This window comes from Gordonia lacunae (assembly GCF_002149015.1).
GTDB lineage: Bacteria > Actinomycetota > Actinomycetes > Mycobacteriales > Mycobacteriaceae > Gordonia > Gordonia lacunae.
The window spans coordinates 1-100,952 of sequence record NZ_NGFO01000021.1 but is presented as its reverse complement, the minus strand read 5'-3'; the positions used below and the strand labels follow the sequence as shown (position 1 = coordinate 100,952).

Genomic DNA, 100,952 nt, shown 5'->3' with positions numbered 1-100,952 from the left:
CGCAAGCTCACCCCGGCCCCCTGAGGAGCGAGCTCGCCAGCGTCCCCCTGCCCCCTGAGGAGCGAGCTCGCAAGCGTCACCCCTGCCCCCTGAGGAGCGAGCTTGCGAGCGTCACGAAGGGTCGTGGTGACATGCGTGGCAGACCCTTCGTGACGCGCCCTCCGCAAGCTCCGGGCGCTCCTCAGGGAGCAGGGGTTGGACGGCACCTCCGCAAGCTCCGGGCGCTCCTCAGGGAGCAGAGGTTGGACGGCACCTCCGCAAGCTCCGGGCGCTCCTCAGGGAGCGGTGGTCTGTGGTCTTTCGGATCAGGGACCGGGGCGGGCCTGTGGGTCTGTGGTTCTCACGGGTGGTGAGGACCAGCGTTCGCTCGGTAGACCTCCGCGGACAGCGGGTGTGTGGCGTCGAGATCGGCCAGGAGTCGGACTCCGTCGAACGGCCGACCGTGCGGCGGCGCCACCGCCACCGCGGGAGACCGGCGAGATACGTTGTCGACGAACCGGTTTCGGAGTCGGCCGCTGGCCGACAGGACGCCGCCCACCCAGCTCACGCGTGCGGGGTCGTCGACACCATGCCCGCTCCGGTCCAGTGCGGTGACCGCCGACGTGGCCAGCTCGTCAGCAGCGTCGTCGATGATCCGCTGCGCCACCGCATCCCCGTTCTCCGACGCGGCGTCGACCGTCCGCGCGAAGCCGGCAACACGGGCGACCCGATCGGGATCGGCCTGTACCGACATGTACAACTCGGGCAGCGGACCGAATTCCTCCTCGGTGATCGCACGGAGCGCCGTATCGGGTCCCCGACCGTCGAAGTCGCGGAGGGCTGCCGCGATGCCCGCGCGTCCGATCCAGTACGCGCTGCCCGCGTCACCGAACAGGTGACCCCAGCCGTCGACGCGGCAGACGCCGCCCCCGCCGACCCCGAGTGTCACCACGCCGGTTCCGACGGCGGTGACCGCCCCGAACTCGTGGCGATTCGCGGCCAGATACGCGGTCACCGAATCATGCGCCAGCGCTACGGATTCGACGCCCACTCCGGCGAGCGCCTCGAACAGGTCGACCGGGCGTGAGGCGCCGGGGGTGAGTCCGGATACGCCCGCCGCGACCCGCCACCGGCGCGGCAGCTCGTCGTGTCCCGGCGCATCGGTACCCGCCTCGATGATGTCCCGCACGGTCGCGGCGATCTGCTCCACGACCGGTCGGTCGGTGCGGATCGGCGGCGCTTCGTGGTCCGCGGCACCGACGGTCATCTCGACCCGCACACGTGTCCCGGTCTGGCCGCCGTCGATCAGGATCCGCGTCGCGTTGTCACCGGTCGTCACGGTGCGCAACGCTACTCGGGTGTCCGCCGGCCCGGACGGCATCGCGTCGCTTCGGCGGCATCGGCCGAGCCTCAAGCGGGCACGTCGACACGCCGTCACGAGGTCCGGGGAGTCGACACCGGGGCCGGAACGTCCATGACACACTGGGCTGATGAAGGTGCGGCGCGGACTCGCGGTGAAGATCGGCTCGATCTCCTGGATGCCTCGGTTTCTCCCGCAGATCGTCAAGTGCGACAGCGTCATCCAATCCGCGTCGGGTCACCGGCTCAGCCTGCTGGACATCGGGGACCTGCCGAACATCACGATCCGCGTGCCGGGTCGAAAGAGCGGCGCGATCCGGACGACGCAACTCCTTGCGGTCCCGGACGGGTCGGACTGGCTGATCGCCGGCTCCTACTTCGGCGGGCCCACGATGCCGGCGTGGGTGTTCAATGTTCGTGCTGCCGACGAGATCGAGATCATCGTGCACGGTGAGGTGTCCGCGGCCGTTGCCACCGAATTGTTCGATGCCGAGCGGGACGCGGCCTGGCAGACGCTGCGCACGGTGTGGCCCAACTTCGATCTGTACGAGCGGCGCACCGATCGCCGGATCCCGGTGTTCCGTCTGCGGCCTCGCTGACCTGATGCCGGTCAGCCGTCGGTGACGAACTCGGGCCGGCTCTCGGTCAGATCGACATGGCCCACGAGATACTGCTCGTCGGTCGTCTCGACCCGCGGACCGTCGGCATCGTAGTCAGGGGTGTAGGAGACCCGCCAGCGCACGGGTCCGACGACGTCGACGACCCCCAGACCCGACCCGCCCTGGGTGCCCTGGTCCCCGGACGCATCCGGGGCCGGATCGCGAAGCAGATAGCGCAGCCCGGACAGGTTTCGCGGGGCCGTCCACCGCACACTGCCGTCGACCGTGGAGCGATACAGCCGTTGGGTGCAGCCATCCACCTGCCGCCCCGCGTCGGCATCGGTCGACGCCGCGCAGGCCGTCAGGTGTGCCGACACCGCGTCGCTGACGGCCCCGGCGCCGGTGGCACTCAGTTCGCCGACGACCCGCACCGCCATGGGACCGCGGGGCGCGGTCGGGTGATCGTCGTCCGATGCCCGCGCGACGAAATCGGTGTCGCGCGAGCCCCAGCGCTGCGGTCCGGGAAACAGATGGACGGTGTCGCCCTCCCCGACCTCGGCGCCGAAGAGCGTCGGTTGCACGACGTGAAGTGCCTCGATCCGCACCGCGACCGCGCCGTCGACGACCGCCCACCCGTCGGCGAGGCGCGTCGTCCGGATCTCGGTGTCGATCACCCGCGTCCCCATCCGATATCGCACCGGGACACCGGTTTCCGGCTCGCCGTCGGCCGCCGGCCGGACCTCGATATCGGTGAGCGGCGCGGCTGCGCGTTGTGCGCGGAGGACGTTGTCGGTCAGGAACCGAGCGTCAGGACGCGGCGCGATGACACCCAGAGCGGTGACGGCGTCGGCATCGGCCAGTGCGTCGAGATAGGTCCGCACCGCGTCGAACGGGGTGGCCGCCCGCTCGTCCTCGCGGGAAAGACCGACGACGAGCGCGGCGACCAGCACCATCGCGAGAACGGCGGCCACGCCGCCGAAGACGGCGATCCGTCTCCGGCGGCTCACCGGTGCCCTGTCCGCGGTGCGGCCGGCCGGATCAGGACTCCGTACCGGCCGGCGAATCGTTGCCGGTGAATGCCTCGGTGAGGCGGCCGGCGAGGATCTTCGCGAACTCGGCCGGGTCGTCGAGCTCGCCGCCCTCGGCGATGACGGCCATGCCGTAGAGCAGCTTCGCCGTCGGCACCAGCTGGTCGTGATCACCAGCACCGTAGGCCTTGTTCAGCGCGGCGACCAGCGGATGATCGGGGTTGAGTTCGAGGGCTCGCTTCGACTTCGGGAACTCCTGACCGGATGCCCGGTACAGCTTCTCCAGCTGGGGTGACATCGAGAACGTGTCCCCGACCAGACAGGCCGGCGACTCGGTGAGGCGAGACGACAGCCGTGTCTCGCTGACATCGTCGGAAAGCGTGCTCGTGAGCCACCCCAGCAGATCGGCGTACGTCTTGTTCTGTTCTTCCTTGGCCGAATCGGCGGCGTCCTCGTCGTCACCTTCGAGGTCGACAGCGCCCTTGGCGATCGACTGGAACGTCTTGCCGTCGAATTCGGCACCCGCCGAGACCCACATCTCGTCGACCGGATCGGACAGGACGAGGACCTCGATCCCCTTGGCGCGGAAGGCTTCCATGTGCGGCGAGTTCACGATCTGCTGGCGCGATTCGCCCGTCATGTAGTAGATCGTGTCCTGACCGCTCTTCATCCGGCCGATGTAGTCGGCGAGCGTGGTCAGTTCGTCCTCGGAGTGGGTGGTCGCGAACGACGACGCCTTCAGGAGCGCATCCCGATTGTCCGGGTCGTTGACGAGACCTTCCTTGAACACCCGGCCGAAGGCATCCCAGAAGGTGCGGTAGTCGTCCGGACGACCGGCGCGCATCTCGGTGACCGTCGAGATGACCTTCTTGGTGAGACGCCGACGGATCGCACGGATCTGCCGGTCCTGCTGCAAGATCTCACGAGACACGTTCAGCGACAGGTCGGCCGCGTCGACGACACCCTTGACGAAGCGCAGGTACTCCGGCATCAGTTCGGCGCAGTCGTCCATGATGAACACGCGCTTGACGTAGAGATGGATGCCGACCTTGCTGTCCCGCATGAACAGATCGAACGGCGGCTGCGTCGGGATGAACAGCAGCGCCTGGTACTCGAAGGTGCCCTCGGCCTGCAGCGTGATGGTCTCCAGCGGAGCATCCCAGGCATGGGAGACGTGCCGGTAGAACTCCTGGTACTCCTCGTCGGTCACCTCCGAGCGGGACTTCGCCCAGAGCGCCTTCATCGAGTTGATCGTCTCGGCCTCGACGACCGTCTTCGTCTCCGGTGCCTTGGTCTCGCCCGAGTCGTCGGCGTCGGGGGCGTCGGGGGCGTCGGGGGTCTCCACCGGAACGGTCTTCTCGACGTTCATCCGGATCGGCCACGCGATGAAGTCCGAGTACCGCTTCACGAGCTGACGGAGCTTGGTCTGATCCGAGTAGTCGTAGAGATGATCCTCGGTGTCGACGGGCTTGAGCGCCAGCGTGACCGAGGTGCCCTGCGGGGCATCGGGGACGTCGTCGATCGTGTACGTGCCGTCGCCGGTCGACTCCCAGCGGGTGCCGGTGCTCTCCCCCGCCTTGCGGGTCACCAGGGTGACCTTCTCGGCGACCATGAATGTCGAGTAGAAGCCGATGCCGAACTGGCCGATCAGCTCCTCGGCGGCCGCGTCGGACACCCCGTTCGCGCGTGCTTCCGCGAGCGACCGGCGCAGCTCGGCCGTGCCCGATCGGGCCAGTGTGCCGATCAGTCCGACGACCTCGTCCCGGGTCATGCCGATCCCGTTGTCGGCGACGACCAGTGTCCGGGCCTCCGGGTCGGGATCGAGGGTGATGTGGAGGTCGGAGGTGTCGACGTCGAGATCCTTGTCGAGCAGGGACTCGAGCCGCAGCTTGTCCAGCGCGTCGGATGCGTTCGAGATCAACTCGCGCAGGAAGCTGTCCTTGTTGGAGTAGATCGAGTGCACCATGAGATCCAGCAGCTGCCGGGTCTCGGCCTGGAACTCGTGGACTTCGGGCTGAGCGCTCATCGCAGACCTCCATGTTCTGTTCTTCGTGCACCGTGCGACGAGGATCTCCGCGCGGTGCGACACGTGGGGACGGACACCGACTTTACCGAGCGGTGGTGTGGCTACCCTGGGTCGGGGACCGACTAACCCGGACGACATCCGTGCCGTGCGGGAACGATCAGGAAGCCAGGTGGATGGGCACACCGCGACTGCTGTTGGTGCACGCGCACCCCGATGACGAATCCCTGTGGACCGGTGGGCTCATCGCGCGTCACACCGACGCCGGCGGCGAGGTGGACCTCGTGATGTGCACCTGGACCGACGGCACGGTCCGGCACCGCGAACTCGCCGACGCGGTGACCATCCTCGGCATGCCCCGTCCGCCGATCATGCTCGGCTACGCCGACGACCGGCGACCGGAATCGGCACCCGACGCGCAACGACTGTGCGCCGCATCGTTCGACGAACAGGTCCGGGCACTCACCCACCACATCCGTGCCCTCCGGCCCGACATCGTGATCACCTATGACCCGTTGGGTATCTACGGTCATCCCGACCACGTCCATGCGCATCGGCTCGCCTGCGCGGCCGCGGACGCCGCTGCGTCGACGAAGCTCTACCACCGCGCCGGGCCGGCGTGGCGAGTCCGCTCGCTGTACTTCGCCACGATCCCTGAATGGATGATGGACATCCTCGCGGAGAGCCTCTTCGCGGACATCCCCCGGGAGCAGCTGCCCGGGACGCCGGAGTCCGAGATCGACGTGGTCGTCGACGTGTCCGACCTGACGACCCGCAAGCGAGCCGCGGTCACCGCCCACCGTTCCGAGATCGATCGCAGCCGGGCCATCTCGGGGTTCATGTCGCTGCCCGACGACATCCAGGAGAAGCTGCTCGGCGTCGAGTGCTACCAGCGTCGCGACCTCGTCCCCGGTGGTTGCGACCTGATCTAGGACGGTCGACACATCCATCGCGCAGTCATCCCGCGCCCGTACACCCTTCTCCAGATTGCCACCGCGCTCGGACCGGGTGGGTTCACGGAAACGGGGTGGATGTACCGGAATGTGGCGACTACCGATCATCCGGGTCGTCGAAGGGCGTGACCGTCGATCGCAGACCGCTGGCCCGCTGCACGCGACGGTTCACCGCTGCAGCCAGCACCTCCGGCGTGCCGACGATCCGCACGTGTTCGCGGGCACGGGTGATGGCGGTGTACAGCAACTCCCGCGTCAGCAGCTCCGAACCCGTCGGCGGCAGGATCACGGTGACCTGCCGGAACTGGCTCCCCTGGCTGCGGTGGATGGTCATCGCGTGGACCGACACGACGTCGGCGAGCTGCGTCGGGTGCAACAGTCGTACCGACGCCCCGCGACGGAAGGCGACCCGCACGGCGTCGACGCCCTGCATCCGTCCGTCGGGATCGGCGATCACGACACCCGTGTCACCGTTGAACGTCGATGTCTGCCGGTCGTTGGCGGTGACCAGGATCGGCTGTCCCGGATACCATCCGGCGTGTTCGGCACCCGTGGTACCGAGCCACTCGGTGATCCTGGCCGACCACCCGCGGACGCCCGACGATCCTTCCCGGTGCGCGCACAGCACGCGGTGGGCGTCGAGCGCGTCGAGCGCGGCCGTGGCATCGGCCCGGCGGGCGGCCTCCCGCAACGTTCTACCCCACTCGACGAGTTCGGCGCGTACGGCGTCGAGCTCGTCGGGCGCCACGAGTTCGACATTCGGGACGTCCTCGGCCGCCACGAGCCTCAGCACCTCGTCGGCGTTGCCGGAATTCACGGCGGCGGCCACCCGTGAGATACCGCCGCCGAACCGGAACTGCCGGCGCAGGGTGATGACGCCGTCGGCGAGGTGATCCGTGTCCTCGGAATCCAGTTCATGGTCGGCACCCGCACCCACCGCCTCGAGCGCGGCCTCCGACACCGCCATCGTGGTTCCCGAATCCGCCTGCACCCCGGCCACATCGGTTCGTTCGACCAGGTCGGCGAGCACCGCCCCCGCCTCGACCGAGGCGAGCTGATGCGGGTCACCGACGAACAGCACGCGCGCGTCGGGACGGACCGCGTCGAGCAGGCGGCTCATCGCCGTCATCGACAGCATCGAGGTCTCGTCGACGACGATCACATCGTGCGGCAGCGTACGCCCGCGGCCGTATCTCGGGTTGGCTCCCGGGCGCCATCCCAGCAGTGCATGCAGCGTGACGGCGTGCGCCGTCACCGGGACCGTCGACTCCGCCTCCACCGAGGCCTGCAGCTGAGCCGCCGCCCGGCCGGTGGGCGCACACAACCCGATCCGCAGGCCGGGTCCCTGCAGTGCGTCGAGAACGGCGAGAATGCGTGCGACGGTGTAGGTCTTGCCCGTCCCCGGGCCGCCCGCCAGGACGGTGGTCCAGCGGGTCGCGGCAACCGCGGCGGCGAGCTTCTGCAGGTACCCGTCCTCGGGCGAGGTGTACACCGCGGTGATCGCAGCGCGTAGTGCCTCCGCATCGACCACAGGCGAGGTCCGCGCGCGCCGGGCCAGCGTGTCCCGGATCGTCTGCTCCTGCCGGAAGTATTTCTGGAGGTAGACCAGGGGCCCGTCGACGGAGCGCCGTACGACCAACGGACGCAACGGACCCGCCTCGCTGCCGGCCACGAGCGGACTCTCGAGCAGGGCGCCGAGCACCGCCTCCGACGACGGGATCGTGAGGGCCTCGGTGGACTCGCCGGCCAGCTCATCGAGCCGGTCCAGCGCCAGGCACGTCGAACCCAGCCGCACCGCGCGCACCGCGAGCGCGGCCCCGAGACGCGCGGTCTCCGACACCGGCTCCGCGCACATGGCCACGAGGCGATCGGTGATGTGCACGTCCGCGGCCGCCAGTACCCCGGCCTCGTTCCACTCGGCGAGCACACCGGTGGCCCATTCCGTCACCTGGACATCGGAAGTGGTCATCGCGGTGCTCCCGCCAGCGCGTCGGACAGTTCGACGATCAGCTGCGCGGGCAGGGCCCACTCGAACACGCCGCAACCGGGCGGCGTGTCCGGACCGGCCATTCCCCGCACGAAGTGGTACTGCACCGGGCCGAGGTGCCGGACCGGGTCGTAGTCGGGTACGCGCCATCGCAGATACCTGTGCAGCGCTACGGAATACAGCATGGCCTGGAGCGGGTAGTGCGCGGCGATCATCTCGGCCGCCATCGCCGCGGTGTCGAAATCCTCGACGCGGAGGTCGCCCGGACGGATTCGGTTCGTCTTGTAGTCGACGATGACGTACCGGCCGTCCGGGGTGCGCAGCACCGAGTCGATACTGCCCGTGAGGAACCCGCGCAGCTCCCGGGCGGGCAGCTCGCGGAGGTGTTCGGCGTAGTCCCGCAGCGGATCCTCGTCGGGCAGATGCCGGTCCAGGAGCTCGGCGAATCCGCCCGGCGTCGCCCCGCCACCGCCGGGTGTGCCGTCCGACGGTCCCAGCGGGAGTTCGAAGTCGAGCTCGGCCAGGCGATCTCCCGGTTCCACACCCCAGAGGTCGCCGAACCCCAGTGGCGTGGTGAGAACGCCCACGAGTGCGGTGACCAGCACGTCGGCATCGATGTCGGCCGGCAGGACACCGATTGCGCGCGAACACAATTCGCGAACATGCGCGTCGATGTCGGGTGCCGAGGTGTCGACATACTCCAGGACCTCGTGGACCAGGGTTCCGAACGCCGCACCGTAGGGCAGACCGTTCATCAGCGACGGCGTGCCGACCTGCTCCCCATCCGCGACCTCGCCGATCTCGTCGATCCCGGCCGGATCGACGACCGGCTCGTCGTTCAGGATGTCCTCGGTGGGTTCGCTGCCGGTGGTGACGACCGGGCCGCTGGGCGCTCCCGGTGCGCCGTGCGCGACGTCGGCGACGATGGCCGAGTACGACGTCCGACGCCATTCCTGATCGATGCCGCGCCGGAACCGCGCAACCCCGAGGGACGCCGCCTCGTCCACGGAGTGCGTCGAGGTCGTGACCGCAGCGGCCTTGATCCGGCCGGCGGGCTCGACCGAGATCGCCGCGTCGCGTTCGGCCAGCGTGCGGAGCACGCTCACACAGGTGGGGTCGTCGTCCGGGATGGGCACATCGGAAGCAACCGCCCAGACCGACTCTCCGGTCTCGGACGGGGTCCGCGTCGCCGTGTCACGCCCGAAGATCAGGCGGTGCAACGGTCCGCTCGTGGTGTTCATCGACGGCGCCCACCACGCGACGACCTGCGACTGCGCCCGCGTCAGTGCCACGTACAGGAGCCGGAGGTCCTCGCCGGCGGTCTCCTCGGCGTACCGCTTGCGTCGGGCCGCACGCCCGGGGGCCTGCCCACCGCCGACGTCGAGCCGACGCGTACCCGACTCGTCGTGATAGGTGATGTTGCCGCGGTCACCGATCCACGTCCCGTCCCAGCCATAGGGCACGTAGACGATCGGGAACTGCAGACCCTTGCTGGCATGCACGGTCATGATCTGGACCGCCTGGGTGTCGCGGTCGAGTCGTCGGCTCTGGTCCTCGTATCGCTGCCGGGCGGACGTGTCCGCGATCCGCTCGGCCAGCCACTCCACGAGTGCGCTGAGTCCGGCCGAGGTCTCGACGACGTGCTTGTTGCACAACGCGGACACCTGCAGAAGGTCGGTGAGGACGCGTTCACCGTTCTCGGTGGCCAGCACCCGCGCGGCGACCCCATGCGAATCGAGGAGCCGCTGGGCCATCGCGGCGAACCCGCCCTGCACGAACACCCGCGCCAACGACGACATCTCGGCCCCGAGCTCGGCGATCTCGGGTTCGCCCGCGGTTGCCACCCGCTCGGTCGGCCACCCGAGGAGCGTCGTGAGCGCGGCCAGCCGCACCCGATCGGCACGCGAGGGTTGTTCGACCGCGCGCGTCACCCACAGCCAGTGCTGGGCCGCGGTCGTCGAGAACACGTTGACCCCGGACCCGATGACCGAGTTGATGCCCCGCTCGGCGAGTTCCCGCTGGAGTGGTTCGATGGTGCTGTTGAGCCGCACCAGGATGGCGATGTCACCGGGATCGACCGGGCGGGAGGCGCCGTCGACCTCGATCCTGGCCCCCTGGGCGAGCGTGTGTGCGATGTCGTCGGCGACATCGATCGCGATCCGCGTGCGGACGTCCTTCACCGAGGGCAGGTTGTAGGAGTTGCGGGACGCGAAGTCGTTACGCAGGAACGCGCGGATGCGCAACGGCGGGCGACCGCCCAGACGGCTCCCCGCCTGGGCGGCCGAGACCGGATGCACGACGATACCCGGATGCCCCAGCGCGGCTTCGCCATACAGGTGTCCGAGCGCGTCGACCAGGGCGCCGTCGGACCGTCGGTTCACGTCGAGCGCCTGGAGGGTGTCGGCGGAGGACACGGCGGCGAGGTAGCTGAGGACCTCCGCACCGCGAAAACCGTAGATCGACTGCTTGGGGTCGCCGACGAGGATGAGGCGACGGTGCCCGTGGAAGCAGCGGCGCACGATCTCCCACTGCAGCGGGTCGGTGTCCTGGAACTCGTCGACCAGGACGACGGTGAAGGTGTCGCGGATCCGCCGGCACGCCCGCTCGCCGACCACCGGGTCGGTCACGATCCGGTGCAGGATGGCCTGTAGGTCGTCATAGGTCCGAACGCGCGCATCGCGTTTGCGTGTCTCGACGATGCGGCGGACCGCGGTGGCGAAGCTGACCCGGCGGGCCGCGACCGAGCCGTCGGTCACCTCGGAGTCGTCCGGTGCCAACGCGACCGACGCCTGACGCACCGCGTCGCGGGCGATGGCCCGGGCCTCGGAGAAGTCGAACTCCGGTGTGTCACTTGCCCAGAAGCCCCGCAGGTACAGGTCCAGGGCAACTTCTTCGGTGAGTTCGTCGACCTCCTCGACGATCGAGTAGACCAGCTCGCGTTCACCGAGGAAACCGAGCGCCTCCAACATGCGATTGCAGAACGTGTGGGTGGTCGCGATCGTCGACGCGTCGAAGTCGCTGAGGGCCCTGGCCAGATTGCGGCGGCGGGCGGCGACCTCGTCCGGTGTTCCCTGGGCCAGCATCAGCAACAGCGCGTCGTGGCCGGTGTCCGCGCCCGCGCGGCCGAGCCCGTCGAGCAACTCCCGCACGCGGTCTCGCATGCGTTCCCGCAGTTCGGCGGTCGCGGCTCGACTGAACGTCACGAGCAGCATCTGCGAGATGGGTACGCCTTCGGCGATGTGCCGGGCGGCGAGACCGACGATGGCGTAGGTCTTCCCGGTTCCCGCACTGGCCTCCAGGACCGTGGTGTGGTCCGGCAGGTCGGCGGTGATGTCGAAGGTGGCCGGGCGTCTCATGAGCCCTCCCGGTGCAGGTTGAGCGGCACCCACACGGTTCGCGCGAGTCCGGCGAACAGCGGTTCGCCCTCGGACATGGGCAGTTCGACTCCGCCGACCGACCGGTGCTCGGGTGGCCGGCCGTCGAGGAGGTCGTCGAAGTCGACGTCGGCCAGCACGTCGCCGCCGAACGCCAGCCGCACATAGGGGTCGTGCGCGGGACCGAACTTGTCCTCGAAGTTCCTGCGCGCGTTGGCCAGCGAGAAGGTGCTGCGCCGGCCGGGTCCGTCGTTCTCGACGAAGGCGAACGCGGGTTCCAGGGGCAACGGCAGCGGACGACGGAGACCCTCGTCGCGGAGTCGGACGAGGTCGTACAACAGCGGGACCGGGTCCTCGGGTCGTCGGAGCCTGACAGTGCTGGTCCCGCCGCCGCGGGCGGCGCGCCCGACCAGGACCGCGGACTCGACCGGCCCGGCCGCGTCGTTGCCCTGGGTCGCAGCGGCGGCGACGGCGAGCAGCGTGATCCACCCGCTGAGTTGCTGTTTGGCCTTGAGCTTGGAGTAGGTCGCCCGGACCACCGCCGCCGGCCCGGTGTCGCCGAACACCTCGCCGACCGTGCCGTGTACCCGCCGCCCGTCGGGCAGACGGACCAGGACGTCGAGGGTCCGGGGAGCCCCCGACCGCAGCGGCTCGACGACACCGTGCAGCCGCGTCACCGCCCGGGAGATGGCGCGTAATTCGCGCGTGCCGAAGGCGAACGGGGGCAGGGTGCCGCGCCGGAGCTCGGCGGCCTCGCAGTCCGAGATGGACACCCCGGTCAGCATCCGGGACAGGAAACGGTCGCCGATCCCCCACTTGTCCAGCGGTTCCAGTTCCACGTCCAGCTGATCGTCGTGCGGCCGGTCGTCGTCGGGGATGCGGGCACCGAGTCGTTGCCGGACGAACGCGACGATCGGATCGACGTGGAAGTCGATGAGGGTGGCGAGGTCGATGTCCTCGGTGTCGAGGGTGCGTTCCGGCGCCGGCAGGACCTCGTGCGCGGCCACCACCGGTCGCCGCGCCGGCCCGCGCATCGCCTCGGCGCCGGCGAGCATCGACGAATCGTGACTGAACGGTCCCGGAATCCCCTGAACCCCGCCGGGGGTGAAGTTCCGTGCGTCGAATCCGTGGAGAGTGTGTCGACGGACCGGGTCGACGCCGGTCAGACCGGTGAGTGTGTCGACGAGTTCGCTGACGACCACGGCCGGCGGGATGCGCCGGCCGGAGACCGGATCGGCGCCGCTGTAGAAGACGAGGAGTGCGTCCTGTGCGGCACAGATCGCGTCGAGAAAACACTGCCGGTCCTCGTCCCGCGGATTGCGTTCGCCCACCAGCGGATCGACGCCGAGGACATCGTCGCCGTCGATCCGCTGGACGCGTGGGAAGACCTCCGCGTCCACACCGAGCAGCACGATCACCCGGTGCGGCACCGAGCGCATGGGCACCATCGTGCAGACGGTGAGTTCGCCGGTGCGGAAATTCGAGCGGGTCGGCCGGCCGGCGACCAGGGTCGCCAGCAGGTCCCGCACGTCTGCCAGCCGCAGGACCTCCTCCGGCTCGACCGGACGGGTGTCTCCGAGGGCCTCGCTCAGCATCCGGATGGCCTGCGCGCGTTGCCAGTCGTCGACGGGCTCCGTCTCCGTGAGGGACGACACGGCATCGATGAGCGTCTCGGCCCAGCGGTGCGCGGGGGCTGCTTCACGCAATTCGGCCAGCACCCGACCCAGACGGTCGAGGAATTCGTCGAACCGGCCGACGAGGTCGATCCCGGTGCTCTCGACGCCGGCCAGTGGCAGTGCGGTACCGAGCCATTCATCGTCGGCCTCCTCGGCGACGACGCCGAGGGCGATCCGATCCAGGCCGGCATCGAAGGTTCCCTGCCGGAATCGTTCGAGTCCGTACCGGGCGCGTTCGGCGACGCCCAAGCCCCAGCGGACATTGCTGTGCGCCAGCCATTCCCGGATCAGGTCGAGGTCGTCGTCGGTCATCGCGAACCGGGTTCGTACCGGCGGGGCGCCGAGGAGGTCGACGACCTCGCCGGCGGTCACGCGACCCGCGGCCAGCTCCACGACTCCGACGATCACGTCGAGGATCGGGTTGACGTGGCGGATTCCGCGGTCGGCCAGGCGAACTCGTAGATCGAAGGCCGGGTGCGGCAGGCCTGCCTGGCCGAACGCGCCACGGATCAGCGGCGCGAACGTCTCGACATCCGGACACATGACGAGGACGTCGCGCGGCTGTAGCCGCGGGTCGGCGGCGAACAGATGCAGCAGCCGATCCCGCAGCACCTCGATCTGTCGCTCGGGTCCGTGGCAGGCGTGCACCTCGACCGACGGATCTGCGGTGTCCGGGGTGTTCGAGCTGTCCGGGGTGTCGGTGCCGTCAGCCGCGGGGGCCAGGTCGTCGCGGATCCCCGACTGCACGGCGTGCAGCGCGGTGTCGGCGACCCCGGGCTGCCGCGGGGCATGGTGGATGTCCCGCTCCACGATCGGAGCGAGACGCAGCTGCAGTTCCTGCAGATCTCGGGAGAGACCGGCCAGCAAGGGGTTTCGCAGTTCGGGGAGCGCGCGTTCCGCGCGCCGCGGCGGGACTCCCTCGCCGGCACCGGGATCGACGAGCGCTCCGAGTTCCTCCCACAACCGGGGGCTCGGGTGCGGCACGAACAGGTGGACATCGTGGTGTACGGCGACTGCGGCGGCGATCCGACGAAACGATTCGGTGAGCCGGGTCGGCCCGAACACCGACAACCGTTCCGGCAATCCCCCGGCGGCCGGGTCGGTGCGCAGGCGATCGCAGACGGCGGGCAGATCCTCCGCGGGATGCGGTCGGCCGATCTCCTCGCGGACCGCGCGCCAGAATCCGGGCTGCCAGGCGAGATCGTCCCGCAGGGGTCGACCGGCACCGTCGAGGTCGTGACCGGCCGCCCAGTCGGCGATCAGGGACGGCCGTGACCGCCCGTACCGATCGAACAGTTCGGCCAGATGCCGCGCGGTGGCGTAGCGGCGTCCGATCCGGGGCGAGGAGGCGTCGCCGGCACCGATGTGCCGCGCGATGACGTCGAGCGCAGGATCGTCGATGCGGTCGTCGAGGACGCGCAGCACCGGCCACGTCAACTCGGCCGCGCGCCAGGGATCGTCCGGCGCCGTGAGCGAGGCGGCGGTGTGCAGAGGCGTTCCGCCGAGCACCGCCGCACCGATCGCATCCGCCAGCCGGGACGGCCCGGTGAAGTCGATGTTCGCGGCGATACCGTCCTCGCCGGTTCCGGTTCCCAGCCGCCGCGCCAGATGCTGGGCGAGCCACCGCTCGACGCCGGCGGCGGGAACCGACACGATCTCCGGCCGCATCGGATCGCCGAGCGGACGCGCCAGGACATCGGCCAGCGCATCGGCCAGGGTGTCGGTGCGTTCGGCGCGGTGCAGGATCAGCATCGGATGGGTGTGCCTGACGGGCGCGGGCCGGTCAGCCCGCTGCGTTCGACCGAGGTGTGTGGAACCGCACCGGCTCCCCGAGCCGCGCGGACAACAGACCCCGTGCGTCGTCGGGAATGGGGGACGGGCGGCCGGTGTCCGGATCGACGACGACCATCGTCGTCTCGGCGGTGGCGCACAACGTCCCGGACTGGTCGAACAGGCGCAGGGCCATGACGAACGACGACCGGCCGACGCGTCCGATGCAGGTGCGGACGTGGACGGGGTCGAGCGAGTAGTGGACGGGTGCGGAGAACTCGATGTCCTGGCGTGCGACGAGGAACGAGAACTTCCGCGGCCGATCGGGCATCCACTCGAAGAACGATCGCACGCGGCTCTCCTCGAAGATCCGCGAGATCTGCACGTTGTTGATGTGATTGTTGATGTCCATGTCGCCCCAGCGGAGCGCGACCGGGATGTCGAGGTGATAGTCGGGACCGGCTGCGGGCGCATCCGGATCGAGGGTGTCGGAATCGGGGGCATCTGGGTCGAGGGCCACGGCGCAGATCTTAGTGCGGGACACGCGTGCGACGAACTGCAGGAGTCATCGTCGACCAGACCGTAGACTCACTCGCCGGGGCAGGACGACAGGCGAATCGGTGCGCGCACCCCCGCGCGCGGTGAGGGGCTCGGGTGAACATCGACACGGTACGGGCTCGTCTGCGCCCGGTGTCCGCCGTCGACGTCGACGAGCTCGTCCATCTCGACAGCGATCCCGAGGTCATGCGCTACGTCAGCGGCGGCGCCGCGACACCGCGCGCCGTGATCGAGGAGTGGGTGGTGCCCCGCGCAGAGACCGAGCACCGGAAGTACGGCACCGGCACGTGGGTTCTGTGCGACCCCGCCACCGCCGCCTTTCTCGGCTGGATCTCGCTACGCACGCCACGCCACAGCTGTCGAGCGGAACTGGAACTGAGCTATCGCCTCCGTCGCACGGTGTGGGGTCGCGGACTGGCCACCGAGGCGGCGTTCGCGCTCGTCGCGTTCGCCTTCGACCACCTCGGAACCGATCGGGTCTTCGCGAGCACCGTCGCCCGCAACGCATCCTCTCGCCGGGTGATGGAGAAACTCGGCATGACGCTCTGCGCGATCCACCTCTGCGACGATGCCGCCGACTCTGCCGAACTGCTCACGATCCATCCCGACCGGGACCGGTCCGAGGTCGAATACGAGCTCGTACGCGCCGACTGGCAGGAGCGATCCCAGCGCTGGTCGTCGGCCGGCGGTCTCACCGCGTGAACACAACACCCCTCTGGCCGCGCCCATCGGATCATCATTGACTACCGTTGAGAACATGCACGGTCGTACTCCGGCCCCGGCGCTACGCGGCTCCTCCGGGTAGCACCCCCACCGGGTCCGCCGAAGTCCGCACGACCGTCGCCCAACGACCTAGAAGGAGATGTCTGGAGATGAGCAGCCCCGCCGTCCAGGCCCCCGCTGGAGCAGCCACGACCCGCCGGAAAGTGGTCATCATCGGTTCGGGCTTCGGCGGATTGTTCGCCGCCCAGCGACTGGCCAAGGCCGATGTCGACGTCACGCTGATCGCCAAGACCACGCATCACCTGTTCCAGCCGATGCTGTACCAGGTGGCGACGGGCATCGTCGCCGAGGGCGAGATCGCCCCGGCCACCCGCGTGGTCCTGCGCAAGCAGAAGAACACCGCCGTGCTCATGGGCGACGTGTACGACATCGACCTCGACGCCAAGACGGTCACCTCCCGGCTGCTCGAGCGGATCACGGTCACCCCGTACGACGACCTGATCGTGGCCGCCGGAGCCGACCAGTCCTACTTCGGCAACGACCACTTCGCCGAGTACGCGCCCGGCATGAAGACCATCGACCACGCCCTCGAACTGCGTGGCCGCATCCTCGGGGCCTTCGAGCAGGCCGAGCTGTCCCACGACCCCGCCGAGCGCGCCAAGTTGCTGACCTTCGTGGTCGTCGGCGCCGGCCCGACCGGTGTCGAGCTGGCCGGGCAGATCGCCGAGATGAGCGACAAGACGCTCAAGGGCGCCTTCCGCAACATCGACCCGACCGAGGCCCGGGTGATCCTGCTCGACGCCGCGCCGGCCGTCCTGCCGCCGTTCGGCCCCAAGCTCGGCGGCAAGGCCGCGGCCCGCCTCGAGCGGATGGGGGTCGAGATCCAGCTGAACGCGATGGTCGTCGACGTCGACTACGACGGCCTGGTCGTCAAGGAGAAGGACGGCACCACCCGCCGCATCGAGTCGCAGTGCAAGGTGTGGTCGGCCGGCGTGCAGGCCAGCCCCCTCGGACAGCAGCTCGCCGAACAGTCGGGCGTCGAACTCGACCGCGCCGGCCGGGTGAAGGTGCTCCCCGACCTGACCATTCCCGGCCATCCGGAGGTGTTCGTCGTCGGCGACATGATGGCGGTCGACGGGGTGCCGGGCGTTGCGCAGGGCGCGATCCAGGGCGGTCGATACGCCGCGGATGCCATCAAGGCCGAGCTGAAGGGTCAGACCCCCGACCAGCGCAAGCCGTTCAGCTACTACGACAAGGGATCGATGGCGACCATCTCGCGGTACTCCGCGGTGATGCAGGTCCCGATCCCGGGCATCAAGAAGACGTTCGAGACCGAGGGTTACTTCGCCTGGCTCGGCTGGCTGGCACTGCACCTCGTGTACCTGGTCGGATTCCGCAACCGATTGAACACGCTGATCAACTGGTTCTTCGCGTTCACCACGCGTGGTCGATCGCAGCTCGCGGTGACCGAACAGCAGGTGTACGCGCGGACGGCGATCGGTCAGCTGTCGGCCCTGGAGAAGGCCGGCACGACCTCGGAGTCGGAGCCGGCCAAGACCGACGCCGGCACCGTGGACTCGGAGTCGACGGGTACCGGGACCACCGGATCGGTACCCACCGAGGGCAAGGACGCCGACGGCAAGGAATCCGAGGCCGAGGCCAGCTGACGCGACGGCCGGCCGGCGAACACCCGCCGGCCACCTTCGGGGTGCTACGGCACCGCGGCCAGTGAATCGATCTCGAGATCGTCGGCCAGCCGCTGAGCAGCGCTGACCGAGGCTCCGAGGGCGGTGGTCAGGCTGGCTCCCCCGGCGAGTTGGAGCCGCGCGGCGAACTCGGTCGCGTGTACCTCCCCCGACCGGTCGTCGGGATAGCGGAAGACGCTGCTCGCCGCGCGGTGGCCGGCAGCACCGGCTGGGGTGCCGTGCCCCAGCGTGAGCCGATGCGCGAGCATTACCTCGCCGTCCACGTCCACACGCAGTCCCCCGGTCCAGGCACCCGCCCGGTCCCGGTCGGCCAGAGTCGAGTCCGTCATCGTGGCCGCCCGGCCGATCTGCACGTGCTCGTGCAGGTCGAGGGTGGCGCCCGACGCCAGACGCACCGCGATGTCGGACTGATGCCGCGCACCGCCCGCGACGACGGTGGGTTGCGGGTCGAGCCGCAGACGCCCGCCGTCACCGACTCCGATCTCCCACCGGGCCGACGAGTCCACGCGGTCGCGGGCCGGCAGTGCGATGGTCGCGGCGACGCTGCCCACCCGTAGGTGCGCGCCGGGTTCGACTTCGATGCGGACCACGATCTCGTCACCGCCAAGGGGCGTCGCGGCCGTGCCGATGAGCTGCACGTGGCCGGGGGCCGTGACCCGCACGCCGAGACCCCCGACCGCCCGGTGGCGCACACCGCGGTCGACGGTGGCGACGATGTCGACCTCGGTGCGCATGGTCACCCGGCGACGACCGGGGCGGCCAGCTGTGTCCGCACCCACGCCAGCACGTCGGTCGCGGCGGGATCCTCGGTCAGCGAGATCATGGCGGTCTGCCGGCCGTCACGGACCCTCGCCGCGTCGCGGCGCATGACGTCGAGGTCGGCGTTGACCCGTTCGGCCAGGTCGATCTTGTTGATCACCAACAGGTCCGAGAACGTGACACCCGGGCCACCCTTGCGGGGCACCTTGTCCCCGCCCGCGACGTCGATGACGAAGATCTGCACGTCGATCAGACCCGTCGAGAAGGTGGCGGTGAGATTGTCGCCGCCGGACTCCACCAGGATCAGGTCCAGCGGTGGATTGGCCTCCACGAGATCGTCGATGGCGTCGAGATTGGCGGTGATGTCATCCCGGATGGCGGTGTGCGGGCACCCGCCGGTCTGGACGGCGGTGATCCGCTCATCGGGCAGAACAGCGTTGCGGCGCAGGAAGTCGGCGTCCTCGGTCGTGTAGATGTCGTTGGTCAGCACGGCCACCGACAACTCGTCGCGGAGCTGACGGCAGAGCGCGGCCACCAGCGCGGTCTTGCCGGACCCGACGGGACCACCGATGCCGATACGCAGGGCCTCACCGGGTTCACGCTTGCGACGCGGCCGGTCGTGGTCGTGGGTGTGCGGCTGCCCGTCGATGAGATGCGGGGGCATGGGGACTCCTCTCGGTCGGCGATGTGCGGGTGCGCGACATCGTCAGGTCAGGTCGGGCGGGGGTCAGGACGTGAACAGCGGTCAGGACATGAAGAGCGGCATCGGCTGCCGCTCATGGCGTTCGGCGAAGATGTCGAGAACCGGATCGGACAGGTCCGCCAGACCGACCGCGGCCTCCGCGGCGACCCGCTCGCACTCGGCGCCGAGTTCGGCGATCATGATCGACACGTCCGCGGGGTCGAGTGCGAGCAGACGCTGGCCGGCGGTCGCCGACCCGCTCATCGTGGTGTACACGAGGATCAGCGCGGTGTGGAATCCCGAGAGCGAGGACACAGCACCGATCGACCCGCTGATGACCGGGAGATGTGTTGCCGGCCGGTGGGCCGACCAGTCGGTGTCCGGCCACATCCGGCGTGCGAGGCGCGCCATTCCCCGGCCCTGCGCCAGCGACGCCTTCCGCGCGGCGGATGACGGTGTGCGCGCGTCGGTCTCCCGCTGCGCGTGGGGCACGTCGAGGGCACCGTCGGCCACCGCGGCCGCCACCGACGCGGCGACCAGACCACTCGTGGTCACCCGGCGGTACAGAAAGGAGGCGAGATCGCCTGCGGTGCGGATGAATCCGTCGGCGATGGCCTGTTCGACCCCGCCGGAGTGCACGTGTCCGCCCACCGGCAGTCGGGAATCCGCCAGTGCGAGCATCATCGCCAGCGGCGCGGAGGTGGTGTCGCCGGATCGCATCAGAAGAGGAAATATCGTTGCGCCATCGGGAGTTCGGCGACGGGTTCGGATTCCCACACCTCACCGTCGACCGTCACCGTGAACGTATCGGGGTCGACCTCGATCGTCGGGCATGCGTCGTTGTTGACCATGTCGGCCTTGCCGACGCCGCGGGTGTTCTTGACCGGGACGAGCCGCCGGTCGACCCCGATCCGGCCGGCGAGGTCGGCGTCGGCACCCGGAGCCACGAAGCTGACCGACGTGGCGGCCGCGAGTTTGGGTGCGGCGCCGAACATCGGGCGCGGGAAGACCGGTTGCGGAGTGGGGATCGAGGCATTGGCGTCGCCCATCGCCGCCCAGGCGATCGCGCCGCCCTTGATGACCAGATCCGGCCGGATTCCGAAGAACGCGGGATCCCACAGCACCAGGTCGGCGAGCTTGCCGACCTCGACCGAGCCGATCTCGTCGTCGAAGCCGTGCGCGCGCGCCGGGCAGATCGTGTACTTCGCGACGTAGCGTCGGGCGCGGTTGTTGTCGGCCCGGCCGTCGCCGGGCAGCGCCCCCCGCTTGCGCTTCATCACGTGCGCGGTCTGCCACGTCCGCAGCACGACTTCGCCGATCCGGCCCATCGCCTGCGAGTCCGACCCGATCATGGAAATGGCACCCAGGTCGTGCAGCAGGTCTTCGGCGGCGATCGTGGACGGGCGGATCCGGCTCTCCGCGAAGGCGAGATCCTCCGGCACCGTGGGGTTGAGGTGGTGGCAGACCATCAGCATGTCGAGGTGCTCGTCGAGTGTGTTGACCGTGTGCGGACGAGTCGGATTCGTCGACGACGGAAGCACATTCGGGTATGCGGCGACGGTGATGATGTCCGGTGCGTGACCACCGCCGGCACCCTCGGTGTGATAGGCGTGGATGCCCCGGCCCGCGATCGCGCCGAGAGTGGTCTCCACGAACCCGGCCTCGTTCAGGGTGTCGGAGTGCAGCGCGACCTGGACGCCGGTCTCGTCGGCGACCCGCAGGCAGGCGTCGATGGCCGCGGGCGTACTGCCCCAGTCCTCATGCAGCTTGAAACCGGAAGCGCCCGCACGGATCTGCTCGTGCATCGACTCGGCGCTGACGGTGTTGCCCTTGCCGAGGAGTGCGATGTTCATCGGCCAGTGATCGGTGGCGGCGAGAATCGAGGCCAGGTGCCACGCGCCGGGCGTCACGGTGGTCGCCTTGCTGCCCTCGGCCGGTCCCGTCCCGCCGCCGACCACGGTGGTGATCCCGTTGCCCAGCGCCTCGTCCATGATCTGCGGACAGATGAAATGGACGTGGCAGTCGATCGCGCCGGCGGTGACGATCTTGCCGTTGCCCGCGATGATCTCGGTCGACGGTCCGATGACGAGGTCCGGATGCACCCCGTCCATGGTGTCGGGGTTGCCCGCCTTGCCCATCGCGACGATGCGTCCGTCCCGAATCCCCAGGTCGGCCTTGATGATTCCCCAGTGATCGAGGACGACGACACCGGTGATGATCGTGTCGGGAGCGCCGTCGGCGCGGGTCGCCCGACTCTGTCCCATCGACTCGCGGATCACCTTGCCACCCCCGAAGACCGCCTCGTCCCCGGCTCGTCCCGGCCCACCCGAGAGATCCTCGGTGACCTCGATGAGCAGGTCGGTGTCGGCGAGCCGGATCAGATCGCCCGTCGTCGGGCCGAACAGTTGGGCATAACGGTCGCGTCCCAGGATGGCCATGTGTCACTCACTCTCGTCGCTGGGGACGGCGTCGACCGGGCCGCAGGCGCCGGGCGGATCGAGGGATATCCCGTACACCTCGCGGGTCCCGCCCAGCGGCACCAGGCCCACGGTCATCTCGATTCCCGGCTCGAACCGCACGGCGGTGCCGGCCGGGATGTCGAGCCGACGGCCGTGTGCGCGCGAGCGGTCGAAGACGAGTGCGGAGTTCGACTGCGGGAAGTGCACGTGGCTGCCGACCTGCACCGGGCGATCACCGGAGTTCACGACGCGGAGCTCGACGGCGCCGACGCCCGCGTTGAGTTCGATGGTCCCGTCGACGGCGATGACCTCGCCCGGCACGATCGCCGATCGCGGGCCGGTGGAGTGCGTACCCGGCATCTCGGTCCTTCCTGGAGTGCTGCGGTTCAGCGGACGGGACTGGTCGACGACGGACCGCCCGCCAACGGTCTGGCTGGGTCGGGGCTCAGGCGATCGGGTCGTGCACGGTCACCAGCTTGGTGCCGTCCGGGAAGGTCGCCTCGACCTGGACGTCGTGCAGCATCTCCGACACCCCGTCCATCACGTCGTCGCGCCGCAGGACCTCGCGTCCCGAGGTCATCAACTCGGCCACCGACCGGCCGTCACGCGCGCCTTCGAGGACGTGATCGGTGATCAGCGCCACCGATTCCGGGTGATTGAGCTTCAGACCGCGTGCCTGCCGCCGGCGGGCCAGTTCGGCCGCGTACGAGATCAACAGCCGTTCTTGTTCATGCGGCGACAATCGCACCGGGAGCACTCCTCGAGGGTGATCGGCCGGACGGTCGATCGGTGGGTCCGGCCGGGCAGTAGGAGTCATCCTGCCATGCCGGGACAGGGTCGGCGCGCCGAGCGACGCCGGCGTGACGCGGACCTCAGCGGCCTATGTGACCTCGATGTTCTGCAGTCGCACCTGAGACCGGGCCAGCAGCGCGCCGTCCTGGTCGACCATGTCGACGGCCCAGAGTTGCTGTCGACGGCCGCGGTGGATCGGCGTGGACGTCGCGGTGACCGTGCCCGCGCGCACCGACCGGAGGAAGTCGGTGTTGTTGTTGACCCCGACCGCGGTGCCGCCGATCCCGGAGTCCTGCAGCCACAGGAAGCCGCTCATGCTGGCGACACTCTCGCCGACCGCGCAGTAGACCCCGCCGTGCACGATCCCGAACGGCTGATGGTGACTCTCGGTGATCTCCATCGTGGCCACGATCCGGTCGGGCCCCGCCTCGACGACCCCGAGTCCGAGGACGCCGTCGAGTCCTTTGCCGAATGAATCCCGGAGCACCTCGTCCGCACTGTTCGCAGTCATGGCGTCCACAGTCGCACGCGGGTCCGGCGGGCGCGACAGCGGTCCGCGAACCCGCGTGGACTACCGCGGGAACATGGGACGTGCACCGGTCGTTGATTAGCCGTAGATACCGGAAGGCCCCGCACCTCTGGGAGATGCGGGGCCTTCCGTGCCGTGGACCGGGGGTCTCTGCAGCCCTCAGGACTCTCGCGCGGTCCGACGTGACACTTAATGTAGGCTAGCCTTACCAACGTGTCAAGCGCCGCGGAAACGGCCACGTCAACGGCGTGCCGCCCCGCGCGAGCGTCGCTCGGCACACCGGCACGCAACAACTGGGTATCCAGCGGACCCACAAACGGAGGCACAGCAGTAAAATGCGAAAGATGAATGGCCTGGGCGACCTCGAACGCGCTGTGATGGACACGTTGTGGGAGAGTTCGACCCCGCAGACCGTGCGGCAGGTGCACGCCGCGCTGTCACGGGACCGTTCGCTCGCCTACACGACCGTCATGACGGTCCTGCAGCGACTGGCGAAGAAGAACCTGGTGACGCAGATCCGCGACGACCGGGCGCACAAGTACGTCCCCACGCACCCGCGAGAGGACCTGGTCGCCAGCCTCATGGTCGACGCCCTCAGCGAGGCCGACGCCCCCGGGTCGCGGCACGCCGCCCTGGTGTCCTTCGTCGGACGCGTCGGCGCCGACGAGGCGGCCGCCCTCCGTTCCGCACTCGATGAACTCGAAGCCGCCCGCGGAACGAGCGACACCGGTTAGATTCGCGGCACCACCACTCGCAGCCCACTTTGAGGAATCAACCAGATGACCGCCTTGCTCTTCGGCATCGTCAGCCTGGTGCTCGCCGGACCCGTACCCGAGGCACTGTCCCGGGCGCGCTGGCCGATCCGAGCGCCACGTGCGGCGATGACGCTGTGGCAGGCCATTGCCCTGGCCGCCGTCCTGTCGGCGTTCAGCTGTGGCCTGGCGATCGCGGCGAACATCCTTGTGATCGGACCGGACGGCACCCCGACCACCCACCCGGTCCGCGAGATCGAACGGCTCGGCTGGCCACTGTGGCTCCTGTGCGTCGGCGTCTTCGTCCTGACCCTCCTGGTCGGCGCGCGACTGTTCTACACGGTGATCCGCGTCGGTGTGCGCACCCGCGCCCGGCGTAAGGCGCACCGCCAGCTCATCGACATCCTCGACCGCTGTGACCGGACCGACGACGCCGACGACCCGCTCTACGCCCGCGACGTCCGCATGATCGACGTCGAGCAGCCGCTCGCCTACTGCCTGCCCGGCCTCCGCCAGCGTGTCGTGGTCAGCGAAGGCGTCGTGCATCGCCTCACCCGGGACGAACTGGTCGCCGTCATCGCGCACGAGCGCGCCCACCTACGTGCCCGGCACGACCTCGTGCTCGAGGCCTTCATCGCACTGCACGAGGCGTTCCCCCGGTTCGTGCGCAGCAGTTCCGCGCTCGGCGCGGCCGAACTCCTCGTCGAGGCACTGGCCGACGATCAGGCCGTCCGGGCGACCACCCCGACCACGCTGGGTCGTGCGCTGGTCGCCTGCGCCGACGCGGTTGCCCCGCGCGGTGCGATGGCGGTCGGCGGGCCGACGACCCTGACGCGCGTCCACCGTCTCCGCGACGACCGCCCCGCGCGGATCGTCGCCGCCGGCGCCTACGGCGCGGCCGCAGCGATCCTGGTCCTCCCGACCCTCGCGGTCGCGATCCCGTGGCTCACCGAGCTCAACCGGCTCATGTCGGCATTCTGACGACTCGTCTTCCCCGCGGCGTCGGACCGCCGTCACACGTGGAGGCAGATCGCCGGTTCGGACACAGAGGCAATAGGCTGTCCGCATGAACAACGTCGACTCATCGTCCTCCTCCGCGAAGGCCCAGATCGGTGTCACCGGCCTGGCCGTCATGGGTTCGAACATCGCACGCAACTTCGCCCGTCACGGGTACACGGTCGCGCTGCACAACCGGAGCATCGCCAAGACCGACGCGCTGCTCGAGAACCACGGCGGTGACGGCAACTTCATCCGCACCGAGACCGTGGCCGAGTTCGTGGCGGCGCTCGAGCGTCCGCGCCGGGTGCTGATCATGGTGAAGGCGGGCGACGCGACCGACGCGGTGATCGAAGAACTCGCCGACGCCATGGAGCCCGGCGACATCATCATCGACGGCGGCAACGCCCTCTACACCGACACCATCCGGCGCGAGGCCGCGATGTCGGCCCGCGGACTCAACTTCGTCGGCGCCGGCATCTCCGGCGGCGAAGAGGGCGCTCTCAACGGCCCGTCGATCATGCCGGGCGGACCCGTCGAGTCGTACGAGTCGCTCGGCCCCCTCCTCGAGTCGATCGCCGCCCAGGTCGACGGCGAGCCGTGCTGCACCCACATCGGCCCCGACGGCAGCGGCCACTTCGTCAAGATGGTGCACAACGGCATCGAGTACGCCGACATGCAGCTCATCGGCGAGGCCTACGACCTCATGCGCAAGGCCCTGGACATGCCGGTCTCGGAGATCGCCGACGTCTTCCGCGACTGGAACACCACCGAACTCGAGAGCTACCTGATCGAGATCACCGCCGAGGTCCTCAGCCAGGTCGACGACGAGACCGGCAAGCCGCTGGTCGACGTCATCGTCGACGCCGCGGGCCAGAAGGGCACCGGTCGCTGGACCGTGAAGTCCGCCCTCGATCTGGGCATCCCGACGACCGGGATCGCCGAAGCCGTCTTCGCCCGCGCGCTGTCGAGCGCCACCGACCAGCGCGTCGCGGCCCGCGGTCTGTCGTCGGGGAACCTCGGTTCGGCCCCCGCCGACCGCGAGACCTTCGTCAACGACATCAAGACCGCCCTCTACGCCTCGAAGGTCGTCGCCTACGCCCAGGGGTTCGATCAGATCGCCGCCGGCAGCGCCGAATACGGCTGGGACGTCGACCGCGGGGCACTGGCCACCATCTGGCGCGGCGGCTGCATCATCCGGGCGCAATTCCTCAACCGCATCCGCGAGGCGTACCACGACGACCCGGCACTCCCGAGCCTGTTGCTCGCGCCGTACTTCCGCGAGGCCGTCGAGGTCGGGATCGACAGCTGGCGCCGGGTGGTTTCGACCGCGACCCTCCTCGGTATCCCGGTGCCGGCGTTCGCATCGTCGCTGTCGTACTACGACGGTCTGCGTGCCGAACGCCTGCCGGCCGCGCTGACCCAGGGCCTGCGCGACTACTTCGGCGCACACACCTACCAGCGCATCGACAAGGAGGGCACGTTCCACACGCTGTGGAGCGGTGACCGCTCGGAAGTGACCGAATAGGAGCCTGCGAACTCCAGTGCGATTCATCGAAGGCCACCGGCCGACACACGATCTGACGTACGACGATCTCTTCATCGTCCCGGGCAGGTCGGACGTCAGTTCGCGCTTCGACGTCGACTTGTCGACGTCCGACGGCAGCGGGACCACGATCCCGCTGGTCGTGGCGAACATGACGGCGGTAGCGGGCAAGCGGATGGCCGAGACGGTGGCCCGCCGCGGTGGGCTCGTGGTCCTCCCCCAGGACCTGCCCATCGAAGCGGCCGCTGCGTCCATCGCGTACGTGAAGTCGCGGCATCTGATCGCCGACACCCCGGTCACCCTGGACCCGGGGGCGTCGGTGACCGACGCGGTCGCGTTGATCCCGAAGCGTTCCCACGGGGTGGCCGTCGTCGTCGAGGACGGCCGTCCGGTCGGGGTGGTCACCGAGAAACGCTGCCGTGACGTCGACCGGTTCGCGCGTGTGCGTGAGGTCGCCGACCCGGACATCGTGATGTTGCCCGTCGACACCCCGCCCCGCGAGGTGTTCGACGCACTCGGCGACCTGCATCTCGGCCTGGCAGTGCTCGTCGAACCCGACGGCCGGCTCGCCGGGGTCCTCAACCGCGTGGGAGCCCTGCGGCACGCGATCTACTCACCGAACGTCGACTCCGCCGGCGCCCTGCGCATCGCGGCGGCCGTCGGCATCAACGGCGATGTCGTGGGCAAGGCTCGCGCACTGGTCGCCGCGGGCGCCGACCTACTGGTCATGGACACCGCGCACGGTCACCAGGAGAAGATGCTCACCGCGCTCACGGCGGTCGCCGACGCCGACCTGGGCGTCCCGATCGCAGCCGGCAACGTCGTGTCCGCCGAGGGCACGCTCGATCTCATCGGTGCGGGCGCGTCGATCGTCAAGGTCGGAGTCGGCCCGGGCGCGATGTGCACGACCCGGATGATGACCGGCGTCGGACGCCCCCAGTTCTCGGCGGTCGCCGAATGTGCCGCGGTCGCGGCCGGGCACGGTGCGTCGGTGTGGGCCGACGGCGGCGTCCGGCACCCGCGCGACGTGGCACTGGCACTGGCCGCCGGGGCATCGAACGTCATGGTCGGCTCGTGGTTCGCCGGCACCCACGAGTCGCCGGGCGATCTGCTCGTGGATGCGCAGGGTCCGTACAAGGTCAGCTTCGGCATGGCCTCGAAGCGGGCCGTCGCGGCGCGGTCGAGCGGCGACAGCACCTACGACCGGGCACGCAAGAGCCTGTTCGAGGAGGGCATCTCGAGTTCGCGGATCCGTCTCGACCCGGAGCGACCCGGCGTCGAGGATCTGATCGACCACATCTGCGCGGGGGTCCGCAGCACGGCCACCTACACCGGCGCCCGGAACCTTCGCGAACTGCACGACAAGGTGGTGCTGGGGATCCAGTCGCCCGCCGGTTTCGCCGAAGGGCGACCCCTGCCGGGCGGGTGGTGACGTGGAGATCCTGCTCCTGGTCGCGAGTCTCGTCGGATTCATCGCGCTGACGCTGGGGACCGCCCTGTTCGTGGCGGCCGAGTTCTCCCTGACCGCATTGGAACGCTCGACCATCACCGCCGATGTCGCCGATCGCGGGGACCGGCGTGCGCGGATGGTCCAGCGCGCGCACTCCACCCTGTCGTTCCAGCTCTCGGGTGCCCAGCTGGGCATCACCATCACGACACTCATCACCGGTTATATCGCCGAACCGGTTCTCGCCCGGATTCTGCGACCGCCGCTGAACGCACTGGGGGTGGGCGACTCGGTCGCCTCGGCGACGTCGCTGATCCTCGCGCTGGTGATCGCGACGTCGTTGTCGATGGTCCTCGGCGAACTGATCCCGAAGAACCTGGCGATCGCCAAGTCGCTGGCGGTGGCACGGGCCACCGCGGGCCCGATGACCGTGTTCTCGGCGATGTTCCGCTGGGCGATCAACGGACTCAACGGCACCGCGAACTGGATCGTGCGCCGTCTCGGCATCGAACCGACCGACGAATTGGCGTCCGCGCGGTCGCCTCAGGAACTCGTCTCGCTCGTGCGCAATTCGGCTCGCCGCGGCGCCCTGGATCAGCAGACCGCGACCCTCGTCGACCGGTCGCTGCGCTTCGGCGAGCTCACCGCCGAAGATCTCATGACCCCCCGCGTCACGATCGACTGCCTCGATCGCGCCGACACCGTCCGCGACCTCGTCATGGCGTCGTCGCGCACCGGCCACTCACGGTTCCCGGTGGTCATCGACGGCGACCTCGACGACCTCGTCGGGGTCGTGCACATCAAGCAGGCCTTCACCGTCCCGCCGGAACGTCAGGCCACCACATCGGTCACCTCGATCGCCCGGCCGGTCCCGCGCGTACCGGCGAGCCTCGACGGCGACGCGCTCATGGAACGGATCCGCGCCGACGGCATGGAGCTGTGCGTGGTGATCGACGAATACGGCGGTACCGCGGGCATCGTCACGACCGAGGACCTCATCGAGGAGATCCTCGGTGACGTGACCGACGAGCACGACGACGAGCGGGCCGACGTGGCCGTCGACGGCAACGGCTATCTCTGCGCTGGGCTGTTGCGGATCGACGAACTCTACGATGCCACCGGCTACCACGCGCCCGACGGCCCGTACGACACCCTAGGCGGACTCGTCATGTACTGCCTGGGGCGCATCCCCACGGTGGACGACGTGGTGGATCTCCCGCGGCGCTCGCCCGTCGGCGAGACCGACGACGACACCTCGCAGTCGCCCGACCGCGGGCCCGATGTCACCTGGCGGGCGACGGTGGCACAGATGGACGGGCGGCGCGTCGATGTGGTGGCCATCCGACCCGCGCCCGCCGAACCGGAGCTGACGGCACCCGGCCGGCCGGACATCGCGACGCCGACCGCAGAGGAGAACTCCCATGGGTGACCTGTGGGCGGTCGGCCTGACCGTCGTCCTCCTCGCCGGGAACGCGTTCTTCGTGGGTGCCGAGTTCTCCCTGATCTCCGCTCGGCGCGACCGACTCGAAGCGCTCGCCGAGAGCGGGAAGTCCCGCGCGCACACCGTGATCCATGCCGGCGAGCGGCTGTCGCTGATGCTGGCCGGTGCGCAACTCGGCATCACGATCTGTTCGATCCTGCTCGGCCGGATCGGCGAGCCCGCGGTCGCGCACCTCATCGAGGCGCCACTGCATCTCGCGCACGTTCCCGACGCCCTGCTGCACCCGATCTCGTTCGCCATCGCGCTGTCGCTCGTCGTGGTGTTGCACATCCTGCTCGGTGAGATGGTGCCGAAGAACATCGCGCTGGCCGGTCCGGAGTCGTCGGCGATGCTGCTGGTGCCGGCGCACCTGATGTTCATCCGCCTGGTCCGGCCGTTGATCGCCTTCTACAACTGGATGGCGAACATCTCGCTGCGACTGCTCCGTGTGGAGCCGAAGGACGAACTCGAATCCACGGTGTCGCTGGGCGAGCTCGCCGAGATGGTCGGCGAGTCCAAGCAAGAGGGCCTCCTCGACGCCGAGGAGCACGAACGCCTGACCCGCGCCCTGCAGTCCATCGGCCGCACGGTGTCCGAGGTGATGATCCCGCTCGAACAGATGCGCAGTGTCGGGGTGCAGGTGTCCGGCTCGGGCGGCATCGGACCGACGCTGGGCGCCGTGGAGAAGGCGGTCACCGAGACCGGCTTCTCCCGATTCCCCGTTCGGGGCCCCGACGGCACGTTCACCGGCTACCTGCACCTCAAGGACGTGCTCGACGAGATCCTCGACGAGCACGTCGGGCCGGACACCATCATCGGCGTCGACAAGATCCGACCGTTGCCCGTGATCGATTCGACCACCCCGCTCGACGAGGCCACCGGGGTGCTGCGTCGATCCAGTTCGCATCTGGGTGCCGTGGTCGACGACAGCGGCCGGACCATCGGCATCGTCCCCCTCGCCGATCTGGTGGAGGAATTCGTCGGCAACGTCCGCGACGAGACCCACCGGGTGTGAGTGCGGTGGTGAGCGAGCGACTGCGTTCGCCGGGTCCGGTTCGCGACGACTCCGTCCTCCCGGCCGGGCAGTGGCGCTCGCTGCGTGACGCCCATCGTCGCGCGGTCGACGACCTGATCGGCCCCTACCTCGACGCCCGTCGTCGCGGCGCCCGGCACCCGGTGATCGATTTCCTGTTCACCTACTACTCGTCGCGTCCGGCGCACGTGCTGCGCTGGCATCCCGGTTACGGCGTGACCCTCGAAGAGGGTGCGGAGTTCCTCGGCCTGCGCGGCTACGAGCAGACCGACGCCGGTGTCCGCGTCGGCGCAGCCCATCTCCGGCACCGGGCCGACGCTCTTTCCGCGGCCGTGGACATGCTCGGCGCCACCGCCCGGCGGCCCGCCCGGCTCGGCTGCTTCGGACTTCACGAGTGGGCGATGGTCTACCGCACCGATGACACCCGGCACGACCTCCCGTTGCGTCTGGGACCCGCAGGCACGGATGCGGTCGTCGAGTCCATGCCGCTGCGGTGCACGCACTTCGACGCCTTCCGGTTCTTCACAGATCCGGCCCGACCGCGCAACGACGCCACGCTCACCCGGACATCACAGATCGAGCATGAGCAACCCGGCTGTCTGCACGCGACGATGGACCTCTATCGCTACTGCTTCACCCTCGCGCCGCTCGTGCCATCGGACCTGACGCTCGACTGCTTCGCCCTGGCCCTCCGCGCGCGCGACCTCGACATGCGGGCGAGCCCCTACGATCTGAGCGACCTCGGGTACGAACCGGTCCGCATCGAGACCCCCGCGGGCCGAGCCGACTACGTCCGCGAACAATCGGCGATCGCCGACCTCGGAACGACTCTGCGGTCCCGGTTGTCGACCCTCTGTACCGAGCTCGCTGAGCGGGCACACCGCCCGTGACGGGAGGCGCCTGCCGTCCCCCGTTACCGACGAGTAGCATGTATGCGTTGTCATTTCGCTCGAGAAAGGCTGCCATGTCTGACCGGATCACCGTCAACGGGTTGCAGGTCGCTACCGTCCTGCACGACTTCATCAACAACGAGGCGTTGCCCGGTACCGGTGTAGATGCGGACGCCTTCTGGGCCGGTGCGGCATCGGTGATCGCCGATCTCGCACCGCGCAACCGCGAGCTGCTCGCCGTCCGCGACGAGTTGCAGAGCAAGCTCGACACCTGGCACCGCGACCACAAGGATGCCGACCTCACCCCCGGCACCGGCGACTTCGACGAGTACAAGTCGTTCCTCACCGAGATCGGCTACCTCGCCGAGGTCCCGGCCGACTTCCAGATCACCACGTCGAACGTCGACCGCGAGATCGCCGACACCGCGGGCCCGCAGCTCGTGGTCCCGATCCTCAACGCGCGCTTCGCGCTGAACGCCTCGAACGCCCGATGGGGATCGCTGTACGACGCGCTCTACGGCACCGACGCGATCCCGGAGACCGACGGCGCGGAGAAGGGCTCGTCGTACAACAAGGTGCGCGGCGACAAGGTCATCGCCTACGCCAAGGACTTCCTCGACCAGGCCGTGCCGCTCGAGCAGTGCAGCTACACCGATGTGCGCGCGTTCGCCGTTCGGGATGGTGCCCTGCAGGTGACGCTCGACGGCGACAAGACCTCGACCCTCGCCGATCCGACGGCTTTCGTCGGATACCGGGGCCAGGCCGATTCGCCGACGTCGATCCTGCTGCGCAACAACGGACTCCACCTCGACATCGAGATCGACCCGTCCTCGCCGATCGGTTCCACCGACCCGGCCGGGATCAAGGACGTCGTCGTCGAGTCCGCGATCACCACGATCATGGACTTCGAGGATTCGGTCGCCGCGGTCGACGCCGAAGACAAGGTGATCGGTTACCGCAACTGGCTGGGCCTCAACAAGGGCGATCTCGCCGAAGAGGTCTCCAAGGGCGGCAAGACCTTCACGCGCGTGCTCAACGGCAACCGCGAGTACACGGCCCCGGACGGCACCACATTCGACCTGCACGGGCGTTCACTGCTCTTCGTCCGCAACGTCGGACACCTGATGACCAACGACGCCATCCTGGACGCCGACGGCAACGAGGTCCCCGAAGGAATCCTCGACGGCCTGATCACCTCACTGATCGGCATCCACGGCATGTCCGATGACGGACTGCAGAACTCGCGGACCGGATCGGTCTACATCGTGAAGCCGAAGATGCACGGCCCCGACGAGGTTGCCTTCACCGTCGAACTGTTCGGCCGCGTGGAGAAGGTCCTCGGCCTGCCCGAGAACACGCTCAAGGTCGGGATCATGGACGAGGAACGCCGCACCACGGTCAACCTCAAGGCCTGCATCAAGGCAGCCGAGCAGCGCGTGGTCTTCATCAACACCGGCTTCCTCGACCGCACCGGCGACGAGATCCACACCTCGATGGAGGCGGGTCCGATGGTGCGCAAGGCCGAGATGAAGCAGCAGACCTGGATCGGCGCGTACGAGAACTTCAACGTCGACACCGGACTGCACGCGGGGCTGCAGCACAAGGCACAGATCGGCAAGGGCATGTGGGCCATGCCCGATCTGATGGCCGACATGCTCGAGCAGAAGATCGGGCACCCGAAGGCCGGGGCCACCACCGCATGGGTGCCCTCGCCGACCGCCGCGACACTGCACGCACTGCACTACCACCTCGTCGACGTCTTCGAGCGTCAGGACGAGATCGCCAAGCGCGATCCCGCCCGGGTCGAGGACGTCCTGACCATCCCGCTCGCGCCGAAGACGGACTGGTCCGACGAGGAGAAGCAGCAGGAACTCGACAACAACTGCCAGTCCATCCTCGGTTACGTGGTGCGCTGGATCGACCAGGGCGTCGGTTGCTCGAAGGTGCCCGACATCCACGACGTCGCATTGATGGAAGACCGTGCAACCCTGCGGATCTCGAGCCAGCTGCTCGCGAACTGGCTGCGCCACGGCATCGTCGGCGAAGCCGACGTGGTGGCCTCGCTCGAGCGGATGGCCCCGGTCGTCGACCGTCAGAACGCCGGCGACCCGACCTACCGTCCGCTGGCGCCGGACTTCGACTCCAACATCGCCTTCCAGGCGGCCAAGGAGCTGATCCTCGAGGGCACGACGCAGCCCAGCGGCTACACCGAGCCGATCCTGCACCGCCGTCGCCGCGAGTACAAGGCGGCGAATCCGGCGGGCTGAGCACCCCGGGTCGCGACGTAGGCGATACGACCGTGCCGAACCACCCAGGATCGGCACGGCGTATCGTCGTACCCTGCACTGCGCATCGGGTCGCCACGGCCGACCGGGCGAGGGACGCACCGAGCAGGGAGGGCATCGGCGTTGGCACATCACCGGAGTAGCGGCGGGGAGAGCATCCGCAGCCGCGGCGTGAGCCGAGGTGTCGTCGCCGCCCTCTTGTCGATCCTGCTCATCGCGGCTGTCGTCGTCACCTGGCAGGACCTCGGCGATCAGATCGACCGCCAGGCCGAAGAGGCCGCCGCGCAATGCGTCGAAGGCCGTGAGTCGGTCCCGATCATCGCCGACCCCGACATCGCGCCGGGACTCGCCGCCGTCGCCCGCAACTTCGGCGCGACCAACCCGGTCGTGCGCGACAAGTGCATCACCGTCGACGTCCGTCCGGGCGACGCCAAGATCACCCTCGACGGCCTGTCGGGATCATGGGACGCCGAGTCGATGGGCGCCTTTCCGGCCGCCTGGGTCCCGCAGTCGTCGGTGTGGTCGGCTGATCTGGCGGCGGCGAAACCCGATGTGATCGAGGGCAACACCCGTTCCCTGGTCTCGACACCGGTCGTGCTGGCCGTCTCCCCCGAACTCGACACCGCACTGGGCGGGCGACTCGACTGGTCCCAGATCCCCACGCTGCAGCGCCGGGACAACTCGCTCACCGACTTCGGCCTCCAGGGGTGGGGGTCACTGCGGATGGCGATGCCGATCGGGGCGCAGTCCGACGCCAGCGCACTCGCCGCCCAGGCGGTCGCGACCCGCGTCACCCGGACCGCCGGCCCGCTCACCACCGCCGACGCCGAGTCCCCGCGGGTGAGCTCCAGCGTCCGCGCCATGCTCGAGGGCGCCCCGCTCTCCCCGGACGGGACACCCCAGGGCGCGGCGGCGACGATCGCCGATGCTCCCGATGCCGCCCGGGCCCCGATCCACGTCGTACCCATCACCGAGCAGCGCCTGTTCCAGATGACCCGCGACGACGACCGCGCACGGCTGGCCGAACTGATCCCGACCGGTCCGACGCCGATCGCCGACTACCCCGTGATCCGGCTGTCCGGTCCCGCGGTGACCGAGTCGGCGACCGATGCCGTCGCGGAGTTCATCCAGTTCGCCTCGGAGCCCGAGCAGCTGCAGTTGCTCACCGAGCTCGGTTTCCGCGGCGATGCCCCGATGCCCGCGGCCACCTCGACCGTGACGTTCCCGCGGACACCGAATCCGATGCCCACGCCGGAGAACGGTGCGATCGTCGCCGTCAACCGGTTGGTGTACGTGCCGGCGAGCTCGACGGCCTCGGCGGTGCCATCGGGAACCGCGGGCGGCTAGAAGCGACGGCCGGGTCGACACGGCTCGTCGGTGCGCTCCTCACCTACTGGACGAGCAGGCGAGGAGCTTCCCGAGAGTCAGGTCAGCTGCTGTAGGCCTCGATGGGCGGGCAGCTGCACACCAGGTTGCGATCGCCGTACACCCCGTCGATCCGCCGGACGGCCGGCCACACCTTGGCCCGGCCACCCGCGGACGGCAGTCCCTGCGGGTAGACGGCGAGTTCGCGCGAGTACGGATGATCCCACTCGCCGACCAGCGACTCGGCGGTGTGCGGGGCGCCGCGGAGCGGGTTGTCCTCGGCGGGCCACTCCCCTCGTCCGACGAGTTCGATCTCGCCGCGGATCGCGATCATCGCGTCGCAGAACGCGTCGATCTCATCGAGGTTCTCGCTCTCGGTCGGCTCGACCATCAGGGTGCCCGCAACCGGGAAGCTCATGGTCGGGGCGTGGAAACCGTAGTCGGCGAGCCGTTTTGCCACGTCGTCGACGGTGACGCCGGTGGCCTTGGTGATGGCCCGGAGGTCGAGGATGCACTCGTGGGCGACGAAGCCGTCCTCGCCGGTGTAGAGCACCGGATAGTGCTCACCGAGCCGCTTGGCGACGTAGTTGGCGGCGGTGATCGCCGTCAGCGTCGCCCGGCGCAGACCGTCCGCCCCCATCATCGCGATGTAGGCGTAGGTGATCGGCAGGATCGCCGCCGAGCCGTACGGGGCGGCGGCGATGGTCGCCGAGCCGGGCAGCTCGTCGGCGAGCGGGTGTCCGGGCAGGAATGGGGCGAGATGCTCCCGGACCGCGACCGGCCCGACGCCCGGTCCGCCGCCGCCATGCGGGATGCAGAAGGTCTTGTGCAGGTTCAGGTGGCTCACGTCGCCACCGAAATGACCCGGTCGTGCGACGCCGACCAGTGCGTTGAGGTTCGCGCCGTCGACGTAGACCTGGCCGCCGGCGTCGTGGACGGCGCCACAGACCTCGCGCACGTCATGCTCGAAGACTCCATGCGTCGACGGATAGGTGATCATGATCGCCGCGACCCGACCGTCGTTGGCGTCGATCTTCGCGCGCAGATCGTCGAGGTCGACGTCGCCGTTGTCGCGACATCCGACCACCACCACCCGCATTCCCGCCATGACCGCCGAGGCGGCATTGGTGCCGTGGGCGCTCGACGGGATCAGACAGACGTCCCGGTCGACGTCACCGCGGCTGAGGTGGTAACCCCGGATCGCCAGCAGGCCGGCGAACTCTCCCTGCGAGCCCGCATTCGGTTGCAGACTGACTCGGTCGTACCCGGTGACCGCCACGAGCCAGTCCTCGAGTGTCGCGATGAGTTCGCGGATCCCCGCGGTGTCGTCGGCCGGAGCGAACGGGTGCAGTTGCGCGAAGCCGGGCCACGTGATCGGTTCCATCTCGGTGGTGGCGTTGAGCTTCATCGTGCACGACCCGAGCGGGATCATGCTGCGGTCGAGCGCGATGTCCTTGTCCGACAGGGCTCGTAGGTACCGCAGCATCGCGGTCTCGGTGCGGTACCGGTTGAACGCGGGGTGGGTGAGGAACTCGCTGGTGCGGTTCTCGATCGGCTGCGCCAGCGCTCGCGGCGTGACACCGGCGACGTCGAAGGCGCGCAGCACCGCGTCGACATCAACGGCGGTGGTCGTCTCGTCGCAGGCGATGCCGACGGTGTCGGCGTCGACCCGGCGCAGGTTGACACCCTCCTGGCGAGCCCGGGCCACGACGGCATCCGCTTGACCCGGGGCATGCACCTCGATGGTGTCGAAGAAGGTGGCGTGCGCCACCGAGAATCCGCCGGCCGCGAGCGAGTCGGCCAGCCGCGCTGACGCGGCATGCGTGCGTCGCGCGATGGCGCGCAACCCCTCGGCGCCGTGGTACGAGGCGTACATGGCGGCCATCACCGCCAAGAGCACCTGCGCCGTACAGATGTTGCTCGTGGCCTTCTCCCGGCGGATGTGCTGCTCGCGGGTCTGCAGCGCGAGCCGGTACGCGAGATTGCCGTCGGCATCCTTGGAGATCCCGACCAGGCGACCGGGGAGCTGTCGGGCGTGCTTCGATCCGACAGCGAGGTACCCCGCGTGCGGTCCGCCGAAGCCCATCGGCACACCGAAGCGTTGCGTCGTGCCGAAACAGACGTCGGCTCCCTGCTCGCCGGGCGGCGTCACCAGTGTCATGGCCAGCAGATCGGCACCGGCCGCGACCAGACCGCCGCGCTCGTGTGCCGCGTCGATGATCGCGGTCGCGTCGACGATGCGACCCGATGCGCCGGGCACCTGGAGGATCACGCCGAAGAACTCGCCGTCCGGGAGTCCACATCCGGGCAGATCGGGGTGCAGCGATGCCTCGATGACCTCGATGCCCAGGGGCTCGGCGCGGGTGTCGAGCACCGCACGCGTCTGCGGGAAGAGGTCGGCGTCGACGATCACGCGCGGAGACTTCGATTTGCCCGCACGGCGCATCAGCGTCATCGCCTCGGCGGCCGCAGTGGCCTCGTCGAGCATCGAGGCGTTGGCCACCTCCATCCCGGTGAGGTCGGCGACCATGGTCTGGAAGTTGAGCAGCGCCTCGAGCCGCCCCTGGCTGATCTCGGGCTGATAGGGCGTGTACGCGGTGTACCAGGCCGGGTTCTCCAGCACGTTGCGGAGGATGACGCCGGGCGTGTGGGTGCCGTAGTAGCCGAGCCCGATCATCGAGCGGGCGACGGTGTTGCGGGCGGCGAGATCACCGAGCTGCGCGAGAACCGCACTCTCGCTGAGGGGCTCGGGTAGCGCGCCGAGTACGTCGGAGTCGAGTTCGTCGGCGATGACCGCCGGGATGACGCGGCGCGCCAGATCGTCGAGAGAGGCCGCCCCGATCGCCTCCAGCATGCGACGGGTCTCGTCGGCGTCCGGACCTACGTGGCGATCGACGAAGGCGGCCGAGACCCGGGAGGTGGCTGTGGGCGAGTCCGGGGCGTCGGACGGGGTCGAATCGATGGTGGACACGGGTGGAGGGCACCTCTCGCAGGCGCCGGTGCGCACGCACCGGCTTGCTGGCCCTCCCCCTCTGTCATGTCGTCGGCCGCAGCCGATGTGACGCCTGAGAGATTCGGTGCCCCGCAGCGTTGCGCGACGACCTTTCACCGTGGGCGGACGACGGATCGTCACTTTCCAGAGACGTCGTCACCACCGCGGTCCTGGGTGCCTGAGAGTTTGACGGAGAGGTGTTGCTCCTTCGGCGGCCGTCGGCATCTCTGCCGTCGACGCTCTCCCGCAGCGTAGCGACGCGGGGCCAGTCTACGCGGAACGCGAACTAGCCGGTGCGACGGGCGCGGTTCTTGCGGCGCGCGGCGAGTTCGTCCTCGGGCGCGGTCTCGCTGACACCGCCGTCGGCTCGCTCGCCGGGGAAGTCCGCGATGGTGCCGGTCAGTTCGCGCATCGCGCCGCTCACCGCGATGCCGAACACTCCCTGCCCGCCCTGCAGCAGGTCGACGACCTCTTCGGCCGACGTGCACTCGTACACCGTCGTGCCATCGGAGAACAGGGTGATCCGCGCGAGGTCCTCGACACCGCGCTGGCGCAGATGGTCGACGGCGACACGGATGTTCTGCAGGGAGATTCCGGTGTCGAGCAGACGCTTCACGATCTTGAGGACGAGGATGTCCTTGAACGAGTACAACCGCTGGCTGCCCGAACCAGCCGCTCCGCGGATCGACGGGACGACCAGCGATGTGCGGGCCCAGTAGTCGAGCTGGCGGTAGGTGATCCCCGCGATCTGGCACGCACTCGGCACGCGGTAACCGACGAGTTCGTCGGGCACGGTGTCGTCCGGGAACAGACCTGGGGCGATCTCGCCGAGGCTGCCCTGGGTCGGGACGGCGTCTGCGCGCTCGGCCACCGGACGATCGGGTGACGGGTCGCTCGACGTCGTTTCGTTGTCGACCGGACGATCGCCCACTTCTGACTCCCTCGCAAAGCTCGGATCGGACGCCGCACCACGGTGCCTGACGTCCACGTCCACAGTACGCGGTCCAGGCTGTTTCCGGTCGGCCGATCATCTTCATCGGCCCGTGTCCGGTGCTCGATGTCGCTGATGACGCTATGCGGCGGATGTCGGCGGATCAACGCGACTCGCCACGACACTCAACCTCAACTTGAGATCGAGACGAACAGTGACCCGCCGGTGTCGATTCCGTGATCTGAGTTTCGGTTCCGGGGCACGGAACGCGTACGCCGGCGGTCGCATGGACCGGTCAGGCCCCGCTCGCCTTGAAGTCGTCCGGGGACACGTTGTCGAGGAACTCCTTGAACTTCTCGACCTCGTCCTCTTTGACCTCTTCGGCCTGCGCCTCGGGCGCGTCGTCGGACTCCTCGTCCGGGATCAGCAGACCGGCCTCGGCGAGCACCTCTTCGTCCGCGATGATCGGGACCTCGGCGCGCATCGCGACCGCGATCGAATCCGACGGTCTCGCCGACACGCGCAGGTCGCCGGTGAAGATCATCTCGGCGTAGAAGGTGCCCTCTTGCATGTCGACGATCCGAACCTCGAGCAGGGTCTGCCCGAACTCCTTGATCAGATTGACGATCAGGTCATGCGTCAGGGGACGGGGAGGTTCGATCCCCTTCTGCCGCAGCGCAATCGATGCCGCCTCACTCTGTCCGATCCAAATCGGCAGGTAGCGCTCGCCGTCGACCTCACGCAGCAACAACACCGGCTGGCTCTGCGGGGGTTCGACCCTGATGCCCACCACACGCATCTCGCTCATCTCGCACCTCCCAGACGCCTTGTACGGCGCTCGATTCAGTGACCTCGACGCTACACCGACTGAGTGAACAGCGGCGGCCGACTCGCGGCGCATTTCCGACGATCGTGGCTGTTCAGTCCGGTGCACGGCGTGCTCCCGGACACCGACATGCGGCGGCGAACTCAGTCCAGCGCGCCCTTGACCGCAGCCTTGACCAACTGCGTGTGCAGGGTCACCGACAGCGCGGCGATCTCGCGTACGAGTTCCTCGGCACGATCCCGCGCGCCCGTGCCCTTGCCCTTGGCGATCGGGCTGGCGATCTGGGCGACCAGGCCCGCCTCGCGATCCGCGGAGACCTTGAACGCCCGCAGATGACGGGTTTCCAAGCCGTAACTGGCGAGGGCGGCCGCCGCCTCGACGAGCCGCACCGCGTCCTCGTCGAAGAAGCCGGCGGGCCCGGCGATCAGCAGACCGTTGCGCTGGAGTTCGGTGACGAAAGCCGAATCCACTCCGGTGCGTTCGATCAGCGACTCACGCGAGACGCGCCCGGCGCGCGCACCGAAATCGGTGGCCGGCGCCACGGTCCCACGCGCCGCGGACAGCACCCGCGTACCGCCGGGACCGAAGCCGCCGTTCCCGTTGTCGATCGCGTCGAGTTGTTCCTTGATCACCTTGAGCGGGAGATACCGATCCCGCTGGGCGGTCAGCACGAAGCGCAACCGATCGCAGTCTGCTTGGCTGAACCGCCGATACCCCGACGGTGCCCGTTCCGGGGTCACCAGACCCTCCGACTCCAAGAATCGGATCTTCGAGATCGTGATGTCGGGAAAGTCATCACGCAATTGGGCGAGGACCGTGCCGATCGACATCGATCCTTCGCCGCGGGGGGCCGTGGACGCCGTCACGGGTGTCAGGCGTCTGCTTCGTCGCGGGGGCCGCTGAGGAAGACCAGGCGGAACTTGCCGATCTGGACCTCGTCGCCGTTGCTCAGCGACGCGGTGTCGACCGGCTCCCGGTTGACGTACGTGCCGTTCAGGCTGCCCACGTCGACGACCTGAAACTCGTTGTCGCCGAGACGGAACTCGGCGTGACGACGGCTGACTGTCACGTCGTCGAGGAAGATGTCGCTGTCGGGGTGCCGGCCGGCCGAGGTGGTCGGCTGGTCGAGGAGGAACCGCGACCCGGCGTTGGGTCCTCGCTTCACGACAAGCAGCGCGGTCCCGGGAGCGAGTCGCTCGACCCCCGTGTCGGCCGGCTCACTCGAGGTGCTGGTCCCGGCGTCGAGTTCGTTGATGAACTCCTCCCGGAACACCGATGTGGTCTCCACCGGCGCCTCGAAGTCCCTGTCGTTTTCGCTCACCACTTCTCCTTCGTCGTCGTCAGTGCCAACCGCGTAGTCGTCAACCGCGTCCTCGGAACCGTCGGAACCGCTCGGGACGATGCCCGTCGGCTTTCGCCGCGATGGCCGGTCGAATCTACATGACTTGTGCGGCCGGGTAGTTCTCGGCGCGAGATCGTGAGCATCGGTGTCACGTCGCGCCTCGTTCCCACTGCCGTAACCGTACCGGTCATGCCGATCGCACCGGCGAGCGAGTCGACTCCGGCAACGACGATCATATCGTTCCGGGAGCCATCAGCCGGGTCGATCGGGGCACCGGCCGCTCGCGGCCGTCGGGAACTCACCCCTCGATGACGGCCCGGTAGCCCGCGGCGTCGAGTACCTCACCCAGGTGTTCGTCGAGGATCGCCTCGTCAGCCGCCTCGATCTCGACCAGCCATCCCTCGCCGTAGGGGTCCGAGTTGACCAGTTCCGGCGACGCGTCGAGGGCGTCGTTGACGGCCGACACCGTGCCCGCGAGGGGCCCGAAGATGTCCGACACGCTCTTGGTCGACTCGACCTCGGCGAACGACTCCCCGACCGTCACCTCCGCACCGCTCTCGGGTAACTGGACGAACACGACGTCGCCGAGCGCGTCCTGTGCGTAGTCGGTGATCCCGACGCGCACCGTCGTCGGCCCGAGTCGCTCGATCCACTCGTGCTCCGCGGTGTAGCGCAAGGTCTCTGGCACTTTGCTGTCGGTCACGCGAACCCCTTTCGTTCTCGGTCAGACACTACTGCCTGCCGAGGCGCCTGCCCGGCCGCGCGGCGGCATGAGCCGCACCACCAGGATCGTCTGATACCAGTACAGGACGAAGGACCACAGATACAGTCCGACACCCCAGATCATGAAGGCCCAACCGATCGGGTAGGCGATGGTCCCCACGATCGAATCGAGTTGTCCGGCAAGGAGCCACGGGAACGCGCTCATGAGCGCGAATGTCCCGGCCTTGCCGATGTAGAGCACCGGTAGCGCCAACACCCCGCGCGAGCGCAGCAGCGGCGCCGACGCGAAGAGCAGGACGTCCCGAGCGATGATCACACCGATCAGCCACCACGGCAAGAACTCCCGGATGCCGAACGCGATCGGGATGATCACGATGTAGAGCCGGTCGGCGGCCGGGTCGAGCAGCGCACCGATCCGTGACGACTGATCGAGCAGCCGCGCGATCTTCCCGTCGGCCCAGTCGGAGAAGCCGGAGAACATCAGGACGGCGAAGGCCCACCCGTCCGCCTTCTCGACGAGGAGCAGCCACACGAACACCGGGATGAGTGCCAGCCGAAGCACGCTCAGCGCGTTCGGGACCGTGACGATCCGGTCCGGAGCCGGCGTGGTCGCCGCCTCCGGCTCGGTCACCGGAAGATCCCGATGATGCCCTGCAATGTTTTCGCTCCGCCTGAGGAGAACAGGTTGTCGTGGACCATGTAGGTCCACGTGGTCGTCGAGCGGTGCAGATCCGCGGAGCCGAGGTCGACGCCTTCCGGAGTGATGTCGGCCTCCCGGAACGTCTCACGCGCCTTCGTCAGAGCCGTGCCGGGCAGGTCGGCGAACTCGGCGAGGATCAGCCGGTGGAACTCGTCGAGCGGGCTCTCCTTGCCCAGCGACCGCAGGTGGATGCTCGCGCGCACATCGGAGACGAACGCGAGATGATCGGCCCAGGCGCGGTCCAGGTGGTACAGCACGATCTCGCGCGCGGCCTGCGACAGCACCTCCCGAGGGACCGGTGCCACCGTCCGGGCCTTGCCGGCGTCGGTCGTGTCGGTGTCGCTGTCGGCCTTGTCGCTGTCGGCCTTGTCGCTGTCGGACTCTGCGGTCTCGGCCTTCTCGGACGTCGTCGCGCCGGTCAGCTCGGCGTAGCGCTCCGGTTCCAGATCCGCGAGCTCGTCGAGTGCGGAGTCGGTGGTGAGGATCGTCATCCGCCGGTCGACGATGATGTCGCGCTGCTGGTTGACCAGCTTGTTGTAGCGCCAGGTGTTCGCATGGAGTTCGAGCATCACGCCCTCGGCGATCCGCTGGGCCTGCTCGATGAGGTCGATGCCCTTGCTGCCCATCGAGCCGTCGTCATTGGGCGACACCGGGTCTCGTTTGAACGCGAGGTTCTTGGTGACAACCGGGTCCTCGAGGCTCGAGAAGAACACCGACGTGCCGGGATCACCCTGGCGGCCGGCGCGGCCGCGCAGCTGGCTGTCGAGTCGCTCGGTGTCGTGGCGGCCCGTTCCGACGACGCACAGCCCGCCGAGTTCGATGACCTCGTCGTGGGCGTCCGCGTCGTCTGTGGAACCGCCCAGACGGATGTCGGTGCCTCGGCCGGCCATCTGGGTCGACACGGTCACGGCACCCCGGGCGCCGGCCTCGGCGATGATCTTCGCCTCCTCCGCGTCGTTCTTCGCGTTGAGCACCACCGACGGCACCCCGGCCTTGTCGAGGAAGTACGCGAGCTCCTCGGACTCGGCCACGTCGTGGGTACCGATGAGGACGGGTTGCCCGGTGTCGTGGATCTCCTTGACATAGGCCACGATCGCCTCGACCTTGTTGGCCTTGGTGTCGTAGACCCGGTCGGGCAGGTCGGTCCGGACGTTGGGGGTGTTCGGCGGGATCTGGGACACGCGCAATTCGTAGAACTGCCGGAACTGCTCGCCGGCGGCGAGCGCGGTGCCGGTCATGCCGCACACCTTCGGGTAGCGGCCGACGAGCGCCTGCACGGTGATGGTGTCGATGACCTCGCCCGAATCGGTCTGGGTGAGACCTTCCTTCAGCTCGACCGCGGCCTGTACGCCGTCGGGCCAGCGCTGCAATTGCGCGACCCGGCCGCGGGAGGCGTTGATGAGGTGGACACCGCCGTCACGCACGATGTAGTGGATGTCGCGCTCGAGCAGATAATGCGCGTGCATCGCGATGCTGACGTGCACAAGGGTCGTGCCGACGTGTTCCTCGCTGTAGAGGTCGATACCGCCGAGCTCTTCCTCGACGAACGCCGCACCCTCGTCGGTGAGGGTGACATTGCGACCCTCCGCGTCGACCTCGTAGTGCTTGTTCTTCATCCGCGACACGACGTCGTGGATCGCCTCGTCGGGGACCTCGGTCTCGGTCGACCCGGCCAGCACCAGCGGCACCAGTGCCTCGTCGACGAGAACCGAGTCCGCCTCGTCGATGATCGCCACGTCGGGCGTGGGCGACACGAGGTCCGATTCGGACAGCGCGAGCTGATCGCGCAGGACGTCGAAGCCGATCTCGTTGACCGATCCGTAGGTGACGTCCCCGGCGTATGCGCGTCGGCGTTCCTCGCGGTCGGAGTTCTCCGAGACGGCGTGCACGGTGATGCCGAAGACGTCGAAGAGCGGCTTCATCCACTCCGCGTCGCGGGTCGCCAGGTAGTCGTTGACCGAGATCACGTGAACCTGATGTCCCTGCAGCACATGACCGATCGCGGCGATCGCGCCGGCGAGCGTCTTGCCCTCACCGGTGGCCATCTCGACGATGTCGCCTTCCAGGAGGCGCAGCGCACCCTGCAGCTGGACGTCGAAGGGTCGCAGGTCGAGGGCGCGGTCGGCGGCCTCCCGGACCAGGGCGAGGAACTTCGCGCGGTCGGCGGGCTTCTCGGAGATGTCGAGTTTCTCGGCCTCCGCGCCGAACGCGTCGTCGGCGAGGTCGGCGGCCCAGTCGGTGTGGGCTTCGGCGTCCTTGATCACTCCCAACGACTTCGACTGGTTGCGAGTCGACTGGGCGCCCAGAAGTCGCCACATGCTGTTGCTCAGCTTTCCCACCGAAACATTTCTCCTGATCGTTCCCGGTTTCCGTCGCGACCCGCCCCCTCCCGGCGGTCAGGTCAGCAACAACGGTACGCGGCCGCTGGTCGACCGAGGACGCCGACATTATGATCAGTCCACCGATTCGGCTCGAGGACTAAGGACGGCCCATGACCAGGACTCGCCGGAACCGGGTGCGCCGCCGCCTCGTCCGGGCGGTGATCGCGGGATCACTCATCGCGGTGGGAGTGGGCCTCGGTGCGTTCAACGACTGGTGGGTGGCGCTGTTCTTCGGGATCCCGCTTGTGTTCGCCGGGATCGCGATCAGTCCCCGCGCGTCGCGGGTGTCCGAGCTGCCGGAGTTCCGGCGAGCCACCTCGCCCGACGCCGCGCAGGTCGAGGTGGAGGCACTCACGCGGAGCAGCCTCACGGCCGACGACCTGCAACCGACGATGATCACCGCGACCATCAACCCGTCGAACGACACCGCCTATCGGGCCCGCTGGATCACCTCGATGACCAAGGGCAACTTCCAGTCGCTGACAGACACGCCATTCACGACCCTGCCGCCGGACGCACTTCCGCCGCGCGATCAGGCCGACACCCCCGAGTTCGACGACCAGCCCGGCCGCTGGGCCCTCGTCTACCCGGCGGTCACCTTGGTCGTGGCCGGCGCACTGCTGTTCGGCGTCGCCGGCGGGTGGCACGTCGACGGACCATCGCTCTCCGGGTTCGACTCCGCGATCGGTTCCGACGACGAGTCATCGGACGAGGAGGACGCCACGAGCCTCGTCGACCAGCACCGCCGGATGCTCGACGCGATCGTCGAGTACGTGGGCCCTCCCGGCCTGCGCAACGTGCTGCAACTCAACTATCAGATCGACTCCCCGTCCGCCTCCGCCCGCGTCTTCGATCCCGCCACCGGCGGCGCGCGGAGCATCAACATCGGTGACGGGTACTCGAACTCGTCGGTCGTGCCCAACACCGAACGGGCGAACAAGACCTTCGACGCAGCGGCCATCGACCCGGACGTCCTCGGTTCGCTGGCCGGCCAGATGACGTCGGCGGTGAGGCCGTTTGCCTCCGACGCAGATCTTGCGCGGGTGACCATCGCGCGTCCGGGACCCGACGAACCGGCGCTCATCCGGGGCACCATCGACGGCGGCAAGGAGATCTCGCGCGACTTCGAGGTCCAGGCCCGGCCGGACGGCGCCGTCGCGGAGTTCTTCGATCCCGCCGACTTCCAGGTTGCGTTCGACGTCGCACGCCGAGCGATGGCTGCGGCCGGGATCCCGGTGGACACTCCCGTGATCGACGAGTTCGTCATCCGCGGGATCGCCGACAACACCGGCGGAATCGACGCCAGCGCCGTGCAGAGCAGTGGTGGCGTGTTGGTCGACTACACCATGCCGAACCGCAGCGGCGACGTCGTTGTCGTGCCGGGCCTGTTCCCTGTGGTGACGGACCGGCCGGGCCGGAACCGTCCCGACGGTTTCGCGTTCGACGCGACCTCACCTGAACTGTTCGACGCGGTGCGCAACGACGCGATGGAACGCGGCGCGATCCCCGACTACGACCGCGGTGCCGTCACCATCGAGATGTCCGACCCGCCGTTCTTCGATGAGATTCCGTTCGCCATCCGGATCGACATCGCGAACTCGGACACTGCCAAGGGTCTGTACGCACCTGACGGGCGGTTCATCAAGCAGGGTCATTACTGACGGTGCGCTGTTTTCACGCGCTCACACCTTCGGCGTACCCGCTTCGAGCGCGCGGCGCGTGACCGCCTGCAGTTCGGCGACGGCCGCCTCGGGGGGATGGAGCACGCCACGATCGGTCATCGTGGTGACGATGTCGCGGACCCGACCGAAATAGGTGGCCTGTTCCGCGGGCGTGCTGCTGGCGGCAGCGTGGTTGTAGAGCTTGAGCGCGCGATCGAGGTCGTCCTGATCGGTCTGCTCCAGGTAGCTCGCGCCCACCCGCCGGCCGTTCTTCTCGCAGGCGATCCAGGCCCGCCGCAATCTGGCGACGGACTGCTGATAGGCGTCCGCACGCGAGCGGTTGCCCGGGTAGTCGTCGGTGCGCAGGGCCATCGCCTCGTCGAGCGCGAGATGGAAAGTCTGTGTCTGTTCGACGGTCACGTCCGTCACGGCCGGGTACCGCAGCAGCATGGCGGGATCGAGTTCGTAGGTTCCGTAGGCGCCGAGGACCTCGTCGTGGCGACGCGCCGCTTCCTCCCACAACCGTTGCGCCGCTTCGTCCGAGCCCGCGTCGGCGATCCGCGGCCCGCCCGATGGCGGCCGCGTCAGGTCGACCGGTTCGGTCGACGCAGCATCCGGCTCCGTGCGCGGCTGCCGTCCCGACGACGCCCCGGTCTTCATGGCGCCCGCCTTGGCGGCGCCGGTCCTCTTCGTGGTGGCGACGCGCTCGGGCGCGTGCCGCCGGAGACGAGCCAGGATCTCCGCCACCGCCGGGTCCCCCTCGACGACGGCCACCCGCCAGAAGTCCGTCTCGGACGCGGCGTCGGTGCCGTCCTCGCGGTCACGGGGAGCTTGCTCCTGCTCGGCGGGGACGGGTTTCCCGTTCTGCGTCGCGAAGGTCAGCTTGAGGTACTTCTGCCCGAGCACCGTCAGATGCCGCGCGCGCTCGCCGGACATGTCCGAGGTGGCATCCGCCGGTCCGCCCACCGACACCGTGACCAGTGAATCGAGCGGATAGCTGACGAGCGTGCGATCCTCGTTGCCGAAGTAGACCGTGTCCTCGTCGACGGTCACCAGGACAGCTCCTCGTTCGCCGAGCCGTCCGTAGGCCGCGCCGAGCAACGACGCCACGATCGCCCCGCCGACCACCGCCGAGATGACCAGGCCGTCGACCCCGGCGACGTTGAGCGCCACGAGCGCGACCATGGCGGCGAGCATGAGGATCCAGGCAGCGGTCGCCGAACGATGATGGCGACCGGTCAGGAACTCGGTCCGGCACGTCACCGGGACCATCGAGCACCCACATTCGTCATATCCATACCCCTGTCCGGTCGGCTACCGTTGTGCTCGTGAGTTCCGGCGAACGCCGTCATCCGGCGCAGAGACGTCAACCCGTGACGGGACGTCGATCCGCACACGACCGTCACCCGGCCCGCGAACACCGCATCAGCTTACGCATGGCGCTGCTGCTCAGCGCGGTGATCGTCGCCCTCGGTACGACGATCGTGGGCACCGGTTCCGCGCCCGCCGCTCCCCCGGTCCCCGGCTTCGTCGGCAAGACCTACACCTCGACCGCGGTGACCGGAGAACAGATCCCCGGTGGCGGGCCACTGGAGGTCAGTTTTCCCGCCGCCAACCGGATCGCCCTGTCGGCCGGCTGCAACAGGCACATCGGCGATCTCCGCGTCGACAACTCACTGTTGCGTCTGGGCTCTCTCGCCTCGACGATGATGGCCTGCCCCGGCCCGCGTGCCGGCGCCGACACCTGGGTCACCGAGTTCACGAAGGAACCGCTGACCTGGTATTCGGTGGGCCACGCCCTCGTCCTCGTCGGACCCGCTGCGCAGGTCCTGCTCACGGAGAAACCCTCGTGAACCGGCGGATGCCCGTCACCGTCACCGTGACCGGCGCGGCCGGCAGCATCGGATACGCGAGTGTGTTCCGGATCGCCGCCGGCGCGATGCTCGGTCACGATCAGCCCGTCGGGCTGCGGCTTCTGGAGCTGCCGCAGGCGATCCCCGGCGCCGTGGGCACCGCGATGGAACTCGACGACGGCGCCTTCCCGCTGCTGACGTCGGTGGACGTTCTCGATGATCCGCGCAAGGCATTCGACGGGGCGAGTTTCGGACTGCTCATCGGAGCCCGCCCACGCACCAAGGGCATGGAGCGCGCCGACCTGCTGGCCGCCAACTCCGACATCTTCGCCGCCCAGGGTTCGGTGATCAACGACGTTGCCGCGGACGACATCCGGGTGATCGTAGTGGGCAATCCCGCCAACACGAACGCCGCGGTGGCCGCCGCCCACGCGCCCGAGGTACCGGCCGATCGGTTCACGGCACTGACCCGTCTGGACCACAATCGCGCGATCGCGCAGCTCGCCCGGCGCACCGGCGCGAGCGTCACCGAGATCAGCCGGGTCACCGTGTGGGGCAACCACTCCGCGACTCAGTACCCGGACATCTTCCACGCGCGGGTCGGCGATCGGAGCGGCTCGGACATCGCCGCCGACCGCGACTGGCTCGTCGACGACTTCATCCCGACCGTCGCCCGACGCGGCACCGCGATCATCGAGGCCCGTGGATCGTCGTCGGCCGCCTCGGCGGCGAACGCCACGATCGACCACGTCCACGACTGGGTGCTCGGCACGCGGCCGGACGACTGGACGTCGGTGGCGCTGCCGTCTCCCGGTGTGTACGGGATCCCCGAGGGACTCGTCTGCTCGTTCCCGGTGCGGTCGGTCGACGGCGGGTGGCAGATCGTGGAGGGTCTCGACATCAACGACTTCTCGCGGGCCCGCATCGACGCGTCGGTCGCCGAGTTGCAATCCGAGCGCGAGGCCGTCCGCACCCCGTAGTGTTTCTGCTCATGTCGAAGAAGGACAAGCCGAAGCAGCCCAAGGTCGCGAACAAGGTCTACGAGGCCGAACTGTTCCGGTTGCAGACCGAACTCGTGAAGCTCCAGGAGTGGGTCCGCGAGAGCGGCGCTCGCGTGGTGGTCGTCTTCGAGGGGCGCGACGCCGCGGGCAAGGGCGGAACGATCAAACGGATCACCGAGTACCTCAGCCCCCGCATCGCCAGGGTCGCCGCGCTGCCCGCACCAACGGATCGTGAACGCGGACAGTGGTATTACCAGCGCTACGTCGCACACCTGCCGGCGCCCGGCGAGATCGTCCTGTTCGACCGGTCCTGGTACAACCGGGCCGGCGTCGAGAAGGTGATGGGCTTCTGTACACCCGAGGAACACTCACGGTTCCTGCGGCAGACGCCGATCTTCGAGCAGATGCTCATCGACGACGGCATCCTACTGCGCAAGTACTGGTTCTCGGTGTCCGACGAGGAGCAGCTCAAGCGGTTCCGGTCGCGTATGAACGATCCTGTGCGGCAATGGAAGCTGAGCCCGATGGACCTCGAGTCGGTGTACCGGTGGGAGGACTACTCGCGCGCCAAGGACGAGATGATGGTTCACACCGACACCGCCCTGAGTCCCTGGTACGTCGTCGAGTCCGACGTCAAGAAGCACGCACGGCTGAACATGATCTCGCACCTGCTGTCGACCATCGACTACGCCGAGGTCCCCCGCCCCAGCGTGTCGCTGCCCAAGCATCCGATCGAGTCGGGCAACTATCACCGCCCGCCGCGCTCGCTGTCCAAGTACGTACCCGACCACGTGGCGACGCTCATCCGCACCGATCACTGATGTGGATCGGGTTCTGCGAGTTCGACTATCTCCTCGGTGATGTGCACTCGCTGAAACAGAAGCGGTCCGTGGTGCGACCGATCGTCGCCGATCTCCGCAAGCGGTACACGGTCTCGGCGGCCGAAGTAGGTCACCTGGACGTGCATCGTCGGACCGTCATCGGGGTCAGTGCGGTGGCCGCCGACCGCGGGCATGTCGTCGATGTGCTCGATGCGGTCGAGCGGTCGGCGGCAGGTCATCCCGAGGTGGAGCTGCTGTCGGTGCGGCGCCGCGTCATCAGCTCGGCGGACTTCTGAGGTCGTTCACGACCCCGGCGGCGACCGCGGCCCGTCGGTAGGCGGCGGCCAGGGTGTCCACCGTCTCGTGAGCGTTCAGCCCGCTCGGGTTCGGGACCACCCACAACTGCGCGCCGTCCCACGTCTCGTCCTGCCGTCCGGGCACGGCGTCGCGACGGCCGAACGCGCTGCGATAGGCGGTGATGCCCGCGACCGCGACGACGCGGGGACCGATCGCGCGGACGCGCTCACGCAGGCGGCGTCCGCCCTCGCGCAACTCGTCGACGGTCAGTTCGGCGGCGGTCGCGGTGGCGCGCGGTACGACGTTGGTGATTCCCACGCCTCGGTCGAGCAGCAGCGTCCGAGCGTCGGACATTCCCCGTGAGGCGTCGATCACGTGGTCGACGATGCCGGCCCGGGCGAGCGCCGGGTAGAACCGATTGCCGGGCCGAGCGAAATGCGCCCCGGTGGCCGCCGTCCACAGACCCGGGTTGATCCCGACGAACAGCAGCTTGCAGTCCTCGCCGACCAGGTCGTCGACGGTGCGGTCCTGGAAGGCGAGGAGTTCGGCGCGGGTGAACCCCATCAGGCCCGTCCGGCGTACGCCCGGCGGAGTCGGCGGCGGGTCAGGACGTGACCTCCGCGCCGTGCCGTGCCGACACACAGAACTGGTTGCCGTCGGGGTCGGCGAGGGTCACCCACGCGAACCCGGGCATCTCGTGATCGGCGATCCTGGACGCGCCGGCCGCCACGAGCCGGTCCACCTCCGACTCGAGATCGTCGGTCGTCAGGTCGAGATGGATGCGGTTCTTCCCGGGTGTCGGGTCCTCGACCTTCTGAAAGGCGAACAGCGGTGCGCCCTCCCCGACCGCGACGACGACGAAGTACCCGTCGTTGTCCTCGACGACGCGGCCGCCGAGCTGGTCGGCCCACCACGTCGCCAGGGGCGCCGGTGCGAGCGCGTCGACGGTGATCATGCCCAGTGCGAGAGTCATGGCTGTCAAGCTACTCCGGGCCGCCGACATCGCCGAGCGATCGTGTGCCGGATCGCCGGGGCACGTTCGCCTCTACTCGCCCGGAGAGACGCGGACACCGCTTACACTCACGCTGATGCCCGAACTCTCGTACACGATCATGGGCGGTCTCGGAGCCCAGATCGGTTCCGATGCCGTCGAACTCGGCACGCGCAAACAGCGGGCGACGCTCGCCCAGCTGATCCTCGCCGAGGGGGCTCCGGTGCGCGCCGACAGTCTGATCGAGGGCATCTGGGGCGATTCGCCGCCCGAGCGCGCAGAGGTGTCGCTCCAGTCGTACATCTCTGGTCTGCGCAAGGCCCTCGAACCAGACCGGAAACCACGGACTCCCTCCACGGTCCTGCTCACCCACGGATCCGGATACAGCCTGCCCGCGACCGGCGACCAGGTCGACGTGCGACGGCTGACCGCCCGCGTCGTCACCGCGCGCGCACTGATGCAGCGGGGCGATGCGGCCGCGGCCGCGCCACTGCTGGCACAGGTGCTCGACGACTATCGCCCACTGCTGCCGGAGTTCGAGGGCCTGGCCTTCCGGGATGAGGCCGCCGACCAGCTCGACCGCATGCTGCAGGCGGCTCGCGAGCTGTCGTTCGAAGCCCGGATGGCCGACGGCGATCACCGTCTGCTCGTCACCGAACTGGAGAGCGCGGTAGAGCGTTCGCCGCTCGACGAAGGACTGTGGGTCCTGTTCGCGACGGCGCTCTACCGGCTCGGTCGCCAGTCCGACGCGCTCGGCGCGATCGCGACCGCCCGCCGAATCCTGGCCGACGAGATCGGCGTCGATCCGGGGCCCCGGCTGCGGACCCTCGAGAGCGACATCCTCGACCACGCGCCGCATCTCGACGTGCCCACCGTCGCCCGCCCGGGCACCGGGACGATCGCGGCGGACGTCGCCGAGACCACCCCGGCGGGCCCCTCTCGCGACCACGAGGTCGACGACCCCGAACCCGACGAGACGCCGTCGGTCGTGGGCCGGACCGAGGAACTCGCCGCGCTGCATCGAGCCGTGCTCGCCTCCATGTCGGGGCACGGCGGCGTCGTCGTGGTCGAGGGTGAGCCGGGTGCGGGCAAGACCGCCCTGATCGACGAGGCCGGCCGACGCGCCGCGGGTGCCGCCGACCTCCAGGTGCTGTGGGGACGCTGCGTCGACGACCCGGCGGCCCCGTCGATGTGGCCGTGGGTCCAGATCCTCGGCGCGGTGCTGCCCCGGCTCGATCCGGCCGACCGGGAGCGGCTCCTCGACAGCTCGCTCGGCCGCATGGTCACCGAGGGCGTCAACGTGATCCCGCCGCCCCGGCAGATGCCCGACGCCGCCGCGCGATTCCAGTTCTACGATCAGGCGGCCGATCTCCTCGACGGCGTGGCCGCGACCTCGAAGCTGATCATCGTGCTCGACGACCTGCAGTGGGCCGACGGCGCATCGCTGGAGTTGTTCGCGCACATGGCCGCACGCCGGACCAGCGGGGTGACCTTCTTCGCCTCGCTGCGTTCGCCGTCCACCCGACCCGTCGTCGCCGGCACGCTGGCGACGCTCGCCCGGCTTCCGGAGCACCGGCGCCTCCACGTCGGGCCCCTCGACGGCGACGACATCTCCGAACTCATCCGGCGCGAGACCCGCCAGTGGCCGGAGGTCGCCACCGTGGCCTCGATCGAGCGACGTACTGGCGGCAATGCGTTCTTCGTCCGCGAACTCGCCCGCATCCTGGCCGATCGCGGGTCCATCGCCGGCAGCGCGGTCCCCTCCGGTGTCCGAGATGTGGTCCGCCAGCGGCTGGTCGGACTGTCACCGGAGACAACCGAACTCCTCGAACTGGCATCGCTCCTCGGTACGCGCGTGGATCTCGTCCTGCTGGCGGCCGCCGCGAGACGCCCGGTGGACGAGGCACTCGACCTGCTCGAGCCCGCCGGCGCGGCGGGGGTCATCGACCTCGGACCGGACGATCCGTTCGGTTTCGGGTTCAGCCACGACATCATCCGGGAGGCGATCGCCGACGGGATCGCCGCGATGCGCGCCCGCCGGCTGCACCTCGCGATCGCCGACGCGCTCGCCGGCAACTCCTCACCCCATGCGGTGACGAGGGTTGCCCGGCATCTGTGGTCCGCCGGCCCGCTGGCCGACCGGGAGCGCACCACCGCCGCCCTTCTCAGCGCGGGCGACATCGCCCTGCGCTCCTACGACTTCGACGGGGCGCGCAGACATCTGGGAGATGCCGCGACACTGGCCCGAGCGACCGGCGACCAGCAGGCGGAGCTCGTCGCGATCGCCACCCAGCTGGCCGGCGAGGTCGCGGCACACGGCTACTTCGCCGCCGATCCCGACCTGCAGGAGCGTGCCCGGACGCTTGCGTCCACTCTGGGCGACACGCGCCTGCTCGCGACGCTCGACTACGCACGCTGCGCGGCCCACTTCCAGATCGCGGACACGCACACCGGGCACCGCCTCGCACAGGATCTGCGGCGGCGCGCCGAGCGGTCCGACGACCCGGTCGTCACCCACCTGGGCATGCACGCGGCCGGTATCGATGAGTTCCACCGTGGGAATTTCGGTGCCGCGCATCGCATCCTGGAGACCTACGCGCCGATCGACGTCGATGTCGAGGGTCTCCGCGACGACCAGCTCGCGATGGCCCGCGGCTTTCGCGCCTGGGCGGCGACCGTGCATCTCGGCAGCGATGCCGGCCGGGCGGTGTTCGCGACGATGGGTGACGCGCACCCCGATCCGCGATCGCAGCTCGGGATGGCCGTCTTCGCGGTCGGTGCGGCGTCCATGCTCGGGGACGCGGACTGGGTCCTCGATGCCGGGCCGGCCATCACGTCGGACGCCGCCGCCGCGCTCGCCTACCTCCGGCGCGGCGGTGAACGCATGTACTGGTGGGCGCGGGCCGTCACCGGCGACCTCGACGAAGCCCTCGAGCACATCGACCGGCTGGGGGCCGACGACGCCGGGATGGAGGACCACCCGCGGACCGGTGAGGCCTACTGGCTGGGCCTGCACGCCGAGGTCCTCGTGGTCGCCGGCAAGCTCACCGACGCCGCGGCACTCCTCGACCGGGCCGCGGACGTCGCCGACCGGACCGGCGAACGGTATGCCGACGCGCACCGCCTCGTCGTCCGCGCGCGCTACGAGTACGCCAACGGCCGCGCCGCCTCGGTGGTGGCCGCGACCCTGTCGGCCGCGCGCGACACCGCACGCGCGCAACAGGCGGACGGGATGGTCCGGAGAGTCGACGCACTGGCGTCGAGCTGGGGACTCGCCGTCCCCAGCTGAGGAGCACCAAGTCCGTCTCAAGTCGCCCTCAAGGTCCCTCGGCGACCCTGGTCAGGACTCGGGCACCGCCCGGACACCGCCGAACCCTGCCGGAGTTCTCCCGGCCGCAACCGAGGACCTGCCGATGACCGCAACCCCCGCTTCCTCCCCACCCGGGAACACCGAGCGCCTGACCGTCCGCACCCGCACCTCGGTGCTCGCGCAACTCCGCGACCGGATCGCCGGCGACGTCTACGGTCCCGGCGACGCGGGTTACCTCGACGCGCGGTCCGGCTTCAACCGGCTCGACGTGCATCGTCCGGCCGTGATCGCCGTTCCCGCCAACCACTTCGACGTCGTGGAAGCGGTCCGGTTCGCCACCGAGGAGGACCTGCGCGTCGCGGTGCAGGCGACCGGCCACGGCACCGGGCGGCCCGCCGACGGCGGGCTGCTGATCAACACCTCCCGACTCTCGTCTGTGAGCATCAACCCGATCACCCGGACCGCGCGCGTGGGTGCAGGTGCCACGTGGCGGACCGTCGTCGACGCCGCCGCGCCGTACGGACTGGCGCCGCTGATGGGCTCGGCGAGCGGTGTCGGCGCCGTCGGCTCCACGCTGGGGGGCGGTTTCGGCTGGCTCGGCCGACGCTTCGGCCTCGCGTCGGACCACATGCGCGCCGCCGACCTGGTCACCCCGGACGGGACCCCCATCCGGGTCACCGACACCAGTCACCCGCACATCTTCTGGGCGTTGAAGGGCGCCGGCGCAGGCGGCTTCGGGGTCGTGACATCCATGGAGATCGCGCTCGTCGAGGTGTCGACCGTGTACGCGGGCAACCTCTTCTACCCGGTCGCCGACGCCGAGGAGATCATCCGCCGCTTTCGGGACTGGGCACCCGCGCAGACCGACGAGCTCACCTCCGCCGTCGCGGTTCTCAACTTCCCACCCACCGACGACGTCCCGGCACCGTTGCGCGGTCAGAGCCTCGCCGTCGTGCGCGGATGCTGGTCCGGGGATCTCGACGCCGGCCGGGCGATCGTCGACGAGTGGCGCGCGTGGCGCGCGCCACTCGTCGACACGTGGGATGTGCTGCCATTCGCCGCGATCGACGCCGTGAGCATGGACCCGACCGAACCGATGCCGGTGATGGTCACCACCGAATGGTTCGACGACCTCCCGGACGCCGCCATCGACATCGTCGCCGACCGGGTTCGGCCGGCACCCGCATCCGCGCCCCTGATCGTGTGCGGTGAGATCCGCCACTCCGGCGGGGCGATCGCCCGCGGCGCGGAGCACGCACCCAACGATCGGGGCCGCACGGGACGCTTCCTCCTCGAACTCGTCGCGGCGGTGCCCGACCCGCACGTCGCACTGGCGGTCGAGTCGACGCTGCGGGTGACACGCACCGAGCTCGCGCCGTACGTCACCGGCGCCGCCTTCCTGAACTTCACCGCGGGTACCGAACGGGTGGCCCGTGCCGCCGACGCTTTCAGCGCCGCCCACCGGCGGCGGCTCGACGAGATCAAGAGTGCAGTCGACCCGGCGAACCGCTTCTGCCACGGCGACATCTGATCGGCACGACCGTACCGACGCACTTGCCCTCGACGGGCCGGGTGTGCGGTGATGGTTGGCATGTCCGCCCCGTCCGGTGACCGACCCCATCACTCGGCCGACACCCGGCCGCTGCTCATCGTGGACGGCGCCAACGTCGTCGGTTCGGTGCCTGACGGGTGGTGGCGCGACCGTCGCGGAGCCGCCGAGCGACTGCGCTCACGACTCGAGTCCATCGCGGTCCGCGGGCTCGAGGGACTGCCGGGACCACTCGAGGTGGTGCTCGTGGTCGAGGGCCGGGCCCGCGGTGTCGAAGCGAGCGAACACGTCCGGGTCGTGGATGCACCCGCCGTGGGCGACGACACGATCGTCGACGTCGTCGCCGACTCGGACCCGCATCGGGACCGGATCGTGGTGACCGCCGACCGCGAGCTGCGGGCGAGGATCGCGCGCCTGGGCGCGCGGGCGATCGGCCCGGCCGCCATCCCGAGATAGTCCAGCGCACCACGACGACTGTTCGGCGCCCGGTTTTTCTCCGTTCTCGCACCGCGTCGGCGTCCGGTCGGCCGATAATCCTCTCAGCGTCGGCGACTGCCGGCCACGGGAGGATTCCATGACCGAAGTCGATGTTCTGATCGCCGGTGCCGGCCCCATCGGCTTGACCGCCGCAGTCGAACTGCGCAGACGCGGAATCGGCGTGCGCATCGTCGATCCGCTCCTCGAGCCTCCGCAGTACGCCAAGGCCGTGGGCATCCAGCCCCGCACTCTCGAGGTGTTCGAGAGCATGGGCGTCGTGGGAAAAGTGCTCGACGCGGGCCTGGAGATGCGTGGCCAACTCGTCTACGTCAACGGAAACCAGGTCTCACGGGTCGACCTCACGACACCGCCCGACGTCCCCTACCGTTTCCACCTGCTGCCCCAATACGCCACCGAGCGCATCCTCCGCGAGCGCCTCACCGATCTCGGCACCGAGATCGACCGGGGCACAGCGGTATCGGCGTTCGAACAGGACGCCGACGGCGTGACCGTCACCCTCACGGGTCCGGACGGCGAGACCACCGTCCGAGCGGATTATCTGCTCGGCGCCGACGGTGCGCACAGCGTTGTGCGCAAGGGACTGGGGCTGAGCTTCGAGGGCGCTGCCTTCACCGAGCAGTACATGCTCGGCGACGTCGCGGTGGACTGGTCGATGCCCCGTGGCTACGCCGTCCGGTCGATGCACCAGAACGCGGACGGCACCACCGACGACCAGCTGGTGTGCATCCCGCTGCCCGGCCGCGGGCGCTACCGGATGTCGATGCTGGTCCCCGAGGAGCTCGCGGTCGCGCCGACGAACGGTGGGGACGGTGTGGCGCACGGCTTCGAGGGAACGCGGGCCCCGGAACTGTCCCACATCCAGGCCGTCGTCGATCGACTCTCGCCCGAACCCGCGTCGGTCTCGGACCTGCGATGGTCTTCGGTGTTCCGGATCAGTCACCGCATCGTCGATTCCTACGGCCGCGGACGGGTGTTCGTCGCCGGCGATGCCGCGCACATCCATCCGCCGACGGGGGCGCAGGGCATGAACACCGGGGTGCAGGATGCCCACAACCTCGCCTGGAAGCTCGCGCTCGCCGTCGCCGGCGTCGCCTCCGAAAAACTCCTCGACAGCTACGACCTCGAGCGCCGGCCCGTCGGCGAAGAGGTCGTCGGACGCACCGTCCGGGACGCCCGCGAGGGCATCGGTGCCGATTCCACCGACATCGACTTCGTCATGCGGCGCGAGGCACAGTTGCTGATCTCCTATGCCGACAGTCCCGCAGTCGCCGGGTCGACGGTCCCTTCGGCGCCGGCCGCGCCGCGGGCGGGCGAACGAGCACCGGACGCGGCGGGCCTCAGTCGCGAGTCGGTCAATCACCAGCTGCGTCTCTTCGACGTACTGGGCGGCGTCGACCACTCACTCGTCCTGTATGCGGACGCCGCCGCCGGTACCGGAGATGTCACCGGCCTCGAATCCCTGGCCGCGGAGATCTCCGCGAAGTCGCACGGCCACTTCGATATTCACGTGGTCGCAGCACCGACGGCGCAGGTCGGCAGCACCGACCTGCCGCTGCTCCGGGACACCGACGGCCGGTTCGCCGACGGCTACCTCCCGGATGGTTCGACAGTGTTCGTCATCCGCCCCGACGGGTACGTCGGCTACCGCGGACCCGTCACCGACGCCAAGGCCGCTCTCGCCTACCTCGAAGGCACATTCCGCTAGCCCTCGCACACCCTCAGACCGACCCCACCGTCCGGGCGGTGTCGGCCACGCGGGGACGCCGTAACCTTGGGGACCGTGACCAGACGACCGGCGACCGACCGCCCGCTGTTCCGGCCCGCGGACATCCTGGCCGATCGCATCGGCACCGCGGTCCGGCATCGCACCGCCGACTCCCGGCTCGGCCGCGCGATGGGCACCGGCGAGGTGATCTATCTGGTGGCCCCGGCCGGTCATCCCAACTACGGTGACGAACTCATCGCGCGCACATGGTTGCGGCATCTGGCCCGGGTACGGCCCAATGCCACGGTCGTGCTCGACTGCCACAGTCCCGGTACGGCCACCACCCTGCTGCGCGATGCCCACCCGAACATGCTCGTCGTCGACACCCTCTGGCAGTTGACCAACCATGCGGCGGGCGCCGAACCGCAGGCGCCGTGGGAATGGGTCGCGTCCGCCGCACTCGACACCGGTCTGGCGCCGCGCGTGACCGCGGGTGTCGACCTCCTGCACTCCGCGACCACCATCCACCTGCTCGGTGGTGGCTACCTCAACACCGTGTGGCCGCACCATGTCTCGCTGTTCGTCGCCGCTGCCGCGGTGGCCCGGCGATCCGGTGCCCGGCTGGCCGCGACCGGTCAGGGGCTGGTTCCCGCTCTACAGGGCCGGGCGTGGGCGGCGCTGACCGAGTCGTTCGCCGCATTCGACATCGTGGATGTGCGCGACTCCGCATCGTCGGAGGTACTCGACGGCGCTGTCGCCGCACGGCATTCCGGCGACGATGCCTGGCTGGCCCTCCACCGGCCCCGGCCGCCGCTGTACCGCGAGACCGATCCACCGGCCGAGCACGGGGTCGTGCTCTGCCTGCAATCCGACCTCACCGAGAAATTCGCCGGGCCCCGGTCGACCGGCGTCGAGGCGCTGGCCGATTTCGTGCGCACGACGCTCGACGCCTGGGACGTGCCCGGTTCAGCGGTGACCGTCATCGAGGGAATACCGGGGCACGACAACGAGGTTCCCTTTCTCCTCGGTCCGCGGTTGACGGGCGCCACCGTGCTCAACTTCCGCGATGTCTGGCTCGGCGGGTTGCCCGCCGGGCACCGCCACACCTGGATCAGCACCCGGTTCCATCCGCACCTCATGGCCGCGGCCGCGGGCGATCCCGGGGTCGCGGTCGTGGCGATGCCGGGGTACTACTCCACCAAGCATCGGTCCCTGATCGATGCCGGCTCGGACTGGAGCGTCGTCGACTCCGGAATGTCTGTCCCGGACCGGCCGAGCGGCCACGGATTCGACGCGATCGCGCGGGAGCGAGCAGTCTCGGCCAAACTCGCCACGGCAGTCGAGATCTATCCGGTCCCGCCGGTACTGGCCCACCGTATCTGAGCTCCCGCACGGGCATTCGGCTGCTCACCGCACACCGCCTGGTCGCACGGCGAGCTCCGGGGCGAGACCCACCTGTGCGATCTCCCCGGATACAACACCTCGCTGTTCCACGACCACGACCACGACCCGGACACGACCATCGTCGTCATGGTCGACGACGCCGTCACCGTCTCCGGCAAGTCCACGGAACGCGCAGCGCTCGCCGTGGGATGCCCGGTCCCGGCGTAAAGTCGGCGGCATGGCCAGAACAGTCGCGAAAGCCGATGGTGTCGACCGTGCCGGACTGCTCGAGTTCATCCGGCCGCGTCACCACATGATCCTCAGCACCGTCCGATCCACCGGCAGTCCGCAGATGTCACCGGTCACCGGCGGCGTCGACCAGCAGGGCCGCATCGTCATCTCGACCTATCCCGGGCGTGCCAAGGCCGCGAACCTCCGCCGCACCCCCGTGGCCGGCGTCGTGGTGCTCTCCGACGAGTTCAACGGCGCCTGGGTCCAGGTCGACGGCGACGCCGAGGTCCTCGACATGCCCGAGGCCGAAGACGCACTGGTCGACTACTTTCGCAGCATCTCCGGCGAGCACCCGGACTGGGACGAGTACCGCGCCGCGATGCGGACGCAGGGCAAGTCGCTGATCCGCATCACGCCGACGAGTTGGGGCCCGATCGCCACCGGCGGGTTCCCCGCCGACGTCGCGGCGCGACTCGACGCGCACGATCGATGATCGACCCCCACGGCGCGACGGACCCGATCGGTTGACCACCGCCGCCGACATCGAGATCAGCGGACTCACGAAAAGCTATGGCGAGCACCGTGTTCTCGACGGCATCGATCTGCACGTACCCGCGGGGAGCGTGACCGCACTCCTCGGTCCCAACGGTTCCGGCAAGACCACCACCGTCGGCATCGCATCGACCCTGTTCCCCGCCGACTCGGGGACGGTGACCATCGGCGGACACGACACGGTCGCGCAGACCCGGGCGGTCCGGGCGATCATCGGCGTCACCGGCCAATCGGTTGCGGTCGACGAGTTGTTCAGCGGACGGGCCAATCTCGCCCTCATGGCCGACCTGCGCCGGCTGGGTCGTCGCAGCGGGCGGGCCCGGACGCGGGAGCTGATCGAACAGTTCGACCTCGTCGAGGCCGCGGACCGTCCGGTGTCGACATATTCGGGCGGAATGCGGCGCCGACTCGATCTCGCGATGACGCTCGTGTCGATCCCGCGCGTCATCTTCCTCGACGAGCCGACGACCGGTCTCGACCCCAGAAGCCGTCGGATGCTGTGGGACACCATCTCCGGGCTCGCCGCCGACGGTGTCACGATCTTCCTCACCACCCAATACCTGGAGGAGGCCGACCGGCTCGCGGACCGGATCGCCGTTCTCGACCACGGGCACATCGTGGCCGAGGGCACCGCCGCCGAGTTGAAGAGCCGGGTACACGATTCCGAGGTGCGCCTGACGTTCGCCGACCGCGACTCGTTCGACGCGGCGGCCGCGCTGCTCCCGCATGCACGTCGCGTCGTCGAGTCGCGACGCCTCGACATCGCGACCGACGACACCGTCGCCACGGTGCGGACCACACTGAATCGGCTCGAGGCCGCGGGGATCACGGTCGCCGACGTCGCTGTCCATGCCCCGACCCTCGACGATGTGTTCTTCGCCCTCACGGGTGATCCCGCTCCCGACATCGCCGACCCCGATCAGGCCGGAGGAGCATCATGACGGCCCTGGCCCACACGATGTCGGACTCGCGGGTCATGGTGCGCCGAAACGTGCGTCGGCTCATCCGGTTTCCGGTACTGACCGTGATGCTGGTCGGGATCCCCGTCGTCTTCCTGCTGCTCTTCGTCTTCGTGTTCGGCGGCCAGCTCGGTGCCGGCATGACCACGCAATCCGGCGACAGCGGACGGGCCGCCTATCTCGACTACGTGGTGCCCGGGATCGTGCTGGTCACCGTCGCGTCGGCGGTCCAGGGCACGGCCATCGTCGTGGCCATGGACATGACATCGGGGATCATCAATCGATTCCGCACGATGGACATCGCCCGCTCCGCGGTCCTGACCGGTCACGTGGTCGCCAGCCTGATCCAGGCCCTGTTCAGCATCGTCGTCGTCCTCGGCGTCGCCGTCGCGATCGGGTTCCGGCCGTCGGCCGGCTCACTCGACTGGCTGGCCGCGCTGGGGGTGACCACGATGTTCGCCATCGCCCTGATCTGGCTGGCGGTCTATCTCGGACTGGCCGCCAAGAGCGTGGAGACCGCCAGCAACACACCGATGTTCCTCACGATCCTGCCGTTTCTCAGTACGGGTTTCGTCCCGGCCGAATCGCTGCCCGCCGGGTTGCGCCAGTTCGCCGAGTATCAGCCGTTCACGCCCGTCATCGAGGTCCTGCGCGGCACCCTCACCGACGCCCCGGTCCCAGCGGGCAGCGTCGGAGCGGCGATCGGGTGGAGCCTCGGCATCGGCGGAGTCTCGTATTTCCTCGCCCGCCGAACCCACGAACGGCGGCGCATTCCCCGATAGGGTCATCGACGTGCCCGAGAAGGTCGATTTCAAGAAGACACTCGACGCGTACAAGGCCGCTCGAGGCCGGCTACGTGTTCTCGACATACCCGTGATGCGCTACCTGATGATCGACGGGTCGGGCGACCCCAACACCATGCCACAGTTCGCGGCGACCATCGAGACGCTGTACCCGGTCGCCTACAAGCTGAAGTTCGCGAGCAGTCGCGAACTCGGGCGCGACTACGTCGTCCCACCGCTCGAAGGTCTCTGGTGGTCGGACGACATGAGCGCGTTCACCGGCGCACGCGACAAAGGCCGCTGGAGTTGGACTCTCATGCTGATGATCCCTGACTGGATCGACGATGACATGCTCGACGACGCCGTCGCGCAGGCGGGCGCGAAGAAGCCACCGCCGCGGCTCGACGACCTCCGCATCGACTCCCTGGACGAGGGCCGGTGCGTACAGACGCTGCATCACGGTTCCTTCGACGACGAGGGCCCGGTCCTCACCGAGATGCACGATCGGTTCATCCCCGACAACGGTTTACGCATGCGAGGGCGGCATCACGAGGTCTACTTCAGCGACTTCCGGCGGGTCGCGCCGGACAAACTGCGGACGCTGTTGCGACAACCGGTCGAACATCTCTGACCATCCTCACTCGAAGGGAGTCGGAGCGGGCTGGCTCCAACTCGCGAGGATCGAGATCGCTTGACGCGACGGAGATCCCGGTTCGGTGGTGTAGAGGAACAGCGTCTGCTCATCGTCTCCGGGCAGGGTCAGGGTTTCGTAGTCGACGGTCAGCTCGCCGACGATCGGGTGCGCCAGACGCTTGGCGCCGAACGTGCGCTGGTGGACCCTGTGCTCAGACCACCACTGCCGGAACTCCGGACTCGACAGCGACAGCTCACCGACGAGCTCGATGATGTCGCGGTCGCCCGCCATCCGTCCGGCTTCCAGCCGCAGACTCTCGACGGCGCTGCGCGCCTGCGTTTCCCAATCGATGAACAGATCGCGCGCCGACTCGGACAGGAGCATCCAGCGAGCGTAGTTTCGTTCCCGGCCGGGCATCCGTTCGAAGTCGGCGAAGAGCGCTCGGGCCATCCGGTTCGCGGCGAGGACCTCGGTACGACGACCGAGAACGAGTGCGGGGTGCGCGTCGAGGGAGTCAAGCAGCTGTCGTAAACCAGGTCGGACTCGTTGTACCGCCGTTCGCGACCGGCCAGATGTGCGCGGTGGTCGTGTCGCCGACACCAGATTCCGCAGGTGGCCCTGCCCGACGTCGTCGAGTCCCAGCGCCTGCGCGATCGCATCGATGACCTGAGTGGAGGGAACGATGCGCCGACCCTGCTCGAGGCGGGTGTAGTAGTCGGTCGACACGCCGGCCAGAAGTGCGACCTCCTCGCGTCGCAGTCCCTTGACACGACGGACGCGCCCGTCGTCGGGTAGTCCCGCCTCCCGGGGATCCCGTGCGGATCGGGCACGACGGAGGAAGTCGGCGAGTTCTCGGTTGAGATCGGACATGATCCCATTCTGCGTCAGTCCGGCGGTCCGCGCCTGGGCCTGCGAGTCCTAGGTTGGCCCGGACTGGGTGCACGGGGGCCGGTTACGAGCTCCCACAACCGCTTTCGACGGGACATTCTCGACTCATCGGTTCGCAGCCGAACCGATGAGAACACACAGGAGGCGATCATGACCCATCCCACCAACCGACCGGCCACCTGGTTCGTCACCGGCGCTTCGCGCGGTCTCGGACTCGAACTGGTCACCCAGCTGCTGCGCCGCGGCGACAACGTGGCCGCCACCACGCGTTCCGCAGAACGACTACAGACGGCGTTGGTCGGCGCCGACACCACCAACCTGCTCCCACTCGAGGTCTCACTTGCCGACGAACAGGACGTCCGCGCGGCGGTCACCGCCACCGAGGAACGTTTCGGCGGACTCGACGTGGTGGTCAACAACGCCGGATACGGTTTCCTCGCCGCCGTCGAAGAGGTCACCGACGCCGAGGCGCGCAAGATGTTCGACGTCCAGATCTTCGGCGTGTGGAATGTGCTGCGCGCGGCGCTACCCGGGATGCGGGCTCGGGGCGGTGGGCACATCATCAACGTCTCTTCGATCCTGGGACTGACGACGTTCCCGGGATGGGGGTTGTACTGTGCGGGGAAGTTCGCCCTCGAGGGACTCACGGAGTCACTCGCGGCCGAGGTCGCCGCCCACGGGATCGCGGTCAACCTGATCGAACCCGGCTACATGCGAACCGATTTCCTGCGGCCCACGTCGCTGGGATTGCCGGAGAACGCGATCGACGCCTATCCCGCCATCCGCGACATGACCGGCGCGCACCAGGCCATGCCCGGAACCCAACTCGGCGATCCGGTGCGCGCGGCGTCGGCGATCATCACGGTGGTCACCGCCGGTGACGCTCCCCTGCATCAGCTCCTCGGATCGGACTCACTCGAGTTCGCCGACACAAGGTTGCACACCCTTCGGGCCGAGTTCGACGCCGCGCGGGTTCTGGCCATGACGTCCGATCACGCCGAGTCCTGACGCTGACCGCCGGCCGACGTCGCGTGTGCGTCGTCGGCCGGCCGGGCGTTCGCGCGTCTATAGTCGGGTCACACCGACCCCGACCGAACGGATCGCCATGTCCACCACAGTCGCGGAGAGAATCGTCGAGGAACTCGAGCGCGCCGGAGTGCGGCGCGTCCACGGGCTTCCCGGCGATTCGCTCAACGGTTTCACCGATGCTCTGCGGAGGAACGACGCCATCTCGTGGCGGCATGTCCGGCACGAGGAATCGGCCGCGTTCGCCGCATCCGCCGAAGCCGCCCTCACCGGCGAACTCGCGGTCTGCGTCGGCAGTTGCGGGCCCGGAAACCTGCACCTGATCAACGGGCTGTTCGACGCCCACCGCAGTCGTGTCCCGGTACTCGCGATCGCCGCCCACATCCCGGCGACCGAGATCGGCACCGGCTATTTCCAGGAGACGCACCCCGAGCAGCTGTTCCGGGAATGCAGCGCCTACTGCGAGATGGTCAGCACCCCCGATCAGATGCCGCGCCTGCTCGACATCGCGTTGCGCACCGCTGTCGAGAAGCAGGACGTCGCGGTCCTCGTCATCCCGGGCGAGACCTTTCTCGCGCCGTGCCCCAAGCGGCGGGCCGGCGCCCCCATCCGCCGCAACCCGCGCGTGACCCGTCCCACCGACGCCGAGATCGCCCGTGCTGCAGACACTCTCAATGCCGCCGAGCGCGTGACGATCCTGGCCGGCGCGGGGGTTCAGGGCTCGCACGACGAGGTCGTCGAGCTCGCACGTGCACTGCAAGCACCTGTCGTGCACGCGCTGCGCGGCAAGGAGTTCATCGAATACGACAATCCGTATGACGTGGGAATGACCGGGCTGCTGGGGTTCTCATCCGGGTATCGCGCGATCGAGAAATGCGACACCCTGCTCATGCTCGGCACCGACTTCCCCTACGAACAGTTCTATCCGTCGAAGGCGACGATCATCCAGGTCGACATCCGCGGTGAACAGATCGGTCGACGCTGCCCCGTCGACCTGCCCCTCGTCGGCGATGTCGGCGACACCGTCCGGGCTCTGCTCCCGTCGATCGCCGCAGGCCGCGACGGCGAACATTTGTCGACCTCGCTGGCCCATTACGCCACGGCGCGACGCCGCCTGGACGATCTCGCCGACAACGACCGCAACCGGGCACCGATCCACCCGCAGTACCTCACCCGCCTGATCAGCGAGAAGGCAAGTGCCGACGCGGTGTTCATCCCCGACGTCGGATCACCGGTGGTGTGGGCGGCGCGCTACCTCGAGATGAACGGAGCCCGTCGCCTGATCGGTTCGTTCACCCATGGCTCGATGGCCAATGCCGTGTCCCAGGCGATCGGCGCACAGACCGCCTTTCCCGACCGCCAGATCATCGCACTCGCCGGCGACGGCGGGCTCGCGATGCTGCTCGGCGAGCTGCTCACCATCACGCAGAACAAGCTGCCGGTGAAGATCGTCGTCTTCGACAACTCGTCGCTGAACTTCGTCGAGGTCGAGATGAAGGCGGCCGGATTCGTCAACTACGGAACCGATCTGGAGAACCCGGACTTCGCCGCGCTGGCGGAGTCGCTCGGCATCCGCGGCCGACGCGTCGAACAGCCCGACGACCTGGCGGGCGCGGTCGACGAATTCCTCGCCCACGACGGTCCCGCGCTGCTCGACGTCGTCACTGCGCGGCAGGAGCTGTCGATCCCGCCCACGATCACCGCCGCCCAGGCCAAGGGCTTCACGCTCTACGCACTACGCACCGTGCTGTCCGGACGCGGCGACGAACTGGTCGACCTCGCGGAGACCAACCTGTTCCGGCGTCTGTTCGACTAGGCGTTCCGACTCACGGCCGTCTGCAAGCCGAGGGTCGCCTGTGCGACATCCGCGGTCCAGCTGGACGGGTCGACGCGGTGAACGGCCGAATCCCCCGCATAGGCGCTGGAGATAACGACATTCGGCGCGAGTGTTCCCAGGATTTCCAGACTCGCTGCGAGCCTCTCCGCTTCACTGATGCCGGGTAGGTAGCCGGCGGTCCATCTCCCCGACGCATTGCGATAGAGGGTGTCACCGGTGAACAGGTAACGGTTGCCGTCGACACCGTGCACCAGGTAACTCGTGCTGCCCGGGGAGTGACCGGGTGTCGGGATCGCCTCGACACCGTTGTCGTCCGTGTGCCGGCCCGCGAGAGTCACGCCGATCCGCGCGTGGTCGCCGATCCGGTCCGCCTCGGCGGCCGGGGCGTGCAGCGTCGACCGGAATCGTTCGGAGATCGCGGCCAATAGCGGCCCGGCCTCGTCCTGATGCGAAAGATACTGGTCGTCGATTCCTCCGAGGCGGTCGAGTTCGTCAAACTCGGCGTCCGACGCGACCGAATAGAAGAGGATGTTTCGAGACGACGTCCACAGGTAGGCGTGCGTGGTCAATCCCGGAAAGGGGTTGTCGGAGCTGGTCTCCCACAGGTCGGCGAATACGCGGCGCATCGGTGCCTCCTCGAATTGGTCGGTAGGTCCTCCCACGGTGCAACTTCGAGTTCGGTTGAAGTCAACATCCCGCGGCCACCTGGCCCGCCACACACCGCGAGTGATACACATTAGGGAATCCGTCTCACGTCAGGAGTCCCTGTGTCCACCTCGCTGTCACCCGACGCTCCTGCGTTTCCCGCTGCGGTCGCCTATGAGTTCGCCATGTCGAACCGGCGTCTGTGGCGTGTCCGGTCGCTGGTCCGGCGGGTCACCGGTGCGGATCTCTTCCCGGACCACGAGAACCTACGCACCTTCGCCGAGGACATGTTTCGCACCGACCCCGTCGCCGAACGTTTCGTCGACGAGGTCTACGGCACGCTGGGCGGCGAAGCCGCCCGAGCGCTCCTCGACCAGGCACTCACCGACGGCCTCGACAGCATCGTCGATCCCCCGCCGGCACTGGTCGACCTGTTCGAGGAGTTCGAGACCGTCCCCGGCTGGGTCGACCCCGACCTGATCGCCGAGGGCGAGGCCATCTGGCGCCGGTGGGGCACCGGTCTGTTCAGTGTCGCGGGTGGGATCACCTTGGAGATGTACACCGAAGCCGCGGTGGCGAAACCGCTGTCGCTGGCCGGCGGCTACGCGGGCGACAACGCGCTGCGCCGGTTCCTGGAGACCTCACGCTTCTGGATCGACGTCTCGCAGCCCGGGGCGCTGCTCACACCGGGGTCGCAGGGGCGTGCGACGGCGATGCGGGTTCGGGTGATGCACGTGTGGGTTCGTCGCACCGTCGCCGAGCATCCGGAATGGGATCGGCAACGCTGGGGCGATCCGATCAGCCAGTCGTATCAACTGCTGACCCTGCTGGGCGGCAGCGTGGTGCCGGCGATGGCACTGTGGCTGACCGGGGTACAGACCACGCCCCGCGAGATCCGCGTCCTCCTGCACTATCAGCGCTACCTCGGCCACCTACTCGGCGTGCGCACGCAGTGGTACCCCGAGACGATCGCCGACTCGCTGCGACTGCTGGCGTTCGTCACCTCCACCCGCACGTACGACGCCGGGGACGACGGTGCCGAGCTCATCGAATCCTTCCCCGCGGCCTTTGCGAAGAGCGGCTCGACCGGTCTGCAGCGACTGCGCGGGAAATACAACGCGGCGATGTACGCCGCCTATTCGAGCATCTACATGCTGCCCATGACGCGGTTGCGCTACCGGATGCCCAGCCCGGTTCCGGGCATGCTCGTCATCGCACTCCGCCTGCCCGCCGTGATCGCCATCGAGACCACCCGTCGGATCTCGCCCCGGTTTCGCCGTGTGCACGAGAAGTGGATGTGCCGTCACCGGGAGAACTGGCACGACTGGCAGACCTCCGGGCGGCCGGCGGAGTACGCCCACGGAAAGGGGCTCCGGCGCTGACGGCGGCAGCCGGAAGGTTACTCCGGAGTTGGACTCGGCTGAGCACACCGTTAGCGTGTTCGGGGTGACGCACACTCCGACGACCACCGCCACGACCGCCGATGATCCCGCTGGGATCGAATCCCGCGTCGGGCACTACTACGTCCTCGACGGCTCGTACCAGGTCGGGCGGGAGAAGGTGCGCGAGTACGCGCGAGCGGTCCAGGACTACCACGGCGCGCACTGGGAGCCCGAAGCCGCAGCCGCACTGGGCTATCCGGGGCTCGTCACGCCGCTGACCTTCACCTCGATCCCGGCGATGGCGGCGAACCGGGAGCTCTTCGAGAAGGTCATCGTCGGCTACGACACCTATGTGCAGACCGAGCAGGTCTTCGAGCAGCACCGTCCGATCGTCGCCGGAGACGAGCTGACCACCGACGTCGAGCTGAGCAGTGTCCGTCGAATCGCTGGCAAAGACCTGATCACCGTGACCAACACCATGACCGACGCCGCGGGCGAACGGGTGCACACCATGCACACGACGGTCGTCGGAGTGACCGCGGACGAGGTCGACCCCGAGTTGAGCAGTGCGGTTCGCAAGGTGATGATGCACGACGTCAACATCTTCAGCCACGACGAAGCTGCCGAACGCTATGTCAAAACGGTTCGCCCCGAAGGCGATGTCCCGACCGCGGATGACTCGGGTCGGACGTCCGGGGCCCGGAACTTCGACGAGTTGAGCGTGGGCGACGAACTGCCGCTGCACACCATCCGGCTGTCGCGCGGCGACCTGGTCAACTATGGCGGGGTCGCCGGCGACGCGAATCCGATCCACTGGGATGAGACGAGCGCGAAGCTGGCGGGTCTGCCCGATGTGATCGCCCACGGCATGCTGACCATGGGCCTCGGCGCCGCGTACGTGTCGTCGTGGTCGGGCGACCCGGGCGCGGTGACCCGCTATGCGGTGCGCCTGTCGCAGCCTGCCGTCGTGTCCGGCTCCGAGGGCGGCGAGATCGAGTACAGCGGACGGATCAAGTCGCTCGATCCGGAGACCCGAACAGGCGTCGTCATCGTGGTGGCGAAGTCGGGTGGCCGCAAGATCTTCGGTCTCGCCACCCTGAACATCCGCTTCCGGTGACCGCCGGGGTCAGTACTCCCCTTTGATGACGAAGTACGAGCCGCGGATCACGCCGGCGAGTTTCGATTTCTGACGGGCGAACTTGAACTTCGACTCCAACTCGGCCGGGACATCCATACCCTCGGCGAGTTTGAATCCGACGGCACGTTTGCCGGCCGGATCGATGCTGTACATGACGTTGACGGCCAGGCCCGACTCGTAGAACACGTACGACATGTGAAGCCTCCCGTCGTCCGGGCCCACCTCGAAGTCGCTGACCTCGAGCGCCGGCGAGGCGATGGTGATGGCGCGCTCGGCGGCCAGGATCGTGGTCACCCGGTCGAGCGCGTCCGGTGCGTTCGACGCCGGGACGACGGTGAAGTCGTGCCCGTATTTCGTCTTGTAGTACCGGGCCTCGTTCGCCCGCAGTCCGGCCAGCGCTTCGGCCACCGGTGAACTCTCGAGTCCCGCGGTGGAGACTTCCTTGAAGTCGACGGCGTCGCCCATGACTCTCCTTCCGGCTGGTGCCTGAGACAGAGTAGAGCCCCCGACCGCGGTCGGGGGCTCTATCGGTGCAGCACGGCACTCACTCGAGAACGAACACCGGGATCTGCCGATCGGTCTTCGTCTGGTACTCCGCATAGGGCGGGAAGGCCGCGACCGCGAGCTCCCACCAGTGATCGCGCTCCTCGCCATCACTCAGCTCACGAGCGGTCAGTTCCTTCACCTCGGTGCCATCCTGCGCCGTGACCTGGGGGTTCGCCTTCACATTGTGGTACCACGCCGGGTGCTCGGGTGCGCCGCCCTTCGAGGCGACCATGAGGTACTTACCGTTCTCCTCCACCCGCATCAGCGGCACGTAGCGCTTCTTGCCCGACTTGGCGCCGGTGGTGGTGAACAGGACGATCGGACGGTCCATCACGGTCACACCGTCGGTGGTGCCCTGCTCGAGGATCTTCTCGGTCTGCTCGCGGACCCAGCCTTCAGGACTCAACTCTGCATTAGCACTCATGGTGGGCGGAACAAGACGATCGGGCCGAATATTCCCGGAGCTGTATCCACCCAGGGTCGCGACTCTGGCGCTACTGTGACCGCACCCGACCCCGACCGTGAGATCCCACCGAATGTCCGTACCACGCCGTGTTCTCGTGCCGACGCCCGTCGGTACCGTGGCCGTCGAGAGCGACGGCTCGGCCGTCGTGCGCGTGGCCTGGCCGGCAGGCACCGAGCAGGCGGCCGGCGACGACTCCATCGATCCTGTTCTCGCCGAAGCGGTTCGGCAACTCCGCGCCTATTTCGCCGGCGAACTCACCGAGTTCGACCTCCCCGTGGACCTCGGCGGCATGTCGGACACCGCACGTGCGGTCCTGACGACGCTGAACCGGGACGTCGGCCATGGCGACACGATCACCTACGGAGAACTCGCCGCGAGGACCGGCACCCGGGTCTCCGCACGCGGCGTCGGGACCATCATGGGCATCAACCCCGTGCCGCTGGTCATCCCGTGCCACCGTGTGATCGCCGGTGACGGTCTCGGCGGCTACTCCGGAGGCGAGTCGGGCCGGGACCTCTCCACCAAGCGATGGTTGCTCGAGTTCGAAGGGGCGCTCCCGCCGACCCTGTTCTGATTCGCTGCTGCCCCCCCACGAGGAAGGAGAGCGACGAGCATTCCGCTCCCTGAGGTGCGAGGAGCGCAAGCGACGAGCCTCGAAGGGCATGGTAAGCAAAGCCCGCGACCGATGAACTTCACCTGCGGTGCGGGCGTCACGTCGTCGCCGCGGACAGATGTTCGACGACCAGCGACTGCAGCCTCGCCGCGTCGGGACCGAGCCACATCGACAGGTGGGTGCCTTCGTCGATCGCCTCGAGGCGAGCACCCGGCACCTCGTCAACGGCATGGACACTCTGCGCGAAGGGGACGTCGGCGTCGGTGCGCGCGTGTATCGCGAGCACCGGCGCGGAGATGGACGCGAGTGGTAGGTCGAGTTGGCGGAATTGATCGAAGTCGTTGTCGAACCCCGCTTTTCGGGCACCGGACACGGTGTCGAACAGATCGATCGCGAGCGCGCGCTGGTCGTCGTCGGCGACGATGCTCGCGGTGAGTTCCCGGATCTGCGCGCGCGACAGATCGCCCTCACCGGAGAGAAGAGTGGAGATGGCCGTGGACGGCGCCGTGGCGGCAAGCGTGGTCGCGAGCCACTGGCCGAGGCGGTTGAAGAGAAGCTTCTCCTCGGACAGCTCGAGTCGTCCGCGCAGCCTGCTCCGCGGGTCGAAACGCGTGCTGACCGCCGCAACCGCGACCATCGATGCGACGCGGTCCGGCACCGCAGCGGCGAGCGAATAGGCGGCGGGTCCGCCCCCGGACCAGCACATCAGCGCGAAACGCTCGACCCCCAACGCGTCCAGCACGGCCGCGATCAGGTCCGCCTGCGCCGCCGGAGCACGCGTGTCGTCCCTGAGCGGCGTGGCCAGATAGCCCGGCCGCGAGATCGCGATGACCCGGTGAGCCCCGGCCAGGAAGCGCGTCATCAGGGCACCTTGGTCGCAGCCGCCCGGCGACCCGTGCAGGAACACCAGCGGCGGGCCGGACCCGACGTCGACGTATTCGACCGGCCCGGACGGCGTCTCGACGAGGTGCGGTGCCGATGCGTGGGCGTCCGAGTCTGCGAGTCCCATGAACGTGCCTCCACCGCCGACGACAGGTGGTGCGACGGTAACGCCCGAGTCGAGCCGCTCGCGGCGAAAGCACCCGAAACGGTGCGAACAGGGGACGCCCCGATGCCGACGACCCGTCCCCGCCACAGGCGCCGTCGCGAGTCGCCGGTCCGCCATAGTCTCAAATCTTAATGCGACAACATTCGAGACTTTTAATACTTACGTCCAGGGCTCCTCGTGGCATTGGTCTCGAAATATGAGTGTCGCGCCGAATAGTTTCGATACTTTTGAGATACGCTGCCACGGTGACAGCAGATCCAACAGAGTCGTCGGGGATGTCGCTCGGTTACGCTCGCGAAACGGCCGGCGCCCATCCACTCGCGCCCCAGATCGATGCACTCACCGAGGCGGGAGTCGATCCCGCGCGCATCTACAGCGACCCGGCCGACCGAACCACCCCCGCCGGCCACCGTCCCGGCATGGCCGCCCTGCTCGACTACGCGCGCCCCGGTGACATCACCGTGGTCGTCGGTATCGATCGCCTCGGCCGCACCGTGCCCGAGGTCATGGAGATCGCGAACCAGATGACTGGACGCCGCATCGGACTGCGCTCGTTACGCGAGGGCATCGACACCGCCGACCCGGCCGGAGCGATGATCGTCGGGGTCTTGGCGTCGCTGGCCGAACTCGACGACACCGGCACGCCGACGAACCGGTCGACACCGAGGACACTGCGCGGGTCGACCTCGACCATCGGTCGTCCCCGGGCGCTCGACGCCGACCAGGTGGCCCGAGCCGAGCAGATGCGCGCGCGAGGTGTCTCCGTACCGAAGATCGCTCAGGAACTCGGTGTCAGTCGCGCGACCCTGTACCGCACACTTGCCGAAAGGCGGTCGGTCCGTTGAAAAGTCCCGACTCCGACCTGCCTGAGCTCGACATCGTCACCGAATACGGCGTGGTCACGCGACTGCCCACGTCGTTCCCCATCTTCGATGCCGAACTCGACGAGCACCTCGACCCGGACCTGTTCCAGCAGGGATTTCTCGACGCCGCCGCCGATCTCGACGCTCTTCCGCCGCCGTGGGCCCGACAGCTCGCGGCATCGACGCTCGCCTGTCCACCCCACCCGGACGACGAGGAACCCAGTTACACCCGCGGTTACCGCGCCGCGCTCTACGGGCACCTGCGGCACGCGGGAAAGTGAGCGCCGCAAAGGATTCGGATGAGGACACGCCCGGAAGGTCGGACTTGCCGCAATCGAACCGGCGCCCCGACAACGCATCTCGTCACGGTGACGTCCCGGTCGTTGATGAATCGTGATCAGCTGGTGACGTCAACGCCTTCGAGATCTCGCAGTCGGTGCGACCATGGACCGAGTCGGGGTGTGGGTTCGCCGACGCGAACCCGGGCGCAGGGCCCACAGGGCGGCGCCGCATCTCGGGGCGGTTCAAGCCGGCGGGCCGCGCATTCGGACACTTCTAGGTGGTCGCGCCGTGAACCAGACGACGAACATCGACGGGCGAGCGCTGGGTGAGAACGAACTCAGTGCACGCGAACTCGAAGCATTGCGTACGGAATTGGACGGGATCGACGATCGACTGCTCGACACCGTTCGCGCCCGGATCGAGGTGTGCACCCGCATCGCGCGACTCAAACGCCGGCACGCCATCGCGGTGATGCAGCCGCGCCGTGTCGGAGTCGTGCATGAACACGCCCACCGGTTCGCCGTCGAACACGACCTGTCCCCGGATTTCGTACACGCTCTCTACGACCTGTTGATCGCCGAGACCTGTCGCGTGGAGGACCTGATCGTGGCGACCGACCAGCCGCCGACGGCCGGCGATTCGGTGCCCGACGCGGCCCCCGAACGCGACTCGGTCGCGCACGCGTCCGCCGGCTCGGATGCGGACTGAGGTGACCGCGGTGCGCACCCTGCTGATCGACAACTACGACTCGTTCACCTACAACCTGTTCGCATTGCTGACCGAGGTCAACGGCCGGGAGCCGGTGGTCATCAGCAATGACGTGCCGTGGGCGTCGGTGGATCTCACGGCCTTCGACAACGTGGTGGTCTCCCCCGGCCCGGGCCGACCGGACTATGCCCGCGACTTCGGGATCAGTGGGCGGGCGCTGACCGACAGCGGACTGCCCGCCCTGGGGGTGTGCCTGGGTCACCAGGGTCTGTGTCACGTGTTCGGCAGTCCGGTGGTCCCGGCCCCGGAGCCACGCCACGGCCGGGTCAGCGCGGTGCACCACGACGGACGGGGTCTCTTCGCGGGGCTCCCCTCACCGTTCCGGGCCGTGCGATACCACTCACTGGCCGTGGTGGAGGTCCCCGACGAGTTGGAGGAACAGGCGTGGTCCGACGACGGCGTCCTCATGGCGGTGCGCCATCGGGATCTGCCGATGTGGGGGGTGCAGTTCCATCCGGAGTCGATCTGCAGCGAGTACGGCCGGGAATTGCTGGCGAACTTCGCGGCCGCGACCCCACTACGTGCACGCCGGCGGAGGCCGGCCGCGCCGAGCACATCGTCGACGATGACAAGCGTTTCGGCAGAACACGTATCGTCGCCCATGCCGGGACGCCGCTACCACGTGCGGTCGGTGCGGGTCGATCGGTCCGTGGACGCGCAAGCGGTGTACGAGAGACTGTTCGCCGACGGTCCGAACAGCTACTGGCTCGACGGTTCGGCGGCCGACGACACAGACGGCAGGTTCTCGGTCATGGGCGACTGCTCGGGTCCGCTCGCCGAGTACGTGACCTATCGCGTGCCGGAAATGACCGTCCGCGTGGAGCATTCGGACGGCACGGTCGAGGTGGTCCGCAGCACTTTTTTCGACTATCTCGGCGCGCGACTCCGGGAACGCTCGGTGGCACCGCGACCGGATCTGCCGTCCGGGTTCGGTCTCGGCTACGTCGGTTATCTCGGCTACGAGCTCAAGGCGGACACCGGTGGGCAGCTGGCTCACGCATCCGAGCAGGCCGACGCGGCGCTGGTCTTCGCCGACCGCGCGGTCGTGATCGACCACGGGCGCGACTGCGCGTACGTGCTCGCGCTCGAACCGGTGGGCACTCCGGATCCCGACGCTCCAGGTCTCGACCACCCAGATCCGGACGGGTCGGATCACCCCGGAGAACCCTCTTCCGATACCGCGCAATGGTTGTGCGCGACGGCGGCGACCATCCGGGAGCTACCGGCCCCGATCTCCGAACCGCCGCCGACTCCCCCGCTGGTCCCGGTTCCACACGAGGTGCCGATCGTGTTCCGGCACGACCATCCGACGTATCTGGGGCTCGTCGAGGACTGTTTGGCCGAGATCAGGTCCGGGGAGTCCTACGAGGTGTGCCTGACGAACTCGGCGACGGTGCATCGCAGGCTCGACCCCGTCTCCGGGTATTCGTGCCTGCGCGAGATCAGCCCGATGCCCTACAGTGCGCTGCTGCAGTTCTCGGGGTTGTCGGTGCTGAGCGCGTCTCCGGAGCGGTTCCTGAAGGTGGCTGCGGACCGCACGGTGGAGTCGAAACCCATCAAGGGCACCCGCCCGCGATCGGCAGACCCTGCCGAGGACCGGTACCTGCGGTGCGCGCTGCGGGCGAGCGAGAAGGACCGGTCGGAGAACCTCATGATCGTCGACCTCGTCCGTAACGATCTGTCGCGTGTCTGCGAGCCTGGTTCGGTGCATGTGCCGTCCCTGTTCGACATCGAGACCTTCGCGCCGGTGCATCAGATGGTGTCGACGGTGCGCGGAACATTGCGCGAGGGGTTGTCGGCCGTCGACTGTGTGCGGGCGGCGTTCCCCGGCGGTTCGATGACCGGCGCACCGAAGATCCGCACGATGGAGATCATCGACAAACTCGAGGCGGGTCCGCGGGGTGTCTACTCGGGCGCCATCGGCTACTTGTCGTTGACGGGGACCGCCGACCTGTCGATCGTGATCCGCACGATGGTCGCGACCGATTCCGAGGTGACCTTCGGGGTCGGCGGAGCCATCGTCGCGCTGTCGGATCCGGACGAGGAGTACGAGGAGACGATGGTCAAGGCCCTGACCATGCGCCGCTGCCTTGCCGTCGCCGACGAGAGCGATCCGTGACCGCATCGACCGCCCCCGGTGTGCGGTCGGTGGTCGTGGCCGGCGGAGCGGGAGCGGTGGGGACGATGTTCGCCGATCGGTGGCGCGGTGACGGCGACACCGTGCACGTCCTGGACGCCATAGCCGGCGACGACATCCGATCCCCGGGTCCGGAGGCGACCGCGCGGCTGCGCGAGGCCGATGTCCTGGTGCTCGCGGTGCCGGAGGGGGTGGCACTCGCCGCGGTGCGGACGGTGCGATCCGTGCTGCGCCCGACGGCATTGCTGGTGGAAACGCTGTCGGTGAAGACGCGGTTCGCGGCAGTGGTGGCCGATCTCGAGCCCGGCGGGCCGACCGTCGGGGTGAATCCGATGTTCGCGCCGCCACTCGATCTACCCGGACGGGTGGTCGCGGTCGTCGTCCATCGGCACGGTCCCGGCGCGGACCGTCTCCTCGACGACCTGGCACGGTGGGGCGCCCGGACGGAGGTCACCACCGCGGAGCGACACGACCGGCTGTGCGCCGCGATCCAGGCGCTCACCCATGCGACGATCTTGTCGTTCGGAACTGCACTCGCCGACCTGGGAGTCGACGCCGACGACACAGCGCTGCTGGCCACTCCCCCGTTCACGACGATGTCGGCGATGCTGGCTCGGATCACCGGCGGGACGCCCGAGGTGTACCGGGACGTCCAGAAGTCGAACCCGTGCGCACCGGCAGCTCGAGAAGCCCTGGGGCGGGCCGTCTCCCGGGTCTCGGCCGCCTGTGCCGATGCCGGCGACACCGACCGCGACGCCGACGAGTTCGCGGCACTGCTCGTCCGGGCCGGCGCCGCCCTGGGCACCCACGCGGACGGCTATGCGGAGCTGTGTGCCCGGTTGTTCGACGGACCGGCGTCATGACCGGCGCACTGCCCGACCACGACGCCTCCGATCCGGTGGAGTCGGCGGTGATCCGCGGGCTCGTCCGCAGCTGGCCCCGGCGGGCGACGGTGCGGCGCACCGAACCCGAACTCGACGGCCCGACGATGGACGACCTCTACGACGACACCCGATCCGACTACCCCGAGACCATGCTCCCCTTCGCGGGGCATCCGGACTGGGATCGGCTCGACGAGGACGTCCGGTCCAGGGTCCGGGCGTGGGGCTGGATCGCGTACAACAAGAGCGTCATCGACATCGAACAGGACGTGGTGACACCCGGTTTCGGATTGCTGTTCCGAGACGCGTTCGGCACCGGGTTCTCGGATGCGGGGCGAGCGGCCGTGGTGCAGTCGATGGTCGACGAGGAGTACCACACGCTGATGCACCTGAACGCGTCGGCGCTGACCCGCCGACGGCGCGGCTGGGCGCTGCCGGACACCGCGCTGCCGGCGTCGTCGACGGTGCGGCGACACCGTGAGGCACTCGCGCAGGCGGAGTCGGCACGGGCTGCGGCTCTGACGACCCTGGCGTTCGCCACGGTCGCCGAGACCTCCATCGGGGACTACCTGACCTTGATCGCCGACGATCGGTCGATCCAACCGGTGCATCAGGCCACCGTTGCCCTGCACCGTCGCGACGAACGCGCGCACGGCTCGGTCGCCGGCGAGATGATCGCCCTGGTCCACGACCGGTTGGGCCCGGATGACCGGATCGTCCTGGCGCGGGCCCTGCGTGACGGTGTCGACGCGTTCACGGCCACCGACGGGGCCGTGTGGTCGGCGGTCGTCGGCATCGAGCGGATCCCGGGCGGCGATGCGATGCTCCGCGATGTCGCCGAGGACCCCGGCCGCCGACGAGTTCTGCAGGACTGCAGCGCGGTCGACCGTCTGCTCGCCCGCTTCGGCGAGGTCGGCTGACCGCGCCGAAGCGGGACGATCGTCGTCGGAGGTGCCGCTACGGTGGGACCCGTGTACGACCACATCAGCGCCCGAGTGGCGACGCCGGCGGACGCGGCGAGGATGGCCGATCTCCTGGACGCGTTCAATCGCGAGTACGGCATGCCGTCGCCCGGACCGTCGGTGCTGGCCGGTCGCCTGCACGAGTTACTCTCGGGCACCACGACTTTCGCCGTCGTGGCCGGCGAACCGGTCATCTCGGTGGGCGTGGTCACCATCCGGACCAACGTGTGGGTCGACGGCGGCATCGCACTTCTCGACGAGATGTACACGACGCCGGCCGAACGGAGCCGCGGACTCGGTGGTGCGGTGCTCACCGCTGCCGTCGCGGAGGCGGCCCGGCGCGGCGTCGGCGAGTTCGAGATCGAGGTCGACGAACCCGACGTCGACGCGCACCGCTTCTACGGCAGGCACGGGTTCCCGGTCCGCGACGCCACCACCGGCGACCGCGCCTTCGTCCTGCGCAAGGAGTTGTCCGGCTCGGAAGCCCGATGAGAAGTCGCTCGTGCCAGTAAGGTACGGACGTGGTTCAGCTGACAGTGGGAAACCATCGCGACAACGCGACGACCGATGTCCTCCTCACCGCGGAGAAGTTCAACCGCCACACCTTCTGGTGCGGCCAGAGCGGATCCGGCAAGACCTACGCGCTCGGCGTGGTGCTCGAGCAGCTGTTGCTGCGCACTCGACTCCCACTGCTGATCCTCGATCCGAACGCGGACTTCACCCGGTTGCCGGAAACACGAAGCACCACCGATCCGGCAACCGCCGACGCGATCGCGACCGCCGACATCCGGGTGCTCCACTCCACCCGGCGCGAGGGACCCCAACTGCGGACGCGGTTCCTCTCGTTGCCCCTGGCCGCGAAGGCCGCGGTCCTGCAGCTGGATCCGATCGCCGACGCCGACGAGTACAACGTTCTGCTGCACGCCGACGCCACTCTCACCGCAACGTCCGATCAGACCACCTATCTCGATGCTCTCCGCAGTTCGGATGATCCAGGACACCAGCGGCTGGCCAAGCGGATCGAGAATCTACAGGTCCTCGACTGGGCACTGTGGGCGCGGGGCGACGTCGCGGCCACCGACGTCATCGACGACCGGCCGCAGGCGACCGTGCTCGACCTCGGCGGGTTCGCCCACCCCGCGGAACCGAAAGTGGCCGCCCTCAGCGTGCTCGAACACCTGTGGGCCCGCCGCGACGAACGTCGTCCTGTCCTCATCGTCATCGACGAGGCCCACAACATCTGCCCGCCTCTGGCCACCAGCGCGGTGGAACAGGCACTGATCGATCGCGTCGTGCAGATCGCCGCCGAGGGACGCAAATTCGGCCTCTGGCTCCTGCTGTCGACGCAACGGCCCACCAAGATCCATCCCAACGTCCTGTCCCAGTGCGACAACCTGTGTCTGATGCGGATGAACGCGCCCCGAGATCTCGCCGAACTCGCCGACACCTTCGGCTTCGTGCCCGAGCACCTCCTGGCGGAGTCCCCTGGATTCCGTCAGGGCGAGGCGCTCTTCGCCGGCGGGTTCATCACTGCCCCCACCTACACGCAGATGGGCGCCCGGATCACTGAAGAGGGCGGCGCCGACGTCGCGGTGCCGTTGACCGTCTAGCGGCGACGAGAATTCCGCGTGGCCGCTGGTCGGCCGGTGCTAGTGTGTTCAGCGTCCGTGCGACAGACCGAGGAGGCGATACCCATGAACGATTCGACGTGGGCGCTCCGCTACGGAGTCACGGTCGGACGATAGGTCGTCCGGGGAGCGCCGTATGAGCGCACACCCGAAAGGCACGACCATGCACTTCACCTCTGAGACCCACCTCGTCGACGACGTCGTCGAACGCGACTTCGTCGTCGGCGACATCCCCGGCACCCTGTGGATGCCCGCGACGACCTCGCCACCCGTTCCGCTGATCCTGCTCGGGCACCCCGGCGGTCTCGAACAGATGTATCCCCGGTTGGCCGCCCGGGCGCGGCGGGCCGTGGCCGACGGCTTCGCCGCGGCGACGATCGAGACTCCCGGCGGTGGTGACCGTCCGACGTCGATCGCCGCCGAGCAGGCCCGTGCCGATCTGCGTCGGGCGCTGCAGGCGGGCCGTGAGGTCAGCGCCGACATCGTCGACCGGCTCGTCCTGCCCCTGGTCGAGCAGTCTGTTCCGGAATGGCAGATGGCAATGGACCGACTCCTCGCGCTGCCGGACATCGATGGGCCGGTGGGTTATTCCGGAGGCGTCATCTCCGTCGGCGTCCGGCTGGCCCGGACCGAGCCACGGATCGGGGCCGCGGTGCTGTTCGCGGGGAGTTTCATCCCGCGAGCGATTCTCGACGAGGCCCGGCGCGTCACGATTCCCCTGCACGTGCTGCTGCAGTGGGACGACGAACACAACGACCGGCAGGCCGCGCTGGACCTCTTCGACGCGTTCGGTTCGACGGAGAAGAGTCTGCACGCGAACATGGGTGGACACACCGGCGTCCCGGCGTACGCGGGTGAGGACGCCGCCGGATTCTTCGTCCGCCATCTGAGTTGATTCGGGCGCCGAGCGTCAGATCGTGGAACCGGTCACGTTCCCGTTGCCGCTCGGCCCCACCGGCCGTCGGTCGAGCGCGCCTGCACCCGAACCGATTTCCCACTCCAGCGGCCCATTCGGGATCAGCGTGTCGAGCCACGTCGCCACGACATCGACGATCGTTTCCGCCAAGTCGTCGCGCGACCACCCGCGCGGTCGCGACGGCACCGCCGGTTCCCAGCCGATGTCGCCCCATTCGACGCCGAACAGTCGTCTTTCGTCGTCGAATCGCCGGTCCAGCACGGATGCGTCGGCACCCTCGAATCGCGCCCAGACATCGAACGGACCTTCGCCGTCTTGGTCGACGAACACATCGATCGTCACACCGTCGACCTTCACCCCGGCGGCGTCGGACGCCGCGCCGCCGAGGCGTTCCAACGTTGCTGCGACATCGGCGGATCGCGTCGCCAGGATGTGTGCCAGGCTGCGTCGGTACTCGGCTGCGTCCACGCCACGAGCCTATGTTGGGTCGACCCCAATCGTTCACGGAGTGTCTTACTCTCATCGTCATGACGAACCTCGACGCCCTACGCCTGGGCGGCGAACCCACTCGGACGCACATCGACTTCACGGCACTCGAGGGGTTCTCCTTCGACGACGGTGGCGGGTTCCCGCCGTCCTATCGCGACTTCATCCGCCACTCGGGATGGGCGCGCACGTTCGGTCTGTGGCTCGTGTACCCGCCGGTCCTGACAGGTTTTGCAGACGGATTCGTCGGGCGCGGAGGGCAACTCACGCGCGCATTCCAGGCTGCGTACAGGGACGGGCGGAACGAGGATTTCGACTGGATGATCGAACCCGACGGCAGCTGGGAACTCGTCGAGTCGCTGGCAGTCTTCGGTTGGAGCGAGAACGGCGACGCACTTCTCTGGAACACCGCGGCGCGCGGCGCACAGGGTGAGTTCCCGATCTGGGAATCCGTACACATGGACACGATGCATCGACGCGGGACGGATCTGATCGAGGTCCTCGATGGTCTGCGCAGCCGGGCCGGCGCGCTCGCTGACGGCGTCGTCGACATCCAACCGCTCCCGCCGACTCGGGTCTGACCGCGACGAGCGCAGCCACTGTGCGGTCGGCGAACAGAACAAAACCCTGATGAGCAACGCTCATCAGGGTTTTCTGTCGGGCTGACAGGATTTGAACCTGCGACCACTTGACCCCCAGTCAAGTGCGCTACCAAACTGCGCCACAGCCCGTTGCTCCCTGGAGAAGCGGAGCGATGTAAAGCCTAGCCGACGAGCACGGTCCCGAACCAATCGCCTGGTCAGGCCTCATTTCGGGCCGGTGGTCAGATGTAGTGTGTCGTTGCTCCTGCCGCTACGAAGCGCTACATCTGACACCGGCTGCTAGACGGCCGAGCGCTTCTTGAACCAGATCCACCCGGCGGTCACCAGGACCGCGCCCACGAGGGAGCCGATGATGCCGCTCGGGCGGAGTTCGAGTCCGTCGCCGGAGAGCAGACTGATGAGCAGTCCGCCGACGAAGGAGCCGACGATGCCGGCCACCAGGGCGAGACCCCAGTCGACGGTTCGCAGGTTCTTGCCGCCGAGGAGGATCTGCGCGAGGGCGCCGATGACCATGCCGAAAACGATGATTGCCAGGATGAGCACGAGACGCAGTATCTCACAGCGGGTGTCGTGCGCCACAGACAGACGGCAGTTCAGCGCTTGCGGCGTTGCTCCCGCTTGTCGCGGACACGGACATTGACCCGGACCGGCGAGCCGTCGAAGTTGAACTCCTCGCGCAGGCGCCGCTCGAGGAAGCGGCGATAGCCCGCCTCGAGGAAGCCGGTGGTGAACAGCACGAAGGTCGGCGGTCGGACCGAGGCCTGGGTCGCGAACATCACGCGCGGCTGCCGGCCACCGCGCAGCGGCGGCGGGTTGGCGGCGATGACGTCCTTGAGCCAGCTGTTCAACGGGCCGGTCGAGATGCGCTTGTCCCACGAGTCGAGCGCGGATTCCAACGCGGGCACCAGCTTCTGGACAGCCCGGCCCGTCGACGCCGAGATGTTGACCCGGCGCGCCCACGGCACGCGCGCCAGCTCGCGGTCGATCTCCTTGTCCAGCTGGTACCGACGATCCTCGTCGACGAGATCCCACTTGTTGAAGGCGATCACGAGTGCGCGCCCGCTCTCGATGATGAGCGACAGCACCCGCAGATCCTGTTCGGTGATCGGTTCCGACGCGTCGATCAGCAGGATCGCCACCTCGGCCGCGTCGAGCGCCGACCGCGTCCGCAACGACGCGTAGTACTCGTGTCCGCTCGCGGTCCGCACCTTGCGGCGCAGACCGGCGGTGTCGACGAAGTTCCACGTCTTGCCGCCGAGTTCGACGAGCTCGTCGACCGGGTCGACGGTCGTCCCGGCGACGTTGTCGACCACGGACCGCTCGGTACCGGTCAGCTTGTTGAGCAGCGAGCTCTTGCCGACGTTCGGCTTGCCCACCAGCGCGACGCGACGGGGGCCACCGAGAGTCGGTGCCTCCCGCGGGGTCTCGGGCAGTTTGTCCAGGATGATGTCGAGCAGATCGCCGGCGCCGCGGCCGTGCGCGGCCGACACGGGATACGGCTCGCCGAGCCCCAGCGACCACAGGGACGCGGTGTCGGATTCGAGGCGCTCGCTGTCGACCTTGTTGGCACACAGGATGACCGGGGTCTTGGAGCGTCGCAGGACCCGCGCGACGGCCTCGTCGGTCGCAGTCGCGCCGACCGTGGCGTCGACCACGACGACGATCGCGTCGGCGGTGCGCATGGCCAACTCGGCCTGCGCGGCGACGGCCTGCTGCAGCCCCTTGGCGTCGGGCTCCCAACCACCGGTGTCGACGACGGTGAACCGGCGGCCCGACCACGAGGCCGCATACGACACACGGTCGCGGGTCACGCCCGGGATGTCCTCGACCACGGCTTCCCGACGGCCCAGGATGCGGTTGACGAGCGTCGACTTGCCGACGTTGGGTCGTCCGACGATCGCCACCACCGGCATGTGTTCGACGCCGGACGCGTCGTCGGCGCCCCCGACGTCGGTCAGCTGCCAGTCGGATTCGTCCGACCACGTGCCGTCACCGGGCAGCGCCGTCAGGTCGTCCGAGTAGTTGTCGCTCACCGTTCCACAGCTCCGATCCGGGTCGAAACGAGGCCGCTCAGTTCCTCGAGCACCTCGTCGAGGGTCTTGTCACTGGTGTCGACGACGGTCGCGTCGTCGGCCGCACGCAGCGGGGAGACCTTGCGCGTCGAGTCGAGGTGGTCGCGCCGGTTCACACTCGCCAGCACGGCGTCGTAGTCGCTGTCGCGTCCGCCGGCCAGGTTCTGCTTGTGCCGCCGCTCGGCGCGCGCCTCGGGTGTCGCGGTCAGGAAGATCTTGACGTCGGCCTCGGGGAACACCACCGTGCCGATGTCGCGACCTTCGACGACCACGAATCGGCCTTGCGCGTTCTGCTGTTGCAGCGCAACCAGTTTGGTGCGCACCTCGGCGACCGCCGACACCGCCGACACGGCGCTGGTGACGTGGTCGGTCCGGATCGGCCCGGAGACGTCGCGGCCGTCGAGGAAGACCTTGGCGCCGTCCCCGTCCGGGACGAGCTCGATGTCGACCCCGGCGACCACGCGGGCGATACCGGCCGGATCATCCAGCGCCACACCGGCGTCGAGAACGGCCAACGTCACCGCTCGGTACATGGCACCGGTGTCGAGGTAGCTGGCCCCGACCTTCGCCGCGAGCAGTTTCGACACCGACGACTTGCCCGTGCCCGCCGGACCGTCGATGGCGACGACATGCGTGGTCCCACCTGCGGACTCCGGCGCTGCGTCGCTCACAGGCCGACCGCCTTGTACAACCCACCGACCTCGTCGCTGCCCAGGACACGGAGGCTGCCCGGGCGCTGCTCGCCGAGTGCCACCGAACCGACATGTGTGCGAACCAGTTTCACGACGGGGTAGCCCACCTCGTCCATCATCCGGCGCACCACCCGATTGCGGCCCTCGTGCAGCGTGATCCGTACCAGCGACTGTCCTTCGTGGACCTCGATCACGGTGAACTTGTCGACCGTCACCGGGCCGTCGTCGAGTTCGACTCCCTCGCGCATGCGCCGTGCGATCCCGCGCGGCACCTCCCCCTTGAGAGTCGCGAGGTAGGTCTTGGGCACCTCGAAGGACGGGTGCATCAACCGGTGTGCGAGCTCGCCGTCGTTGGTCAGCAGCAGCAGTCCCTCGGTGTCGGCGTCGAGACGGCCGACGTGGAACAGCCGCTGCCCAGCCATGACCCGCTCGGCGACCACGTCACCGACGCAGGGGCGGCCCTGGTCGTCGGACATGGTCGACTGCCAGCCCTTGGGCTTGTTGAACGCCAGGTACTGACGGGTCTCGTCCATGATCACGCGCGCACCGTCGACACGGATGATGGCGGTGTTCGGATCGATCCGCAGACCCTGCTCGGTGACGATCTCCCCGTCGACCTCGACACGACCGGCGGCGATCAGTTCTTCGGCGCCGCGTCGGGACGCCACCCCGGCCTGGGCGAGCACCTTCTGCAACCGGACGCCGTCCTCGACGTAGTTGGCGCCGGCGCCCTGGTTCTCATCGGCGGGCGTCTGGTGGCGCGCCGGCCGTGCGTTGTTGAGCCGGATCCTGCCCACTTCGGCGTTCGGCTTCGACGACCCCTTGCGGTGGGTCTTCTTGGTTCGCGGCTGTTGTGCGGGCGCGCCCTTGCGGCGTTTTCCCGGTGAGCCATCTCGGCCAGCGGATGCCATGTTCTCTCAGTCCTGTGAGTCGGTGGTGGTGCCACCGTCGATGATCAGTTCCTTCGAGTCTGACGGTTGAGAGGACAGTTTGGCGAATCGGGGATCCGACAGCAGTTCCTCGTCGAGGTCGTCGATGAGGTCCACATCGGGCAGCAGCGGAGCCAGATCGGGCAGTTCGGCCAGCGACGCCAGGCCGAGGCGCTCCAGGAACAGCTCGGTGGTGGCATAGGTCGTCGCGTTCGTGGTCGGTTCGGTGCCGACCTCGTTGATCAGCCCACGTGCGACGAGGGTGCGGATCACGCCGTCGACGTTGACGCCGCGGATGGCGCTGACGCGGGCTCGGGTGACCGGTTGCCGGTAGGCGATGACCGCCAGGGTCTCGAGGGCCGCCCGGGTGAGCTTCGACCGTGCCCCGTCGAGCAGCAGTCGCTCGACGTAGGGGGCGTACTCCGCTCGGGTGTAGTAGCGCCAGCCGTCGCCGGCGAAGCGCAGATCGAAACCGCTGCCCGCCGCGGTGAGCTCCGACGACATGGCGTTGAGCAACTCCCGGACCCGAGTGCGATCCTGGTCGACCGCGTTGGCGAGTTCGTCGGTGGTCACCGGGGTGTCCACGACGAGCAGCACCGCCTCCAGCGCCGAGCGCAGCCGATCGTCGTCGAGGTACTCCCCGTCGCCGTGCAGAGCCGTCTGCTCGGGTTCGTCCGGGCCCGGATCCTCCCCACCGGTCGTCCGGGTCGTCGGGTCGAGGATCTCGACCTCGGGAACCTGGTCTGTCATCCGTAATCCTCTGCCTTGTCGATGCGCAGGTCGTCGGCGCCGCGTTCGCCCGTCCACATCACCGCCAGGTCCTCGAGCGCCACTGGCTGTTCGAAGGCGACGGCCCGCTCGCGGAACAGCTCGAGCAACCCGAGGAAGCTGCCGACGATCTCCAGCCCGTTCGCACAATCGGCAGTCAGTTCGCGAAAGCTCAGCCACGTCCCCGAGGCCGCGCTCAGAAGCGAGGCCATCCGACGCGCCTGGCCCGGGACGGACACCTTCTGCACGTCGTGGAGGTGGTCCAGACCGACGGTCGGTACCGGACGCGGCGTCAGCCCCGCTGCGGCGACCTGGGCGAAGCCGTCGGCGTCGACGCCGAGGGTCACCTCCGGCAGCAGGTCCTCGAACCGCTTCTCCAGCGAGACCGCCCGTGGGTAGCGCTGCAGGGCGGCGGCCTCGAGTTCGCCGAACAGGGCGGCCACCTGCTTGTACGCGCGGTACTGCAGGAGTCGGGCGAACAACAGGTCCCGCGCCTCGAGCAGGGCGAGGTCCTCCGGGTCGTCGACCTCTCCGGAGGGCAGCAGGCGGGCCGCCTTGAGATCCAGGAGCGTCGCGGCGACGACGAGGAACTCGGTCGTCTGGTCCAGACCCATCTCCGGACCCAGCTCGCGCGTGTAGGCGATGAAGTCGTCGGTGACCTCGTGCAGCGCCACCTCGGTCACATCGAGGCGGTGCTGCGAGATCAGGTTCAGCAAGAGGTCGAACGGGCCCTCGAAGTTGCGCAGCTTCACCCGGAAGCCGGGCTCCTGGGCGACCTCGGTCGAGTCCTCCCCCGCCGGCAGATCGAGGTCGGGGGTCGCGGCGTCGGGCGGCGCCTGCTCCGTGCCGAGCGTCATGCGCCTTTGACGTTGCGGGCGATGACCTCGCGCGCGAGCGCCCGGTAGGCCTTCGCGCCGGCCGACCGCGGCGCCCAGGACGTGATCGGTTCCCCGGCGACGCTGGTCTCCGGAAAACGGACTGTTCGGGCGATGACGGTGTCGTAGACGGCGTCGCCGAACACCTCGACGACGCGCGCCATCACCTCGCGCGAGTGCAGCGTGCGGGCGTCGAACATGGTGACCAGGATGCCGCCGAGGTCGAGGCGCGGGTTGAGACGGTCGCGCACCTTGTTGATCGTGTCGGTGAGCAGCGCCAGTCCGCGGAGGCTGAAATACTCGCACTCCATCGGGATGAGGACGGTGTCCGCGCAGGCCAGCGCGTTGACGGTGAGCAGACCGAGCGACGGCTGGCAATCGATGAGGACCACGTCGTAGCGGTCGAGCACGGGGTGCAGTGCCCGGCCGAGCGATTGCTCGCGGCCCACCTCGGTGACCAGCTGGATCTCCGCCGCGGACAGGTCGATGTTGCTGGGCAGCAGGTCGAGTCCGTCGACGCGGGTCCGCATGAGGACCTCGTCGGTCGCCACCTGCGGCGGCACGAGCAGGTTGTAGACGGTCTGTTCCAGTTCGTGGTGCGGCACACCGAGACCCGCGGACAGGGCCCCCTGCGGATCGAGGTCGACGAGCAACACCCGGCGACCGTATTCGGCAAGCGCCGCACCGAGATTGATGGTCGACGTCGTCTTGCCGACGCCGCCCTTCTGATTGCAGACCGCGATCACCGTGGCGGGTCCGTGGCGGTCGAGCGGAGCCGGTTCGGGCACGTCGCGGTACGGCCGCCCGGTGGGGCCGATCTCGTCGGCGTCGTGCTCGGCTTCCTCGGTGTCGTTCCCGGGCGACACCTGGATGCTGTACTGATCTCCCGGACGGGCGCCAGACCGCGGTGCGCTCGGAGTGGTCACGTGTCCGCCGCTCCCTTCGCTGTTCGATGCCGATGCCGCCAGTGTTCGGTGGTGCGGCCGTCCGCCCGTCGGCGGCCGAACCTCGTATCAGCCTAGGACATCTGCCCGATCATTCCGGCGTCGGCGCGCCCGAGGCCATTCGAGGGTCAGCGGGCCCTCGGATGCGCGACGGCATAGACCTCGCGCATCGTGTTCACCGTCACGAGTGTGTACACCTGCGTGGTCGTGACCGACGCATGCCCCAGGAGCTCCTGCACGACGCGGACATCGGCACCGCCGTCGAGGAGGTGGGTCGCGAAGCTGTGCCGCAGCGTATGAGGCGAGACCGCCTTGTCGAGCCCGGCACGTTCGGCGGCGGTGACGAGCACCTGCCAGGCGCTCTGCCGCGAGAGCCGGCCGCCTCGTGCGTTGAGGAACAGCGCGGGCGTTGCCCGCGACACCAGCGCGGGCCGCCCGCGGACCAGATACGCCTCGAGCGCGTCGACGGCGGGTCCGCCCAGCGGGACCAGGCGCTCCTTCCCGCCCTTGCCCCGGAGGCGAACCGCACGCATGTCGTCGAGATCGAGATCGTCGATGTCCAGCGAGGTGGCCTCGGAGATCCGCGCCCCGCAGCTGTAGAGGAACTCCAGCAGCGCGCGGTCGCGCAAACCGCGCGGGTGGTCGTCGGCACCGGCGGCGTCGAGGATCGCGAGCACCTCGTCCACCGGCAGTGACTTCGGCAGTCGGCGTGCGGCACGCGGCGGCCGGACATCGTGCGCGACGTCGGTCGCCACGATCCCCTCGTCCACCGCGAACTTGTGAAAACGCCTGGTGGCGACCAGCGTTCGCGCGATCGAACTGTCGGCGAGCGGCGCGAAGCCGGCGTCGGCGTCACCGCGCCGCAACTCCACGAGGAATTCGCGGATGTCTTCCTCGGCCACCGCGTCGAGTGCGGAGATCCCCCGGCGGTCGAGGTACCGCCGATACCGCTCGAGGTCGCGTCGATACGACGAGACCGTGTTGGCCGCCGCACCCCGCTCCACCGTCAGATGGTCGAGGTACCGCGAGATGTCGGCGGCCAGGGTCACGACCGGCGGTCCCGACCTTCGGCGCGACGGTCGCGTAATGCGGTCGGTTCGTCCGGCCAGGGTGCGTCGACACCGCGCAGGGCGATCGTCGAGTCACGGGCGGCCGCCGCGGCCAGGATGCCGGCGACGCTGGTCGCATTGACGATCTCCCCCGCGAACACCTGGGCGACCGCATTGTCGAGCGGCACCCATTCCACCGACATGTCGGCTTCCTCGTCGACGCGTTCGGCCGCGTCGAGATGGTGCAAGCCCTCGGCGAGGTACAGCCGCAACGCCTCGTCGGTGAAACCGGGTGAGAGCGCGAGGTCGACGAGGACACGCCATGAGTCGGCGGCGAGGTCGGTCTCCTCGGCCAATTCGCGTTGCGCGGCGGCCAGGGGCTCCTCGTCGGCCTGGTCGAGGAGCCCGGCGGGCAACTCGAGCAGCCGGTGACCGAGGGGATGGCGGTACTGCCGCACCATCGCCACGCGACCGGCGTCGTCCCGTGCCAGGATCGCGACCGCCCCGAAATGCTCGACGACCTCACGCTCGGCGACGCGTCCACCCGGCATCTCGACATCGTCGACACGCAGGGTGATGATCGCGCCGTCGTACACCGTCCGGCTGTCCTTGACCTCGAAGTCGTGGCCCAAAACGGGTCAGCCCCTGCCTGCCGACTCGTCGAGCGCGGCCTCGCCGAGACCGGCCACCGGCTCCACCGTGACCGCGTTGACCGCGGCCACCGCGTCGGCGGGGGCGTCGTTCGACTCGTAGTCGTCACCGAGGTCGACCGGAAGACGCTCGGCGGCCTTGTACTTCAGCGCCGCCTCGATGAACGACCGGAACAGCGGGTGCGGCCGGGTCGGCCGGCTCTTGAGTTCCGGGTGCGCCTGGGTGGCTACGAGATACGGATGGACCGACTTGGGGTACTCGACGAACTCGACGAGGTGCCCGTCGGGTGAGGTACCCGAGAAGACGAGTCCGGAATCGGCGATCTTGTCGCGGTAGGCGTTGTTGACCTCGAAGCGGTGACGGTGACGCTCGGACACCTCACGCGTCCCGTACGCCTCGGCGACGACGGACCCGGCCTTCAGCACGGCGTCGTAGGCCCCGAGTCGCATGGTGCCGCCCAGGTCGGCGTCGCCGGCCACGGCGTCGGCCTGATCGGCCATGGTCGAGATCACCGGGTGCGGTGTGTCCGGGTCGAACTCGGTGGAACTCGCCTCGTCGAGCCCGACCGACCGGGCCGCCTCGATGACCACGCACTGCAATCCGAGACACAGGCCGAGTAGCGGAATCCCGCGCCGGCGTGCGTATGAGATGGCCCCGACCTTCCCCTCGATGCCGCGGATGCCGAAGCCGCCGGGGATCAGGATCGCGTCGACGTCACCGAGCGCGGCCTGCGCACCTGCCGGAGTGGCGCATTCGTCGGACGGCACCCACTTGAGCTCGGTGCGCGCCTTCCAGGCGAAGCCGCCGGCCCGGATGGCCTCGGTCACCGACAGGTAGGCGTCGGGCAGGTCGACGTACTTGCCGACCAGTGCGACGCGGACGGTCTCCCGCGGCTCGTGGACCCGGCGCAGGAGTTCCCCCCACACCGTCCAGTCGACGTCACGGAACGGCAGGCCGAGCTTGCGCACCACGTAGGCATCGAGGTGCTCGCTGTGGAGCACCTTCGGGATGTCGTAGATCGACGGGGCGTCAGGCGTGGAGATCACGCCGTCGAGCTCGACGTCGCACATGAGCGCGATCTTCTTCTTGAGCCCCTCGGGCACGTCGCGATCGCAGCGCAGGATGAGTGCGTCGGGCTGGATGCCGACATTGCGCAGCGCGGCGACCGAGTGCTGGGTCGGCTTGGTCTTCAACTCCCCCGACGGCGCGAGGTAGGGCACGAGCGAGACGTGCAGGAAGAAGACGTTGTCCCGACCGACGTCGTGGCGCACCTGTCGCGCGGCCTCGATGAACGGCAGCGACTCGATGTCGCCCACCGTGCCACCGATCTCGGTGATGACCACATCCGGCACCTCACCGTCGGCGTCGGGTTCGGCCATGGCCAGGACCCGAGACTTCAGTTCGTCGGTGATGTGCGGGATGACCTGGACGGTCTCGCCGAGGTACTCGCCGCGTCGCTCCTTGGCGATGACCGTCGAATACACCTGTCCGGTGGTCACATTCGCCGACTGCGAGAGGTTCCGGTCCAGGAAGCGTTCATAATGTCCGACGTCGAGGTCGGTCTCGGCACCGTCCTCGGTGACGAACACTTCACCGTGCTGGAACGGGTTCATGGTGCCCGGATCGACGTTCAGATACGGGTCGAGCTTCTGCATGGTGACCCGGAGGCCCCGCGAGGTGAGAAGCTGACCCAGGCTGGAGGCCGTGAGGCCCTTGCCCAGTGAAGAAGCAACGCCACCGGTCACAAAGATGTGCTTGGTGTCGTGTACATGGCGAAGTGGTCGCAAAAGAAGTGTCTCCCGTCGGCCGAATCGGGGCCGATGCCCTGATTACCTACGGGACTCCAGGGTAACACCACCGGCGCCCGACGCCGCACCGCCACACCGCGCGCGGGCGTGGCGGTACTCACGTGCGGGCGGCGAGCCCGTCGTCAGGCGGCCGGACGCCCATCGGCGCCGACGGTGATCGCAGTGGCCCCGGCTCCGGTGCCGTAGGCACCGGTCGTGCCGTCCACCTCGGCGGCCAGCGCGAGGATCGTGGTGATGAGACCGGTCGGCTGGTCGACGTTGTCGACGGTCGAGACGGCATTGGCCAGCGACGGATCCGAGCGGACGATGGCGATCGGCGATCCGCCCGAGGCCGAACCCGTGCGCCCGACGAGGACTCCACCGACACCGCGTGCGGACATCGCGGCGGCGAACCGGCCGACGAGAGCGCCCTGCGCACCCGAGTCCGGACCGAATTCGTCGCCGGTGACGACGACGACCAGGTCGGTCGGGGTGATGGCGTTGTCGGCATAGTCGATGAACCCGCCGTCACGCAGCGTGCCGAGACCCGTCCGACGATCACCGGACGACGCCGGCCGGGCCGTCTCGTTGGACAGCACGAGCGCGCCCAGGAGGTCACCCACCCGACCGCCGGAATCGGTCAGTTCGGCGCGGAGCATCGTGCCCGGCGGAATGGTCTGGTCGACGATCGTCCGCAGTTCCTCGGACTTGCCGTCGGTGAGCAGCGCGTCGGTCAGGGCGAGTTGCCCGCCGAAGCGGGCCCCGGCACCCGAGATCGACTCCTTGACCGCATCGACGTCGGATTCCGCCGCGTTCGGTGCGGTCACCACCAACACGGACCGCCCCTTGAGCCTGTTCGCGATCAGTCGCGGCGCGATGGCATGGTCGAAGCTGTTGGACGCGTTGAGCTTTGCGTTGAGGTCGTCGCGCTCGTTCTCCAGGTCGCCGATGCGGTCGCGACTCGTGCCGGTCATCGAGTTGACACGGTCACCGACGAAACCCGATCCGAGGAAGAGTCCCAGCGCCAGCGCGAGGAAGACCGCGACCAGCGAGATCGCATGCTGTCGTAGCGAGATCATCGGCTACCTGTTCCAAACCTCTCGTGCCCAGTCGAGCAGCGCATTCCACTGCAGGACGATCCAATCGGTGATGTCGGTGCCCGCGTTCGACAACATCACGGCCGCGATCACGGCCACCAGCGCCGCGAGGACGACACAGGCGATGGCAGCGCCGGAGACCCGGCTGCGGTACAGCGTGGCGACGGCCTTCGCGTCGACCAGCTTCTGGCCGACCTTGAGTCGCGTCAGGAACATCGACGGGTTGCTCTCCCGACGCGACCGGTCGAAGAAGTCGTCGAGCGACCCGGGGTAGCCGACGGTGACGATCAGGTCGGCACCGTGGTAGTCGGTGAGCAGGAGCGCCAGGTCGCCGGCCGACCCCGCGGCCGGGAACGTCGTGGCGCCGATGCCGAGGTCCTGGATGCGTTCGAGCCCGGTCGCGTGGCCGTCGGTGTCGGCCGGAAGCACCAGCTGTGCACCGGATTTCAGTGTCGCCGTCTTCATGGTCTCGGGATCGCCGACGACGATCGAGGGTTTGTACCCGGCCTTCATCAGGGTGTCCGCACCGGCTCCGACACCCACCATGACGGGCTGGTACTCCTTGATGAACGGTTTCAGGGAGCGGAGGTCGGCGGCACGGTCGGCGCCTTCGCCGACGATGACGACATGACGGCCCGCGACGTCGACATCGATCTCCGGCACGCCGACACCGTCGATCAGCAACGGCGACTCGCTGCGGATGAACTCGATGGTGTTGCCCGAGAACGCCTCGAGGTGGTCGACGAGACCTGCCTTGGCGCCGATCATGATGTCGGCGATGTCGCGCTCGTCGAGTTCGGTACCGAGTGCCAGCCGTCGCTCGCCGACGTACAGCCGGTCGTTGTGGACCCGCACCTTCGCGCCGTCCTTGACCCGCTTGAAGATCTCCGGACCCACGTCGTCGAGCAGCGCGATGCCGGATGCCACCAAGACCTCGGGTCCGAGGTTGGGGTAACGGCCGGTGATCGACCGCGAGGCGTTGACGACGGCCACCACGTTGGCCTCGACGAGAGCATCGGCGGTCACGCGGTCGAGGTCGACCTCGTCGAGGATGGCGATGTCGCCCGGCCCGACGCGGTTGAGCAGCCGTTTCGTGTTCTTGTCGATTCTGGCGATACCGGTCACGCCAGGCAGTTCTTCGGTGTTACGCGCGAGCAGTGCAGGCATCTTCATGACGGCCATGATCGGCCGACGGCACGCCTCAGCCGGGGAGGCGCGCCGTAACAGGAGCAACTTTTGTCACACAAGCACCATGTGTTTCACCGCCCGTCGCGGTCAGTCGGCGGCGCGTTCCGCCTCCGCGGTCGCCAGCAGTTCCTCGGCGTGGGCCCGCCCGGTGTCGGACTCCCCCAGGCCCGCGAGCATGCGGGCCAACTCCGCGACCCGCTCGTCACGATCGAGCGTGCGCACGCTGCTGGTGACCAGCGCCCCCTTCTTGCTCTTGCCGATGACCAGGTGGTTGTCGGCGAAGGCCGCCACCTGGGGAAGGTGGGTCACCACGATGACCTGGTGCGCCCGGGCCAGCCTCGACAACCGTTTTCCGATCTCGACCGCCGCGCGTCCACCGACGCCTGCGTCGACCTCGTCGAAGACCATCACCGATCCCGACGTCGGTGCGGCGAGCACGACTTCGAGCGCGAGCATGACCCGCGAGAGTTCGCCGCCCGACGCCGACTTCGCGATGGGCAACGGGGTCGCGCCGGGATGGGCGACGAGCGCGAACTCGACCTTGTCCGCGCCGTCGGCGCCGGCGTGCACCGAGGTGCCGCCGACGGTGACGGCGAGCCGGTCATCGGGCGACGCCGGGTCCGGGTTGACCGCGACCGCCAGCGCCGAGTCCCCCATCGCCAGCCCCTTGAGCTCACGCGACACCTTGTCGGCCATCGACTTGGCGGCCTTCGCGCGCAGCGTGTGGAGTTTCTCCGCCGCGGTCTGCACCGTGTCCCGGGCAGCCGCCGCGGCGACCTCGAGCTCCTCGATCGAGGCACGGGGGTCCTCGATCTCGGCCAGCCGGGCCTCGGCCTTGCGGCGCCAGTCGATCACCCCGTCGACGTCGGGTGCGTACTTGCGGACCAAGGTCTTCAGCTCGGCCTGACGGGCGAGCAACTTGTCGAGCTCCTCGGCGTCGGCCGGCAGGCTCGAGGTGAACGCGGTCAGTTCGGCACCGACATCGGTGATGACGGTGAGCGCCTCGGCCACGCGGGGCACGAGGTCGCGCAACGTGTCGTCCGCCGCGGTCTCGAGAAGGGTCCGCACCGTTCCGAGACCTTCGATGACCGACGACCCCGAATCGCCGGCGACGAGGTGGTGGGCCTGATCGGCGGCGCCACGGATGGACTCCAGGTCGGAGAGCCGGCGGATGGTCGCGGTCAGCTCCTCGTCCTCACCGGGCACCGGATCGACGGCCGCGATCTCGTCGATGCCGAACCGCAGCCGGTCCGCCTCCTGCGCGAGTTCGCGGTGATTCGCGCGCCGGACATCGAGCTCGTCGAGCAATTCCACCCAGGCCGATCGGGCCTTGCGGTACGACTCGAGCGCCGAGGCGGCCTTGGGTCCGGCGAAGGTGTCCAGGGCGGCACGTTGATGTTCGGGGCGGAGGAGACGCAACTGATCGTTCTGGCCGTGGATGGCCAGGACCGCCGTGGTGAGCTGGCCCATCACGCCCACCGGAACCGACCGCCCGCCCAGATGTGCACGGGAGCGTCCGTCGGCGCTGACCGATCGGACCGCGATGACGGTGTCGTCGTCATCCAGCTCGGCTCCGGTGGAGTCCAGGATGTCGGCGACGACCGGATCCCGCTGCGCGGCGCCGTCGCCCGCGAGCCGAAACCGGCCCTCGACGATCGCCTTGGCCGCGCCGGTCCGGACCCGCGACGCGTCGGCACGTGCACCCGACAGCAGGTGCAGGCTGGTGACGATCATCGTCTTACCCGCGCCGGTCTCGCCGGTGAGCACCGTGAATCCGGGATGGAAGCGCGCCTGCGCCTCCTCGATGACACCGAGACCGGTGATGGAGATCTCTTCGAGCACGCCTATGCCTGCCTCCCTCGCCATCCCGTGACCGGGAGGGCGAACTTGGTGACCAGTCGGTCGGCGAACGGATCGGAGTCGATCCGGATCCAGCGCACCGACCGTTCGCTGCGCACGACCTCGACGCGCGCTCCGGCGGGCACGTCGAGGGCACGCCGACCGTCGCACAGCGCCAGCGCCGACCGTCCGTTCTTGTCCACCTCCACCGCGATCCGCGATCGGGGACTGGTGACCATCGGCCGCGCGAAGAGTGCGTGGGCGTTGTTCGGCACGACCAGGATGGCCTCCAGATCGGGCCACATCACCGGCCCGCCCGCGGAGAAGGCGTACGCCGTGGACCCGGTCGGCGTCGACACCAGCACGCCGTCGGCGCCGAAGGCCGAGACCGGCCGGCCGTCGACCTCGGTCACGAGCTCGAGGACGCCGTTGTTGCTGGTGTTCAACACCGCGACCTCGTTGAGGGCCCAGCTGCACGCGGTCGGCGGATCCGGGTCGGACGGGTCGACGATGGCGATGTCGAGGGTCATCCGCGGTTCGATCCGGTAGTCCCGGGCGATCAGCTGGTTCATCACCTCGTCGACGCGGTGTGCCTCGGCCTCGGCGAGGAAACCGATGTGGCCGAGGTTGATACCGAGGACGGGGACCTCGGCGGGATACGCCAGCTCGGCGGCCCGCAGGAAGGTGCCGTCGCCGCCCAGGACGATGACGAGCTCACATCCTTCGGCCGAGGCGGACTCGGCCGTGGTGACCTCGACGACGGCGCCGAGTGACCGCAGGTACTCGGGATCGACCGGCACGTTCGGGGGACGGGGCGACTCTCCCTCGTTGTTCCGGTACAGCACATCGTGATCGGGGGCGTCACGGTCGAGCGTGTCGTGATCGACCACGCGGAGGGCGACGCCGGCGCCCGCACAGCGTCGCGCGATCGCCTCGATGGTCTCGAGAACGTTCTCACGTCCGGTGTGGGCGACCACCAAGAACTCACGGGCGCCGGGGTTGTGGTCCGGCACCGAATCGTCGGTCACTGGTGATTCCCTCCATCGAAGTGCGGTCTGGGAAGAGTGCGGTGTCGGAGAGCGGCGACGCCTCCGACCCGAGTGGTCAGCGCGGACCCGCGGCGACCGCTTGTTCGATCATGGCCCGGAGTTCGTCCGGGGAGCCGGTGGTGCGATCCGCGGCGGTCGAGTCCGACCGGTCGACCCTATCGCTCTGCCCCGACTCCCCGCCTGTCCGGTGGGCCCGCTCGTTGTGTAGCCAGAGAAAGAACTCCACGTTCCCCGACGGTCCGGGCAACGGGCTCGCCACCACGCCACGGGTCCGTAGACCGTGGGAACCGGCTTCGGTCGCGACCGCCAGCACCGCCTCGGCACGCAGTTCGGGGTCGCGGACCACGCCGCCCGAACCCACCCGGTCCTTACCGACCTCGAACTGCGGCTTGACCATCGGCAACAGGTCGGCGCCCGGTGCGCAGCACCGGGCCAGCGCGGGAAGCACCAGCCCCAGCGAGATGAACGACAGGTCGGCGACCACCAGGTCGACCGGTCCGCCGATGGCATCGGGCTCGAGGTGTCGGACGTTGGTCCGGTCGTGGACCACAACGCGCTCGTCGTTCTGCAGACGCCAGATCAACTGTCCGTAACCGACATCCGCGGCGACCACTTCACGGGCGCCGCGCCGCAGCAGAACATCCGTGAAACCGCCGGTGGACGCGCCGGCGTCGAGGCACCGACGCCCGTCGACCGTGAGCCCCTCCGGCTCGAAGGCCTCGAGGGCCCCCAGCAGTTTGTGTGCTCCCCGCGACGCCCAATCGTCCCGCGGGCCCTCGTCGACGACGATGGGGGTGTCGCGGGTGACGCCGGTGGCCGCCTTCGAGGCGACCGTCCCGTTCACCCGGACCGAACCGGCATCGACGAGTTCGCGCGCCTGCTCGCGCGAGCGCGCCAGGCCCCGGCGGACGAGTTCGGCATCGAGCCGTGCTCTGGTGGCCACGGTCAGGACCGCGCCCACGCTGACGGCGTCGGGTTTCCGGGCCGGGTCATCGGCGGTCGACGGCGTCGAGGGCAGCGGTCAGCGAGTCATGCGCCTGCTCGAGAAGCCCGGCCTGCCGTTCGAGTGCCGCGAGGGAGAACGTGTCGCCGACCGACTCACGGATCTCGTCGACCTGCGTGAGTATCCCGGCCACCTCGGCCTCCACGTCGGGCAGTTCCCCGGCCGCGTCGGCGGGGCCGAACCCGTCGGCCACCGGATCGAACTGCCGACGTGGCATCCCACCCGGGGTGGGCCGGGACGGACCTGGGTCAGCCGGAGAGGCGGTCGGGTGAGTCATCGTGCACCACGCTAGCCGACGAGTGTGACACCGAGAGATTCGAGCTTCGTCCTCGCGACGCCCTCCGCGACCACCCGCAACTCGGTCGGGTCTGCGGAGCCGGCATCCACCGCCGACCACGTGACCGCGGCGAGTGCGGGCACCAGACCGGCCACCGCGCCCGAACCGGCGACCCGCACCGTCGAACCGTCGACCTCGATCTCCCACCCGGGCTGGTCGGCCACCCGCACGGCCTCGATGTCGACGAACAGGCCGGCGAGATCCTCGAGAACATAGGTGGGCCGCTGTTCCGGCGGAGCAGCCAGCAGATCGTCGACGGTGCTCACACCTGTGAGGACCAGCGCGCTCTCGATACCGACGGCATGCCCACCCTCGATGTCGGTGTCGAGTCGGTCCCCGACGACCAGCGGTGCACTCGCTCGGGCGCGCGCGATCGCGTCCGCCATCAACGGGGCGGCGGGCTTGCCCGCCACCATGGGCTCCTTGCCCGTCGCATTGCGCAGGGCGGCGACCATCGAGCCGTTGCCCACCAGCAGGCCACGCTCGGACGGCAGGGTGGCGTCGACATTCGTCGCGATCCACAGCGCGCCGGCCCGGATCGCGAGCGCGGCCTCCGACAGCTGTGCCCACCCCGTGCCCGGCGAATGACCCTGGATCACCGCGGCGGGCCGGTCATCGGCACTCCGCGTGACACCGACGCCGACCTCGCGGACCTCTTGTGCCAGACCGTCGGTACCGATCACGAGTGCTCGCGAGCCCGGTTCGAGATGTTCCGACAACAGTCGGGCACCCGACTGGGCGCTTGTGACGACAAGCTCGTCGGTCGCCTCGAACCCGAGTTCGCGCAGGTGCGCGGCCACCTCGGACGGGCGTCGGCTTGCGTTGTTGGTCACGAAGTATCGCGGTATGGCCAGCCGCGCCAGTGCGTCGAGGGCATTCGGCAGCGCACGGTGGCCGGCGAACACGGTGCCGTCGAGGTCGAGCAGAAGCGCATCATGACGATCGACGAGCGTGACGACATCGCCGGTGTCCCCCGCAACGGACGCGTCCGAGGTCGACGCCACCGAGGTCGACGCCACCGAGGTCGACGCTTCCGAGACGGGTGGTTCCGATGCGTCTTCCAGTGTGGTCAGCGGATTCGGCACGCCTTCCACGATCGTCGACTCGGCGACGACCTCGTGGGTGGGCACAGTCTCCGCATCGGCACCGGGACCGGCCTCATCCTCGTCCACGTGCACCGCGCTCTCGGGCGGAGTCGACGTCTGCGACAGGTCGGCGGTACCCGCAACGGTCTCGATGTCACGAGGAAGCGTGTCGGCTTCCGGATTGCTCGTCGCCGGCTCGACGGATGACTCACCAGGCGCCGCCGGCGCCTCGGTGTCCGGAGCGGGCGCCGCGCTGGGTTCGACGTCAGTGACAGGTACAGGCCGGGAGTCGATATCGGCAGCAGCACCGTTCACCGGCCGGGCATGGCCCGGCACGTCGTCGTCGGCCAGTTCGGTGAGGCGGAATTCGGCGTCGGTCACGTCGTCGACGTCGGCAGCAGCGGCGTTCATGAACCAGGTGATGGCGTCGTCTCGGCGGCCGGCCGCCTCGAGTGCAGACGCATACGCATAGAACAGACGAGCCGGACCCGTTCCGAGCTGCCCCGGTGTGAGATTCTCGGCCTGCAGGGTGACGACCGCCTTCTCGGGTTCACCCAGATCCATCCGGGCTCCCGCTTCGACGATCCGCATCTCCGTGGCGTCCTCGCCCGTCAGCGACCGTCCCTCGTCGCCTCGGGCGATCTCGACGGCGCGCTCGGGCCGCCCCAGCCCGCGTTCGCAGTCCGCGATGAGCGGCAGCAGGGCAGGGTTGCCGGTGATCCGCTTCGCGGCCCGGAGCTCCGTCGCCGACTCCTGCCACTCACCTGCGTTGTAGGCGGCGATGCCCACGGTCTCGCGGACGACGCCCACCCGTGACGCACGAGCGCGAGCCGCCCGCGCGTGCTCAAGCGCCTGCGCGGGATCCTCGAGCAGGATGCGCGACACCATCACCAGGTGCCGTGCGACGATCTCGGCGTTGGCCTTGTCGAGGGTCAGCAGATCACGACGCACCTCGGGGTCGAGGTCCGATGCCGCCACGTCGTCGGGCAGCGGCGGACCAGGCTGCCGGCTGCCACGATCAGACCCCCGGTCACGCCCCGGACGATCAGGACGGCCGCCTCGGCCGCCGTCGCGTTGTCCGCGGGTGTCCCGCTGGCCGCGCCCTTCGCGACGCGGACGATCACGATCACTCATAGCTGCCAATCTATGCTCTCGAACCTTGCTGGGAAGCGCCGACCGGCGAGTACGCCGGTGTGGCTGACACACGAGAAAGACCCCGTACCCGACGAAAGAAATTCATCGAATACGGGGCCTTTCTGAAATTGTGTTCGGCGGTGTCCTACTCTCCCACACTGATTAGGGTGCAGTACCATTGGCGCTGGAGGGCTTAGCTTCCGGGTTCGGAATGGGGCCGGGCGTTTCCCCTCCGCTATAGCCGCCGTAACTTTATGAAACAACCACCACACTCAACAGGTTGTCTGTTTATTGTGTGTTGTTTCAGAAGTACATAGTGGATGCGAACACCAACCGACAATCTCTGACGAGTTGTGGTGATGTTGTGGGTGTTGTTGGTAAGTCCTCGGCCGATTAGTACCAGTCACCTGAACACATTGCTGTGCGTACAGTTCTGGCCTATCAACCCCATGGTCTGTAGGGGGCCT

General features: G+C 68.9%; 90 protein-coding genes, 1 tRNA gene, 2 rRNA genes and 1 riboswitch. Of the genes, 42 read left to right on the top strand and 51 right to left on the bottom strand.

The window, feature by feature from the left end:
* Positions 1-340 precede the first annotated feature (340 nt).
* Positions 341-1,360, bottom strand: coding sequence for an N-acetylglucosamine kinase (locus CA982_RS17720; protein WP_086536577.1), 1,020 nt, complete (start codon positions 1,358-1,360; stop codon positions 341-343).
* 109 nt (positions 1,361-1,469) lie between these two features.
* Between CA982_RS17720 and CA982_RS17715 the strand changes: the two genes are divergently transcribed.
* Entirely contained in the window at positions 1,470-1,937 is a 468-nt protein-coding gene (locus tag CA982_RS17715; protein WP_086536576.1) for a nitroreductase family deazaflavin-dependent oxidoreductase, read from the top strand.
* Between the two features lie 11 nt (positions 1,938-1,948).
* Here the strand turns inward: CA982_RS17715 and CA982_RS17710 are convergent, their stop codons facing one another.
* Together CA982_RS17710 and htpG are read right to left on the bottom strand one after the other, a co-directional pair.
* Positions 1,949-2,944 carry a hypothetical protein gene (locus CA982_RS17710; protein WP_208617986.1) on the bottom strand — a complete coding sequence of 332 codons (996 nt, stop codon included), beginning with the start codon at positions 2,942-2,944 and terminating at the stop codon, positions 1,949-1,951.
* A 31-nt stretch (positions 2,945-2,975) separates the two neighbouring features.
* Positions 2,976-4,991, bottom strand: coding sequence for a molecular chaperone HtpG (gene htpG / locus CA982_RS17705; protein ID WP_086536575.1), 2,016 nt, complete (start codon positions 4,989-4,991; stop codon positions 2,976-2,978).
* A gap of 173 nt (positions 4,992-5,164) precedes the next feature.
* Between htpG and CA982_RS17700 the strand changes: the two genes are divergently transcribed.
* Positions 5,165-5,920 (top strand): PIG-L family deacetylase, encoded by a 756-nt coding sequence (locus CA982_RS17700; RefSeq protein ID WP_086536574.1) that lies wholly within the window; start codon positions 5,165-5,167, stop codon positions 5,918-5,920.
* A gap of 118 nt (positions 5,921-6,038) precedes the next feature.
* Here the strand turns inward: CA982_RS17700 and recD are convergent, their stop codons facing one another.
* The 4 genes from recD to CA982_RS17680 are packed head-to-tail and all read right to left on the bottom strand — an operon-like array spanning position 6,039 to position 15,268.
* On the bottom strand, positions 6,039-7,910 hold the full coding sequence (gene recD / locus CA982_RS17695) for an exodeoxyribonuclease V subunit alpha (protein ID WP_086536573.1): 1,872 nt from the start codon (positions 7,908-7,910) through the stop codon (positions 6,039-6,041).
* Entirely contained in the window at positions 7,907-11,284 is a 3,378-nt protein-coding gene (locus CA982_RS17690) for a UvrD-helicase domain-containing protein (protein ID WP_086536572.1), read from the bottom strand. The genes recD and CA982_RS17690 overlap by 4 nt, the downstream gene beginning before the upstream one ends.
* The gene (gene recC, locus CA982_RS17685; protein ID WP_086536571.1) at positions 11,281-14,730 is read right to left on the bottom strand and encodes an exodeoxyribonuclease V subunit gamma; all 3,450 of its coding nucleotides are present in this window, start codon (positions 14,728-14,730) and stop codon (positions 11,281-11,283) included. Before recC ends, CA982_RS17690 begins: the two co-directional genes overlap by 4 nt.
* Positions 14,731-14,761: 31 nt before the next feature.
* Positions 14,762-15,268, bottom strand: coding sequence for an acyl-CoA thioesterase (locus CA982_RS17680; protein WP_086536570.1), 507 nt, complete (start codon positions 15,266-15,268; stop codon positions 14,762-14,764).
* Positions 15,269-15,402: 134 nt separating this feature from the next.
* Here CA982_RS17680 and CA982_RS17675 point away from each other — a divergent pair, with 134 nt between their 5' ends.
* Together CA982_RS17675 and CA982_RS17670 are read left to right on the top strand one after the other, a co-directional pair.
* A complete protein-coding gene (locus tag CA982_RS17675) occupies positions 15,403-16,008 on the top strand; it encodes a GNAT family N-acetyltransferase (protein WP_086536569.1) in 606 nt (201 codons plus the stop codon).
* Between the two features lie 170 nt (positions 16,009-16,178).
* Positions 16,179-17,696 (top strand): NAD(P)/FAD-dependent oxidoreductase, encoded by a 1,518-nt coding sequence (locus CA982_RS17670; RefSeq protein WP_086536568.1) that lies wholly within the window; start codon positions 16,179-16,181, stop codon positions 17,694-17,696.
* A 44-nt stretch (positions 17,697-17,740) separates the two neighbouring features.
* Here CA982_RS17670 and CA982_RS17665 read toward each other — a convergent pair whose 3' ends face one another.
* The 7 genes from CA982_RS17665 to CA982_RS17635 form a co-directional block, all read right to left on the bottom strand.
* Positions 17,741-18,469 (bottom strand): urease accessory protein UreD, encoded by a 729-nt coding sequence (locus CA982_RS17665; RefSeq protein WP_086536567.1) that lies wholly within the window; start codon positions 18,467-18,469, stop codon positions 17,741-17,743.
* A 2-nt stretch (positions 18,470-18,471) separates the two neighbouring features.
* Positions 18,472-19,158, bottom strand: coding sequence for an urease accessory protein UreG (ureG, locus tag CA982_RS17660; protein WP_086536566.1), 687 nt, complete (start codon positions 19,156-19,158; stop codon positions 18,472-18,474).
* 81 nt (positions 19,159-19,239) lie between these two features.
* On the bottom strand, positions 19,240-19,896 hold the full coding sequence (locus tag CA982_RS17655) for an urease accessory protein UreF (RefSeq protein WP_086536565.1): 657 nt from the start codon (positions 19,894-19,896) through the stop codon (positions 19,240-19,242).
* Positions 19,896-21,614, bottom strand: a complete 1,719-nt coding sequence (locus CA982_RS17650) for an urease subunit alpha (protein ID WP_086536564.1) — start codon at positions 21,612-21,614, stop codon at positions 19,896-19,898. The genes CA982_RS17655 and CA982_RS17650 overlap by 1 nt, the downstream gene beginning before the upstream one ends.
* A gap of 3 nt (positions 21,615-21,617) precedes the next feature.
* Positions 21,618-21,995 carry an urease subunit beta gene (locus tag CA982_RS17645; protein ID WP_086536563.1) on the bottom strand — a complete coding sequence of 126 codons (378 nt, stop codon included), beginning with the start codon at positions 21,993-21,995 and terminating at the stop codon, positions 21,618-21,620.
* Between the two features lie 85 nt (positions 21,996-22,080).
* Complete coding sequence (locus tag CA982_RS17640; RefSeq protein ID WP_086536588.1) at positions 22,081-22,383, bottom strand: urease subunit gamma; 303 nt, start codon at positions 22,381-22,383, stop codon at positions 22,081-22,083.
* A 132-nt stretch (positions 22,384-22,515) separates the two neighbouring features.
* Complete coding sequence (locus tag CA982_RS17635) at positions 22,516-22,938, bottom strand: PaaI family thioesterase (RefSeq protein WP_086536562.1); 423 nt, start codon at positions 22,936-22,938, stop codon at positions 22,516-22,518.
* A 353-nt stretch (positions 22,939-23,291) separates the two neighbouring features.
* On the opposite strand from CA982_RS17635, the gene CA982_RS17630 reads away from it, so the two are divergent.
* The 9 genes from CA982_RS17630 (at position 23,292) to CA982_RS17590 (ending at position 34,732) form a co-directional block, all read left to right on the top strand.
* Positions 23,292-23,690, top strand: a complete 399-nt coding sequence (locus CA982_RS17630) for a BlaI/MecI/CopY family transcriptional regulator (RefSeq protein ID WP_010843819.1) — start codon at positions 23,292-23,294, stop codon at positions 23,688-23,690.
* Positions 23,691-23,735: 45 nt separating this feature from the next.
* The gene (locus CA982_RS17625) at positions 23,736-24,689 is read left to right on the top strand and encodes a M56 family metallopeptidase (protein WP_086536561.1); all 954 of its coding nucleotides are present in this window, start codon (positions 23,736-23,738) and stop codon (positions 24,687-24,689) included.
* 85 nt (positions 24,690-24,774) lie between these two features.
* Positions 24,775-26,232, top strand: a complete 1,458-nt coding sequence (gndA, locus tag CA982_RS17620; RefSeq protein ID WP_086536560.1) for an NADP-dependent phosphogluconate dehydrogenase — start codon at positions 24,775-24,777, stop codon at positions 26,230-26,232.
* A gap of 16 nt (positions 26,233-26,248) precedes the next feature.
* Positions 26,249-27,682 (top strand): GMP reductase, encoded by a 1,434-nt coding sequence (gene guaB1 / locus CA982_RS17615; RefSeq protein WP_086536559.1) that lies wholly within the window; start codon positions 26,249-26,251, stop codon positions 27,680-27,682.
* A 1-nt stretch (position 27,683) separates the two neighbouring features.
* A complete protein-coding gene (locus CA982_RS17610; protein ID WP_086536558.1) occupies positions 27,684-29,126 on the top strand; it encodes a hemolysin family protein in 1,443 nt (480 codons plus the stop codon).
* The gene (locus tag CA982_RS17605) at positions 29,119-30,192 is read left to right on the top strand and encodes a hemolysin family protein (protein ID WP_086536557.1); all 1,074 of its coding nucleotides are present in this window, start codon (positions 29,119-29,121) and stop codon (positions 30,190-30,192) included. The genes CA982_RS17610 and CA982_RS17605 overlap by 8 nt, the downstream gene beginning before the upstream one ends.
* Entirely contained in the window at positions 30,189-31,100 is a 912-nt protein-coding gene (locus CA982_RS17600) for a 3-methyladenine DNA glycosylase (RefSeq protein WP_086536556.1), read from the top strand. The genes CA982_RS17605 and CA982_RS17600 overlap by 4 nt, the downstream gene beginning before the upstream one ends.
* 74 nt (positions 31,101-31,174) lie before the next feature.
* A complete protein-coding gene (locus tag CA982_RS17595) occupies positions 31,175-33,367 on the top strand; it encodes a malate synthase G (protein ID WP_086536555.1) in 2,193 nt (730 codons plus the stop codon).
* 141 nt (positions 33,368-33,508) lie between these two features.
* Positions 33,509-34,732 (top strand): substrate-binding domain-containing protein, encoded by a 1,224-nt coding sequence (locus CA982_RS17590; protein ID WP_086536554.1) that lies wholly within the window; start codon positions 33,509-33,511, stop codon positions 34,730-34,732.
* A gap of 82 nt (positions 34,733-34,814) precedes the next feature.
* On the opposite strand, the gene gcvP is transcribed toward CA982_RS17590, so the two are convergent.
* From gcvP to secA2, 8 genes are all read right to left on the bottom strand, one after another.
* A complete protein-coding gene (gcvP, locus tag CA982_RS17585) occupies positions 34,815-37,721 on the bottom strand; it encodes an aminomethyl-transferring glycine dehydrogenase (protein ID WP_086536553.1) in 2,907 nt (968 codons plus the stop codon).
* Between the two features lie 176 nt (positions 37,722-37,897).
* Positions 37,898-37,999, bottom strand: a riboswitch (glycine riboswitch).
* 29 nt (positions 38,000-38,028) lie between these two features.
* A complete protein-coding gene (locus CA982_RS17580) occupies positions 38,029-38,673 on the bottom strand; it encodes a MerR family transcriptional regulator (RefSeq protein WP_086536552.1) in 645 nt (214 codons plus the stop codon).
* Between the two features lie 295 nt (positions 38,674-38,968).
* Positions 38,969-39,481: a bifunctional nuclease family protein gene (locus tag CA982_RS17575; protein WP_086536551.1), complete on the bottom strand. Its 513-nt coding sequence runs from the start codon at positions 39,479-39,481 to the stop codon at positions 38,969-38,971.
* Between the two features lie 161 nt (positions 39,482-39,642).
* Positions 39,643-40,329, bottom strand: a complete 687-nt coding sequence (ftsR, locus tag CA982_RS17570; protein WP_086536587.1) for a transcriptional regulator FtsR — start codon at positions 40,327-40,329, stop codon at positions 39,643-39,645.
* Positions 40,330-40,370: 41 nt separating this feature from the next.
* Positions 40,371-40,823, bottom strand: a complete 453-nt coding sequence (gene garA / locus CA982_RS17565; protein WP_086536550.1) for a glycogen accumulation regulator GarA — start codon at positions 40,821-40,823, stop codon at positions 40,371-40,373.
* Between the two features lie 316 nt (positions 40,824-41,139).
* Complete coding sequence (gene gcvH / locus CA982_RS17560; protein ID WP_004022166.1) at positions 41,140-41,544, bottom strand: glycine cleavage system protein GcvH; 405 nt, start codon at positions 41,542-41,544, stop codon at positions 41,140-41,142.
* 21 nt (positions 41,545-41,565) lie between these two features.
* Complete coding sequence (locus CA982_RS17555) at positions 41,566-42,195, bottom strand: CDP-alcohol phosphatidyltransferase family protein (RefSeq protein WP_086536549.1); 630 nt, start codon at positions 42,193-42,195, stop codon at positions 41,566-41,568.
* Positions 42,192-44,603, bottom strand: a complete 2,412-nt coding sequence (gene secA2, locus CA982_RS17550) for an accessory Sec system translocase SecA2 (protein ID WP_086536548.1) — start codon at positions 44,601-44,603, stop codon at positions 42,192-42,194. The genes CA982_RS17555 and secA2 overlap by 4 nt, the downstream gene beginning before the upstream one ends.
* 152 nt (positions 44,604-44,755) lie before the next feature.
* Here secA2 and CA982_RS17545 point away from each other — a divergent pair, with 152 nt between their 5' ends.
* Positions 44,756-46,306, top strand: a complete 1,551-nt coding sequence (locus CA982_RS17545; protein ID WP_086536547.1) for a hypothetical protein — start codon at positions 44,756-44,758, stop codon at positions 46,304-46,306.
* Between the two features lie 21 nt (positions 46,307-46,327).
* Here CA982_RS17545 and CA982_RS17540 read toward each other — a convergent pair whose 3' ends face one another.
* Positions 46,328-47,578, bottom strand: coding sequence for a hypothetical protein (locus CA982_RS17540; protein WP_086536546.1), 1,251 nt, complete (start codon positions 47,576-47,578; stop codon positions 46,328-46,330).
* Between the two features lie 164 nt (positions 47,579-47,742).
* Here CA982_RS17540 and CA982_RS17535 point away from each other — a divergent pair, with 164 nt between their 5' ends.
* Genes CA982_RS17535 through CA982_RS17520 form a run of 4 tightly spaced genes read left to right on the top strand, consistent with a single transcriptional unit; the run spans position 47,743 to position 50,277 of the window.
* Entirely contained in the window at positions 47,743-48,159 is a 417-nt protein-coding gene (locus tag CA982_RS17535) for an META domain-containing protein (protein WP_086536545.1), read from the top strand.
* Between the two features lie 8 nt (positions 48,160-48,167).
* Complete coding sequence (locus tag CA982_RS17530; RefSeq protein ID WP_425269088.1) at positions 48,168-49,139, top strand: malate dehydrogenase; 972 nt, start codon at positions 48,168-48,170, stop codon at positions 49,137-49,139.
* 11 nt (positions 49,140-49,150) lie between these two features.
* The gene (gene ppk2 / locus CA982_RS17525) at positions 49,151-49,981 is read left to right on the top strand and encodes a polyphosphate kinase 2 (protein WP_086536586.1); all 831 of its coding nucleotides are present in this window, start codon (positions 49,151-49,153) and stop codon (positions 49,979-49,981) included.
* Positions 49,981-50,277: a DUF503 domain-containing protein gene (locus tag CA982_RS17520; protein WP_086536543.1), complete on the top strand. Its 297-nt coding sequence runs from the start codon at positions 49,981-49,983 to the stop codon at positions 50,275-50,277. Before ppk2 ends, CA982_RS17520 begins: the two co-directional genes overlap by 1 nt.
* Here the strand turns inward: CA982_RS17520 and CA982_RS17515 are convergent.
* Both CA982_RS17515 and CA982_RS17510 read right to left on the bottom strand, forming a co-directional pair.
* Positions 50,258-50,842, bottom strand: a complete 585-nt coding sequence (locus CA982_RS17515) for a mismatch-specific DNA-glycosylase (protein ID WP_086536542.1) — start codon at positions 50,840-50,842, stop codon at positions 50,258-50,260. The genes CA982_RS17520 and CA982_RS17515 overlap by 20 nt on opposite strands.
* A gap of 40 nt (positions 50,843-50,882) precedes the next feature.
* A complete protein-coding gene (locus CA982_RS17510) occupies positions 50,883-51,251 on the bottom strand; it encodes a VOC family protein (protein ID WP_086536541.1) in 369 nt (122 codons plus the stop codon).
* A 115-nt stretch (positions 51,252-51,366) separates the two neighbouring features.
* On the opposite strand from CA982_RS17510, the gene CA982_RS17505 reads away from it, so the two are divergent.
* From CA982_RS17505 to CA982_RS17465, 9 genes are all read left to right on the top strand, one after another.
* A complete protein-coding gene (locus CA982_RS17505) occupies positions 51,367-54,558 on the top strand; it encodes an ATP-binding protein (protein WP_086536585.1) in 3,192 nt (1,063 codons plus the stop codon).
* Between the two features lie 124 nt (positions 54,559-54,682).
* Positions 54,683-56,110 (top strand): FAD-binding oxidoreductase, encoded by a 1,428-nt coding sequence (locus CA982_RS17500; RefSeq protein ID WP_086536540.1) that lies wholly within the window; start codon positions 54,683-54,685, stop codon positions 56,108-56,110.
* Positions 56,111-56,170: 60 nt separating this feature from the next.
* Positions 56,171-56,584: a PIN domain-containing protein gene (locus tag CA982_RS17495; RefSeq protein WP_086536539.1), complete on the top strand. Its 414-nt coding sequence runs from the start codon at positions 56,171-56,173 to the stop codon at positions 56,582-56,584.
* Between the two features lie 118 nt (positions 56,585-56,702).
* Positions 56,703-58,331 carry an FAD-dependent monooxygenase gene (locus tag CA982_RS17490; RefSeq protein ID WP_086536538.1) on the top strand — a complete coding sequence of 543 codons (1,629 nt, stop codon included), beginning with the start codon at positions 56,703-56,705 and terminating at the stop codon, positions 58,329-58,331.
* 75 nt (positions 58,332-58,406) lie between these two features.
* A complete protein-coding gene (locus CA982_RS17485) occupies positions 58,407-59,714 on the top strand; it encodes a polysaccharide pyruvyl transferase family protein (protein WP_086536537.1) in 1,308 nt (435 codons plus the stop codon).
* A gap of 238 nt (positions 59,715-59,952) precedes the next feature.
* Positions 59,953-60,438, top strand: a complete 486-nt coding sequence (locus CA982_RS17480) for a PPOX class F420-dependent oxidoreductase (RefSeq protein ID WP_086536536.1) — start codon at positions 59,953-59,955, stop codon at positions 60,436-60,438.
* Between the two features lie 31 nt (positions 60,439-60,469).
* On the top strand, positions 60,470-61,438 hold the full coding sequence (locus CA982_RS17475; RefSeq protein WP_086536535.1) for an ATP-binding cassette domain-containing protein: 969 nt from the start codon (positions 60,470-60,472) through the stop codon (positions 61,436-61,438).
* Positions 61,435-62,238, top strand: a complete 804-nt coding sequence (locus tag CA982_RS17470; protein ID WP_086536534.1) for an ABC transporter permease — start codon at positions 61,435-61,437, stop codon at positions 62,236-62,238. The genes CA982_RS17475 and CA982_RS17470 overlap by 4 nt, the downstream gene beginning before the upstream one ends.
* 10 nt (positions 62,239-62,248) lie before the next feature.
* Positions 62,249-62,869 (top strand): GyrI-like domain-containing protein, encoded by a 621-nt coding sequence (locus CA982_RS17465; protein ID WP_086536533.1) that lies wholly within the window; start codon positions 62,249-62,251, stop codon positions 62,867-62,869.
* 6 nt (positions 62,870-62,875) lie between these two features.
* On the opposite strand, the gene CA982_RS17460 is transcribed toward CA982_RS17465, so the two are convergent.
* Entirely contained in the window at positions 62,876-63,742 is an 867-nt protein-coding gene (locus CA982_RS17460) for a helix-turn-helix domain-containing protein (RefSeq protein ID WP_086536532.1), read from the bottom strand.
* Between the two features lie 168 nt (positions 63,743-63,910).
* Between CA982_RS17460 and CA982_RS17455 the strand changes: the two genes are divergently transcribed.
* On the top strand, positions 63,911-64,768 hold the full coding sequence (locus tag CA982_RS17455; protein ID WP_086536531.1) for an SDR family NAD(P)-dependent oxidoreductase: 858 nt from the start codon (positions 63,911-63,913) through the stop codon (positions 64,766-64,768).
* 97 nt (positions 64,769-64,865) lie between these two features.
* Positions 64,866-66,602 (top strand): ubiquinone-dependent pyruvate dehydrogenase, encoded by a 1,737-nt coding sequence (gene poxB, locus CA982_RS17450; protein WP_086536530.1) that lies wholly within the window; start codon positions 64,866-64,868, stop codon positions 66,600-66,602.
* Here poxB and CA982_RS17445 read toward each other — a convergent pair.
* The gene (locus tag CA982_RS17445) at positions 66,599-67,249 is read right to left on the bottom strand and encodes an MBL fold metallo-hydrolase (protein ID WP_086536529.1); all 651 of its coding nucleotides are present in this window, start codon (positions 67,247-67,249) and stop codon (positions 66,599-66,601) included. The genes poxB and CA982_RS17445 overlap by 4 nt on opposite strands.
* A gap of 141 nt (positions 67,250-67,390) precedes the next feature.
* On the opposite strand from CA982_RS17445, the gene CA982_RS17440 reads away from it, so the two are divergent.
* Together CA982_RS17440 and CA982_RS17435 are read left to right on the top strand one after the other, a co-directional pair.
* A complete protein-coding gene (locus CA982_RS17440; protein ID WP_086536528.1) occupies positions 67,391-68,650 on the top strand; it encodes an oxygenase MpaB family protein in 1,260 nt (419 codons plus the stop codon).
* 64 nt (positions 68,651-68,714) lie between these two features.
* Complete coding sequence (locus CA982_RS17435; RefSeq protein ID WP_086536584.1) at positions 68,715-69,767, top strand: fused (3R)-hydroxyacyl-ACP dehydratase subunits HadA/HadB; 1,053 nt, start codon at positions 68,715-68,717, stop codon at positions 69,765-69,767.
* 9 nt (positions 69,768-69,776) lie between these two features.
* Here the strand turns inward: CA982_RS17435 and CA982_RS17430 are convergent, their stop codons facing one another.
* Positions 69,777-70,253 (bottom strand): phage tail protein, encoded by a 477-nt coding sequence (locus CA982_RS17430; RefSeq protein WP_086536527.1) that lies wholly within the window; start codon positions 70,251-70,253, stop codon positions 69,777-69,779.
* A 79-nt stretch (positions 70,254-70,332) separates the two neighbouring features.
* Positions 70,333-70,758, bottom strand: coding sequence for a nitroreductase family deazaflavin-dependent oxidoreductase (locus CA982_RS17425; RefSeq protein ID WP_086536526.1), 426 nt, complete (start codon positions 70,756-70,758; stop codon positions 70,333-70,335).
* 112 nt (positions 70,759-70,870) lie between these two features.
* Between CA982_RS17425 and CA982_RS17420 the strand changes: the two genes are divergently transcribed.
* Entirely contained in the window at positions 70,871-71,374 is a 504-nt protein-coding gene (locus CA982_RS17420; RefSeq protein ID WP_086536525.1) for a methylated-DNA--[protein]-cysteine S-methyltransferase, read from the top strand.
* A 136-nt stretch (positions 71,375-71,510) separates the two neighbouring features.
* Here the strand turns inward: CA982_RS17420 and CA982_RS17415 are convergent, their stop codons facing one another.
* Positions 71,511-72,422: an alpha/beta fold hydrolase gene (locus tag CA982_RS17415; protein ID WP_086536524.1), complete on the bottom strand. Its 912-nt coding sequence runs from the start codon at positions 72,420-72,422 to the stop codon at positions 71,511-71,513.
* 314 nt (positions 72,423-72,736) lie between these two features.
* Between CA982_RS17415 and CA982_RS17410 the strand changes: the two genes are divergently transcribed.
* The 9 genes from CA982_RS17410 to CA982_RS17370 all read left to right on the top strand — a co-directional run bounded on the left by CA982_RS17410 (position 72,737) and on the right by CA982_RS17370 (position 80,877).
* Positions 72,737-73,306: a recombinase family protein gene (locus tag CA982_RS17410; protein WP_086536523.1), complete on the top strand. Its 570-nt coding sequence runs from the start codon at positions 72,737-72,739 to the stop codon at positions 73,304-73,306.
* Complete coding sequence (locus CA982_RS17405; protein WP_086536522.1) at positions 73,303-73,605, top strand: hypothetical protein; 303 nt, start codon at positions 73,303-73,305, stop codon at positions 73,603-73,605. Before CA982_RS17410 ends, CA982_RS17405 begins: the two co-directional genes overlap by 4 nt.
* 289 nt (positions 73,606-73,894) lie before the next feature.
* Positions 73,895-74,314 carry a chorismate mutase family protein gene (locus CA982_RS17400; RefSeq protein WP_086536521.1) on the top strand — a complete coding sequence of 140 codons (420 nt, stop codon included), beginning with the start codon at positions 73,895-73,897 and terminating at the stop codon, positions 74,312-74,314.
* Positions 74,304-76,493 carry an aminodeoxychorismate synthase component I gene (gene pabB, locus CA982_RS17395; RefSeq protein WP_208617985.1) on the top strand — a complete coding sequence of 730 codons (2,190 nt, stop codon included), beginning with the start codon at positions 74,304-74,306 and terminating at the stop codon, positions 76,491-76,493. Before CA982_RS17400 ends, pabB begins: the two co-directional genes overlap by 11 nt.
* Positions 76,490-77,374 (top strand): prephenate dehydrogenase dimerization domain-containing protein, encoded by an 885-nt coding sequence (locus CA982_RS17390; RefSeq protein WP_086536520.1) that lies wholly within the window; start codon positions 76,490-76,492, stop codon positions 77,372-77,374. The genes pabB and CA982_RS17390 overlap by 4 nt, the downstream gene beginning before the upstream one ends.
* Positions 77,371-78,312 carry a diiron oxygenase gene (locus CA982_RS17385; protein WP_086536519.1) on the top strand — a complete coding sequence of 314 codons (942 nt, stop codon included), beginning with the start codon at positions 77,371-77,373 and terminating at the stop codon, positions 78,310-78,312. Before CA982_RS17390 ends, CA982_RS17385 begins: the two co-directional genes overlap by 4 nt.
* Positions 78,313-78,363: 51 nt before the next feature.
* Positions 78,364-78,846, top strand: a complete 483-nt coding sequence (locus tag CA982_RS17380) for a GNAT family N-acetyltransferase (protein WP_244176344.1) — start codon at positions 78,364-78,366, stop codon at positions 78,844-78,846.
* A 29-nt stretch (positions 78,847-78,875) separates the two neighbouring features.
* Entirely contained in the window at positions 78,876-79,964 is a 1,089-nt protein-coding gene (locus CA982_RS17375; RefSeq protein WP_244176342.1) for an ATP-binding protein, read from the top strand.
* A gap of 181 nt (positions 79,965-80,145) precedes the next feature.
* A complete protein-coding gene (locus CA982_RS17370; protein WP_086536581.1) occupies positions 80,146-80,877 on the top strand; it encodes a dienelactone hydrolase family protein in 732 nt (243 codons plus the stop codon).
* Between the two features lie 15 nt (positions 80,878-80,892).
* Here CA982_RS17370 and CA982_RS17365 read toward each other — a convergent pair whose 3' ends face one another.
* Positions 80,893-81,366, bottom strand: coding sequence for a DUF6389 family protein (locus CA982_RS17365; protein ID WP_086536517.1), 474 nt, complete (start codon positions 81,364-81,366; stop codon positions 80,893-80,895).
* A gap of 59 nt (positions 81,367-81,425) precedes the next feature.
* On the opposite strand from CA982_RS17365, the gene CA982_RS17360 reads away from it, so the two are divergent.
* Complete coding sequence (locus tag CA982_RS17360) at positions 81,426-81,965, top strand: hypothetical protein (RefSeq protein ID WP_086536516.1); 540 nt, start codon at positions 81,426-81,428, stop codon at positions 81,963-81,965.
* Positions 81,966-82,041: 76 nt separating this feature from the next.
* Here CA982_RS17360 and CA982_RS17355 read toward each other — a convergent pair.
* From CA982_RS17355 to CA982_RS17260, 20 genes are all read right to left on the bottom strand, one after another.
* A tRNA-Pro gene (locus tag CA982_RS17355) sits at positions 82,042-82,115 on the bottom strand.
* A 150-nt stretch (positions 82,116-82,265) separates the two neighbouring features.
* Complete coding sequence (locus CA982_RS17350; RefSeq protein WP_086536580.1) at positions 82,266-82,529, bottom strand: GlsB/YeaQ/YmgE family stress response membrane protein; 264 nt, start codon at positions 82,527-82,529, stop codon at positions 82,266-82,268.
* Positions 82,530-82,579: 50 nt separating this feature from the next.
* Positions 82,580-84,019, bottom strand: coding sequence for a ribosome biogenesis GTPase Der (gene der, locus CA982_RS17345; RefSeq protein WP_086536515.1), 1,440 nt, complete (start codon positions 84,017-84,019; stop codon positions 82,580-82,582).
* The gene (gene cmk, locus CA982_RS17340) at positions 84,016-84,729 is read right to left on the bottom strand and encodes a (d)CMP kinase (RefSeq protein ID WP_086536514.1); all 714 of its coding nucleotides are present in this window, start codon (positions 84,727-84,729) and stop codon (positions 84,016-84,018) included. The genes der and cmk overlap by 4 nt, the downstream gene beginning before the upstream one ends.
* The gene (locus tag CA982_RS17335) at positions 84,726-85,661 is read right to left on the bottom strand and encodes a pseudouridine synthase (protein ID WP_086536513.1); all 936 of its coding nucleotides are present in this window, start codon (positions 85,659-85,661) and stop codon (positions 84,726-84,728) included. Before CA982_RS17335 ends, cmk begins: the two co-directional genes overlap by 4 nt.
* A gap of 6 nt (positions 85,662-85,667) precedes the next feature.
* Positions 85,668-86,429, bottom strand: a complete 762-nt coding sequence (gene scpB / locus CA982_RS17330; RefSeq protein ID WP_086536512.1) for an SMC-Scp complex subunit ScpB — start codon at positions 86,427-86,429, stop codon at positions 85,668-85,670.
* Positions 86,426-87,304, bottom strand: coding sequence for a segregation and condensation protein A (locus tag CA982_RS17325; RefSeq protein WP_086536511.1), 879 nt, complete (start codon positions 87,302-87,304; stop codon positions 86,426-86,428). The genes scpB and CA982_RS17325 overlap by 4 nt, the downstream gene beginning before the upstream one ends.
* Positions 87,301-88,248 (bottom strand): ParA family protein, encoded by a 948-nt coding sequence (locus tag CA982_RS17320; protein ID WP_086536510.1) that lies wholly within the window; start codon positions 88,246-88,248, stop codon positions 87,301-87,303. The genes CA982_RS17325 and CA982_RS17320 overlap by 4 nt, the downstream gene beginning before the upstream one ends.
* A 146-nt stretch (positions 88,249-88,394) precedes the next feature.
* Positions 88,395-89,315, bottom strand: a complete 921-nt coding sequence (gene xerD, locus CA982_RS17315) for a site-specific tyrosine recombinase XerD (protein WP_086536509.1) — start codon at positions 89,313-89,315, stop codon at positions 88,395-88,397.
* Complete coding sequence (locus CA982_RS17310) at positions 89,312-89,947, bottom strand: NUDIX domain-containing protein (RefSeq protein ID WP_086536508.1); 636 nt, start codon at positions 89,945-89,947, stop codon at positions 89,312-89,314. Before CA982_RS17310 ends, xerD begins: the two co-directional genes overlap by 4 nt.
* 6 nt (positions 89,948-89,953) lie before the next feature.
* Entirely contained in the window at positions 89,954-91,753 is a 1,800-nt protein-coding gene (locus CA982_RS17305) for a CTP synthase (protein WP_086536507.1), read from the bottom strand.
* 143 nt (positions 91,754-91,896) lie between these two features.
* Positions 91,897-92,832 carry a copper transporter gene (locus CA982_RS17300; protein ID WP_086536506.1) on the bottom strand — a complete coding sequence of 312 codons (936 nt, stop codon included), beginning with the start codon at positions 92,830-92,832 and terminating at the stop codon, positions 91,897-91,899.
* 3 nt (positions 92,833-92,835) lie between these two features.
* Positions 92,836-94,023: a putative cytokinetic ring protein SteA gene (steA, locus tag CA982_RS17295; protein ID WP_086536579.1), complete on the bottom strand. Its 1,188-nt coding sequence runs from the start codon at positions 94,021-94,023 to the stop codon at positions 92,836-92,838.
* Positions 94,024-94,125: 102 nt separating this feature from the next.
* Positions 94,126-95,880: a DNA repair protein RecN gene (gene recN / locus CA982_RS17290; RefSeq protein WP_086536505.1), complete on the bottom strand. Its 1,755-nt coding sequence runs from the start codon at positions 95,878-95,880 to the stop codon at positions 94,126-94,128.
* A 2-nt stretch (positions 95,881-95,882) separates the two neighbouring features.
* Complete coding sequence (locus CA982_RS17285) at positions 95,883-96,905, bottom strand: NAD kinase (protein WP_086536504.1); 1,023 nt, start codon at positions 96,903-96,905, stop codon at positions 95,883-95,885.
* Between the two features lie 76 nt (positions 96,906-96,981).
* Positions 96,982-97,869: a TlyA family RNA methyltransferase gene (locus tag CA982_RS17280; RefSeq protein WP_086536578.1), complete on the bottom strand. Its 888-nt coding sequence runs from the start codon at positions 97,867-97,869 to the stop codon at positions 96,982-96,984.
* Between the two features lie 46 nt (positions 97,870-97,915).
* Entirely contained in the window at positions 97,916-98,146 is a 231-nt protein-coding gene (locus CA982_RS17275; protein WP_244176340.1) for a hypothetical protein, read from the bottom strand.
* Positions 98,147-98,217: 71 nt separating this feature from the next.
* A complete protein-coding gene (locus CA982_RS17270; protein ID WP_086536502.1) occupies positions 98,218-100,485 on the bottom strand; it encodes an HAD-IIA family hydrolase in 2,268 nt (755 codons plus the stop codon).
* A gap of 132 nt (positions 100,486-100,617) precedes the next feature.
* A 5S ribosomal RNA gene (gene rrf / locus CA982_RS17265) occupies positions 100,618-100,734 on the bottom strand.
* Between the two features lie 124 nt (positions 100,735-100,858).
* Positions 100,859-100,952, bottom strand: a 23S ribosomal RNA gene (locus tag CA982_RS17260); the annotation flags it as partial.

Coding starts and splice junctions, on each gene's coding strand:
- CA982_RS17470 (WP_086536534.1), top strand. CDS start 61,435: ATGACGGCCCTGGCCCACACGATGTCGGACTCGCGGGTCATGGTGCGC.
- CA982_RS17270 (WP_086536502.1), bottom strand. CDS start 100,485: ATGAGTGATCGTGATCGTCCGCGTCGCGAAGGGCGCGGCCAGCGGGAC.
- CA982_RS17415 (WP_086536524.1), bottom strand. CDS start 72,422: ATGGGACTCGCAGACTCGGACGCCCACGCATCGGCACCGCACCTCGTC.
- pabB (WP_208617985.1), top strand. CDS start 74,304: ATGCGGACTGAGGTGACCGCGGTGCGCACCCTGCTGATCGACAACTAC.
- poxB (WP_086536530.1), top strand. CDS start 64,866: ATGTCCACCACAGTCGCGGAGAGAATCGTCGAGGAACTCGAGCGCGCC.
- CA982_RS17690 (WP_086536572.1), bottom strand. CDS start 11,284: ATGAGACGCCCGGCCACCTTCGACATCACCGCCGACCTGCCGGACCAC.
- CA982_RS17700 (WP_086536574.1), top strand. CDS start 5,165: ATGGGCACACCGCGACTGCTGTTGGTGCACGCGCACCCCGATGACGAA.
- ureG (WP_086536566.1), bottom strand. CDS start 19,158: ATGCCCCCGCATCTCATCGACGGGCAGCCGCACACCCACGACCACGAC.
- CA982_RS17605 (WP_086536557.1), top strand. CDS start 29,119: ATGGGTGACCTGTGGGCGGTCGGCCTGACCGTCGTCCTCCTCGCCGGG.
- CA982_RS17670 (WP_086536568.1), top strand. CDS start 16,179: ATGAGCAGCCCCGCCGTCCAGGCCCCCGCTGGAGCAGCCACGACCCGC.
- CA982_RS17540 (WP_086536546.1), bottom strand. CDS start 47,578: ATGGTCCCGGTGACGTGCCGGACCGAGTTCCTGACCGGTCGCCATCAT.
- CA982_RS17360 (WP_086536516.1), top strand. CDS start 81,426: ATGACGAACCTCGACGCCCTACGCCTGGGCGGCGAACCCACTCGGACG.
- CA982_RS17665 (WP_086536567.1), bottom strand. CDS start 18,469: ATGCGCACCGAGGTCGACATCGTCGCCACCGTCGACCGCGGTGTGCGC.
- CA982_RS17575 (WP_086536551.1), bottom strand. CDS start 39,481: ATGAGCGAGATGCGTGTGGTGGGCATCAGGGTCGAACCCCCGCAGAGC.
- CA982_RS17635 (WP_086536562.1), bottom strand. CDS start 22,938: ATGACTGCGAACAGTGCGGACGAGGTGCTCCGGGATTCATTCGGCAAA.
- gndA (WP_086536560.1), top strand. CDS start 24,775: ATGAACAACGTCGACTCATCGTCCTCCTCCGCGAAGGCCCAGATCGGT.
- CA982_RS17335 (WP_086536513.1), bottom strand. CDS start 85,661: ATGGCATCCGCTGGCCGAGATGGCTCACCGGGAAAACGCCGCAAGGGC.
- CA982_RS17430 (WP_086536527.1), bottom strand. CDS start 70,253: ATGGGCGACGCCGTCGACTTCAAGGAAGTCTCCACCGCGGGACTCGAG.
- CA982_RS17650 (WP_086536564.1), bottom strand. CDS start 21,614: ATGGCCATCCTGGGACGCGACCGTTATGCCCAACTGTTCGGCCCGACG.
- CA982_RS17300 (WP_086536506.1), bottom strand. CDS start 92,832: ATGATCTCGCTACGACAGCATGCGATCTCGCTGGTCGCGGTCTTCCTC.
- CA982_RS17630 (WP_010843819.1), top strand. CDS start 23,292: ATGCGAAAGATGAATGGCCTGGGCGACCTCGAACGCGCTGTGATGGAC.
- CA982_RS17520 (WP_086536543.1), top strand. CDS start 49,981: ATGTGGATCGGGTTCTGCGAGTTCGACTATCTCCTCGGTGATGTGCAC.
- CA982_RS17535 (WP_086536545.1), top strand. CDS start 47,743: ATGGCGCTGCTGCTCAGCGCGGTGATCGTCGCCCTCGGTACGACGATC.
- CA982_RS17530 (WP_425269088.1), top strand. CDS start 48,168: ATGCCCGTCACCGTCACCGTGACCGGCGCGGCCGGCAGCATCGGATAC.
- CA982_RS17455 (WP_086536531.1), top strand. CDS start 63,911: ATGACCCATCCCACCAACCGACCGGCCACCTGGTTCGTCACCGGCGCT.
- CA982_RS17480 (WP_086536536.1), top strand. CDS start 59,953: ATGGCCAGAACAGTCGCGAAAGCCGATGGTGTCGACCGTGCCGGACTG.
- CA982_RS17515 (WP_086536542.1), bottom strand. CDS start 50,842: ATGGGGTTCACCCGCGCCGAACTCCTCGCCTTCCAGGACCGCACCGTC.
- CA982_RS17645 (WP_086536563.1), bottom strand. CDS start 21,995: ATGCCGGGTACGCACTCCACCGGCCCGCGATCGGCGATCGTGCCGGGC.
- CA982_RS17275 (WP_244176340.1), bottom strand. CDS start 98,146: ATGCCACGTCGGCAGTTCGATCCGGTGGCCGACGGGTTCGGCCCCGCC.
- CA982_RS17385 (WP_086536519.1), top strand. CDS start 77,371: ATGACCGGCGCACTGCCCGACCACGACGCCTCCGATCCGGTGGAGTCG.
- CA982_RS17325 (WP_086536511.1), bottom strand. CDS start 87,304: ATGACGCTCGGCACGGAGCAGGCGCCGCCCGACGCCGCGACCCCCGAC.
- htpG (WP_086536575.1), bottom strand. CDS start 4,991: ATGAGCGCTCAGCCCGAAGTCCACGAGTTCCAGGCCGAGACCCGGCAG.
- scpB (WP_086536512.1), bottom strand. CDS start 86,429: ATGACAGACCAGGTTCCCGAGGTCGAGATCCTCGACCCGACGACCCGG.
- CA982_RS17445 (WP_086536529.1), bottom strand. CDS start 67,249: ATGCGCCGCGTATTCGCCGACCTGTGGGAGACCAGCTCCGACAACCCC.
- CA982_RS17545 (WP_086536547.1), top strand. CDS start 44,756: ATGACCAGGACTCGCCGGAACCGGGTGCGCCGCCGCCTCGTCCGGGCG.
- CA982_RS17420 (WP_086536525.1), top strand. CDS start 70,871: ATGTCCGTACCACGCCGTGTTCTCGTGCCGACGCCCGTCGGTACCGTG.
- CA982_RS17495 (WP_086536539.1), top strand. CDS start 56,171: ATGTCCGCCCCGTCCGGTGACCGACCCCATCACTCGGCCGACACCCGG.
- ppk2 (WP_086536586.1), top strand. CDS start 49,151: ATGTCGAAGAAGGACAAGCCGAAGCAGCCCAAGGTCGCGAACAAGGTC.
- CA982_RS17460 (WP_086536532.1), bottom strand. CDS start 63,742: ATGTCCGATCTCAACCGAGAACTCGCCGACTTCCTCCGTCGTGCCCGA.
- steA (WP_086536579.1), bottom strand. CDS start 94,023: ATGAAGATGCCTGCACTGCTCGCGCGTAACACCGAAGAACTGCCTGGC.
- CA982_RS17595 (WP_086536555.1), top strand. CDS start 31,175: ATGTCTGACCGGATCACCGTCAACGGGTTGCAGGTCGCTACCGTCCTG.
- CA982_RS17425 (WP_086536526.1), bottom strand. CDS start 70,758: ATGAGTGCTAATGCAGAGTTGAGTCCTGAAGGCTGGGTCCGCGAGCAG.
- recC (WP_086536571.1), bottom strand. CDS start 14,730: ATGCTGATCCTGCACCGCGCCGAACGCACCGACACCCTGGCCGATGCG.
- CA982_RS17655 (WP_086536565.1), bottom strand. CDS start 19,896: ATGCGATCCGGCGACACCACCTCCGCGCCGCTGGCGATGATGCTCGCA.
- recD (WP_086536573.1), bottom strand. CDS start 7,910: ATGACCACTTCCGATGTCCAGGTGACGGAATGGGCCACCGGTGTGCTC.
- CA982_RS17510 (WP_086536541.1), bottom strand. CDS start 51,251: ATGACTCTCGCACTGGGCATGATCACCGTCGACGCGCTCGCACCGGCG.
- CA982_RS17370 (WP_086536581.1), top strand. CDS start 80,146: ATGCACTTCACCTCTGAGACCCACCTCGTCGACGACGTCGTCGAACGC.
- CA982_RS17410 (WP_086536523.1), top strand. CDS start 72,737: ATGTCGCTCGGTTACGCTCGCGAAACGGCCGGCGCCCATCCACTCGCG.
- CA982_RS17715 (WP_086536576.1), top strand. CDS start 1,470: ATGAAGGTGCGGCGCGGACTCGCGGTGAAGATCGGCTCGATCTCCTGG.
- ftsR (WP_086536587.1), bottom strand. CDS start 40,329: ATGTCGATCGGCACGGTCCTCGCCCAATTGCGTGATGACTTTCCCGAC.
- CA982_RS17505 (WP_086536585.1), top strand. CDS start 51,367: ATGCCCGAACTCTCGTACACGATCATGGGCGGTCTCGGAGCCCAGATC.
- CA982_RS17500 (WP_086536540.1), top strand. CDS start 54,683: ATGACCGCAACCCCCGCTTCCTCCCCACCCGGGAACACCGAGCGCCTG.
- CA982_RS17720 (WP_086536577.1), bottom strand. CDS start 1,360: ATGCCGTCCGGGCCGGCGGACACCCGAGTAGCGTTGCGCACCGTGACG.
- CA982_RS17490 (WP_086536538.1), top strand. CDS start 56,703: ATGACCGAAGTCGATGTTCTGATCGCCGGTGCCGGCCCCATCGGCTTG.
- CA982_RS17625 (WP_086536561.1), top strand. CDS start 23,736: ATGACCGCCTTGCTCTTCGGCATCGTCAGCCTGGTGCTCGCCGGACCC.